This is a genomic window from Novosphingobium indicum, assembly GCF_014645195.1.
Lineage (GTDB): Bacteria > Pseudomonadota > Alphaproteobacteria > Sphingomonadales > Sphingomonadaceae > Novosphingobium > Novosphingobium indicum.
In genome coordinates, this window is record NZ_BMLK01000004.1 from 170,455 (window position 1) to 281,981 (window position 111,527).

Sequence of the window (111,527 nt, forward strand, 5' to 3'; positions counted from 1 at the left end):
GACCGGCCGGACATTGTCTGGAGCGACAGCTGCGCGGCGGCGGATCACCCGATGATCGACCGCATCTGGCGCGAAAAGCGGGGCGTGGGCCGTCTCTCGATCGCCATCGGCGGCATGCTGCGCCGCGCGGCGTTCAGCCAGTTCGTGCGGGCGGAGACGGCACGCAGTCCTGCCACTACAGAGGTCTAGGGCTTTCACCGCCCGTCTCTGACCAACCCCCATTCCTCGTCATCCCCGCGTAGGCGGGAATCCCGCTTCTGCTTCTTGGCATGCGAAAGAAAGCGGCACCCCCGCCTTCGCGGGCGCGACGTAAGATGGATATTCTGCAAAAGGGCCGAACGATCTCCCGCGGCCTCTACCCACCCGGGTGGTAGAAATCGTAGATCGTCTGCGCCACCGCCGCGCTGACGCCCGGCGCGCGTTGCAGGTCTGCCAGACTGGCCGCACGGACTTTTCCCGCAGTCCCGAAGTGCAGCAGCAGCGCGCGCTTGCGGGCCGGGCCGATGCCGGGGATTTCGTCGAGCGGGCTTGCGGTGATCGCACGGCTGCGCTTGGCGCGGTGCGCGCCGATGGCATAGCGGTGGACTTCGTCGCGCAGGCGCTGGAGGTGGAACAGCAGCGGTGAATTGACCGGCAGCATCTTTTCCCGCCCGTCGGGGAAGTGGAACACTTCGCGCCCCTCGCGGCCATGGTGCGGCCCCTTGGCGATGGCGATGAGCGGTACGTCCTCGATGCCCAGCTCTTCCAGCGCATCCTTAACCGCGTTCATCTGACCCTTGCCGCCGTCGATCAGCACGAGGTCGGGCCAAGTGCCGCTTTCACGCTCGGGGTCTTCCTCCTGCGCGCGGCCGAAGCGGCGGGTCATCACCTCGCGCATCATGCCGAAGTCGTCGTCGGTGCGCGCGGTCTTGATGTTGAACTTGCGGTACTGGTTCTTGACGAAGCCTTCGGGCCCCGCAACCACCATCGCCCCCAGCGCCTTGCTGCCCTGGATATGCGAGTTGTCGTAGACCTCGATCCGCTGCGGTACTTCGGGCAGTTCGAGAAACTCGGCCATCTCGCGCATGACCTTGGCCTGCGTGCCGCGTTCCGCCAGGCGGCGCTCCAGAGCTTCCACGGCATTGCGCGCGGCCTGCTCCATCAGGCGCTTGCGCGAACCGCGCTGGGGGACAGAAATCTCGACCTTGCCCCCTGCCCCCTCGCGGAAGGCCTCGGCCAGCAATTCGCGCTCGGGCAAGTCGCGGTCGACGAGGATGGTGCGCGCGGGCGGCACTTCCTCGTAGAACTGGGTGAGGAAGCTCTGCAGCACGTCTTCTTCGCTCAGGCCTTCGGTGTGTGTGGGAAAGAACGCGCGGTGGCCCCAGTTCTGCCCGCCGCGAATGAAGAAGGCCTGGACGCCGATATGCCCGCCCTTGGCCGCCATCGCGAAGATGTCGGCATTGTCGAGACCCTCGGCATTGATCGCCTGGCTACCCTGAATGAAGGTCGCCGCGCGCAGACGGTCGCGCAGCATGGCAGCGCGTTCGAAGTCGAGCGCTTCGGCGGCCTCGGCCATCTGCGCCTCGATCTTGCGCTGTACCGCGCTCGACTTGCCGCCGAGGAAGTCTTTCGCCTCCTGCACCAGTTCGGCGTAGCCCGCCTTGTCAATGCGGTCGACGCAGGGCGCCGAACACCGCTTGATCTGGTAGAGCAGGCAGGGCCGATCGCGCCGCGAGAAGAAGCTGTCGGTGCAGCTGCGCAGCAGGAACAACTTCTGCAGCGCGTTGATCGTGGTGTTCACCGATCCGGCGCTGGCGAAGGGGCCGTAGTAGTTGCCCTTGGCCTTGCGCGCGCCGCGGTGCTTCATGATGCGCGGAAAGTCGTTGTCCGCCCGCAGCAGGATGAAGGGGAACGATTTGTCGTCGCGCAGCAGGACGTTGTACGGCGGCCGGAAGCGCTTGATAAGCTGCGCTTCGAGCAGCAGCGCCTCGGCTTCCGAATTGGTGGTGACGATGGTCATCGACCGCGTCTGGCTGACCATGCGCTGCAGCCGCATCGGCAGCTTGTCCCACTGCACGTAGTTGGCCACGCGATTGCGCAGCACCCGCGCCTTGCCGACGTAGAGCACATCGCCGCGGGCGTCCTGCATGCGGTAGACGCCGGGCCGCGTCGGCAGCGTGCGCACGGTGTCGCGGATCACTTCGGCCCCGGCCTGCAGATCGGGCTTGTCCGACCCGCGCACGGTATAGGTCGCCCGCTCCTCGTTGAAGCGTTCGAGGCCCTTGGGGTGGTCTGGAGTGCCGGCAGGAGTACGCGCCATGCCCGTGCAGATAGGACATGCGGCGCGGGTTCGGTAGTCCCGCGCCGCGATCATCCTCAGAACATCTTGCGGATATCGATGCCCACGACGCGGCCCTGCGGCTGACGGTAGGCGGCCTGATAGGCAATCGGCACCACGCCGTTCTCGTCGGTAACCTTCTGGCGGGAATCGAAGAGGTTATCGACAGTGAACGCGACGCGGGTGCCCTTCAGGAACGGCACTTTCGCCACCAGATCCTCGTTGCGGCCGAGATCGGCGAACAGCCGCAGGTCGACCATGAAGGTGCTGCCGAAACGCAAGTCCGAACTGCCCGGCAGGCCCGTACCGTTGACGTTCGCGGGCGCTTCCCACTCGGCATTCATCCGCAGGCCGTAACCATTGGCGAACAGACCGCCGGAGGCCTCGATGGCGTGGCGCGGGACGCCGCCTGCCGCGAGTGCATCCCCGTCCAGTTCATCGAGCACGGGCGCGCCCTGCGCGATCCGCACCGTGTCGGTGAAGCGCCAGGTGTGATAGACCGAAAGGTTCCAGCGACCACCACGCTCCCCGCGTCCGAACATCGGCGGCGGACCACTCGAAGAGCGCTCGCGGCTGGCCGTCTGCTGGCCCGATTGGCCTCCTGGCGCGCCATCGGCCTTGCACAACCGCTCCCGCAGCGAAGCCAGACGCGTCTGATCGATTTGTCCGTCCGGTCCGCGCAAACGCTCGGCCAGTTGTTCAGGCAGTGCGGAAAGGTCCGGCGCCCCCTCGACACAGACAACCGCACGAATGCGGGCAAAGCGCTCCGGATCGAAACCGCCACCGCCCGGCGCAGCGCCGTCTGCAGAGCAGACCCGGGCCTTGAACTGGGCAAGCCGTTCGGGATCGATCTTGCCGTCGGAACCCGTGAGCCGTTCTCGCAGGCGCTCGGGCAAGGTCGCCGGGTCTGGCGCGGCGTCGCCGGTGCAGAGCTGCTTGCGCAGCGCCTCGAAGCGCGAGGGATCGAAGCCCGGCCGGCTGCCCGCAGCAGGCGGCGGACCCTGCGTGCCTGCGGCGGGCTGCGCGGATGCCGGCGCCGAACCGCTACGCCCCCCGCTACCGTCTGCAGACCGGCTTCCCGAAGAGCGGTCGTTGCCGCCGATGTTGCCGGACACATTGAAGCCCCAGCGTACCCGCGAGTTGGACACCCGGTCGTACGTCACGGCGCGGCGATCGAGCGCGATCAGGTTGCCTGCCGCATCGCGGGTCACGCGATCGGGAAAGGCAGCCTCGACGGCAGGCGTGAACAGCGGGAACGATTCCGTGACATTGTCCGACCGGTTGCGGAAGTACTCCACCAGCAGGTTGGCACGGTCGAAGAAGGGCAACTGCCATGTCGCCGACAGCTTGATGTCGCGCTGCTTTTCCTTGACCAGTCCCGGATTGCCGCCGCTGATCGTCGTCACCAGCGCGGTCGTGCCGTTGGCGAAGTCGTAGACCGGCACGTTGTAGTTGAACACGGTCGGTGCGCCGAGCTGCGAAAGCGATGGCGCGGCTTCGTTGACGAGATAGCTTGCCTGCAAAGACAGCTTTTCGGTAGGCGACCAGGTCAGCCCGGCGCTCCAGTCGGTAAGCGTGCCGAAGTCGGAAAGGTGGTTGAGCCCGCCGCTCAGGTTCAGCGTCAGGTCGCCGATGGCACCCAGCACATCCTCGTCCCTGCTCGTGAGGGGCAGCGCCAGGTTCATACCGCCCTGCACATCGCCGCGTGTGAGCTTGATCGTTCCGAGCGTGCTGCGGGTATCTTCGCTGCGCGTGTTCGTGAAGTCGTATCCGGCCTTCACCGTCAGGCTGGCATCGCCCGCAGGCATGCGGAACGGTGTGCCGACAAGCGTGGCGAGGCTGGTGAGTGCGAGCGAGCGGTTCTGTGCGGTATCGACACCTGCACCGGGTACGAACGGGAGCGCGCCCGCTATCGTGAGATCTCCGGCATCGACCGCCGCCTGCAGGCCCGAGGTGTCACGACGTCGGTCGACCTGCGTGGACGTGTCGGTGTAACTCCCGTCCAATGTCGCGCTGAACTCCCAGTCGCCCAGGAACTTGCTGAAGCCGAGCCCACCCTCGAAGGCATCGGTAATCACGCGGGTGGTGAGCGGATCGGGTAACGTGCGCAGCGCGCTTTCGCCGCCATCGGTCAACAGTACGGTATCGAGGCCGGAGAGCGAGGTCTGCTGCGTGTGATTGTATCCGCCGCTGGCGGTGATCGAACCGTTGAGCCCGTTCTCGCCCAGGCCCTGCGTCATCGTCCCTTCGAACGAGAGATCGTAGTCGGAGGACGCAAGGCTGCGGTACCGCGCCGGATCGGGGTCGCCCGCGACATCGGGCCTCGAGGATTCTTCCTGGCGCACATTGCGTTCATCCTCGGTCAGCATCGTCGTCTGGACGATCTTCGCCGAGAAGTTGTAGCGCCGCGGACCGGACACATTGAACAGCCCGGTTTCCAGCTCGTAGTTGTCGTAGCCGCCACGCGTGGGGCGATTGTATTCACCCGCTCCGGTAACTGCCGCGAACTGTTCCTTGAGGATGAGGTTCACCACCCGCTGATTGGCGGGATAGCCGAAACGCAGCGCCACTTCCTCGGGCAGAATCTCCACGCGGCGGATCGCTTCGGGCGGCATCCGGCGCATCTCGCGCCAACTGGTGATCCGCTGGCCGTTGATCAGCATGATCGGCCTGCTACTGCCACGCCCCCGGCCACTGTTCGTCTGCGGAGAGATCGCCGCGAGCAGTTCTTCTATAGAATTCGCGCCGTATGCCTGGATATCTTCTTCCTCGAGGACTTCGACCGGCTTTTGCGGCACATCGAGTTGACCGCGGATGCGCGGGGCCAGCACGAGGATCTCGTCGCCGTGTACCTCCAGCGGATCGTCGTCACCGTCGTTGATCGTCGCGGGAGCGGAAGGCTCTTCAGCAAAGGCAGGTACAGGCAAGCACAGGCAGGTCGCCAGGCTCAGAAGGGGCAAGGAACGCAATCGGAATCTCCGCCAAGACTAAAGCAAATCCCTTCCCTTCAACGCTGATGCCTCGCTTGGGTGCCGTGGGCAATCCGACGTCAGGTAACATTTTGTCGCAAGTAACTTGCAGAACGCGGAACCGCCGAGTCTTCCCTTTTCGCGCCGCTGTGGCTATGTCGCGCCGCGATGACCCGACAGAACAACGGACAGTGATCGCCAATGGCGAAAGAAGAACTCCTTGAGATGCGCGGACGGGTGGTGGAATTACTGCCCAACGCCATGTTCCGCGTCGAACTGGAAAACGGCCACGAAATCCTCGGCCACACCGCAGGCAAGATGCGCAAGAACCGCATTCGCGTGCTGGTCGGTGACGAAGTTCTGGTCGAACTGACGCCCTACGATCTCACCAAGGGCCGCATCACCTATCGCTTCATGCCTGGTCGCGGTGGCCCCGGTCAGTACTGAAGCCCTGCAGGTGGACATGTCCGTCCACAGTTCCGCCCCTCGCCTGATCCTGGCCTCGGCCAGTCCGCGCCGCCGCGAACTGATCGCGCGCCTCGGCGTGGCGCCTGACGCCATCGAAGCTGCCGACATCGACGAAACCCCGGCCCCGCGCGAAGTCCCGCGCGACTACGCCCGCCGCATGGCGCGCGAAAAGGCGCTGGCCGTGCCCTCTGCCGATGCCTTCGTGCTGGCCGGCGATACCGTCGTCGCCTGCGGCCGCCGCATCCTGCCCAAGGCCGAGGACGAAGCCACGGCCCGACAGTGCCTCGATCTGCTCTCCGGCCGCCGCCACCGCGTGCTGTCCGCCGTCGCCTTGCGCGCGCCCGACGGTACGCTGCGCGAGCGCCTGTGCGAAACGGTCGTGCGTTTCAAACCGCTCTCGCGAGAGGAAGTGGACGCGTACATTGCCAGCGGCGAATGGGACGGCAAGGCTGGCGGCTATGCCATTCAGGGCAGCGCCGAGGGCCTGATCGCGTGGATCTCCGGCAGCCATTCCGCCGTCGTCGGCCTGCCGCTGTTCGAAACGCGCGCCCTTCTCAAATCGGCAGGTTTCCCGATTGCCTGAGTGGCTCGTCGAAGAAGGGATCGGCGAAAGCCGCGCGATCCTGACCGAAGGCGGAGAGCTGCTGGCCGCGCGCCTGCAATGGCCGGGCAGGCTCGTCGCAGGCGAAATCGCCGATGCCGTGCTGATCTCACGCCGCAGCGGAGCGTCGCGCGGCACGGTCCGCTTTGCTTCGGGAGAGGAAGCACTGGTCGATGGCCTGCCGGCCTCCGCCAGCGAGGGCGCTGCACTGCGCGTGGAAGTCACCCGCTCCGCCATGGCCGAGACGGGCCGCTACAAGCGCGCGCAGACCCGCGCCTGCGACAAGCCCCTGCGGCCGGCGCCGTTGCTGGCCGAGGCGCTGCGCTCGGAAGGTCTGCCTGTGCGCACTGTGACCCGATTTCCCGATGATCCCTGGCCCGATCTGATCGCCGAAGCACTCGATGGCGTCGTCGCCTTCGATGGCGGCTCGCTTGTCGTCTCGCCGACGCCGGCGATGACGCTGATCGACATCGACGGCGCCTTGCCTCCGAAAGCGCTGGCGCTGGCTGCCGTCCCGGCGATTGCCCGCGCCATCGGCCAGTTCGACCTCGCCGGTTCGATCGGCATCGACTTCCCGACTCCGGAGCGCAAGGACGATCGCCGCGCCGTCGACGAGGCGCTGGCAGAAGCGCTGGACCACTGGCCTCACCAGCGCACGGCGATGAACGGCTTCGGCTTCGTGCAGCTTGTCGCGCGGCTCGAACGGCCTTCGATCCTGCAACGGGTGCGCAGTGATCCGGCGGGGGCCGCCGCGCGCCTACTGCTGCGCCGGGCGCAGCATGTGCGCGAACCCGGCGTGCTGCTGCTCACCGCGCATCCCGCCGTGCGCGCCGCTGTTTCTGGCGCTTGGGAAAGCGAACTGGCCCGACGTACCGGGCGAACGATCCGCTGGGAAGAAAACCCCGCCCTTGAACTCATCGGCGGATTCGCGCAGGCGGTCGAGCAATGACCAAGTCCGAACGCAAATGTCCCATCTGCCGCAAGCCCCGCAAAACGGAATTCACACCGTTCTGCTCGAAACGCTGCCGCGACCGCGATCTGCTCAAGTGGCTCGACGACGGCTACGCCCTGCCCGGTCCGCCCAGCTTCGACGACAATCCACAGGAGGATTGAAATTTCCCTTCGATTAGGGGGTTGCCAAGGCGCCTGTGCTTCGCCATAGGCCCGCAACCAGCCGCTCGGCGGTCCCCACGGACCTCAGGTCGACGCGATGCCCGGGTAGCTCAGTTGGTAGAGCATGCGACTGAAAATCGCAGTGTCGGCGGTTCGACTCCGTCCCCGGGCACCATCCTTTTTCCAGGATAGTCCATAAGCAGACCAAGCGGCGCATTTGTTAGCGCGCGGGTTCACGGCTTCGATCCGGCTTCCTCGAACGTTGTTTTAGCATCCGGATTGTCAGAGCCTTCCCCCGGACCACCGATCAGGTGGCCAACCCGACAATCTTTCGGGTCGAAGGCGCCGGTGGCGTACATTGTTTTTGGTTTGCCTCCGGGTGGCGCGGCACGAAACCGTACGGTTGCTTGCATGCCTTTGCCTTCCGGCATGCTGGGGACATTGAAGTCGACGAATTCAAAGCTGCTGGTCCCCGGGGGCAAAGCGCCCGTAATGCGCAGGAGCAGGTTGCGCAGAAAAGCGGCGTCCTTCGTCCGGCAAATGTCGTCTGGTTCGGCGGCAGTGAGATCTGCCTTCTCGATCCTATAACTCGTGGGTTCGGCTACAGGTTCGCCGGAACTGCAGGCAGAGATGCCAGCGATCACTATGGCAGACCAAAGGCGCCTGCTTCGATGCATCCGGATCAATTGCCTCTCCCGTTTTGATGGGATGTACGCTGCTTTCCAGTTGGCGTCGGCCTGTGCGTTTGTCGTCTGGCCCGCGCGGCACGGTTCATTCAGGCGGCGCCTGAGCCGGTTCTTTGCCGGCCTGCCCGTCCGCATCCCCGGAATCATCGTCGGTAGGCCCGGTCTCGCTCAGGCGCTCGAGGATTTCCTGCCCGCTGGTGACCCCGGCCAATTCGCCGTCGCGGGTCAGCAGCACCGGATTGTCGGTCTGCGCGGCGATACGCATCAGCGTGCGGACCGGGGTGGTGGAGGGAACCTGCACGACTCCGTCAGGGTAGTCCTCCTGCCCTTCCGGCTCGGCGATATCGGTGACGGGCATCCATTCATCATCGAGCGCGACCCGGTCGCCTTCCAGGCGGTAGCGGCCTGCCTCGTCCAGCAGCAGCGCACCGTTTTCGGTGGAGAGGTCTTCTACCGCATGCATCACCGTATCTCCGGTCATGACATGCAGCGGGTTCATATGCTCGAGGAAGCTGGTCACATAGGGGGTCGCGGGGTTGGTCAGGATATCCTGCCGGGAACCGCTCTGGACGATCCGCCCCCCTTCCAGAAGCGTGATCTGGTCGCCGATCTTGAAAGCCTCGTCGAGGTCGTGACTGACGAACAGGATCGTCTTCTGCACCGCCCGTTGCAGGTCCAGCAGGTCGTCCTGCAGCTTGGCGCGAATGAGCGGGTCGAGCGCCGAGAACGGCTCATCCATCAGCAGGATATCGGCATCGGTGGCAAAGGCGCGCGCCAGACCGACGCGCTGCTGCATGCCGCCCGAAAGCTCGCTGGCGTAGCTGTCGCCCCAGTCGCCCAGACCGACAAGTTCAAGCTGCTCGTCCACCTTGCGGTCGACATCGGCCTTGCTTTCACCGCGCAGTTCGAGGCCCAGCCCCACGTTTTCGCGCACGGTGCGCCAGGGGAGCAATGCAAACTGCTGAAACACCATGGCGACGCGGTGGCGGCGCACGTCGCGCAGGACGGCAGGATCGCGCTCGGCCAGGTCGAGCACGCCGTCCTCGGTATGGATCAGCACCTGCCCGCGCGTCACTTCGTTGAGACCGTTGGCCGCGCGCAGCAGAGTCGACTTACCCGACCCCGAGAGGCCCATAAGCACCGAAATTTGCCCGCGCTCCACCGAGAGGCTGGCGCCGTGCACGCCCAGCACCACGTCGGTCCGGTTGCAGATCTCGCTTCGGTCGAGCCCCTGCCCGGCCAGTTCGATGGCACGGTCCAGACCGGCCTGCCGCTTGCGCCCGCGCCCCTGGCCGAAGAAGATATCGACGTCGCGGAATTCGATCGCCACGCTCATCAGACGTCTCCCTTGCTGTCGCGCCGCGTCACGCGGTCGAGAATGATCGCCAGCAGCACGATGGCGAAGCCGGCTTCGAAGCCCATGCCCACCTGCACGGTATTGAGCGCGCGCACCACCGGAACGCCGAGCCCGCCGGCGCCGACCAGCGCGGCGATGACCACCATCGACAGACTGAGCATGATGCACTGGGTAATGCCCGCCAGGATCGATTCCGCCGCCGAGGGCAGTTCGACCTTGAAGAGAAGCTGCCGCCTGGTGGCGCCGAAGGCTTCACCAGCCTCGATCAGCGGCCGCGGCACCGATGCGATGCCGAGCTGAGTCAGGCGGATCGGCGCGGGCAGCGAGAAAATGATCGTCGAGATCAGCCCCGGAACGACGCCCAGACCAAAGATCACCAGCGTCGGGATCAGATAGACGAAAGTGGGCAGCGTCTGCATGAGGTCGAGTACCGAGCGCAGGTATTCATAGGCACGTGGCCGATGTCCCGCCCAGATGCCTATAGGCACCCCGATCACAGTCGCGGTCGCCGCCGCGAAGACGACCAGCGCCAGCGTCTCGATCGTGGCCGCCCAGTACCCCTGGTTGATGATGAAAAGCAGCGCCAGCGGCACGAAGACCGTCAGCCCGACGGAGCGGCGCAGGAACCACGTCAGCACCGTGGCGAGCGCAACGAAAACCAGCGGCGGGATCGTCTGCATGCCCTTTGTCAGACCCGTCACACCGGTGCTGACCGCGCGTGAAATGATATCGAGAATTCCGCCGTTGGCCTTGGTCCACTCGACGATATCGGTCATCCACTGACCGACCGGGATCTTGTGCCGCGTTACGATGCTTCCGGTCGCAGCAGGCGCGAAGTCGTCGCTCAGGGCCTGCACCGCCGGCGCGCCGTCGATGGTGGTGACGCCGTCCAGCCATGTCTGCAGGCGCTCGGGGTGCTCCGCGAGCCAGTCTTGCGCCGTGCGTTCGGCATCGCCGTTCGCCATGACCCCGGCCATGAGCGCGTTTTCGTCATCCACGGTAAAGGCGAGGTTTTCGAGCAGCTTCCCCACGTTCGGGCATTGCTGCAGGTATCCCTTACGCACGGTCGTATAGACTTTGGCACCGCCGAAGTTCGGCCCGAAAACGTCATCTCCGCCGGAGAGATACGCCATGTTGAAGCGCGTATTCATCGGGTGCGGCTGCCAGCCGAGGAAGACGATCGGGCGCTGTTCCTTCACGGCGCGCTCGACTTGCGCCAGCATGCCCTGTTCGCTGCTTTCCACCAGCGTGAAATCGCCGAGACCGAACTCGTTCTCGGCGATCATCTTGAGCACGTGGGCATTGCCGTCGTTGCCCGGTTCGATGCCGTAGATCTTGTGATTGAGGGGCCCCGCGAACTTGGATATGTCCGCGAAGTCGGTCAGCCCCTCGTCGTGGAGATACTTCGGCACGGCGAGGGTATAACGCGCATTGCCCAGATTGATGCGCACCCGCTCGATCGAGCCGTCATCGAGATAGGGCTTGATCGCGCTGTCCTGCGCCGGGATCCAGTTGCCCAGAAAGACGTCGATATCCTTTCGTGCCATGCCGTTGAAGGTGACCGGGATCGACAGCACCCGCACTTCGGGATCGTAGCCGAGCCCGCGCAGGACACGCGCGAGCATACCAGTCGTCGCGGTCACGTCGGTCCAGCCGACATCCGCGAGGTGGACGGTCTTGCAGGATGGCGGATCGCTTGCCGCATGTGCCGGCGCCGCTCCCAGAAACAGGAGCAATGCCATCATCAAGTGCTTTGCGATCCGACCCATGGATTCCCTTTTCCGCGATTTCTGCTGGCGGGCTTGGCACCCCGAGGACTTGGTGAGGGCCCTATTGAACGAATGATCAATCAGGGTTCAAGGCCTTATTCCTTACCTCTTGCGCAATCATGAGGTTTGGGGCTAGCCGGACGCCATTACGATTGAACAGCGATTCAAAGGTGCGTCTTGACCGTAACGTCCGCTACATCGGGCCAGCCGTCAAGGCTTGACGGCCGCGGCCTCCAGCTGATCGAGATGACCATCGACAGCCTTGCCGAAGCCGGTTTTGCAGGCACAACACTGGCCGGGATCGCCGGGCGCGCGGGCGTTTCCTCCGGGCTCGTCGCGCATTACTTCAAGGACAAGAACGGCCTGCTGGAAGCCACCTTCCGCGCTCTGGCCTTCCGTCATGCCGAGGCCGTCCGCATGCGCATGCTGAATGCCGAGACGCCGCGCGAGCGGGTGCAGGCGGTGATCGACGGCAGCCTCTCGCGCGAGGAAATCGACGCCCGCACCTGCACGGCATGGCTGGCCTTCTGGGGACAGGCATTGCGGCACCCCGCCCTTTGCCGGGTCCAACGGGCCTATCAGAGCCGGATGATCTCCAACCTCACACATGCACTGCGTGCCTTCCATTCGCGCGAAGAGGCCCGCAAGACGGCAGCCGTGATCGCCGCGATGATCGACGGTGCGTGGCTACGCGGGGCGCTGTCGAATTGGGCGGAGATCGATCCGGAATCCCTGCGCGAGATGCTGACCCGTGTGGTCGACGACTCGCTCGCCCGCGGCACCGTCGCCCCGCAAAAAGCGCCTGCGCGTGTGCGTCCGGTAAACCCGGCGACGGGCGAGACCATTGCCGAAATCCCCGTGACGACCGCCCCGGAAATCGACCGCATGGTAGAGAAGGCCAAGGCGGGACAGGCCGAATGGGCGGCTCTGAGCGGCACCGAGCGCGGCCGGGTCCTGCGCCGCACCAGCGACATCCTGCGCGACCGCAACGACGCGCTTGCCGAGATCGAGACGCGCAACACCGGCAAGCCGGTGATGGAAACGAAAGCGGTCGACATCATCTCGGGCGCGGACTGTCTCGAATACTACGGCGGCGTCGCGGCCACGGTCGCGGGGCAGTTCCTCGACCTCGGCGCGGCGGCCTTCGGCTACACCCGGCGCGAGCCGCTCGGCATCTGTGCGGGCATCGGCGCGTGGAACTATCCGATGCAGATAGCCTGCTGGAAGGCCGCCCCTGCCCTCGCCTGCGGCAATGCACTGATCTTCAAGCCCGCCGAGCAGACGCCGATGACCGCCATCGAACTGGAAGCGATCTTCCGCGAGGCCGGCCTTCCCGAAGGCGTGTTCCAGGTGGCGCAAGGCTATGGCGAGACTGGCCGCGCGCTGATTTCGCATCCGGACATCGCCAAGGTCTCGCTCACCGGCTCGGTCCCCACCGGCAAGCTCGTGATGGGCGAGGCCGCGCGCGGGCTCAAGCCGACTACACTGGAACTCGGCGGCAAGTCCCCATTGATCGTGTTCGAGGATGCCGATCTCGACAATGCCGTGAGCGGCGCGATGATGGCGAACTTCTATTCGACCGGGCAGGTCTGCTCGAACGGCACGCGCGTCTTCGTTCAGCGCAGCGTGCTCAAGGCCTTCATGGACAAGCTGACCGCCCGCACTGCCAAGCTGCGGATCGGCGATCCCTTCGATCCCGAAACGCAGATCGGTCCGCTGGTGAGCGCAACGCAGCGCGATCTGGTGATGGGCCACATCGACCGGGCGAAGCGCGAAGGCGTGAAGCTGGTCATGGGCGGAAAGCGGCTGACCGGCGGGACCTACGATCACGGCTTCTATGTCGAACCGACGATCTTCCAGGCGGAAGACGACTGCGCCGCCATCGTCCGCGACGAGGTGTTCGGCCCGGTCATGCTGGTCCTGCCGTTTGACAGCGAGGACGAAGTGATCGCCCGGGCCAATGCCACCGAGTTCGGCCTGGCCGCTGGTGTCTTCACCCGCGACCTGATGCGCGCGCATGGCGTGATAGCCGCGCTGCAGGCCGGAACTTGCTGGATCAACGACTACAACGTGACCCCCATCGAGCTGCCCTTCGGCGGCTACAAGCAATCCGGTATCGGCCGCGAGAACGGGCTGGCGGCAATCGAGCACTACACCCGGATCAAGAGCGTCTATGTCGCCAAGGGGGACGTCGATGCGCCCTACTGACCGCACTGCACGCGGAGACCGGCGATGAGCGCCGCATTCGACTACGTGATCGTGGGCGCAGGATCCGCAGGCTGCGTACTGGCCGACCGCCTGAGTGCAGATGGAAAGACCAGCGTGCTGGTGCTGGAGTTCGGCGGGTCTGACCGCTCGGTCTTCATCCAGATGCCGAGCGCGCTCTCGATCCCGATGAACAGCGCGAAGTACGACTGGCGCTATTATTCCGAGCCCGAAGAGCATCTGGGCGGGCGCCGCATGCACACGCCGCGCGGCAAGGTGCTGGGCGGCTCCTCTTCTATCAACGGCATGGTCTATGTCCGCGGCAATCCGATGGACTTCGAAGGCTGGCAGAAACAGGGCGCGGCGGGCTGGGACTATGCGCATGTCCTCCCCTACTTCCGCCGGGCCGAAACGCGCGCCGAGGGCGGCGATGCCTATCGCGGCGACGAGGGCCCGCTGCATACGCAGTATGGCCGGCTGAAGAACCCGCTCTACTGGGCCTTCGTCGAGGCCGCGCGTCAAGCCGGCTACCCCGTGACCGACGACTACAACGCCGCGCAGCAGGAAGGCTTCGGCCGGATGGACATGACCGTCCACAAGGGCCGCCGATGGAGCACCGCCAACGCCTATCTCAAGCCGGCGATGAAGCGCCCCAACCTCAAGGTGGAAACGCACGCGCTGGCCGAGCGCATTCTCTTCGAAGGCCGCCGCGCCGTCGGGGTGCGCTACGACCGGGGCGGCAAGCGGCATGAAGTGCGGGCACGCCGCGAAGTGATCGTCGCGAGCGGACCGATCAATTCTCCCGCGCTGCTCAAGCGCTCGGGCCTCGGCCCGGCTGCCGAACTGCAGGCCCACGGGATCGAGGTACTGCACGACCTGCCCGGCGTGGGCGAGAATCTGCAGGACCACCTCGAGTTCTATCTGCAGATGGAATGCCCGCAGCCGATCACGCTCTATTCGGCGATGAACCCGCTCGCCAAGGCGCTCATCGGCGCGCGCTGGCTGGCCTTCAGGGACGGGCTCGGCGCCACCAACCACTTCGAGAGCTGCGGCTTCATCCGCTCGCGCGCCGGAGTGCCCTACCCCGACATCCAGTACCATTTCCTGCCGCTCGCGGTCGCCTACGACGGATCGAGCATGGCCGATCGGCATGGCTATCAGGCGCATGTCGGCCCCATGCGCTCCAAAAGCCGGGGCAATGTCACCCTGCGCTCGGCCGATCCGCACGAAGCGCCCGCGATCCGCTTCAACTACATGAGCCATCCCGACGACTGGGCTGAAATGCGCGCCTGCGTGCGCCTGACCCGCGAGATCTTCGCGCAGGATGCGCTCAAGCCGTACACCGGCAAGGAGATCCAACCGGGCGCCGATGTCGTGACCGACGAACAGATCGACACCTTCCTCGCGCGGAAGGTGGAGAGTGCCTACCACCCCTCGTGCACCTGCAGGATGGGTGCAAACGGCGACCCGATGGCCGTGCTCGACCCCGAACTGCGGGTGCGCGGGCTTGAAGGTCTGCGCGTCGTCGACAGCTCGGCCATGCCCGCCATCACCACCGGCAACCTGAACGCGCCGACCATCATGCTCGCCGAGAAAGGTGCCGATCACATTCTGGGACGCGGCATGCTGTCGCCTTCCGACCTGCCGTTCGTCCGCGCGGAGAACTGGCAGAGCGAACAACGCTGAAGCCCTTGCGGGTCGCCGATGCGCACCCTGTGCGCATCGCCTCAAGGCCACAGCCGCGGGCGCCCCGGGCACTTGTTGCCCGGGGCGTTTTTCGTAGCCGATGGACCGCAACTGGCGGTTGTGCGAGGGTAATTGATAATTGGTCGCAAAATGTCGCAAGTGCGAAATGCACGCTTGCAGACAGGGCAAAATCTATCAATAGAGCCCGCACGTCTTCAAAAAGGTGTACTAATTGGTTTACCTCTTGCCCCCAAAGCTTCCCCTGGTGAAGCACGCAAGTCTGACGCTCGGCCTGCTGGCCCTGACGGCTCTTGGCGGTTGCTCGAACGAGCCCCAGGGCGCTGGCGGACGCCCGACGGCAACCGTCGGCTACATCGTCGCAACACCCAGCACAGTGCCGCTTCCCGCCACGCTGAGCGGGCGAACGGTAGCCTATGAGACATCGCAGGTACGCCCGCAGGTAACGGGGGTAATCCGCAAGCGGTACTTTACGCAGGGCAGCTATGTGCGTGCCGGCCAGCCGCTGTTCCAGATCGACCCCAGCCTTTACGAAGCAGCTGTCAATCAGGCCAGGGCCAACCTCGCCAGCGCCAGGGCCACCGCCGATGCTGCAAGCGCGAAGGCAGAGCGCTTCAAGCCGCTCGCCGAAATGGAAGCCATTGCCAAGCAGGACTATACCGACGCTCTGGCCGAGGCCCGTGTCGCCAAGGCCACCGTGCAGCAAATGGCCGCGACGCTCGACACGGCGAAGATCAATCTGCGCTTCACGACCGTGCCCGCACCGATCAGCGGCCGCATCGGTCGCTCGCTGGCGACCGTAGGCGCGCTGGCGAGCGCGAGCCAGGCTGACCCGCTGGCGCTGATCCAGCGCACCGATCCGATCTATGTCGACATGCAGCAGTCCGCTGCCGAGCTGACGTCGCTGCGCCGCAAGCTGGCGGCCGGTGGCGTGAAGCCCGGCGACACGACCGTGCACCTCAAGATGGACGACGGCTCGCAATACGAACTGCCCGGCACCGTAGAGTTCTCCGAAGTCACGGTAGACCAAGACACCGGCACGGTGACACTGCGCGCCCGCTTCCCCAACCCCGACGGACTGCTGCTCCCCGGCATGTTCGTGACCGCGGTGTTCGATCAGGCGACCGATCCCAACGCCATTCTCGTTCCGCCCACGTCCGTCCAGCGCGACTTCGACGGCAGCGCCTATGTCATGGTCGTCGACAAGGACAACAAAGCGGCGCGCCGCAAGGTCACGGCCGACCGGACCTATGAAGACAGTTCCGTCGTCACGGCGGGTCTTAAGAAGGGCGACAAGGTCATCGTACAGGGCCTGAACGGGCTGCGTCAGGGCACCGAGGTGAAGCCGACGCCGGCCTCGACCCCGCAGAAGATCGCGCCGCCGCAGGCTGCCGGCTCCGGCAAGGGCGCCTGAGCCCGGCATGTCGCGTATCTTCATCGATCGGCCCATCTTCGCATGGGTCCTTGCCATCGTCGTGATGCTCGCCGGTATCGGTGCGCTCGAGTTCCTGCCGAACGAGCAGTACCCGGACATTGCCCCCACGCAGGTCAATATCCGCGCGACCTATCCCGGCGCCTCGGCCGAAACGATCGAAAACAGCGTCACCCAGATCATCGAGCAGCAGCTTACCGGCATCGACGGTCTGCTCTACTTCAGCTCGCAGTCGACCAACCGTGGCCAGGCGACGATCAGCGCGGTCTTCACCAAGGGCACCGATCCGGACATCGCGCAAGTGCAGGTCCAGAACAAGGTGCAGTCGGCGATCTCGCGCCTGCCGCAGTCGGTGCAGAACCAGGGCGTGCGCGTCACCAAATCGAACCCCGACCAGCTTCTGCTCGTCGCGGTCTACGACGGCACGGATACACGATCGAACCAGGACGTTTCGGACTACCTGAGCTCGAACATCCAGGACCCGCTCTCGCGCGTCGAGGGCGTAGGCGAAGTCAACGTGTTCGGCGCGCCGCACGCGATGCGTATCTGGCTCAACCCGAACAAGCTGGCCGCCGTGGCACTGATGCCGAGCGACGTGATCTCAGCCATTCAGGCCCAGAACACCGAAGTCGCCGCCGGCGAATTGGGCGGCCTGCCCGCTCCCGGAGACCAGCCGATCAACGCCATCGTCACCGCCGGGTCACGCATGCAGACGGCCGACGAGTTCCGCAGCATCGTGCTCAAGACCAACTCGGACGGATCGGTGGTGACTGTCGGCGATGTCGCCAGAGTCGAGATCGGCGCCGAGAACTACAGCGCCATCAGCCGCTTCAATGGCCACCCAGGGGCCGGCGTCTCGGTTTCGCTCTCTCCCGGCGCCGACGCCCTGGCGACGGCCGAGGCGGTCAAGGCCAAGATGGAGGAACTCTCCACCACCATGCCGGACGGGCTCGAATTCACCTACGGCAGCGACTCCACCGATTTCATCAAGCTCTCGGTTTCCGAAGTCGAAAAGGCGCTGTTCGAGGCCATCGTCCTGGTCGTGATCGTGATGTTTGTCTTCCTGCAGAGCTGGCGGGCAACGCTGATCCCGGCCATCGCGGTTCCGGTCGTGCTGCTGGGTACGTTCGCCATCCTCTATGTCATGGGATTCTCGGTCAACACGCTGACGCTGTTCGGACTGGTGCTGGCCATCGGCCTGCTGGTCGACGATGCCATCGTGGTCGTCGAAAACGTGGAGCGCCTGCTGGAAGAGAACCCCGGCATGTCGGCGCGCGAAGCAACGATCAAGTCGATGGAGGAAATCCAGGTCGCACTGATCGCGATCGCACTTGTGCTCTCGGCCGTGTTCCTGCCGATGGCATTCTTCGGCGGATCGACGGGCGTGATCTACCGCCAGTTCTCGCTGACGATCATCTCGGCGATGGTCCTTTCGGTGCTGGTCGCGCTGATCCTTAGCCCCGCCCTCACCGCTTCGCTGCTCAAGCCCAAGACGCCGGATGAAGAGAAGGTGCCGTCCTTCCTCGAACGCCGCCTGCCATGGCTCGCGCGCGGGTGGGAGAAGTTTCACACCGGCTTCAACAGCACATTCGAACGCGGCACGGGTGCCTATGTGCGCGGGATCGAACATATCGTTGCGCGCAAATGGCGCTGGCTCGGTATCTTCGCGGTGATCTGCGCGGGCACACTCTACCTGTTCGAGCGCCTGCCCACCGGCTTCCTGCCCAACGAGGACCAGGGGCTGGTCATGGTGCAATGGCGCCTGCCTGCAGGCACCCCGCGTGAGCAGACCGAGGAAGTGCAGCAAGAGATCGAGAAGTATTTCGTGAACCACGAGAAGGACAACGTCTCGGGCATGTTCACGATCTCTGGCGCGGGCTTCGGCGCCAGCGGCCAGAACACCGGCCAGGCCTTCATCCGGCTCAAGGACTGGGAAGAGCGTACCGATCCGGGCGATTCCGCCGACGCCATCGTGCAACGCGCCATGGGGGCCTTCCAGAACTTCCGCAACGCGCAGGTCTTCGCCCTCGTCCCCGGCGCGATCCGCGGTCTGGGCACATCGTCCGGCTTCGAAATGCAGCTCCAGAACCGCACCGGCATGAGCCGCGAAGAGTTCGAGGAAGCGCGCGACAAGCTGCTCGCGCAGGCCATGCAGAGCGATCAGCTTACCGGCGTGCGCCTGAGCGACCTTCCCGATGTATCGACCCTCAAGATCGATACCGACACCCGTGCGCTCACCGCCTTCGGCCTTCGCGCCAGTGACGTGAATGCCACGCTGTCGACCGCGTGGGGCGGCACTTACGTCAACGACTTCATCGACAAGGGGCGCGTGAAGCGCGTCTATGTACAGGGCGACGCACCGTTCCGCGCCAAGCCGGAAGACCTGTCGCAGTGGTTCGTGCGCGGCACCGGCGGACAGATGGCCCCCTTCTCCGCCTTCTCGAACGTAAGCTGGTCGACCGCGCCCAGCTCGACCTCGCGCTTCAACGCGCTTCCCGCCTACGAATTCTCGGGCAGCGCGGCGCCGGGCGTCAGCTCGGGCACCGCCATGAACGTGATGGAGGATCTGGCCACCCAGATTCCGGGCGTCAGCGTCGCCTGGTCGGGTTCCTCCTATCAGGAGCGGCTCTCGTCCGGGCAAGCACCGGCGCTCTATGCGCTCTCGCTGCTCGTCGTGTTCCTCTGCCTCGCCGCGCTTTACGAGAGCTGGTCGATCCCGATCGCGGTCATCCTCGTGATCCCGCTCGGCCTGCTCGGCGCCATCGCATTCGTGACGCTGCGCGGGCTGCAGAACGACGTCTATCTGCAGATCGGCCTGCTCACCACGATGGGCCTCGCCGCCAAGAACGCGATCCTGATGATCGAATTCGCCGAGCAGGCAGAACGGCAAGGCAAGCGCGTGATCGACGCCGCGCTTGAAGCCGCACGCATCCGTCTGCGCCCGATCCTGATGACCAGCTTCGCTTTCATCTTCGGCGTGTTGCCGCTGGCGCTTGCCACCGGCGCGGGTGCCAACAGCCGTATCGCCATCGGCACCGCCGTGGCTGGCGGCATGCTGACCGCAACGGTGCTCGCGATCTTCTACATCCCGCTGTTCTTCGTGCTCGTCCGGCGTAGCGTGCGCGACGGTGTCGCCGCTGCAAAGCAGCGTCTGCGCGACCGCAGCCAGGCTTCGGGAGACGCGGCATGAGGCAGAAGATGATCCTGCGACTGACGGCGGGCCTGCTTCCCGCCATCGCCCTCGGCGCCTGCTCGATGGCACCGAAGTACATGGCTCCTGCCCCGCCGGTCCCCGCGTCCTGGCCCGTGGGCGATACTTATTCGGCGCAAAGCGAAGCGGCCCTTCCGCAAGTCTCCTATACCGAGATCTTCCGCGATCCCCGACTGCAGGCGCTGGTCCAACAGGCGCTCGTCAACAACCGCGACATTCGCACCGCTGCCGCCAATGTCGCAGCAGCGCGCGCGCAGATCCGCGTCGTGCGGTCCAACCAGTTCCCCGCCGTCGATGTCACCGCGTCCGAGACCCGCATGGACCGGGGCGGCGGCGCTGTCGCTTTCGGCAACCTGTGGACCTCGCAGGTGCAGGCGGGCGTTTCCAGCTTCGAGCTCGACCTGTTCGGCAAGCTGGCCAACGCCACGGCCGCCCAGCGCGACCGGGCCCTGTCCACCGAAGCGGCAGCGCGCACGGTGCGCCTTGGCCTCGTTGCCGATCTGGCGCTGGCCTGGGCGACTTATGCTGCCGACAAGGACCTGCTGGCGATTGCCGAGTCCACCGTCGCCAATGCGCAGGACAGCGTTCGTCTCACTGAGGCCCGCCTGAAGGGAGGGATCGCGCCGCGCAGCGACGTGAGCCAGGCCCGGCAGATCCTCGAAACGGCAAACGGCGACGTCGCCGCGCAGAAGACGGCACTGGCGCAGGACGTGAATGCGATCCGGTTGCTGGTGGGCGCCGAATTCGACCGTGCGCTGCTGCCTGAGGGCATCCAGCAGGTGAACGACGGATTGGCGGCACTACCGGCAGGCACCAGCTCGAACGTTCTGCTGCGGCGGCCCGATGTGGTGTCTGCGGAATACGACCTTCGCGCCGCGAATGCGGATATCGGGGTCGCGCGGGCGGAGCTGTTCCCGTCGATCTCGCTGACCGGACTGCTCGGTTTTGCCAGCGATTCCCTGTCGTCTCTGTTCGACAGCGCTTCCTTCTCGAACACCCTCGGCGCCGATGCGAGCTGGTCGATCTTCAACGCGGGCGGCCGTTCCGCCAATGTGAACGTGGCGAAGGCGCAGCGCGATGCGGCACTCGCGACCTACGAAAAGGCGATCCAGACCGCCTTTCGCGAAGTCTCCGACGCGCTGGCCGATCAGGGCACGCTTGCCGAGCGGCTACGCGCGGCCAAGGCCAATACCGATGCCGCGCAAGACACCGCCCGCCTGACCGAGGCGACCTACAAGCAGGGTATCGCCAGCTCGCTCGACAATCTCGACGCGCAGCGCAGCCTCTACACCGCACGCCGCAGCGAAGTGGCTGTGCGCCTGCAGGCCGCCGCCAATCGCATCACGCTCTATCGTGTGCTCGGCGGCGACCAGGCCACGCCAGCTGAGGGCACCGCGGCTCAGGAATAGAGCGGAATGATCTGCCCGAGCTCCACGGTCGTGCGGATGCCGGGCTCGGCTGCGCAGACCGCCGGGATCGCGTTGATCGGACGGTGCGCGGTCAGGCCCGGCGTGTAGGCGGCATAGTCTTCTTCGGAGACCGGGAAGGTAATGTCGACCTTCACCGGCGTGTCGCCTTCGGTGGTGATGCGCCACCCGGATTCGCGCAGGTCCCATTCGTGCTCGATCTCGGTGGTGACGTACCAGTTGGCCCGGAAGCGCAGCACCGGCCGGCCCTTGTGCTTGCAGGTGATCGTCGTGCGCATGGCGCCGACCGTGCCCGCAGGAACCTTGCCCGCCGCGATATGGAGATCGCCCGTCGTCGCCGAGAGTTCACCGAACGCCTCGATCTCGTCCGCAGGCAGACCGATGGCTTCGGCCACCTGCGACAGCGAGCTGCCGAAATCGCCCTTGAGATGCTCGGCGCGGCGCTGGTCGAACGGAGCCATCGGCGCGGCAAAGCCCATGATCTGGAAGAGCATGTCGGGCGAGTTGCGGCTCGAGACGTCGGCATATTCGTCGATCGTCAGCAACCCGTGTTCACGCTGCAGCGACAGCAGCGGAATCGCCAGAGCCTCGGTCACGAAGCCCGGGCTGGATCCGGTGGAATAGATCGAGGTGCCCCCCTTGGCGCAGGCCTCCTCGATCCGGGCGCGCTTGGCCGCGTCCATCATCGGCGGATAGTGGAAGTCGCCGCGGGTCGTGACGACGTTCTTGCCCGAAGCCAGCAGCGCGCAGAGCGCGTCGTAGTCGGTGCCCTGCGGCATGAAGAGCACGCAGTCGGCATCGAGCGCGACGATCTCGTCGACCGAATTGGTCGCCTTGATGCCGGTCTCGGCCAGGCCGCACAGCTCGCCGGCGTCCTTGCCGACTTTGTCGGGCGAACTGACCCACAGACCGGCCAGTTCCATGCGCGGGTGTTCGATCACCATGCGCAGCGCGCGGCTTCCGACATTGCCCGTGGCCCACTGCACGACGCGCCAGGTCTTGCCTTCCGGCATCATAGTCTCTCCCATCAATTGAACGCTTAGCGCCGCCCCGGAACATTCCGGAGCGGCGCCGCCGTGATCGCATTAGGTCAGCAGGCAGGCAAACGGGCAATCCCCGCGTGGGAACGCCTGCCCGCCATTCGCATCAGTAGTTGAGGCCGATCTCGACGCCATATGTCACCGGCTTCGACCAGTTCGAACCGATACCGAAGTTCGAGTACTGCACCTGGGTGAGGTAGCGGCTGTTGGTCACGTTGTTGCCGTAGGCCGCGAGGTACCAGTTCTCGCTCGGCGCGGTCCACTGCGCGCGCAGCGAGAGGGTCTCATAGCCACCCTGCTTGAACTGGATGCCCGAAGGCCCGAAGTGGAAGCTGGACGAATACGAGAGGTTGCCCGAGAGCGCGAGTTCGCCCCCGCCGACTTCGGTCGCGTAACGCGCAGCGAGGAACCCGGTGAATTCGGGCGTGCGCTGCATGGTGACATTGTTCAGATCCTGGCCCGTCACAAGAAAGGTCACACCGTTGGGCGCGCAGTTGGCGAGGAAGAACTCCGTCCCGAAGTCCGAACATGCCGTGTAAATCGGCGCGTTATTGAAGTCCTTGTAGCGAGCATGGACCCACGAGGCACCTGCCGACAGTTCCAGCCCCTCTGCCGGCTTGAAGCGCGCCGAGCCTTCAAGACCGTAGATCTCGGACTTGGCCGCATTGACGATACGCGCGGTACCCGCCTCGTAGATCGAGACCTGCAGGTCCTTGTAGTCGTAGTAGAAGGCGGCCGCTTCCAGCGAGAGACCGTAGGTTTCGTACTTCGCGCCGACTTCGAAGGCATTGATCGTTTCGGGCTTCACGCGAGTACATTCGTAAGGGGCATTCTGGCACGAGCCGCCCACGTCGATGATCGCAGCCTTGTAGCCCTTGGTATAGGACGCATAGATGCTGGTCTGGTCGGTCGGCTTGTAGCGGATGACCACACGCGGCGTGACGCGACCGCCCTTGGCGTAGTCGACCGCCGAGGGATCGCAATCCTTGATGTAGATGCGGCCATCGGTGGAGTTGCAGGTCGACCCATCCGGCAGCGTGATGGTCGTCGGCGCCAGGAACCGCGTGTTGAAGTACGCGTCGTCCACCGAGTCCTTCGAGTAGCGCAGACCGCCGGTCACGAAGAGCCGCGGCGTGACCTCGTAGGTCGCATCGATGAAGGCGGCATAGCTCTTCACCGTGGTGCTCGATCCACCGAGGCGGATGCGCGAACCGGGGGTCGTGTCGATCAGCGTGATGTACTGGTCGGTGTTCTGGAAATAGAACAGACCTGCCGTCCACTGCAGTGGCGTTCCGGCCTTGGAGGTCAGGAGGAATTCCTGGCTCCAGGTCTCGTTGTTGTTGGGCAGGCCCAGCTGGAAGATATCCATGCCGGAATAGTCGAGCTCAAGCGAGGAATCGACCTTCTCGTTGCGGTACTGCGAGTAGGAGGTGAGATCGGCAAAGCCCAGATCGGCCTTGATAGTGCCCTGCAAGACGTCGGAGTTCGAACGGAAGAACTCCGGCTGCGAGCCCGATGCGATCTTGTTCTTGGCCGTCGTGAAGGTGCCGGGTACGCCACCGAACGGGGCACCGAGGCCGAACTCGTCGCTGTAGTAGGACGAGGTCAGCAGCGGCGAGGGATCGTCGACATTGCCATGCTTGTAGCGCAGAAGGACTTCCACATTGTCCGAAAGCTCCGCCTTCAGGCCGAGACGCACCGACCAGTTCTCGTAGTCGCCGACACGCTTGTTGTTGTTCGAGATGTCGTGCTGCCAACCGTCGCCACGGCGGTACTGGCTCTCGACGCTCAATGCGACACGGTCGGAGATGACGAAGTTCGAGAACTGCTCGGCCTTGAACTCGTTGTAGCGGCCATAGCTGACACGCCCCTGGAACGAGTTCTCGAGCATCGAGGGCTCGCGGGTCGAGACCAGGATGGCGCCGCCAGTGGTGTTGCGGCCGAATAGCGTGCCCTGCGGCCCCTTCAGCACCTGAATGCTCTCGACGCTGATCAGGTCGAAGTCGGCGGCCAGCGGGTTTGGCGAATAGAAGCCGTCGACATAAATGCCGACGTTGCCGCCGCCGCCCGAGGTGGCCACCGCCGTGCCGATGCCGCGAATGGTCGGCTGGAAGAAACCGCCAGCGAAGTCGAAGCGCAGAGCCGGCGTAACCTTGCCGATGTCGGCCAGCTGTTCGACGCTCGCAGTCCTCAGCGCATCGCTGCTCAGGTTGGTGATCGAAATCGGCACGTCGACCTGCGCTTCCGCACGGCGCTGCGCGGTCACGATAATGACGCCGCTGTTCGATGCGCTATCGTCGCTGTCCTGTGCGAAAGCTTGCGTCGGCGTCAGTACAGCCAGTCCAAGCAGGCCAAAAATGGACGCAGATGTCCTTCCCATCATCGTAGTATCCCTCCCAAGATATTCTTGGAAACAGACCTAATCGGAAGGCTGACACATTTCCAGAGAAAACCTGGACAGGTGTCAAAATATTCGCATCTGCGCCATTGTTGCAACAGAGGTCACCGACGCAGCGCCGCACCCTCGTCAGGGCGTAATGAAACCGATCGTTTCCTGCTTCGGATCGTAGGAATCGGCCTTCCAGCGCACGGAACCGAACGGCCGCTCAAGGCGCCGCCGCACGCGGCTCTTGCTGCCGGAGCGGTTGAAGCCGTCAGCCTCTTCCTGAATCGCGAAGTCGGCCTGGGTATAGCGATCGCGCATGCGCAGGTAATCGCCCCAGGTGGGGCAGTGGTAGCGCTCGGTCCACAAGGCGGGATCGGCAATGTCGCGGGCAATGGACCATTGAAAGGCGCCGATGCGCTTACGCATCCCCTGCATCTTCATCATCACGCCATAGAAGTCGCGCGCACGATCGGGGTCGACGTCGTAGTCCACCTCGACCACGACCGGCCCGGACCGCATGGTCAGGCCCAGGCTGACCTCGGGCTCGTACCCGATCTCGATGGAATCGTTGTCGAACGTCTGGTCCTTGCCGATCGGCAGAATGAAGCCGAGCAGCGAGGATGCGGCGACGGCAATGCCCGACGCGATCACCGCCACGGCAACGCTGTACTCGCCCGCCACAACGCCCCAGCCCCAGGCTCCGATGCCGATACCCGCGGTAATCGCCGAGGAAAACAGCGAGAGCGCCCGCGCCGTCACCCAGCGCGGCGCGGAAAGCTGGACGGTCACGTTGAGCATGGCGATGGTCAGGATGTTGCCTGCCCCGACCACCAGAAAGGCCGCGCACGTGAGCACCAGCGAGTGGCTGAAGCCAATCGCGACGAGTGCGACGCCCGACGCGATCGCGAAGACCCGCACCGCCCACTCGGTCGAGATGCGCTCGCGGATTGCACTCACGAACAGCGCCCCGGTCACGGCGCCGACCCCCTGCGCACCCAGCAGGATGCCGAAGGTCGCGGCATCGCCGTCAAGCAGGTCCTTGGCGATCAGCGGCGCCAGAGCCGATGCCGTCGCGGTCGAAAGACCGAAAACCAGCACGCGCATAAGGGCGGTGCGGATCGCGGGGGCGTGAAGCGCGTAGCGGGCACCGCCGATAATCGCACGGTCGATGCGTTCGGGCGGCAGGCGCGACGGAATGTGCTTGCGCCGCCAGAGGAAGAAGGCCGTCAGCAGGGGCAGATAGAGCACCGCCGTCATGCCGAAGACGGCTTTGGCGCCGTATATCACCACGATCAGACCGCCGAGCGCGGGCCCGAAGCTGCGCGCCACGTTGTAGCTGATCGTGCCGAGCGCGACCGCCGCGGGCAAGTGCGCGCGCGAGACCTGCTCGGGGATCGAGGCCTGCCAGGACGGCGAGAACAGGGCGACACCGCCGCCGATCAGCACGCAAAAGCCCAGCAGCAGCCAGGGCGTGACCAGATCGAAGTGCGAGATCATCGCCAGTATGGCCGCGCACACGGCACTGAAACCCAGCCCAGTCATGGCGATCCGACGCCGGTCGAACATGTCCGCGATGGCACCTGCAGGCAGGGTGACCAGCATCAACGGCACCATCATCGCCGTCTGCACCAGCGCCACCATGCTGGGCTCGTCGGACAGGCGGGTCATTTCCCAAGCCGCGCCCACGCCGAGGAAAAGCTGCCCGAAATTGGAAAAGAGACTGGCCGACCAGATCCGGCGGAAGACCGGCTCCTTCAGAGGCGCGAAGGCGCCTCCGGCATCGTTCCTGTCGGCGTGTTCACTGCCGGCCATCGCTTCGTATTCCCCTGCGCCTGTTATTTGAATTCGGTCTTGCCGCACGCACGGCATGCGTCAAGCTGGCGCATCGCTAAGACGATCGATTGACGCAATCTGTTCCCATCCCAATATACTAACCTGTGAAAGCAATCGCCTCCGCGATAGGGCGGCGGCCACCGATTGCATTTCCCCAGACGCCCACGCATGACCCCGGAAACGGCGCCGCGCGCGCACCGGAATTTGAGGAGACCAATCGTGACCGAAGCCTATATCATCGACGCTGTCCGGACCCCGCGCGGTATCGGCAAGATGGGCAAGGGCGCGCTCTCGGAAATGCACCCGGAACACCTGTCCGCAGCGGTGCTCTCGGCCCTCAAGGAACGCAACAATCTCGACACTGCAGACGTCGACGACGTGATCTGGGGCGTGTCCGCCGCGCTCGGCCTGCAGGCCGGCGACATCGGCCGCATGGCGGCGCTCGATGCCGGTTACGACGTCAAGGCCGGCGGCGTGACGCTGAACCGCTTCTGCGGCTCGAGCATCACCTCGACCAGCCTCGCTTCGGCGATGATCATGTCGGGCATGTCCGACCTGATGGTATCGGGCGGCATGGACATGCTGTCCTACGCCAACGCCTACGGCATGAAGATGCGCGAAGCCGGTCTCGGCAGCGCCGGCATGGGTGCCGGCAACCCTCGCCTGCAGGCCAAGCATCCGCAGTCGAACCAGGGCGTGTGCGCAGACGCGATCGCTGCGATGGAAGGCATCACCCGCGAGGAACTCGAAGCCTGGGGCGCCGAAAGCCAGCGCCGCGCCGACGTGGCGATCAAGGAAGGCCGCTTCGACAAGTCCACCATCACGGTGAAGGACGACGAGGGCAACGTGATCCTCGATCACGAGGAATACCCGCGTCCGGAAACGACCACGGAAAGCCTCGCCCAGCTCAAGCCGGCGTTCGAAATGTTCTACAACATGCCCTCGGTCAAAGGCGGCAAGACCTATGTCGAGCTTATCAACCAGGTCTATCCCGACGTCGAGATCAAGCCGATCCACCACGTCGGCATTTCCTCGGGCGTTGTCGACGGCGCGTCGGCGATCCTGCTCGCTTCGAAGGACTATGCCGAGAAGCACGGCCTCAAGCCGCGTGCCCGCATCGTTGCCATGGCCGAGATCGGCGACTGCCCGACGCTGATGCTCAACGGTCCGGTCCCGGCCGCCAAGAAGGTGCTCGAAAAGGCCGGCCTGACCAAGGACGATATCGACGTCTGGGAAATCAACGAGGCGTTCGCCGTCGTCGTCGAGAAGTTCATCCGCGACCTCGACCTCGATCGCGCCAAGGTAAACCCCAACGGCGGCTCGATCGCTCTTGGGCACCCCATTGCCGGCACCGGCGCCATGCTGATAGGTACGGCTCTGGACGAACTGGAGCGTACGGGTGGCCGCTATGGCCTGATCACCATGTGCGCCGCCGGCGGCATGGCGCCCGCCATCATCATCGAGCGCGTCTGAACGATAGCTAAGCAGGAGCAGCGCGTGGCGACCGACGCAGAAAACAAGACGACCGAAGGATGCAAGAAGGATCCTTTCGACGTCCGTGCCGAAAGCCCCAAGCGGCAGGTCGGCCTGCGGATGACCGTCATCTCGCGGTTGCAGCGCAACAACTTCGACCGCAAGGTGACTACGCTCGGCGTCACCCGTTCACAGTGGGCGATGATCGCGATCGTCGCCCGCTATCCGGGTTCCACGCAGCGCACGATCGCCGAATACCTCGAGATGTCCGAAGCCTCGGCAGGTCGCCTGATCGACCGGCTGTGCGCTGACGGCCTGCTCGAACGCCGCGACCGGCGCGACGACCGCCGTGCGCGGGCCGTCTATCTGACCGATAAGGCGGGCCCCTTGCTCGAAAAGCTCGGCGCGATTGCCTCGGAAAGCGAACAGCGCATGTTCGCCGGCTTCTCGGACGAGGAAATCGAGAAGCTGCTGAGCTTCATGGAACGTATCTACGAGAACGTCAGCCGCGGCTAAGCCTTCGGGCTTCGCTGCGGCGGAACGCGATCTCGCCAACAGACCACGCACAAAGAGAAAGGGCGGCACCTCGCGGCACCGCCCTTCCTTCTTGAGAGCTCGTTTCGCGCTTACTTGGCGCGAGCGATTTCCTTCTTCGAAAGCGAGGTCACGACCTTGCCTTCGACTTCGCTGACAGTCGAAACCGGAACGGTGACCAGACGACCGTTCATGATGACCTGCGGGTTGCCTTCGGCGTTCACGCGGTAGATCGGCGCAATGCGGTAGCCATTCGAAGCGTACAGCATCATGCCAGCGTTGAGTTCAACCGGAGCAGCAGCTTCTTCGGTGACTTCACGGACAGCCTGGGTCGTCTCGGCGAACACGGTGGTCGGCACAACGGCCAGGGTCGCGACAGTGGCAAGGGCGGCGAGAGGGGCAAACTTGATCATGTGTAACTCCAGAATGCGGAATGTGGTTTTCTTAACTTACTAACCTAGGTTAGGAGTTCTCTTCGGAAAAGTCAATTGCAAATGACGCAAGTGCAAACTCGATTTCCTCAACTTTCATTAACTAATTGTTTTAAATACCCTAAATTCCACGCTGCATCGCACAATTATCTTGTTGCAGCGCCGAATCACCCTTCGGATAATCGTCTGCACGATGGGCTATGAGGTTGATCCGCCAATGGATTACGCGCAAACCGGGGCGAACTCGAAAATGCCCTGAAAGCGGGTTTCGAGAGCCGCTGATTTGCAAGAACACAACAGGGACTGGCAGCAGATGTCGACAAAGGTCATGGAGGGCGTGCGCGTCCTGGAAGTAGCGCAGTTCACTTTCACTCCGGCCGCCGGCGCGATCCTCGCGGACTGGGGCGCGGACGTGATCAAGATCGAACACCCGGTGCGCGGCGACACGCAGCGTGGCTTCCTCAATATGGGCGGCGTGACGCTCGACCCGCAGCGCCACACGCTGTTCGAACACCCCAACCGCGGCAAGCGCTCCGTCGGCATCGATCTGTCGACCCCGGAAGGCCAGGAAGTTCTCTACGAACTCGCCAAGCAGTGCGATGTCTTCCTGACCAACTACCTTCCGCAGGTGCGCCAGAAGAACAAGTTCGACGTCGAGCACATCCGCGCCGTCAATCCGAACATTATCTATGCGCGTGGCTCGGCGCTCGGCAACAAGGGCCCCGAACGGCTCGTCGGCGGCTTCGACGGAACCTGTTTCTGGTCGCGCAGCGGCGTCGCCTATTCGATGACGCCGGAAGAACTGCCGGGCCCGCTCTCGCAGGGCATTCCCGCTTTCGGTGATTCCATCGGCGGTATGTTCATCGCGGGCGGCATTTCCGCAGCACTTTATCACCGCGAAAAGACCGGTGAAACTTCCGAATTAGACGTCTCGCTGCTCAGCACGGCCGCCTGGGCGTCGGGTGCCCTGATCGCGCAGGTGGCCGAAACCGGCATTCTCACCCGCAACCCGATGCCCGGTTCGGGCGGCGCGGCGCGTAATCCCTTCATGGGCAACTACCAGACTTCGGATGGCGGCACGATCAACCTGTGCACGATTTCTCCCACGGGCCACATCAAGAGCCTGTTCGAGCATGTTGGTGTTCCCGAAGCGGCAGACGATCCACGCTTCTCCGAACCGCGCGCCCTGTTCGAGAATGCCGGAGCCGCCAGCGACATCCTGGTAAAGGCTTTCGCGGCCCAGCCGTTCGAATACTGGCGCCAGCACCTCAAGACGTTCTCCGGCCAGTGGGCACCGATCCAGAGCTTTGCCGACCTGCTTACAGACGAGCAGGCCCTCGCCAACGACATGATCGTCGAAGTCGAGGCGGCTGACGGCGGCGATCCGCTCAAGCTGGTGCGCGGCCCCGTGCAGTGGAATGGCGAACCGGTCGAGACCACCCGCTCGCCGCAGGCGTCCGAACACACCGAGATCGTGCTCATGGAAATGGGCGTCGAGTGGGACAAGATCGAGGAATGGAAGGCCAAGGGTGCGATCGCCTGATCGCGGTCCCTGCCCTCACTTAAGCGTACAAGAGGATAGACCGGCATGAAGCAGGTGATGAAGGGCGTAAGAGTGCTGGAAGTGGCACAGTTCGTCTTCGTCCCTGCTGCCGGTGCCGTGCTGGCCGACTGGGGCGCAGACGTCATCAAGGTCGAGCATCCCGTGCGCGGCGATGCGCAGCGCGGCATGCTTTCGATCGCCGGCGCCAAGCTCGACCCGGTCGTCAATCCGATGATCGAGCACCCCAACCGGGGCAAGCGCTCCATCGGCATCGACGTCGCGACCGAGGAAGGCCAGAAGCTCATCTACGAGCTGGCGAAGACCGCCGACGTCTTTCTCACCAACTACCTGCCTTCCGCACGCCAGAAGCTGAAGATCGACGTGGAGCACATCCGCGCCGCGAATCCCGATATCATCTATGCCCGCGGCAGCGGCTATGGCGACAAGGGCCCATCGCGTGATCGCGGCGCTTTCGACGCCACTGCCTTCTGGATCCATTCCGGCCTTGGCCACGCGCTGACCCCGCAGGAATTCGACGTCCCGCTGACCATGGGCGTGGGCGGCATGGGCGATTCCATCAGCGGCATGTATCTGGCCGGGGGCATTGCCGCCGCGCTCTACAACCGCGCGCAGACCGGCGAGACCTCCGAGATCGACGTTTCGCTGTTCAACAGCGCTATGTGGTCGATGGGTCAGGTCGTCGCTCCTTATCTGCACACCGGCAAGATGATGCGGGTGAGCAAGCCGCAGGCCGGCGGCGCGGCCGTCAATCCCTTCCTGGGCCACTACAAGACCTCGGACGGGCGCGTCATCAGCCTCTTCATCATGGTCCCGGACCCCTACATCCGCGACACCTTCGAGCATCTCGGCATTCCCGAAGCGGCGGACGATCCCCGCTTTGCCAATGCCCTTTCGCTCATGGAAAACAGCGCCGCGGCCAGCGAAGTGATCACCGCATCCATTGGCGCGCAGACCTTTGCCTACTGGTGCGAACGCCTGCAGACGATGCGCGGCCAGTGGGCGGCGGTCCAGACCCTGCTCGACCTCGGCGACGATCCGCAGGCGCAGGCCAACGACACGTTCATGGAAGTCGAACCGATCGACGGCTCCGATCCGATGCGCATCGTGCGCAGCCCCGTGCAGTTCGATCACCAGGCGTTCGCAACGCCTCGTGCTCCACAGCCATCAGAACATACTGAGACGGTATTGCTCGAGCTCGGCCTTGAATGGGACGACATCGAAAGCCTAAAGGCACACGGTGCTATTGCATGATGCGGAGCAGGTGCCGCATGCAATATATTCGCAACAGATAACCCGATACGAAGGAACTTGAAATGAAGCCTGGAACCCGTCTGAAGAGTGCCGCCTGCGACACCGAAGTCATGGTCATCCGCTGCGCCGACGGTCAGATCGAATGCGGCGGTGCGCCGATGGGCGAAGCCAAGCCCGCCGAAGCCGCGCCGCTCTCCGCCGATTTCTCGGCCGGTACGCTGATGGGCAAGCGCTATGTCGATGCCGACGGCAAGTACGAGCTGCTCTGCGTGAAGCCCGGCAAGGGCTCGCTCTCGGTCGATGGTGTTGCGCTGGTCGTCAAGGACGCCAAGCCGCTTCCCGCTTCCGACTGAGCCACGCGACAAAACACCCGAGCCAAGGCCGCATTAACCGATGAACATCGCCCTTCTACTCGAAATGGCGGCGGAAGCCGCGCCCGACCGCGTCGGTCTCGTCTGCGACGGCAAGCGCTGGACTTATGGAGACCTGCTCGACGCCGCACGCGGTGCCTTCGAACTGATTCAGGAAAGCGAGGCGGAATACGTCGCCCTGCTCGACGAGAGCAGCGAAGCGGCGGTAATCGCGGTGTTCGGCGCGGCCCTGGCCGGGGTGCCCTATTGCCCGCTCAACTACCGTCTGCCCGATGCCGACCTCGCAGCACTGCTTGATCGCGTCTCGCCGGCACTGGTCGTGGGCGATGAAGAACGCATCATGCGCGTCGCGGGCGATCAGGGCCACACGATCTTCTCGCGCGAGGAATTCACGCTCAAGGCGCAGGAAACCGTGCCCGAGCCGGAATCGCGCGAATACGATCCGGGCGAAGGCATCGCGATCCAGCTCTTCACCAGCGGCACCACCGCCGCGCCGAAGGCCGCGATCCTGCGCCACTCCAACCTGCTCGGTTACATCCTCGGCACGGTGGAATTCGCGTCCGCTGACGAAGCCGATGCCGCGCTGGTGGTGGTGCCGCCCTATCACATCGCCGGTATCTCGGCGCTGCTCAGCTCGATCTACTCGCTGCGCAAGATCGTGATGCTGCCCAACTTCACGCCCGAAGGCTGGCTCGGCCTGGTCGAGACCGAAACGGTCACCAATGCCTTCGTCGTCCCGACCATGCTGGCGCGTATCGTCGATGCCATGGAAAAGGGCGTGACCGCCAACACCGAAAGCCTGCGCGCAATCGCCTACGGCGGCGGCAAGATGCCGCTGGAAGTGATCCACAAGGCGCTCGAACGCTTCCCCTCCGCCGGTTTCACCAATGCCTATGGCCTGACCGAAACGAGCTCCACCGTCGCGCTGCTCGGCCCCGACGATCACCGCGAGGCGCTGGCTTCGGACGATCCGAAGGTGCGCGCGCGCCTCACCTCTCTGGGTCAACCGATCCCGACCGTGGAAATGCAGATCCGCGGCGAGAATGGGGAAGTGCTCGGCCCCAACGAGCCCGGCGAGATCTATGTGCGCGGCGAACAGGTTTCGGGCGAGTACAAGGAAAAGAGCGCGCTCGATGCCGAGGGCTGGTTCCCGACCCGCGATGCGGGTTACATGGACGAGCACGGCTATCTGTTCCTCTCCGGCCGTGCCGACGACGTGATCGTGCGCGGCGGCGAGAACATGTCGCCGGGTGAAATCGAGGACGTTCTGCTCACGCATCCGGCCATCGCCGATGCCTGCGCCTGCGCGGTTGCATCCGTGGAATGGGGCGAGGCCGTGGGCGTTGCCATCGTCACCCGCGAAGGGCACGAGACGCCGGGCGAAGACGAAATCAAGTCGATGATCCGCTCGCGCCTGCGCTCCTCGCGCGTGCCCGAGAAAATCGCCTTCGTGGAAGAGCTGCCCTATAACGAGATGGGCAAGTTGCTGCGGCGGAAGGTCAAGGAAGTCCTTGCGGACACCTGAGACACCTTCCGGCCCGGCAATCCCTCTGGGGCGCTGGGCCGACAGGCAATTGAAAGCCATGGGCAGGGATCATCAGGTCCCTGCCCTTTGCGCACTTGATGGCGCCTCGCTGATGGGCGAGCGCGGCTCCAACGGCGGGTACCGGATCAGCGGTCCGGTCTCGGCCGGGCTCGGCGGCAGCCGCCTGATGCCGACCCGCGACGGGGGCTGGTTCGCCCTCACCCTGATCCGCGACATCGACCGCGAACTGCTTCCCGCCCTCTTCGGCGATCCCGATCTCGATATCCGCAACGCCGATGCCATTGCCGCCGCAGTGGCGCGGCACGACTGCGCGAGGCTGGTCGAGACCGGGCGCGCGCTCGGCCTGCCCGTAGCCTCGGCGGACGAGAAACCCGCAGCACCGCCCATCGAAGTCCTGGCACGCGGCCCGCATAGGGAACGCCCTACCAGCCACCGGCCGCTGGTCTTGGACCTGTCGGCCATCTGGGCCGGACCGCTCGCCGGACACCTGTTCTGGCAAGCGGGCATGGAAGTCGTGAAAGTCGAAAGCCTCTCGCGTCCCGACCTCATCCGGCGCGACGACCCCACGACCTTCGATCTGATAAATCAGGGCAAGGCCAATGTGCTCGTCGACCTGACCGATGAGACCGAAAAGGCGGCTCTGATTGCCCTCATCCGCCGCGCGGACGTGGTGATCGAATCCTCCCGCCCCCGCGCGCTGCGCCATCTCGGTGTGGATGCCGATGCTCTGGTGCGGGACGTGCCCGGCCTGGTGTGGCTCTCCATAACCGGCCACGGCGCAACCGGAGACGCCGCGAACTGGGTCGGCATCGGCAATGACTGCGGCGTCGCAGGCGGCCTGTCGCGCGCCATGGCAGCGCTGACCGGCGAGATGGGCTACGTCGGCGATGCCATAGCCGATCCGCTGACCGGCATCACCGCCGCACGCGAGGGACTGGCGGCCTTGCGCAGCGGCGTGGCCCAGCGCATCGGGCTGTCGATGAGCGCCATTTCCGCCATGGCCCTGGCCGAGGAACGCCAGCACGACCGCGCGGCCATCGATGCCGAACTTCGGGCGTGGGGCACATCGGCCGGTGCACCCTTCCCGTTGGTTCAGCGACGCCCGCTGCAAGCGGAAGTGCGCGAGATCGGCGCGGACACGGCACGCTATCTGCCGGAACTGGTCCGGTGCTGATCCGCAACGCCGAAGTCTGGAAGTCAGGCCGGTGCGACGTGCGCATCTCGCGTTCCAGCATCGCCGAACTCGGCCATCTGGAACCGCGCCCGGACGAGCCGGTGATCGACGCCCGTGGCGGTGCGCTGCTTCCGGGCCTGCACGACCACCATATCCATCTCGCCGGACTTGCCGCACGCAAGGCATCAGTCGCCTGCGGCCCGCCCGAGGTCACCGACATCGAAGGCCTGCGCCGCGCGCTCAACCACCCCGGCTCGGGATGGATCAGAGGCATCGGCTTTCACGAAAGCGTGACGGGAGACCGCTTGCCCGATGCCCCCGCGCTCGATGCGCTGATCGCCCACCGGCCGCTACGCCTACAGCACCGCACCGGACGCATGTGGCTTCTGAACTCATTGGCGCTCGACGAACTGCTTGCGCGCGTAGAAGCGCCCCCCGGCCTTGAACGCCGCGACGGTCGTTTCACCGGGCGCCTTTTCGATGAGGATGCCTGGCTGCAACAGGCGCTCGGCAGCACGCCGCCCGATCTCGGCGAGGTCAGGCGCGAACTGGCAGCCTTCGGCGTGACCGGCGCGACCGATATGTCGCCGCGCAACGATCCGGTGATGGCCGCTCATTTCGCGCAGCAACGCGAGAGCGGCACGCTCAAGCAATCGCTCGTACTCGCGGGATCGCTGGCGCTTGCCGAAGCCGAACCGGCCGGCTGGCGCCTGGGCCCGCTCAAGCTGCATCTGCATGAGGCCGCCCTCCCCGACTTCGACGAAGCCGTCGCATTCGTGAAAGCCGGACAAGCGCAAGGCCGAGCACTGGCCGTGCACTGCGTGACCGAAGTCGAACTGGTCTTCGCGCTGGCCTTGCTAGAGGAGAGCGGCACCCTGCCCGGCGACCGGATCGAACACGTATCGGTCGCTTCGCCCGATCTTGTCGCGCGCATGGCCGCTCTCGATCTCCAGACGTGCGTGCAACCGCACTTCATCCGCGAGCGCGGCGACCGTTACCTGGCCGATGTCGAGCCCCGGCATCACAGCGATCTCTACCGCCTGCGCAGCCTGCGCGATGCCGGTCTCGTCATGGCCGGAGGCAGCGATGCGCCCTATGGCAGCGCCGATCCCTGGCTCGCCATGGCCTCGGCGGTTGATCGGCGTACGGCCACGGGCGCGACCATAGGCCCGGAGGAAACGCTCACACCCGAAGAAGCGCTGGAGCTCTACTTCGCCGATCCGTGCGACCTTGCCTGCCAGCGCACGATCGCGCCGGGTGAGACTGCCGACCTCTGTCTGCTCGATCGTCCCTGGGCCGAGGCTCGCGAGCGCCTGTTGAGTGAGGACGTCGCCGGAACGTGGATTTCAGGGTGCCTCGTCCATCAGCGCGTCGATCAGCCCCCAGTCTAGCGCCTGCCGGGCGCCGATCCGCTTGCCCGACAGGATCAGCAGCAGCGCACGCTGCCGTCCGATACGGTGGGTCAAAGACACGCAGCCACCCGCGCCCGGCAGGATGCCCATCGCCAGTTCGGGAAGCTGGAACCATGACCGGCGCGAAGCCCGCACCTTCCGCGCAAAGGCCGCCAGTTCCAGTCCGGCCCCGATACAGGCGCCGTCGATCTCGACCTCGAAACGATCGGCGCAGCGTACCGCCTCGCGTGCCGGCAAAGTCAGCATGCGGATGGCATGGGCCCTTGCCGGGTCCGTGGTCGTGCCGAATTCTCCAAGGTCCGCACCGAGGCTGAACGCCTTGCCCTTTGCGCGTAGCACCACGCGCGCAATCGAGAGATCGGCGTTGGCCAGCGCAAAGGCTTCGTGAAGCCCGTCGCGCATGGGGCGGTCGATGGCATTTCCGGCTTCCGGCCGGTCCAGCGTGATCGCCAGATCGTCTTCCACGCGTTCGAGAAGCACCTGGCCTTCCGGCAAGATCTCCGCCGACGGCCTGGCTGCCACCCAAGTGCGATGCGCTTCGCTTCCCTGTAGCACGGCATAGGCCAGAGACTCCGCGATCAGACCCTGCTCCAGCGACAAGGACGGAAGCAGCCGCAGGAGCTGCGCTACCGTGGCTGCGGCGAGCGGCTGGGACCTTGCGGCCTGTTCCAGTGCCTCGGAGTCGAATGAACTTTCAACTATCGTATCCAAACGGGCCGCGAGCGGATGATCGCGGCGCCCGACTCCAATGACCGGACAGGGTGGCAACGAAAAGTTCGGCACGTCTGCCGCTTCACGGTGCAAATCGATGAACGCCACGGGTTCGCGCCACTGCGCAGCCTCTCTTGCCAGTTCTGCTGCCGGGACTGTGAGCGCCGCGCAAACCATGACTTTTTTGTGACTCCCGCAGACCTGTCATTCATCGCGCGTATGCCATGGCCTGCCGGATCGAAGTTGACCACCCCCCGAGTTCCCGCTCGAAACTATTGGCAGCGGGACTAGCGTTCTCGTGAAAACACACATCACAGTGCTTCCAGATGCAAGTTTTTCCGTTCGGTATACACCCGGACGTCTTGATCAACAGGTCTGTTGATGCTAACCCAGCTGAGCAAAAAACGAGCGACGCTCATTTTTTCGAGCCCGACTCGGAAAAAGGCAGCAAGATCGACTCGGGGGTAAAAGCGAGTTTCACATCCAATCGGAGGGAGGAGAGACCTCATGGCTGGCAAGACTACATCATCGAACAAGGCAAAGATCGCGCGCAGGGTGATCGAAGTGCTCGAGTACTTCGACGACACCCATAAGGAAGCGACGGTCATGGATATTGTGCGTCGGTACAACCGACCGCAGTCGAGCACGTCTGAACTGCTTTCCAGTCTTGTCGAGCTGGGCCTTCTTCACAAGGACCCCTATTCCCGCGCCTATAGCCTCACGCCGCGCGCCGCGCTGCTTGGCACCTCCGGGCAGCCCGAGCTGGTCCGCGACGGTCGCATCGTGCGCCTGATGGACCGCCTGGTCGCGCAGACCGGCCTTTCGGTCGCGCTGCTCTCGATGGTCGGACTCGACGCCCAGATCGTCAGCTGGCGCCACGGCCCGCGCGCCATGGCTGCCACCCGCGAACTCGCCGGCGGCGTGAAGGAGCCGCTGGTGCAGAGCGCGGCCGGCTGGCTGATGCTTTCGACCATTGCCCGCCAGCGCTGCGAAGGCATGGTCCGCCGCCTCAACGCGGAAGCGGAAGAAGCCGCCAAGTTCAACTTCGGCGACATGATGGCCCGCATCGATGCCTGCCGCGAGCCGCGCCATGTGTTCGGTCCGACCGGCTTCAGCACCGGCGCCGACGCGCTGTGCGGCCTGCTGCCGCGTCAGCCCGAAGGTCATCCGCTGGTCGTCAGCGTGGTCTATGGCAAGGACGACAAGGTCAATCCGGAAGCCCTCTTCCAGTGCCTCAGCGACGCGATGCGCAAATGCCTGCCGGACCCGGAAATGACCACGAACGTCGAAACCTTCCCGAACGCCAACGCGGCCTGAGCCGGCGCCAGGCAAGCGGGACGCGGCACCCGCCCCCGTTTTTACAGCTCCCAACGGAAGAGGCCCCGCGAGTCAACTCGCGGGGCCTCTGACGTTTCAGGCGCTGCCGCCGATGGCGATCAGGCTTCTTCCTTCGCCTCGGTTTCCTCGTGGCGGCTGAACATCTTCATGATATCGCCCGAGGTGACGGGACGCACTTCGCCTTCGGCCAGCGGGCGCTCGCCCAGCGAGGACTTGGGCGTGGTGTCGACGCCTTCTTCCTCGGCCTTCTTGCGCAGCGCACCGACGGTCAGCTCTTCCTTCGGAATGTGCTTGAACGGATCGAAGCGGAACCAGCGCATGGCATTGCCGTGCGTGATCTTGTCGATCTGCGCATCGGTGAGGTGCTTGATCGTCGGCCACAGGCGCTCGGGCACTTCCGGCCACAGCGTGTCGGAGTGCGGATAGTCGCACTCGTAGGCGATGTTGTCCTCACCGATGTATTCGACGTTATCGAGGCCGAAGGCATCGTCGATGAAGCAGTTCAGGAAGTGCTTCTTGAACATGTCGCTCGGCTTGGTGTTCTGGAACAGCGAGTGCGTCCAGTACTTGTGGCGCGAGTTCGAAAAGTCGGCACGCTCCATGAAGTACGGTACCCAGCCGATCGAACCTTCCGAAAGCGCGATGCGCATGTCGGGATAGTCATGCAGCGCCTTGAGGTTCAGCCAGTCCGACGCGGCGTAGGCGATCGACATCGGCATCGTCGAAATCCACGCCTCGATCGGCGTTTCCATCGACGCATGCGGAGCCGGGTTGCCGCCGCCGATGTGCAGGCAGATCGTCATGTCGAGTTCGTTGATCGCCTTGTAGAAGGGATCCCAGTACGCGTTGTGGATCGAAGGCAGGCCCTGGCAGGTCGGGTTCTCGCTGATCGATACCGTGTGGCAGCCCTTGGCCGACACGCGCTTCAGTTCGGCGATCGTCGCTTCCATGTTCCAGGTCGGCAGGATCGCGCAGGGAATGAAACGGCCCGGATGCGCGGCGCACCATTCGTCGATGTGCCAGTCGTTGTAGGCCGAGACGTGGTGGACGGCGAGTTCGCGGTCGGGCACGCGGTGCAGACGGCCACCGGCGAAGTCGAAGACCGAGCCGAAGTTGAGCGAGGCGGCAATGCCGTTGACGTCCATGTCCTTGACGCGCTCGTCGACCATGTAGACGCCGTCGCGAAGCTGGTCGAGCGAGGTCGGCTCCATGCCGTATTCCTCGAAAGGACGGCCCACCACGGCGTTCAGCGCGACCGAAGCGAAGCTCTGGCCCTGATAGACCCATACGTCCTTGCCGTTGTCGTCCTTCACCAGCTTCGGCGCCGTTTCGAGCAGCTTGCCGGAGAGGTGGTTCTTGAACATGTCGGGCGGTTCGCTGATGTGATCATCGACGCTGATGATCACCATATCATTCATTTCCATGCGGCTTCTCCCTATTGGAATGCATTGAGGGGGCGTTGTTCATCAAGGACCATGCGCGGCCTCGAACTCGTCTCGCAGGCCTTCGAGCGGTTCGCGCCCGCCTGCACTGAAATCGTGAATTCCGTTCGCCATGCGCGCGTGCTCCACGCGTTCGGGCTGCATCGTGAAACAGCTCGGCCGCACCCCCAGGGAAGACCGGCGCTGTTCGTCCGTCATCGTGCGGCCATGCGCGACCAGCGAGCCCCACTGCAACAGCCGTGCGGCTTCCTGCTCCGCGCCTTCCAGCGATGCGATCCAGTCGCGCATGGTAAGCGCGCTGAGGCCCGCAAGGTCTGACGGCGCGACGAAATTCCCGCCTCGTTCGACCCAGCTGTGCATCAGGTGCCCGTTGCGCCGGATTTCCAGCCTGCGCTCGGGCTCGCCATCCGCATCGCGCGGGTCGCTTACAAAGATATGGTAATCGATCGACGCTTCGTCCAGCGCATGGGCCGCGGCGATTATCGCGAGATCGTGAAGATGGGTGCAGTTCGCCTGCTTTTCGCGCCGTGCCGTCACATCCTTGAGCGCGGTGCCGGTAAAGGTCTTCACAAGGACTTCGGCAGCGCCCGGACAAATGGTCCACGGCACACGCTCCATCAGCGGTTCGACCGCGGTGACGCATTTCCCGTCATGTCGCAGACGAACGGCCATGCAATGGAGGTCGTCTTCCAGCATGGCGAGCACACTGCCCTGTTCCGGCTCGATGCGCAGAACGCGCCGGTAACCGGGCAAGGTGGTGATATCGTCTGCGACGCGCGCGTTCATCTCTATGCCGGCCGGATCGGGACCCCGCGCGCCGGTCACGCTTGAAAAGGTGATCCGCTGGCACGCCCTGGCCCATCTACCGGGTAAGGCTTTCTCCCGTCGATTTGAGCACATTGCAGCGGACGTGAAGTCAGCTGCAGCATGGCTGAGTTGGCGGAGGGTAACGCTCACCGGCCTGCCAAACCATATGCGCCGCGAGCCATCGCGCGAGCGATTGCATAGAGGTGGTGATTGAACGGTCCCGATGTCTATGGTCAGGACCAATGAAGGCGTCTTGATCGCCGAGAGAAGCCGACCGACAACAATAAGCCTTGGGATAGCCTGCGATGAATTTCGACCTGACCGACGAACAGGAAATGATGCGCGACACCTTTGCGCGCTTCCTTGACGACAACTCAAGCACCGCCCGGGTTCGCAAGGCCCAGGAAAGCGGCGGCTTCGATCCCGAACTCTGGGCCGGTCTCGCCGAACTCGGCGCATTCGCCATGCGCGTATCCGAAGAAGCCGGCGGCATGGGACTCGGCCTGCTCGATGCTTGTGTCCTGATGGAAGAAGCCGGCCGGACGCTCGTCTCCGGTCCGCTCGCCGAAGCGCTGGTTGCCACCAGCCTGCTGGCGCGTTTCGGCGGTCAGGACGAATTGCTTGAAAATGCCATTGCCGGCGCATCGGTCGTCTCCATCGCAATGCACGACGTCGCCGAGTTCCCCAAACAGTGGATCGCCGGCGGTCTGGTTGCCGAAGCTGTCGTCGCGCGCAAGGGTAACGACATCGTGCTCGTTTCCGTGCCGGAAGAGGCGCGTGTGGCAGAGCCCAATCTCGCGACCACGCCCATCGCCGAACTGGACCTCGGCGCCCTGCCCTCGACCGTCCTCGCCAGCGGCGACGATGCCCTCGCCGCTTTCGCGAGCGGCCTTGAGGAATGGAAGCTGCTGATGGCGGTGGCGCTGTCCGGCCTCAGCCGCGCTGCCCTGATGATGGCGGCCGAATATGCCGGCGAACGCAAGGCTTTCGGCGTATTCATCGGCACCTTCCAGGCGCTGTCGCATCCGATGGCCGACCTGATCTGCGAAATCGACTCCTCCAAGTTCCTCGCCTGGCGGGCCATGCGCTCGATCGCCGATGGACAGGCTGAAGCCGGCGCACAGATTTCGCTCGCCATCTGGTACGCTGCAGGCGCTGCCGGCCGTACGGTGCGCCATGCCGTGCAGACCTTTGGCGGCATTGGCCTTACCACCGAACACGACATTCACCTCTACAACCTGCGCGCCAAGGCCTGGCCGCTGGTCGCAGGCGACCCGGAAGACTGGCTCACCGAAGCCGGCCGCCGTCTCTACGCCGGCGAAACCGCCAGCCTGCCCGACGTGGGCGATCTCGAGATCGAATTCGATCTGGGTGAGGATGCCCGTGCGATCCAGCAGGAAATCCGCGAGTTCTTCGCCAAGAACGTCACCGACGAACAGCGCGAGAAGTTCCACTTCTCGTGGGAAGGCCACAACCCGGTCATCCACAAGCAGCTGGTCGAGGCGAATCTCGCCTACCTGCAACTCCCCAAGGATGTCGGTGGACGCGGTCTTGATCCCTATGCGGTGACAGCCGCGCGCGACGCGTTCGAGGAAGAAGGCTGGACCAACCCGGTCGCCGGCGTCGCCCAGATGGTTGCGCTCATCATCGAGCGCTTCGGCACCGACGAGCTCAAGCGGGACGTCCTGTCGAAGGTCATGTCCGGCGATGCCATTTGCTCGCTCGGCTACTCCGAGCCCGGCTGCGGCTCGGACGTCTTCGCCGCCAAGTGCAAGGCCACGCAGCAGGAAGACGGTTCCTGGCTGATCGACGGTACCAAGATGTGGACCAGCGGCGCCAACCTGACCGACTACGTGCTGATGCTGTGCCGCACCGATCCGGATGCCCCCAAGCACAAGGGCCTGACGATGTTCATCGTCCCGCTCAAGGCCGAGGGTGTGACCGTGCAGGCCGTGCACACCTTCATGGATGAGCGCACCAACGTCACGTTCTACGACAACGTGCGCATCCCCGACACGTGGCGCCTCGGCGCGATCAACGGCGGTGGCCGCACGATGGCCGCGAGCCTCGAGCTCGAGCACGGCGGCGGCTTCGCCAAGGTGCAGCGCGCGCTGCTGGAAGACGCCGTCGAACTCTGCGGCGAGATCAAGGTCGCCGGCGGCGGCAAGCTGATCGAGAAGCCCAAGGCGCAGGAGCGGCTTGCCCGCACTTATGCCAACGTGCTCGCTTCGGAAATGATCGCCTACCGTGCCAACTGGACTCAGGTTCACGGCAAGGGCAACGGCGCCTACGGCCCGATGGCGAAGATGTTCTCGTCCGAGCTGTTCATCACGGATTCGCGCGACCTGCTCGATCTCACCGCCCCGCATTCGCTCTCGAAGCGCAAGGGTGCGGCCGATGCCATCAACCTCGCCTATCGCCATGCCCACGGCACGACCATCTACGGCGGCACCAGCCAGGTGCACCGCTCGATGATCGCCGAAAAGGGCCTTGGCCTGCCGCGCTCGCGCAACTGAGGAGGGGGAAACGATGTCTGAACAGGAAGCACCGCACCTGCTCGTCGACGATACGTCGGAACAGGGTGTCATCATCTGTACGCTGAACCGGCCGGACAAGCTCAACGCCATCAGCCGCGAGATGATGGACCTGCTGACCGACGCCGTGCTGCGTCTGCGCGACACGCCCGAGCTCAAGGTCATGCTGATCCGTTCGACCGGGCGCTACTTCAGCTCGGGCGCGGACCTGCGCGGCGGCAACCGGAACATCATTTCGGAAGTCAACGTCGCCAGCAACTCGGCCAGCAAGATCCGCGAAAACCACCGTCTCAACCTCAACAACATGCAGCAGTTGTGGGACGAGATGGAGCACGTGGAAAAGCCGATCGTCGTCGCCCACCAGGCCATGTGCGTGGGCGGCGGCCTCGAAATGTCGCTCTCGTGCGACTTCCGCCTTGCCGCGAAGAGTGCCGGCTATGCCTTCCCGGAAGGCCTGTTCGGCGTACTCCCGGCATCGGGCGGCGTCTCGCGCCTGACGCGTCTGTGCGGCCCGCACTGGGCCCGCTGGCTGATCATGGCCAACAAGCCGGCTCCGGCCGACATGGCCTTCACCATGGGCCTCGTTCACCAGGTCTACGAGGACGAGACGTTCGACGAGGACGTTCTCGAGTTCTGCCGCCACCTGGCGAAGCAGAACGGTGAGCAGATGGGCGCCGCCAAAGTCGCGATCGATCTCTGCGCCGAAGTCGGCCGCGATTCCGCGCGTCATGTCGAGCGCATGGCCAACAGCGGGCTCATGCTGAACCCCGACTACATCAAGGGTATGGAAGCCTATCTCAAGGGCGTAGGCGGCAAGAGCAAGTAGGCACCTGCTCCATTACTTATTCGGCAAAAAAGCCCGGCACGGTTCGACCGGCCGGGCTTTTTTTGATGTCCCGAAGATAGGGTAATGGTGTCAGTGTGAAAGGTAACGCGATCCTGAACGTCCGTCGCGAATGGCCAGTTCCATCAGCCGGGCACCGGGCACCAGGAATCTGTCGGGACTTACACCTTCCATGCCGACCTCCCGGCGCAGATCGGGATCGGTGGCGATCGTGATCGATCGCTCGACTCCGATCATAACCATCGTTGCCATCGAGGTATCGGCGCCGTCGAGCGGCGTTTCCATACCCATCTGGCTCACCAGCAGCGATATGATTGGCCGCGTGGTGTCGATCCTGTGAGACAGCATCCTCGCATCGCGTTGGTCGGAAAGCGCATTGCGCATGTGCAACAGCCGCGAATGGCGGAGCCAAAAATCGTGATACGCCCGGACAAAACGGTAACAGCAATCGAACAGTTCCTCATCCGGCCAGCGTTCCCGCAGCAGATGCAGATAGGCCGATTCCGATGTCGCCATCACCGGCTCCAGCACAGCCAGCAGCAGTTCGGTCAGGTCGGTGAAGTAGTTATACAGCGACGTCATACCCAGCGACGCTCGCCGGGCGACTGAACTGAGCGTCACCGGCTCATCCGGTGAATCGATCAACTCAATCGCCGCCGCCAGGATCCGCTCGCGCGTGACCCTGCCCTTTTTCCCGAGCTTTTGCCCGTTCAGATTGTGACTTACCGATGCGCAGGCATCAGTCACGGCAGCAGCTAGTTGCGCGGGCAGGCGCGCCAAACTGGGCGATTCCGGATTCATCGCCACACCCTTCCCCCAATATCTCAGGGAGGACAAGCCCGGTTCGGCCTGCCCTCCCATCGTCTTGTTTTTTATCAGGCCGGTTCCGCCTGGCCGACGGGCCACGCCAGCATCTTGATGTCGGTGTATTCCTCGATACCCTCGACACCCCATTCGCGGCCCATGCCGCTGGCCTTGAACCCGCCGAAGGGAATGTCGCCGGCAATGCACATGCCGTTGTTGACGCTCATCGAACCGGTCTTCACACGGCGCGCGATGTTCATCGCACGGTCGTGGCTGCCCGAAACGCCGCCCGAAAGGCCGTAGGAGCTTTCGTTGGCGATGCGGATGGCATCTTCATCGTCCTCGTAGGGGATGACCACCAGGACCGGACCGAAGATCTCTTCCTGGGCGATGCGCATGTCGTTGGTAACGTCGACGAAGCAGGTCGGCTCGACGAAGAAGCCGTTGCCCTTGTCGGGACGGATGTTGCCGCCGACGAGCAGCGTCGCGCCCTCTTCCTGGCCGAGATCGATGTAGCTCTTCACGCGCTCCATCTGACGCTTGGAGACGACCGGCCCCATGATGTGCGCCGGGTTGTCGACTTCGCCCCAGTTGTCGCCGAACTGGCCATAGGCGCCCTTGAGGATAGCCTTGGCTTCCTCGTAGCGGCTCTTCGGGACGAGCAGGCGCGAGTGCACCGCGCAGCCCTGGCCGGCGTGGAACACCAGCATCGACATGGCGACGTCCATCTGGAAGTTCGGCGCATCGTCGAGCACGATCTTGGCCGACTTGCCGCCCAGTTCGAGGAACACGCGCTTCAGCGAAGCGGCGCCCTGCTCCATGATGCGCTTGCCGACGCCGGTCGAGCCGGTGAACGAGATCAGGTCGACGCGCGGATCGGTCACGAGCATTTCACCGGCGAGCGCCGGATCGGCACCGAACACCACGTTGATGACGCCATCGGGGAAGCCCGCTTCCTTGGCCAGCTCGCCGAAGATCGCGCCCATACCCGGCGTGTCGGGAGCGGGCTTGAGGATGACGGTGCAGCCGGCCAGCAGCGCGGCAACGACCTTGCCGATGTTGACGTAGAGCGGCACGTTCCACGGGGTGATCGCCCCGACGACCCCGACCGCTTCACGCAGGCCGAGGCGCTTGTGGATCATGCCGAAGGCGGGCTTTTCGCCGTAGTCGAGTTCCCATTCGATCTTGTCGAACACGACCATGTAGTCGTCCCAGCCGTCGAGGGCCATGTCGACGTGGGCGCGGTTCACAGCACCGAGCGCGGCGCCTGCTTCATGCACGGCCAGTTCGCCGAGACGCGCGCGGTTCTTCTCGAACAGCTCGCGGTACTTCTTCACCAGCGCCACGCGCTTTTCGGTGTTGGTCGACCAGTCGGTGGTGTCGAAGGCCTTGCGCGCAGCGGCAATCGCCGCATCGACGTCCTCGGCCGTGGCATCGGCCGCCTTGCCTACGGACCCGCCGGTCCACGGGCTGATGACGTCGAAAGTACCGCCGCCGGTTGCATCGCACAGCTTGCCGTCGATGTAGAGCTTGGCATCTGGAAGGGTGGTCATAGGTTGATCCTTGGCAAGTGTCGAAATCAGATCGGGTATCGAATGGCGCTCAGGGCTTGCGGGCGCCGATGGTGACATGGGACAGCTTCACATCCGGCGGCAGGTCCAGCACGGCGCGGAACACGCCCGTCACCGACGAGGAGTGCGAGACCGGACGAGTGCGCAGGTCGAGCCCGTTCTTGGTACAGCCCATGTGGAAGCGCATCGCCGCATCGCGGTCCCAGTTCGGGGCTTCCTTGCTCTCGTCGTACATCGGGCCGGCACGGACCACGGTCACGCGAATGCCCGACTCCTCGAGTTCGGCTTCTAGCGCGTTGCTGAACATCTCGAGGCCGGCCTTGGACGTCTGGTAGAGCGAGAGCATCACGAAAGGTACGGCGATCGATTCGCTGCCCACGTTGATGATCTGCGCACCGGCCTCCATCATCGGGATGGCGGCGCGGCAGCAGTAGATCGGGCCATTGAGATTGGTGGCGATAATGCCGTCGATCTGCTGGTCGGTCGCTTCTGCGACGGTAAACGGCTCGTAGATCGCAGCGTTGTTAATGAGCACGTCGATCTTGGGGTGAACTTCGGCGATCTTCGCGAAGGCGGCGCGGACGGAGTCGGCGCTGCCCACATCGCACTCGACCGCCATGGCCGGAGCACCGAGTTCATCAGCCAGGGCCTGGACTTTCGAGAAGGTCCGGCCCAGCAGGATCACGGTTTCACCTTCGCTGGCAAAACGCGTCGCGAGAGCCTTGCCCATGCCCGCACCGGCACCGGTGATGACGATTGTCTTGCCCACAGTTCCTCCCAAAATCCAAATTCCAGCGCGACGGCGACATGCCGTTCAAAAAAGCGCGGGTTTGGTTTCCAGACTAGATAGCTCCTCGGCAAGGTCCTGCCTATCGCGGTCGCGATAGTTCGCAGGCCCTGCGTCAAGGCGCGCCGGTGCGATGCGCCTCAATCCTCCCAGGACGCCGACGAAGCAGGCCTTCCGGTGAGGTTTTCCAGCATCGTATCCAGCGTGCGCAGCAGGTCCGCCTGGTCGTCCTCCGAGATGCCTTTCAGCGTCTTTTCGGTGGTTTCCCTGGCGAGCGGTTGCAGCCGGTCGATGATCTCGCGGCCGCGCGGCGTCAGAAACAGCCGCCATGCCCGGCGATCCGCCGGATCGGTCTTGCGTTCGACGAGCTTGGCATCCTGCATCCGGTCGATCATGCGCCCGGCCGTGATCGGCTCGACCTCGAGTATCTCGGCGAGGCCGCCCTGCTTGATGCCCTCGTGCCGCAACAGCACGCTGAGCACCTGCCATTGCGGGCGCGTGACGCCAATCTCTCTTGCGCGTTCGTCGAAGGCGCGCCGCATAAGCCGCGCGACTTGAGCGAGCACCGTACCCACCCTGCGTTCCATCGCCACAGGATTAGTAGGCTTGCTTACTATTGACCAGCAAATTTCGCGCTATTGCAGGCGATAGCGCGAAACGGACAGGCCTCAGGCGGGCTTGCCGTCCATCTCGACGATCAGGCGCGTGAGGGTCTGATGCGCGATCTTCCAGCCATCGGCGGTGCGCACGCAGGTCTCGTGGTAGTGGCCATAGCCGGTCAGCGCGAAGCTGTCTTTCACCACCCGGTCCTGCATCGCCCAGACCACGTCGGCGCGGTCGCCATCCACCGTAATCTGCGGCGAGTGGATCTGGTGCGCCGTCTTGGCATCGGCCAGCGACTGCGAGACCATGTCGACGAAGCCGTCACGCCCTTCTTCCAGCGTCCCGCCGCTCGGACGCGTATCGACCACGCAGTCTTCGGTGAAGAGCTGGCGCCAAGCTTCCCAGTCCTTGGTATCGAGCAGCCGGCAATAGGCGGCCTTGAGGTTGCAGATCGCCAGCCAGTCGGCGAAGTCCGGAGTTTGGGTCATGATCTCTCCCATGGCCCCGCCGTTCAGCCGGCGGCGGCATCCATTTCCTTGAGCCTTTCGGCCGCCAGCTTGCGCAAGTCGGCGGTCTTGATCTTGGAACTGCCCGTCGTCTCCAGATCGTCTTCCGCAACGAAGAGTACGCGGCGCGGCAGCTTGTAGCTGGCGAGCTTTTCCTTGGCGTACGTGCGGATCGTCGCTTCATCGAGCTCCGCACCCTCGTGCGGCACGATGCAGGACACGACCAGTTCGCCCAGCAGTTCGTCGGGCACGCCGACGGTCTGCGAGATCTTCACGCCGGGGCATTCGCGGATCACCGCGTCGATCTCCAGCGGGGAGACATTGGCGCCGCCGGTCTTGATGATGTCGTTGAGGCGGCCTTCCCAGAACAGACGGCCATCTTCGTCGATGTACCCACCGTCGCTGGTGCGCAGGAAGCCTTCGTCGTCGACCGATTCCGAAAGCGGAATGCCGATGTAGCCCATCATCAAGGTCGGGCCCTTCACGGCAATCTCGCCGCGTTCGCCGATCGGCACGGTCGCTCCGGTCAGCGGCTCGACGATCTTGATGATCGAGCCCGCCGTGGGCACACCGTTACTGTCGCGATGCTCTTCCTGCGGCGTATTCGCGGGATAGGTGGTGATGAGCGTGAACGTCTCGGTGTTGCCATAGGCCCACTCTGGCTGACGCCACGTGGAACTCACCGTCTTGTGGCGCGCCAGCGGCGTGTACATGTCGACGTACTTAAGGCTGGAGAGGTCCACATTCTCATAGTTCGACGCCGCTTCGAGCTGAGCCCACTGGTGCGGCCAGGCCACCGGCATCGTCGCCTTCTCGCGGTCCATGAGCGTGAGCGCCTCTTCGGCATCGAACCAGCGCTGCAGGATGAGCGCACCACCGGCGGCGAGCGTGGCGCCCATGCCCTGACAGAAGTTGCCCGACCAGAAGAAGCCGTTGGCCGACCATGTCCGCGGCGGTTCCTCGAAGCGGTACCACTGCGGCCAGCGCCAGGCCTGCAGGCAGGCACCGCGATTGGCCGAGAGGATGCCCTTGACCTTGCCGGTCGAACCCGAGCTGAACAGCAGGATGCCCGGATCGGCCGGCGCGACCTGCGCGGCGCGGGCATCGACGATCGCCGGGTCCACCGCTTCCCCGCGATCGAGGAATGCCGCGGTGCCTTCGATAGCCCCCTTGCCTTCGTCGCTGTCGATAAAGGCGACATGGGTCAGGAACGGATAACGGGTCGAAGCGAAGGCGCCGGGGGCGCTGCTCGCAAGCGCGGGCTCAAGCTCGGTCAGGATGGTGCCGAAGTCCTTCTTGAGCACCTTGTGCTCGGCCAGCAGGACGGAAACGCCCGCAGCGGTCAGGACCTCGTCCAGTTCGGTCGGGGTGAAAAACGTGCTGATCGGCGTCGGCACGGCGCCGGCCAGTGCGGCACCGAAAACGTTTGAAAGGAATTCGGGACGGTTGGTGGCGATCACACCGACGCGCGTGCCCTTGCCGACACCGCAGGCGACCAGCGCACGGGCCACGGCCATGCACTTGTCCCACAGCTCGGAATAGGTCCAGCGGATCTCCTGGCCGTCGAGATGCAGCACGAGCGCCTCGTTCGGGCCGTGCGCGTCGCAAACCTCGCGGATCAGGCCGGCCAGCGTGAGGGCCCCAATGCCCGGTTCCTCGGCAAGCGGAATACCGCGCACCACGGACATGCCGTCCACCACTTCGACCTTCGCTGTCATCAATCCTGTCCCGTTCCCGTTTGTCGTAAGCGGAAACGCCCGGCACCGCAGATCGCGGCTGCCGGGCGCTTTTCGGTTTGCCCGATCAGGCGTTCACGTCGACGATGTAGCGGCCCTTGACCTCACCCGACATGAACTTCTTGGCCGCATCGATGGCATCGCCGAGACCGATGGTCTGGCCGATGGTGTCGAGCACCGCCGGATCGAGATCCTTGGCGAGACGGTCCCAGGCCTTCAGGCGCTTGGCCTTCGGCGCCATCACCGAGTCGATGCCGAGCAGCGAAACGCCGCGCAGGATGAATGGCATGACGGTGGCAGGCAGGTCCATGCCCTGGGCCAGGCCGCAAGCCGCGACGGCGCCGCCGTATTTGGTCTGGGCGCAGGCATTGGCAAGGGTGAAGCTGCCGGCCGTGTCGACGACGCCAGCCCAGCGCTCCTTCTGGAGCGGCTTGCCCTTCTCGGACATTTCGGAGCGCTCAATAATGGTCTCGGCGCCCAGCGACTTGAGGTAGTCGGCTTCCGAAGCCTTGCCGGTCAGCGCGGCAACCGAGAAGCCCAGCTTCTTGAGCAGCGCAATGGCAACCGAACCGACGCCGCCGGTGGCACCGGTGACGAGCACTTCACCCTGATCCGGGGTAACACCGGCATCAATCAGGGCATCGACGCAGAGTGCGGCGGTATAGCCAGCAGTGCCGATGGCCATGGCCTGCGCCGGGGTGAACGCGCTCGGCAGCGGCACCAGCCACTCGCCCTTGAGCTTCGCCTTCTGCGCCAGACCGCCCCAGTGGACTTCGCCCACACCCCAGCCGTTGAGGACGACGGTGTCGCCGGCCTTCCACTCGGAATTGCCGCTCTCGGTGACGGTACCGACAAGGTCGATACCCGGAACCATCGGGAACTTGCGCACGACCGGCGAGCTGCCGGTGATGGCAAGGCCGTCCTTGAAGTTGAGAGTCGAGAACGCGACGTCGATGGTCACGTCACCTTCGGGCAGTGCGCTTTCGTCGAGCTGCTGCAGGGTAACGGTCTGCCCGTCGTCGGTCTTGTCGATCACGATAGCGGAAAACATGGAGAACTCCCTTCCTCTCGGCGCGGCGCGCCTTTCGATCATGCGTGCGACGGACCGCCCGTTGCAGTGGCCCGACCTTGATACTTCACCCCTTGCTGAAAAGGGAACTGTCGCTTCGCGTCAATGGCGATGCAGCCGGGCATCGCCGAGGCGAAGTGTACTAGCGGGCATTCGCTTCGGCGGCTTCCTTGCGCAGGCGCTCTGCAACGCCCGGGAAGGCCTCCGCCTTCATCGTGCCATACATCGACAGGCGCAGAATTTCGTGACTGAAGCGGCGCGCCAGCTCCGTGCGCTGCGCGTCCTCGGCCGCATGGGCACGCGCCAAAATAGGCCAGAAGAATACCCCGGCGAGATTGACGACCGAGAGCACTTCGGAATCGATACCCGGCTCGGCCAGATCGGTTCCGGCAAAGCGCCGCAGCGAGCCGCAGTACTCGCGCCAGAACGGATCCTGGCTGGGATCGGGAGAGGCGAGCACCTGCTGCAGCCAGACCCGGCAGATGTCCGGGTTCTCCATGGCGAAATCGCAAAGCCGGTCAGTCAGCGCGGCGACGTCGACCCGCTCCACCTGACGCTCGCCCAGCGTCGAAGGATCGCCGAAGACCGCGCGGAACAGCTTGTCCGAAACCCACTGAATGGTAGCCTCGATCAGCTTCTCGCGCGTTTCGAAATGCTGGTAGGCCGTGCCGCGATTGACCGCCGCGAGATGGGCCACGGCCGAGAGACTGACCCCTTCGACCCCGTCCTTTGCCAGCAGGTTACTGGCCGCTTCGAGAATCGTCTCGCGCGTTGCCGCAGGGTCCCTCACCCGGCGTTTGGTCTTCGCTTCCATGGTCTTGCCCCGGTTTACCGAGCCGGGAGCATAACCACGAAATGACTAATCGACAATGTTGACTACAACCCGCCCCATCGCGGGAGCGGGTTGTTGTCGAATGAAAGGCTCAGACGCTGAGGCGGCCGAACGCGGCAGCACCGGCGTAGTGGGCTGCCTTGCCCAGCTCTTCCTCGATACGGATGAGCTGGTTGTACTTGGCAAGACGGTCGGAGCGCGCGAGCGAGCCGGTCTTGATCTGGCCGCAGTTGGTCGCAACCGCGAGGTCGGCAATGGTCGCGTCTTCGGTCTCACCCGAACGGTGCGACATGACGGCGGTGTAGCCGGCGCGGTTGGCAATCGAGACCGCTTCGAGCGTCTCGGTGAGCGAACCGATCTGATTGACCTTGACCAGCAGCGAGTTGGCGAGACCCTGCTCGATGCCCATGGTTAGGCGCCGTGGATTGGTGACGAAAAGGTCGTCGCCCACCAGCTGAACCTTGTCGCCGATCTTATCGGTCAGCGCCTTCCAGCCTTCGAAGTCGTCCTCGCTCATGCCGTCCTCGATCGAGATGATCGGATAGGCATCGCAAAGGTCGTCAAGATAGTCGGCAAAAGCGGCGGGTTCGAGCGAAAGGCCCTCGCCGCTGATCTCGTACTTGCCGTTCTTGAAGAACTCGGTCGAGGCGCAGTCCAGCGCGATCTGGATGTCGCTGCCGACCTTGAAGCCGGCCTTCTCGATCGAGGCCATGATGAAGTCGAGCGCGTCGCGCGTGCTGGCGAGGTTCGGCGCGAAGCCGCCTTCGTCACCCACGGCAGTGGCAAGGCCCTTTTCGGACAGACCCTTCTTGAGCGTGTGGAACACTTCCGAGCCCCAGCGAACAGCCTCGGCAATCGAGTCCGCGCCGACCGGCATGATCATGAATTCCTGGAAGTCGATGGGATTGTCGGCATGCTCGCCGCCGTTGATGATGTTCATCATCGGTACCGGCAGAACGTGGGCCGAGACGCCGCCGATATAGGAATAGAGCGGCAGGCCGCGGGCATTGGCAGCGGCCTTGGCGACGGCCATGCTGGTGCCGAGAATGGCGTTGGCGCCCAGACGGCCTTTGTTTTCGGTGCCGTCGAGAGCGATCATCGACAGGTCGAGGTCGCGCTGGTCTTCGGCGTCCATGCCGACCAGGGCCTCGGCGATCTCGGTGTTCACGGCGTCGACGGCCTTTAGCACCCCCTTGCCCATGTAGCGGCTCTTGTCGCCGTCCCGCAGTTCGACGGCCTCGTGCGCGCCGGTCGAAGCCCCGGAGGGAACCGCTGCGCGGCCGAAGCTGCCATCCTCGAGCAACACGTCCACCTCGACAGTGGGGTTGCCGCGGCTGTCCAGAATTTCGCGGCCGTGAATGTCGATGATTGCGGTCATTTGAGCGGGTCTCCTCCTGCCGGCGCCGACTTGCGCCACTTTCCGGCGCATTAAGCGGGGGAACCCGAACTGACAAGTTGCGTTGCAGCAATATCGGGTAACTTGTGTTACTCTGTGTGCACACCACCTATAAGGTAGTTCGTCCCGCAAGGACAAAACAGGAAGGAAAACGCCATGGTCGAACCCACTGTTCCTACGTCTGACAGTACTGAAACCGCCGGCACTGAAAACGCCAAGAATCACTTCGCCAAGGCCGTGGAAGAAGCCAAGGCCGGAGCGCAGGCGCTGGCCGAGGAGTATCGCGGCAAGCTGAACAAAACGACCGGCGACCTGTCGGAAGAAGCGAAGTCCCGTTCGGAAGAGGCCAAGGGCAAGGCCAATGCTTTCGCCGCCGACGCCAAGGTCAAGGCGACCGAATACGCCAACGAGGGCAAGGCCCGCACGAGCAAGGCGATTGTCGGCCTTTCCAAGGCGATCGACGAAAACGTCTCGCTCATCGACGACAAGGTCGGCAAGAAGTACGGCGACTATGCCCGTACCGCTTCCAAGTCGATGCAGAGCGCAGCGACCAAGCTCGATGAGAAGACTCTCGATGAACTCGGCGAAGACGCCAAGCAATTCGTACGCACAAGCCCGGGCATGGCGGTAGGCATGGCCGTGGCCGCCGGTTTCGTTCTCGGCCGCATCTTCAAGGGCAAGTAGAATCGTACGGAACCCATCGACGGACACGATGCAACATTCCAGTGAAGCCTTGGCTCCCTTTCCCGACGAGGGCGAGGACCCCAGCCTTGCCGAAGACCTGCGCCAGCTTGCCGATGAGGCCAAGACCCTAGCGCAGGCCGAGCTTGCATTTCAGAAGTCGCGTGCGGCTTATGCAGGATCACAGGCAAAGACCATCGTCGCCCTGCTGGTGGTGGCGGCGGTCGTTGTCTTCTTTGCAGTGATGGCACTCGTCACCGGCACGGTGATCGCGCTTGGCCCGGTCCTCGGGCTATGGGGGGCAATGGCAGCGGTAACTCTGGGACTGCTGCTGTTTGCCGCCCTCTGCGCGCTCGCCGCCCGATCGAAGCTCAAGCAGATGATGGCCGTCATCTCGGACGGCAAGGGAAGCTCATGAACAAGCTGGCAGCACAGGTCATGGCCGACCGCGCCGCGCGCGATGCGGCCCGGTCCGTGTTCGACGAGCACTATGGCGCACTCAAGGCCGACATCGAGGAACGCGGCCTGACCGGCCGCATCCTCGACGAGGCGAAGGAACAGGCCAAGGACATGTTCGACGAAGCCGTTGCCGTGGCCGAAGCGAACCCCGGCGTGATCGGGGGAACCATCGCCGCGCTGGCGCTTTGGTTATTGCGAAACCCGATTATCGCCTGGATCGAGAAAATGCTCGAGCCGGCCGTAGACAAAGTGAAGGAGCTGGGCAGTGACTGATACTGATCCGACAACACCGACCGAAACGCCGCAGCACTCCAACAACGTCGTCACGCTGCCGGCAAAGCCCGCGAAACAGCGCCCTTCCGAGAAGGTCGTCTCATTCGTGAAGAAGCACCCCTACATAACGGTCGCCGGTGCCGTTACCGCTGGTGTGGCCGCCGCGGCCCTGCTGCCGCGCAAGACCAGCGGCAAGGTGATCGACAAGGCCATGGGTGTGGCCGAAGCCGCCGGCGCGGCCACCATGATGTTCGGCCGCAATGCCGGCGAAAAGGCGCACGAACTCGGCAGCGATGCCCGTGAACAGGCCGGCATTCTCGGCAAGAAGGCAGAGCAGGCCGGCGAAGTTGCCGTGAAGCGCCTCGAAAAGTACGGGCTGGCCGCCCTTGCCGCAGCCAGCGCATTCGGGCGCGCCACTGCCACCCGCGCCAGCAAGCTGGGCGACGCCGCAGCCGAAAAAGCCGCCAAAATCGGCGAGGCAGCCTCGGAAAAGTCGCATGACCTTGCCGATGCCGCAGAGGATCTGAAGAAGCGGGTCAAAGGCTGATCGCCCAGCTTATTGCTAATGCTTTTCAACATTGCAGAAGGGCGAGATCGCAGAAGCGATCTCCTCTTGCTCTTGACCCTGCCTAAAATTATAGGGGCCGCTCCTCCTCCCAATCAGGAAAGCGGCCCTCTCCCATGCAAAAGCTTCATCTTGTAATGGGCGGCCGGGTCAAGGACCCGCGCAGCCTTGAATTCGTCGACCTCGAGAAGCTCGATCTGGTCGGCGTGTTTCCCGACTTCGCGTCCGCCCAGGATGCCTGGAAGTCGGCAGCACAGCGCACGGTCGACGATGCGGAAATGAAGTACGTGATCGTCCACCTCCACCGCCTGCTCGAGCCCGAACTTCCGGAAGAGTAAGCACGCGGCAGACCTGACCGCTGAACAACAGAAGAGGGCCGGAACAGCGCGTTCCGGCCCTCTTCTTTTTTGCCTGACGACGCGGCCCGGCAGGCCGCGTGAAATCAGATGAACTCGATCTTCCGAACGAGGTAGAACTTGTCGCCCGACGGCACGGTCACCTCGATCTCGTCGTCGACCTTGCGCCCGATCAGCGCCTTGCCGAGCGGCGAGTTGTAGCTGATGCGGCCTGCCTTGGCGTCGGCCTCGTAGGGACCGACGATCTGGTAGCGCACCGGCTTCTCGTCATCGTCGAGCAACGTGACAGTGGCGCCGAAAATCACCTTGTCGCCCGACAGCGACGTGGGATCGATGATCTGCGCGCGGCTGACCCGGTCCTCGAGATCCGCGATCGTCGCCTCGACCTGCCCCTGGCGTTCCTTGGCGGCGTGGTATTCCGCGTTTTCGGAAAGGTCGCCGTGCGCACGCGCTTCCTCGATGGCGTCGACGATACGCGGCCGTTCCTCACGCAGCGCCTTCAGCTCGGCCGTCAGCCTTTCGTAGCCTTCCGCGAGCATCGGCAGCTTTTCGATACTGGCCATTCTCTTATCTTCCTCCTGTTGCCCCCCTTGCTGAGACTACTCGGCTGCCCCGTCCCTCAGGGGGGCGAGCCGATCTGCAGCGATGTGGGGAGGCAAGATCGATTTCAGCTATAATAATCCTGCAACGAGCGCACTTCAAGTTGGCTGCCACGAATAACGTCGATAGCCTCGCTTGCCGCTACGCTCGTGGCGGCCGTGGTGAAGATCGAAACCTTCGCCGTGATCGCCGATGCGCGGATCGATTTGGAGTCCTGCAGGCTCTGCCAACCCTCGGTGGTGTTGAAGATCAGGTTCACTTCACCGTCCTCGATCTTGTCGACGATGTGCGGGCGCCCTTCAGCCACCTTGTTCACCAGTTCGACGGCGAGGCCGGCGTCGGCGAGATACTTCTGCGTGCCCGACGTAGCGATAATGCGGAAGCCGTTGTCGAGCAGCTTGCGCACGGCCGGCACGATCAGCGGCTTGTCGCTTTCCTTGACCGAAACGAAGGCGGTGCCTTCGGTCGGCAGGCGCATGCCGGCGCCAAGCTGGGCCTTGGCGAAGGCGCGCGGGTAATCGGTATCGATGCCCATGACTTCGCCGGTCGACTTCATCTCCGGGCTCAGCACCGGATCGACGCCGGGGAAGCGCGCGAAGGGGAACACGGCTTCCTTCACGGCCATGTAGTCCAGATCGCGCTTGAACGGCGGGAACTCGGTCAGCTTCTCGCCCGCCATGACGCGCGCCGCGATCTTGGCGACTGGCTGGCCGATGGCCTTGGCGACGAAGGGCACCGTACGCGATGCGCGCGGGTTCACTTCGATCAGATAGACCTCGCCGTCCTTCACCGCGAACTGCACGTTCATCAGGCCGCGCACGCCCAGACCCATGGCCAGCGCCTCGGCCTGACGTTCCATCTCCTCGATGATTTCGGGCGGCAGGCTGTAAGCCGGAATGGTGCAGGCGCTGTCGCCCGAGTGGACGCCGGCTTCCTCGATGTGCTGCATCACACCGGCCACGACGACCTGCTCGCCGTCGCACAGGGCATCGACGTCGCACTCGATGGCATCGCGCAGGTACTGATCGATCAGGACCGGGCTGTCGTTCGAGACATGAACGGCCGTGGCGATGTAGTTGTCGAGCTGCTGCTCGCTGTCGACGATCTCCATCGCGCGACCGCCGAGCACGTAGCTGGGACGCGTCAGCACCGGATAGCCGATGCGGTTGGCAATCGCGACAGCCTCGTCGCGGCTGCGGGCCATGCCATTGGCCGGCTGTTTGAGGTTCAGCTTGTCGACCAGCGCGGCAAAGCGCTCGCGATCTTCGGCAAGGTCGATTGCATCGGGCGTGGTGCCCAGGATCGGAATGTTCGCCTTTTCGAGCGCGGCGGCAAGCTTGAGCGGGGTCTGCCCGCCGAACTGCACGATCACGCCCACCAGTTCGCCGTTCTCCTGCTCGACGCGCAGGATTTCCAGCACGTCCTCGGCAGTCAGCGGCTCGAAGTAGAGACGGTCGGAGGTGTCGTAGTCGGTCGAGACGGTCTCGGGGTTGCAGTTGACCATGATCGTCTCGTAGCCGGCCTCGGACAGCGCGAAGCAGGCATGGACGCAGCAGTAGTCGAACTCGATGCCCTGCCCGATACGGTTCGGGCCGCCACCGAGGATGACGATTTTCCTGCGGTCGGACGGCATCGCCTCGTCCTCGGGCTCGCCGAAGAACGGCGCCTCGTAGGTCGAGTACATGTAGGGCGTGATCGCCTCGAACTCCGCGGCGCAGGAATCGATGCGCTTGAACACCGGATAGACGCCCAGCTTGTGGCGCAGCGCGCGCACTTCGTCCTCGCTGGTGGCGCCGGCCATGGCGCGCAGGGCATCGTGCAGCAGTCCCGAGCGCTTCGCCTGCGTCTCGGCGAGACCTCCGGCGACATGTACAGAGCGCACCGCAAGCGTGGCGAGGCGCTTGTCGGAGAAGCCCATCGCCTTCACCCGGCGCAGGCCCTGCGCGTCGATGGGCAGGCCGTCCTGCATGATCTTCGCTTCCTCGGCGATGATCTCTTCGATGTGGCGCAGGAACCACTTGTCGTAGAACGTGATCGCGTGGATCTCATCCACGGTGAAGCCCTCGCGCATGGCCTGGGCCACGTTGAGCAGACGCTCCGGAGTAGCCTTCGAAAGCGCTGCGGTAATCGTGTCGCGCCCTGCCCCTTCCAGCGACGGCACGGTGTTGAAGCCGTCGAGATCGGTTTCCAGACCGCGCAGCGCCTTCTGCAGCGATTCCTTGATGTTGCGGCCGATCGCCATGACCTCGCCCACGGACTTCATCGCCGTGCTCAGTTCCGCCTTCGCGCCCTTGAACTTCTCGAAGGCAAAGCGCGGGATCTTGGTGACGACGTAGTCGATGGTCGGTTCGAACGCGGCCGGGGTCGCGCCGGTAATCTCGTTGGTGATCTCGTCGAGCGTGTAGCCCACGGCCAGCTTGGCGGCGACGCGTGCGATCGGGAAGCCGGTCGCCTTCGAAGCCAGAGCCGAAGAGCGCGAGACGCGCGGGTTCATCTCGATGACGATCAGTCGACCGTTTTCCGGGTTCACGGCGAACTGCACGTTCGAGCCGCCGGTTTCCACGCCGATCTCACGCAGCACCTCGAGCGAGGCGGTGCGCATGATCTGGTATTCCTTGTCGGTCAGCGTCAGCGCCGGCGCGACGGTGATCGAATCGCCGGTGTGCACGCCCATCGGATCGACGTTCTCGATGGCGCAGATGATGATGCAGTTGTCGTGCTTGTCGCGCACGACTTCCATCTCGTATTCCTTCCAGCCGAGCAGCGATTCCTCGATGAGGACTTCGTTCTTCGGGCTGGCATCGAGACCTTCGCGCACGATGCGCTCGAACTCGTTCTTGTTGTAGGCCACGCCGCCGCCAGTGCCGCCCAGCGTGAAGCTGGGGCGGATGATCGCCGGAAGACCGGTGCGTTCGAGCACGGCATGAGCCTCTTCCAGCGAGTGCGCGACGCCCGAGGCGGCGCTCTCGAGGCCGATCTTGTCCATCGCCTCACGGAAGCGCTGGCGGTTTTCAGCCTTGTCGATGGCATCGGCATTGGCGCCGATCATCTGCACGCCGTACTTGTCGAGGATGCCCGCCTCGAACAGATCCAGCGCACAGTTGAGTGCGGTCTGCCCGCCCATCGTCGGCAGCAGTGCGTCGGGCCGCTCCTTGATGATGATCTTCTCCACCACCTCGGGCGTGATCGGCTCGACATACGTCGCGTCGGCCATGTCCGGGTCGGTCATGATCGTGGCGGGGTTGGAGTTCACCAGAATGACCCGATAGCCCTCTTCCTTGAGCGCCTTGATCGCCTGGGTCCCCGAATAGTCGAACTCGCAGGCCTGGCCGATGATGATCGGACCGGCACCGATGACGAGGATCGAGGAGATGTCTGTGCGCTTGGGCATGGTAGAGGGCTATCCTGGATTCTAGTGTCTGTAAGGTATCGCGTGCCGGAGGCTTCAGGCCACCAGTTCGCCGAATGCCTTTTCCCAGTACTCGGGACCTTCGGCATTGGCCTTGGCGATGATCGGGTTGGTGGCCTGCCGCTCCTTGATCTCGGCGCGGAAGACGTCGGCCTGGAACTGGTGCATCTTGCCGCCGAATTCGTTCTCGGTGGTCGACCATGCGCCCTTGGCAATCATCGAATCGAGGAACTGCTTGGCGGCCGCCTTGGACTGGCTGCGCACTTTCATGCCGAACTTGCGGTGGGCGATCTGGAACTTGTCCTCGATGATGAGAGTCAGTTCGCCATAGGGGTACCAGCGCGTCGCGATGTTGAGATCGTTGGCAGGACCGGCAATGTAATAGGCGATCATGTGGTCGATAAGATCACTCATGGTCTGTTCTCTTTCCTTGTTTGTCTCTTGATCTCGGCCGGATAGGCGATGCTCACGCGAGGCAGTCGGGCGCGCAGTTCAGCCAGAACGCAGGCCTGCCTCGATTGTGCCATCCCCTTGGGTGGGTCGAAGCGCAGCTTGTCCTGCTCCACCGTGATCGTCCCCGCGGCAACGCCGCACCTCCCCGCAACCGTCGCGATCTCGGCCTCGCTCAGCAACGCGGGCTTGGGCGGCGGTGCCTGATTGCACGCCGCCACGAGGCCGCAGGGTGCCAGAAGCAAGGCCGCAGCCTGCTTCAAGCGAGCATCCCGACGAACTTTTCGAACAGGTAGAAACTGTCCTGCGGGCCAGGGCTCGCTTCCGGGTGGTACTGCACACCGAAAGCGCGCTTGTTCTTGAGCGCTATGCCGCAATTGGTGCCGTCGAACAGCGAGACGTGGGTCTCCTCGACCGCATCGGGCAGCGTCTTGTTGTCGACCGCGAAGCCGTGGTTCATCGAGGTGATCTCGACCACGCCGTCGGCCATGCGCTTCACCGGGTGGTTGGCGCCGCGATGGCCCTGGAACATCTTGGCGGTCTTCGCGCCGGCGGCCAGACCGAGCATCTGGTGGCCAAGGCAGATACCGAAGATCGGTATGTCCTTTTCCAGCAGCGCCTGAATCACCGGCACGGCGTATTTTCCGGTCGCGGCCGGATCGCCGGGGCCGTTCGACAGGAACACGCCATCGGGTTCGAGCGCGAGAACCTCTTCCAGGGTGACTTCGGCCGGAACCACCGTCACCCGCGCGCCGGCCTTCACCAGATTGCGGAAGATGTTGTCCTTGGCGCCGTAATCGATCGCGACCACGTGCGGGCGAGCATCGCGCGGCGAGCGACCGTAGCCGGCCCCGAGCGTCCAAGTGGAGCCTTCCCAGGCCTCCTGGATTTCGCGGCTGACGATCTTGGCCAGATCCATGCCTTCGAGGCCGGGCCAGTCCTGCGCCTTCTTGACCAGCGCGGGAATGTCGAATGCGCCTTCGGGATTATAGGCGATCACGGCATTGGGCGCGCCGAGCTTGCGGATGCGGCGCGTCAGCGCGCGGGTATCGATCCCGGCGAGACCGACCTTGCCCTTGTCCGCCATCCAGTCGCCGAACTCACCGCGTGCACGGAAGTTGGACGAGGGCGTCACGTCCTCGCGCACGATGCAGCCGACGGCGCTGTCGACCTTGGACTCAAGGTCTTCCTCGTTCACGCCGACGTTGCCGATATGCGGGAAGGTGAAGGTCACGATCTGTCCCGCATAGGACGGATCGGTCATCACTTCCTGATATCCGGTCATCGAGGTGTTGAAGCAAACCTCGCCCACGGCTTCCCCGACGGCGCCGAAACCGCGCCCCCAGATCACGTGTCCGTCGCTCAGGACGATAACGCCCGTCGCTCCTTCCGGTTTGGGCGCAGGCGAAGGTGCGGCGTCGGCCATGGTGGGTCGCTCCGTTAACGGCGTTTCTGACGATGAGTGCTAAGTCCCACGCGCTAGAGACGGTTATGCAGGGCGTCAAGGCACGAGGGTGCAATTTGCCACGCGGCTTGCTAACTTTTACGCAGCCACGTTTTCACACTCATCAGGACGACAGAAGAACAATGATCCGCGATTCGATCAAGGCCGCACAGGTTTCCGCCATGAAATCGGGTGACAAGCCCCGCCTCGGCGCCGTGCGCCTCATCCTCGCCAAACTGAAGGACCGCGACATCGAATTGCGCACCGCCACCGAAACGCCGGACGACGACGCGATGGTGATCGACGTGCTGCAGAAGATGGTCAAACAGCGCCGCGAATCGATCAAGCTCTACGAAGAAGGCGGCCGCCCGGAGCGTGCCGAAGCCGAAAAGGCGGAACTCGTGGTGATCGAGGAATTCCTGCCTGCGCAGATGTCGGAAGAGGAAACCAAGGCCGCAATCGAATCGATCAAGGCCGAAACCGGGGCTGCAGGCATGAAGGACATGGGCAAGGTCATGGGCCTGCTCAAGGAACGCCACGGCGCCCAGCTCGACATGGGCAAGGCCAGCGGCTGGGTGAAGGCAGCCCTGGCCTGACCGAAAGCGAAAGGCGGCACGTCCCGTGCTAACGCCACAATGGCTCGATCAACTCCGCTCCCGTATCACGCTCTCAACGCTGATCGGTCGCTCGACGCGCCTGCAGAAGGCGGGGCGCGAGTACAAAGCGTGCTGCCCGTTCCATAACGAGAAGAGTCCTAGCTTTACCGTCAACGACGAAAAGGGGTTTTATCATTGCCTCGCTGGCGAAACCCTGGTCATCACAGATCAGGGACGTCTTCCCATTCGGGAACTCGCCGGAACGACGACTCGCATACTCAGCCGCAACGGCAAGTGGATCGAGGCTCCATTTCGTGACTACGGTCGGCAACGGCTCTGGCGGATCGCGCTTTCGCGCAACGGCCAGCGCAAAACGCTGTACGCCACCGACGGCCACCGGTGGTTCGTCAGAGGCAGAAAAAGCGCGGTCACTACGGCACAACTTAGGCCCGGCCATCGGCTGGAAGCAGCATTTCCAGCCCAGCGCAAAGACTGGACACTCGATGCGGAAGGTATCCGACACGGCATCGTTTTCGGGGACGGAACCCTGCTCAAGGAGCACTACGGGTCGGTAAACCTGCACGGAGCCAAAGATGCGCAGCTTGCGCCGTGGTTTCCCGAATCGATGCAGTCCAGTCACATTCGCGACAACGGCGAGCCCTTCATTCGCGTCTATGGAGGCCGCGCATTCGGGCACATGAAAGCCTTGCCCGACTGCACCCTGCCAGAACCGTATTTGCTGGGGTTCCTCGCCGGATACTTCGCCGCAGACGGTCATGTCGCGAAAGACGGCACGGTGATGCTGAACTGCGCCAATGCCGATCACCTGGAAGCCATTCGCGATCTGGCTGCAACGCTCGGGATCGGCACGTTCGGCCGCACAACCCAGACGCGCAAGGGAATCGGCGGACGGATATCCGATATCCACCGCATTCACTTTGTCGGATCGAGTTTACGGCCGGACTTCTTCCTTCTCGATGAAGCCCGGCAGCGCCACATGGCCGCAGCGAAAAAGTTCGAGCGCCTGCGCTGGCAAGTCGTATCCGTTTCGCCCAGCGAGCGGGTGGAGAATGTCTATTGCGCCGAAGTGCCCGATGAACATGCCTTTGCGATCGACGACAACATCCTGACCGGAAACTGCTTCGGCTGCGGTGCGCATGGCGATGCGATCCGCTGGATGACCGACCATCAGGGCCTCGCCTTCATGGACGCGGTCAAGGAACTCGCGGCCGAGGCGGGCATGGACGTGCCCGCGCCCGATCCGCGTGCAGCCAAGGCGGCGGAAAAGCGCGACACGCTGCACGACGTCATGGCCGCCGCACAGGAGTGGTTCGCGCACAACCTCACCGCCCCCGAAGGCGAAGCGGCGCGGGCCTATCTCGCCACGCGCGGCTTCGATGCGCATACCGTGCAGCGCTTCGGGTTCGGCTATGCCCCCGAGGGGCGGCAGGCGATGAAGGAGGCGCTCTCGCGCTTCCCGCAGGCCATGCTGATCGAGGCGGGCCTGCGCATCGAGGTCGAGGGGCGCGATCCCTACGACCGGTTCCGTGGCCGCCTGATGCTGCCGATCGAGGATACGCGCGGACGCGTGATCGCATTCGGCGGACGCATCCTCGCCAAGGACAAGACCGATGCGCCGAAATACCTGAATTCGCCCGACACCCCGCTCTTCGACAAGGGCCGGACGCTCTACAACCTGCACCGCGCCGCGCCTGCCGCGCGCCAGTCGGGCCGGATGGTGGTGGTCGAAGGCTACATGGACGTGATCGCGCTGGCCGCCGCGGGAATTGCCGAATGCGTCGCCCCGCTCGGCACCGCGCTCACCGAGCACCAGATCGAACTGTTATGGCGCCATGTCGAGCGCCCGGTCCTGTGCTTCGACGGCGATGCCGCCGGCCAGCGCGCCGCGATGCGGGCGATCACCCGCGCCCTGCCCCTGCTGCGCCCTGCCCACTCGCTGCGCATCGTACGCCTGCCCGAAGGCATGGACCCTGACGACCTGATCAAGGCCAAGGGCCCCAAGGCCATGGAAGATGTTCTTGGTGAGGCGAAAAGCCTGATCGAGGTCCTGTGGGAAGTCGAACGCGATGCCCAGCCACTGAACACGCCCGAGGACAAGGCCGGACTGAAGGCACGGCTCATGGCACATGTCGAATCGATCCAGCACCCGGACATCGCCAGCCTCTATCGCCGCGAGTTGCAGGACCGCTATTCCGAATTCGCCTTCCCCAAGCGCGAGAACCGCTGGCAGGGCGGGCAGCGGCAGCCTTTCCAGCCCCGGCAGGGCGGCGGTCGATGGCAACCCGGACGCCCTGCCCCGGCGCCCTCCTCGCCCGAATCGATCAGCCGCCTGACCGCCCGCTATGCCGGCACCGGTTTACGCGATGCGCTGACCGCTGCGGTGCTGGCAGGGCTCATGCGATGGCCCGCGCAGATCGGCCGCCACGCCGAGGCTCTGGCCCGCACGCCGGGGCTCGATCCGCGCTTCTTCGCACTGATCGAATGTTGCGACGCAACGCAGGCGCTTGAAAGCGAGGACCTTGCCACCATATTGAGCGCAAATGGTCTGGAAGTTCCCGGAACCGCTGAATATTCGGGGCTGCGCTTCGGCTTTCTTGCCCCCGACGCGACTGCAGAGCAGGCGGCAGTGGAACTCTCTCAAGCCATCGATCTCTTGGTGGAGCGTCCGGTTCTGGAAGCTGCGCTGGCACAGGCGACGACACGGTTCGAAAGCGAGCTGTCGGACGAGTCTTTTGCCGAACAGCAACGTCTGCTCAAGAGAAAGCTGGAATTTGACAAGCGCCTAAGGCAAATGGCGAGCAGAGATGCGCCCTAACGCGAATTGTATAATTGGGGTTGTACGATCTGCGCGCCTTATGATCTGCGCGGGGCAGCACGAGTTAACGGCGGAAGAATGAGCAAAAACGACAATACCAGCGGCGACACCACCGACGGCAACGATGCACCGCTGATCGATCTCAATGAAGCCTCGATCAAGAAGCTGATCGCCCGCGCCAAGCGCCGCGGCGTGATCACCTATGACGAGCTCAACGAGGCCCTGCCGCAGGACCAGATGTCTTCCGAGCAGATCGAGGACATCATGGCCGCGATCTCGGAAATGGGCGTGAACATCGTCGAGAACGACGAGGACGCGCAGGAAGACAACGACGGTCCCGAGGAAATCGACACCGACGATTCGAACACGGCACCCAAGCCCGTGGTCGAAACGAAGAAAAAGGAAACGATCGAGCGCACCGACGACCCGGTGCGCATGTACCTGCGCGAAATGGGCGCGGTCGAGCTGCTCAGCCGCGAGGGCGAAATCGCCATCGCCAAGCGGATCGAGGCCGGCCGGGACATGATGATCCTGGGCCTGTGCGAGAGCCCGCTCACCTTCCACGCCATCATCCAGTGGTCGGAAGCGCTGAACAACGGCGAGATGCAGCTGCGCGAGATCCTCGATCTCGACGCCATGCTCTCGAAGGAGCCCGCACCGGAAAATCTCAACGACGACGATGACGGCGACGACGACGGCGAGATCAGCGAAGCCACCGCCGGCCCTTCCTACAAGGAAGACGATGACGACGAGGAGGAAGAAACCTCCGAGGACGGCGAAGACGGCGAGGAAGGTTCCTCGCGCCGCAAGGAAGAGGACGACGAGGAGGACAACACTCTCTCGCTCGCCCAGATGGAAGCCGCGCTCAAGCCCGAGGCGCTCGAGAAGTTCGCGACCATCACCGAGCTGTTCCAGACCTTCGAGAAGCTCCAGACCGAGCGGCTCGAGGCGCTGGGTCTCGGGATCGACTTCCCGGCGGCCAAGGAAGACAAGTACCAGCAGCTGCGCGAGGAACTGACCGCGCAGGTGGAATCGGTGCAGTTCCACGCGACCAAGATCGAATACCTGGTCGACAACCTCTACGCCTACAATCGCCGCCTGACCGCGCTGGGCGGCCAGATGCTGCGTCTGGCCGAGCGCCACAAGGTGAAGCGCACGGACTTCCTCTCGACGTATATCGGCCGCGAACTCGACGACAGCTGGCTTCCCGAAATGTCCAAGAAGGACAAGAAGTGGGCCGCCTTCGCCGATAACGAAGGCGATTCGGTCGAGCGCATCCGCGCCGAAGTGGCCGACATCGCAGCTGCGACCGGCATGGCGCTCCCCGAATTTCGCCGCATCGTCAACATGGTGCAGAAGGCCGAGCGCGAGGCACGTATCGCCAAGAAGGAAATGGTCGAGGCGAACCTGCGCCTCGTGATTTCCATCGCCAAGAAGTACACCAACCGCGGTTTGCAGTTCCTCGACCTCATTCAGGAAGGCAACATCGGCCTGATGAAGGCGGTCGACAAGTTCGAGTACCGCCGCGGCTACAAGTTCAGCACTTACGCGACGTGGTGGATCCGTCAGGCCATCACCCGCTCGATCGCTGACCAGGCGCGCACGATCCGTATCCCGGTCCACATGATCGAGACGATCAACAAGCTGGTGCGCACCAGCCGCCAGTTCCTCCACGAGCAGGGCCGCGAGCCCACGCCCGAGGAAATGGCCGAACGCCTCTCGATGCCGCTCGAAAAGGTCCGCAAGGTGATGAAGATCGCCAAGGAGCCGATCTCCCTCGAAACGCCGATCGGCGACGAGGAAGATTCGCACCTGGGCGATTTCATCGAGGACAAGAACGCGATCATCCCGGTCGATGCGGCGATCCAGGCAAACCTCAAGGAAACGGTCACCCGCGTCCTCGCCTCGCTCACCCCGCGCGAGGAACGCGTGCTGCGCATGCGCTTCGGCATCGGCATGAACACCGATCACACGCTGGAGGAAGTCGGCCAGCAGTTCTCGGTGACGCGCGAACGTATTCGCCAGATCGAGGCCAAGGCGCTGCGCAAGCTCAAGCACCCGAGCCGCAGCCGCAAGATGCGATCCTTCCTGGACCAGTAAGAGAAAAGCCCCGCTCCGGCGGGGCTTTTTTTGTCTTTGCCCTGGAGCAAACTCGAAACGAATCCTTCTGCCGAAGGTCTGCGGCTTCGAACACTGCAGACGAAGCACTTACTGAAAATGCCGTTATTCGAGCACTTTTCCGGTACGAACATCCACAACCTTGCCTTCCGAATAGCTCAACACACCCGGAACCGGCGCCAACCGGTTGATCCAGCTTGCCCCGGGCTGGAGGAATGGACCGACGGCATGATATTCGGCGCGTGCCAGTGGCAATCCAGCGGCGACCTGAGGCACGACTGTATCCAAATCGGCCGGCACCACTGCCGCGCCAAGAATGAATGAATACTGGAACATCTGCTCGCCCAGGTTGTCTTCGAGATTGGGAACGGGCGATGGCTTATGCACCTTGTCCGCATAGAGCGAACCAAGGAACGTCACCACTCCGGGCTGCGCAGCGAACTTGACTGTACCCAAGCAATTGCAATTCGTCAGCGCTCGCGTGCCAACCGCTGTGCCATAGAAAACGTACGTACCTGGTGGAACTTCCACGAGATAGGTGCGCATTTCGCCGTCTTCGGCAAAATCTTTCACAGGCAGTGCGAAGGCGTTGGACGGGCCGTCATAACTGAACCCGAAATTCTCGACGGTTGGCACCGGTCCGTTCTTCGCCTTCTTGCGAAGATTGGGCAGTTCTTTCTCATAGGCCTGCTGCCGCGCTGCAAGAAAGGCGACCATCTCATCGTCCGAAGGAATTCGGCCCATGACATGAGTTATCGCAAACATGCCTGATTTGGCCGTACTGGCGCGATAGAGCAAATAGGCCTTGGCTGGGTCGAGCACGGTCGGTGCCGTCGCATGCACCGCTACACCATCCGGTTCACGGGCAGCTAACGGGGTGGAATGCGTCAGCATTAATGCGAGCGCCCCAAGCGCGACAGAGACAATCGATACACTCTTCATCGAACCACCTCCGATTGATCGGGACGCGGCCCGGCAGCAATTTTTGCCTGCATGGCGACAACCTGGTCCTCCTCTCCGGTGTTGATCGTTTTCCATGTCTCTTCGGACAGCGCATAACGCGCATATCCTCGCGTCCCCATGCAGCGGCGCAGCTTGTTGTTCTCCAGTCCGCGATCAAGCTTGGGCAGGATGATTGCCGCCATTGCCGCGCCCACCAGGCCATAGGGGCTCGTCGTCGAGGCCACCGGCTTGCTGCTTTCTTCTCCGAAGGGAATAAAATCAGGCAGCAATATCGCGCTCGTCCTTGTCAGATGCGCGCGGCATTCCCGCAAATCGGCATAGGCCTTGTCGAAACTCACTCCCGACTTGTGAAAATAAAAGAACTTGTAGCCGTCCCCAAGCACCTTCTCACGCTCCACCGGATCAGAAGGCAGCGTCACAGACGGCAGCGAGAAAGTCGCTGGATCAATGAGGGGAAATGGATCTTGCGCACCCGCAGGAGCTGCAGGGAGCATAGCAACCAGCGCGATAAACGCTGCGCACTTGAAGTTGGATATCCTCATACCCGACGGATGTATCGCGTATTTCTTACCTGTACAGGAGGATATTTCGTCGGCTGCTGGAGGATCGCTTGTTGTCCGATCCAACGTGATTTCCACGTATCAATGAGCAACCCGGATGACTCGCGAAAGGCAGCGAATCCGCCCAAATATTTTCCTACTCCCCTTCCACCTGCCAAACTGCGCGCGGCATCTGTCTGCCCTGTTCTTTGAACCGTCCATCCTCGCCGTCGAAAAACTGCCTTTGCAGCGTAACGATATCGCTGCCCCAGGGCTTTGAAAAATGGCGACTTCGCAGAAACACGCCATGGCCGCTTTGGACAAAGTTTGAAAACTTACGCCGCCCCGCCACCGAACGCTGAATAGCGCCCCTGCCGGGACTCGCTTTGCGGCGCAGTCATGACTAAGGGGAGCGCAAACGACTCCCGCATAAGGACAGGCCCCCTTTCCATGCGCATTGCCATTGTCTCCGATCACGCCGCCGTCGACCTCAAGGCCGAACTGCGCGAATATCTCATCGAAAACGGCCATGAAGTCGCCGATCTCGGCCCCGAGACCGCCGACCGGGTCGACTATCCCGACTACGGCTACAAGCTCGCCTCGGTCGTGGCCGACGGCACCGCCGAGTACGGCGTGGCGCTGTGCGGTTCGGGCATCGGCATCTCGATGGCCGTGAACCGCAATCCCGATTGCCGCTGCGCGCTCGTCTCAGAGCCGCTTTCGGCCGCGCTCGCCCGCGAGCACAACAATGCGAACTGCATCGCCATGGGTGCGCGCCTCACCGGCGTCGACATGGCCAAGGCTTGCCTCGATGCGTTCCTTTCCACCGAGTTCGGCGGAGGCCGCCACGCCGGCCGCGTCGAAAAGCTCACCAACCCCGCATTCTGATCCGAAGAGGTCCCCGCACATGACCGTTGAAACCGCCATCCGTTCCGCCGGCTTCTTCACCGAAACGATCGCGCAGAGCGACCCCGCCGTTGCCAAGGCCATCGGCCACGAGATGAAGCGCGAGCGCAAGCAGATCGAGCTGATCGCGTCCGAAAACATCGTCTCCAAGGCCGTGCTCGAAGCGCAGGGTTCGGTGCTCACCAACAAGTATGCCGAAGGTTATCCCGGCAAGCGCTACTACCAGGGCTGCGAGCCGTCCGACGAAGTCGAGACGCTCGCCATCGAACGCGCCAAGGAGCTGTTCGGCTGCGAATTCGCCAACGTCCAGCCCCACTCGGGCGCGCAGGCCAACGGTGCGGTGCTGCTCGCAACGGTCAAGCCGGGCGAGACCATCATGGGCATGAGCCTCGATGCCGGCGGCCACCTCACCCACGGCGCCCGCGCGGCGCTGTCGGGCAAGTGGTTCAATGCCGTTCAGTACGGTGTGACCAAGGACACGCACCTGATCGACTACGACGAGGTCGAGGCGCTGGCCAAGGAACACCAGCCCAAGCTGATCATCGCCGGCGGCTCCGCCTATCCGCGCGTGATCGACTTCAAGCGCATGCGCGAAATCGCCGACAGCGTCGGCGCGCTGTTCCAGGTCGACATGGCGCACTTTGCCGGCCTCGTCGCCGCGGGCGTGCACCCCTCGCCTTTCCCGCACGCGCACATCGCCACCACCACCACGCACAAAACCCTGCGCGGTCCGCGCGGCGGCATGATCCTGACCAACGATGAAAAGCTGGCCAAGAAGATCAACTCGGCGGTGTTCCCCGGCCTGCAGGGCGGCCCGCTGATGCACGTCGTCGCGGCCAAGGCCGTTGCCTTCGGCGAAGCGCTGCGTCCCGAGTTCAAGGACTACGCTGCCAAGGTGATCGAGAACGCCAAGGTTCTTGCCGACACCCTCAAGGACCGTGGCGCCGCGATCGTTTCGGGCGGCACCGATACGCACCTCGCACTGATCGACCTCTCGCCGCTGGGCGTGACCGGCAAGGACGCCGACGAGGCGCTTGAGCGTGCCGGCATCACCTGCAACAAGAACGGTATTCCCTTCGACCCGCTGCCGCCGATGAAGACCAGCGGCATCCGCGTCGGATCGCCCGCCGGCACCACTCGCGGTTTCGGCCCGGAAGAATTCCGCGAGATCGGCAACATGGTCGCCGACGTGCTCGACGGTCTCGCCAAGTGCGGCGAATCCGGCGACGCCCAGGTGGAGCAGAATGTGCGCTCGCGCGTTGAAGCCTTGTGTGACCGATTCCCGATCTACGAGGACTAACATCATGACCGACCCCCGCCGCCCCAACGACACTGGTGACTTCATCTACGACGCGCGCCAGGAACTTGCTGGAATGCTGCAGGATGGCATGCGCCATCCTTCGACCAAGCCGGTGCTGGCATGGGGCGCGTTGGGGGCTGTAGCCGGGGCAATGCTGCCGGTCGTGTCGGTCGGGCTGGGTCTGGCTGCCGGCGCGGGCTACAAGTTCTACAAACGCGTGCGGCCCGACTGAGGCCGCACCTTTTTCAAGAGAGTGATTGCCTGAATGCGCTGTCCGTTCTGCGCCAACGACGATACGCAGGTTAAGGATAGCCGCCCGACCGAGGATAACACCGCGATCCGGCGGCGGCGCCAATGCACCAGCTGCGGCGCCCGCTTCACCACCTTCGAACGCGTGCAACTGCGCGAGATTACCGTGGTGAAAAGCAATGATGCCCGCGAACCGTTCGACCGTGCGAAGATCGAGCAGTCGGTAACGCTCGCCTGCCGCAAGCGCGGGATCGACCGGGAGAAGATCGACCAGCTCGTCTCCGGCGTGCAGCGCCAGGTCGAAACCAGTGGCGAGGCGGAAGTGTCCTCGCTGGCGATCGGCGAAATGGTGATGGACGGGCTACGCCAGCTCGATTCCGTCGCCTACATCCGCTTTGCCAGCGTCTACCGCTCCTTCAACGAGGCCAAGGACTTCGAGGAGTTCGCAGGTACATTACAGGACGTGGCCGCGAACGAGATCGGCAATGACTGAAAACACGCCCGTCATCGTCCTCGTCCGGCCGCAGCTAGGCGAGAATATCGGCAAGGCGGCCCGCGCGATGCTCAACTTCGGGCTCACTGAAATGCGCCTCGTCACCCCGCGCGACGGCTGGCCCAATCCCTCGGCAGGCCCTGCCGCATCGGGCGCCGACGTGGTGCTGGAAAAGGCGCAGGTCTTCGAGAGCCTTGCTGAAGCCGTTGCCGACTGCTCGCACGTCTATGCCACGACCGTGCGCAAGCGCGGTGTGACCAAGCCGGTCGTCACGCCGGAGGAAGCCGCACGCGAGATCCACACGGCGAGCCAGACCACTGCGAGCCGCTCCGCCTACGTTTTCGGGCCCGAACGATCGGGGCTGGAGACCGAGGACGTTGCACTGGCCCGCGCCATCCTGACCGTACCGATCAATCCGGAGTTCGCATCGCTCAATCTTGCCCAGGCCGTGATCCTGTGCGCCTATGAATGGAGCAAGCATGCGGATCTGGCACAGCCTACCGCCGAAGACCTGCTCCCCCCTGCCCCGCAGCAGGAACTGGAAGGCCTGATCGGCCACTTCGAGCGCATGCTGGAAGAGAAGAACTACTTCTGGCCTGAAACCCGCGCCGAGGCCAACCGCCTGACCTTGCGCAATCTGCTGACCAAACCCGGCTGGAATCATCTCGAAGTCCGCACCTTGCGCGGCGTTCTCTCGACGCTGGAGAAGGAAAAGCGTCCTCGGGGCTGAGATCGCTGTTGCCCGACGCGAAGAGGGAAGACGTGGCCAAAGACGACACAAGCCAATCGATAGACGGCTCTTGCCTCTGCGGCGCCATAACCTTCACGCTTTTGGGTGACTGCGACGGCTTTTTCCTGTGCCACTGCGCACGCTGCCGCAAAGACACCGGATCGGCGCATGCTGCCAATCTGTTCGCCACTTCGGCGGCGCTGATCTGGCTTACGGGCGAAGACCGGGTCCGGACTTATCAGCTTCCCGGCACGCGTCACCAACGCAGCTTCTGCCCAACCTGTGGGTCGGGCTTGCCCGGCACGCAAATGGATGGAGCGGCTGTGCTGGTGCCCGCCGGGTGTATAGACACACCGCTGGATCGGCGTCCCGACGCCCATATCTGCTGCGCCGACAGAGCGGCTTGGGACATTGATCTCGCTTCTGTGCCGGAACTTGCAGGCCTGCCGGGCAGCGCCTGAACCGCCTGCTCCGGGGATTCCTGCTTGACTCCTGCGCTCCACACCGTAAGGGGCAGCCCTTCACAGGACGCCTGCCTTTATCGACAGGATCGTTCCTTCGGCCCCGCACCCCGGTGAAGCGGCGGCCGCATCCAGCGAAACAGGGCTGGATGGTGCGCCCCGGGAAACTAGGGATCGCGCATCAAGGTGATAGCGCGGCAAGCAGAACGGAAAGACATCTTATGTCGAAGCGCAAGAGCGCCAAGTACAAACTCGACCGCCGCATGGGCGAGAACATCTGGGGCCGTCCCAAGAGCTCGGTGAACCGCCGCAGCTACGGCCCGGGCCAGCACGGCCAGCGCCGCAAGGGCAAGCTTTCGGACTACGGCATCCAGCTGCGCGCCAAGCAGAAGCTCAAGGGCTACTACGGCGACGTGACCGAGAAGCAGTTCAAGCGCACCTACCAGGAAGCCTCGTCCATGAAGGGCGACACCGGCCAGAACCTGATCGGCCTGCTCGAACAGCGCCTCGACATGGTCGTGTACCGTGCCAAGTTCGCGCCGACCATTTTCGCTGCCCGTCAGATCGTTTCGCACGGCCACATCCGCGTCAACGGCGTGAAGTGCAACATCGCCTCGCGCCGCATCAAGATCGGTGACGTCATCAGCCTCGGCGACAAGGCCAAGGAAATGGCGCTGGTGATCGAAGCCCAGGCCCTGCCCGAGCGCGAGATCCCCGACTACGTTGCCACCGACGGCACCGACAAGGTGACCTTCGTTCGCGTTCCGACGCTCGACGAAGTGCCCTACCCGGTGAAGATGGAACCGAACCTGGTGGTCGAGTTCTACTCGCGCTGATTTCGGTACCTTACGGTATTCAGGAAAGGGCGGTCCTTCGGGGCCGCCCTTTTCGTGTTAAGCGTCGCAGAAAATTACATGATTCTTGATGTTTGTCAGGGAACCGACGCAGTCGGCGGGCATTAGGCAAGCACCATGACAAGCTATCGTTTCGTCACCCCTCACCGCGCCGGAAAATGGTACCCCGACCTCGAAACCGCGCAGCAGCACGCGTGCGAAATCGGCGCCGGCTACCTCGACACGCGCACGGGCCGCTTCGTGGCCTATGTGCACACCGAGCTCGAGGTTTGCGAGAAGAGGCAGGCGGTAAAAACTGGCGGCCAGCTCGAACTGACCGCCTGATCTTCCGGATCACTTGATACCGAGCGTTTTCCGCAGGAAGGCATCGCTCTTCGAGAGCAGCGTCGTCCGTGCATCGGCACTGACCAGGCTGTGAGCCAGTTCCGGAAACTCGATGTACTCCACGGACTTGCCGGCTTCCTTCAGTCGTTTGTCCATGAGCCGCGATTCTTCGACATCCACATTGCGATCCTCTTCGCCATGGAAAAGCAGAACCGGTACGGTAATCTTGTCCGCGTGACGGGCCGGTGATCCGGCTTCGATATGCGGCCCCTCGCCGATGAACGCACTGGTTAGCTTTTCATCCACGTAGTGCTTGCTCTCTTCCCGCAGCTCTTCGAGATCGGTAACAGGCGCAACGGCCACGATCGCCTTGTAAAGCCCCGGCTCCGTGACTCCGGATTGCAGTGCCGCATAGCCGCCATACGACCAGCCGATGATCGCGAGCTTGTCTGGTTGGGCGATACCTTCGGAGACCAGCCAGCGCCCCGCATCATCGATGTCGCCAATGGCCGTACGCCAGGACTGAAAACCGTTCTTCTTGTACCAGTCCGCACCATACCCGGATGATCCCCGGTAATTTGGCTGGAGTACAGCATAGCCACGCGCAGCGAAGAACTGCACCAGCCAGTCGAAGCCCCACTCGTCGCGCGACGAGGGACCGCCATGCGGCATCACGATGGCGGGAAGATTTTTCCCGTCGGAACCTACCGGTAAAGTGAGGTAGCCGGGTATCTGCGTGCCGTCCGATGCGGGGAACGTGACGGGCTTCATGGTTGCCAGCGGTACGTCTGCCAGTTGAGGACGAAGCGGCATGACCTCGTCCAAGCGATGGGTGGTCTTGTCGAACAGGTAGAATGTTCCCGGCTTCACGTCGCTCGACGCCAGCAACACCAGCTTGTTCTCATCCTCGCTGGCATCGACCCAGTCGATCTGCGCGAAGCCGGGCAGTGCCTTGACCAGTGCGGACGCCAGCTTCCCCAGTTCAGGATCGAAATACTCTGCAAACCGCTTGTCGGTTGCATAGCTGGCACCGATGACCCGCTCACTACGGCCGATGCTGATGAGATGATCGATATCCGCATCATCACGGCCCAGGATCAGTTTACGCTGCCTGGTGCCGTCGAGCTTGACGCTGTAGACCGCCCGGCGTCCAGCCTCGTTATCGTCGAAGCCATAGACAACGTTCTGATCAGGATCGACAGAGACGGGATTGAATCCCGTCCACGAGCCATCCGCTGCATCGGTTACAGTCGACAGTTCCAGCCATTCACTGTCGTCGTCGGGCTTGCGATAGTAGAACTCGACTTTGCCCTGCTGGTACCCGAAGTTGTCGTGCTTCGAGGCGCCCATTATGCGGACGTGTCCGCGGCCGTCGGAAATGAACTGTGACGAATCAGTGCGCGGTCGCTCAACATTGACCCTACCAAGGCTGTTCACGTCGACACGTTCAACCCCGACCCCCTCCAGCTTGCTGGCAATACGGGTGCCAGCCGTGCTTTCCGGCACGTACTCGCGCTGCATCAGAATGGTGCCTGGCTTTCCGCCATTCCAGTCGATGACCCCGCCACCGCTCCAGGTAAACCCAAGCGAGCGTATACCCCCCGTATCGGTTAGAACCTTGGCATGGCCACCGTCGTGATCGAAGACCATCATGCGGCTAAATGTGTACTTGTACCCTTCCCGGTCGGTGCCCTGGATGAAGACCCGGCAAATCAGGCGATCATCGGTCGGCCATGAACAGTTCGAGATGTCCTGGTCACTGTCGTTTTCGTGCAGCACCCTGATCGGGGGTTTTCCCGATGCCAGATCGATAACGGATACACCGCTTCCCGAGCCGACAGGCGAAACGATCGCGATGCGATTTCCGGACGGCGACATGCTGATCTGCCGTGCACTTTCGAGTGCGCCGAAGCGCGCCGCCATATCGTCCGAATCGGCCCCTGATACCGCGGATGCCATACCAGCCACGGCGAGACTGAAAGCCATGGCCCTGATCGAAATTGTCATGAATTGCCCCTGTTATGCATAGTCCATCCTAGTGGGGCCAAATTCTGAAATTCAAGCTCGTAGAAAGGGTTACAGCAATTTCATCGTGGATGATGGACGCCGAAGTTACGGGGTTCTGAGCGCAACAACATCAAGAGCGCCCTCTTCATCGCCACCCCGGAATGCAATCACCCGGCAGCCATCGCCCCAATACCCTGCGGCAGTGGCGCGCGTGGAGCTTCTGCAAACACGCTGGGCTTCAGCCAGTTGCCAATGTTCTTCAGCAAACCCGGTTCTCCCTGCACGACGAGATCGCCTGATCCGATCGCCTCCCGATAGGATCGGTCCCCCATCCAAACGCCGTGCATCGTGCGCACCGTACAGGTGAAATAGACGTCGACGTCCTTGCCCGGGTCTGTGATGCACAGATCAACGTTGCAGTCGTTGATCAGCAGCCACCAGTCCTGCTGTTGCTTGAGATCGCGAAACTTGAATTGGATGATGCTCCGGTCGCCGATCATCTCGGTGGGATCGACGCTGCGTTCCAGATAGAGCATGAGCAGTTCGACATCGAGGTCCGCATCGATGGTGTTGTGCCGGGCATAGAGCAGCCCCCACTGGCCGAGCGCAGAGAGCACGGGGAGCAATTCGGTGCATGCCTTGGTCGGCCAGTATTCGTAGGAGCGTTGCCCGTAAATCTTTCGCCTGACCACCAGCCCCTGTTCTTCAAACGATTTAAGGCGGGCCGTCAGCAGCGCCGGAGAAATGTCACCAAGACCACGTTGCAGCTCGTTGAAGCGACGACCGCCCATGACGAGTTCGCGCAAAATCAGGAACGTCCACTTTTCTCCAAGGATTTCCGTAGCCTTGGCAATCGGACAGAACTGGCCGTACTGCATTTCCCGCTTCCCCATTTTGTATTGCTGCCCACAACATCACACTTTTTGTAGTGCGTTACTACAACTTCTGTAGCGCTCTCCTTCAAACGGTGAACTAAACTTAGGGACCATATTCGCGCAAATGTCTCCTCAGCGCCGGACGCCCGGCACCGCAAAAACAGAGGAGACTATCAATGCCGCTCGTAACCATCGACGTGATCAAGGACGTTTTCACCCCGGAACAGAAGCAGGAAATCATCACCAAGGTGACGGACACCATGGTGTCCATCGAAGGCGAAGCCCTTCGCGGCGTCACCTGGGTGCGGATTGTGGAAGTCGAACAGGGCGACTGGGGTATCGGCGGGCAGACGCTTCATGCAGCCGACGTCCATGCCATGCAGCGACAGCCTGTCGCAGCCTGACGCATCCGGGAAAACGGACATTCCGAAGGGGTCTGCGACGCAGGCCCCTTCTTGTTTCGTCCTCGCGCTAGCGCAGATAATCCCTGCGAAAATCCGCAGCAAAGGCAGCAAACCGTTGCTCGGCAATGGCGTCGCGCATGCCCTGCATCAGTTGCTGGTAGAACGAGATGTTATGTTCAGTCAGCAGCATGGCGCCGAGGATCTCGCCAGAGCGGATCAGGTGGTGGATATAGGCCCGGCTATAGGTCCCGCAGGTCGGGCACGCGCAGCGCTCGTCGATCGGGCCCGTGTCTTCGGCATGGCGGGCGTTGCGCATGTTGAGCGGGCCGTTCCAGGTGAAGGCCTGGCCGTTGCGGCCAGAGCGGGTTGGCAGCACGCAGTCGAACATGTCGACGCCGCGCTCGACGGCCCCCACGAGGTCGTCGGGCTTGCCGACGCCCATCAGGTAGCGCGGCCGGTCCACCGGCAACTGGCCGGGCGCGAAATCGAGCGTGGCGAACATCGCCTCCTGTCCCTCGCCCACGGCGAGCCCGCCGATGGCGTAGCCGTCGAAGCCGATGTCGGTCAGTGCATCGGCGGAGGTCTTGCGCAAGCCTTGGTCGAGGGCGCCCTGCTGAATACCGAACAGCGCTGAAGCGTCCGCATGTTCGCCGCCACTATCGAAACCGTCGCGGCTGCGTTTGGCCCATCGCATCGACATTTCCATTGACCGGGCGATCACGTCGCGGGGCTGGTCGATCTTCGGACACTCGTCGAAGCACATGACGATGTCCGAGCCGAGCAGGCGCTGGATCTCCATCGACCGCTCGGGCGTCAGGTGGTGGCGCGAGCCATCGATATGGCTGGCGAAGGTCACGCCTTCCTCGGTGATCTTGCGCAGGTCGGACAGGCTCATCACCTGATAGCCACCGCTGTCGGTGAGGATCGGGCGATCCCAGTTCATGAACTTGTGCAGCCCGCCCAGCCGCGCGACGCGTTCGGCTCCGGGGCGGAGCATCAGGTGATAGGTATTGCCCAGGATGATGTCGGCGCCGGTGGCGCGTACATCCTGCGGCTTCATGGCCTTGACGGTGCCTGCTGTGCCCACCGGCATGAAGGCGGGGGTGCGGATCTCGCCGCGCCGCATGCGAATGGTTCCGGTACGCGCCTTGCCGTCGGTCGCGTGGATCTGAAAGTCGAAACGGGGATTCATGGACCGCCCGTTAGAGAAATCAGAAGCCGTAGACCAGCGAGAACCGTGAAATCGTGTCGGTCTTGAGCGCGCCGATCGGCGGCGAGGTTTCGTGGGCGATGGAATAGGACATCCTGGTCTTCAGTCCCTTCGCCACCCCGACTTCGAGCCCGGTCAGCGAGGTGAAGGTGCTGTCGTCCGATCCCACGTAGCTCGAGGCGGTCTGCGTCAGCTTGAGCGTTCCGTTCACTTTCCAGTCGAAATCGAACGAAGTCAGTACCGACCACGTCGTTTCCGTCGGATCGGTGACGAAGTCCGTGTGTCGAACCGCCGGGCCCGCTTCGACCGACAGGTTCATGTTCCGGCGTTTCAGGACCCGGTAGCCCAGACCGCCGGACAGCGAATAGCGATCGTCAATGCCCTGGATACGGTTCTTTTCGTACTGGAGCCGGCCATAGGTGAAGAACCCGTCGCGCAACGTGTAGCGCGGCTGATAGCTGGCACCGTACTTCTCACGCGTAATCTTGCCCGAATCCTTCTGATAATCGGCGTTGAGGAGGACGGTGTGCTCCCAGTCGATCCCCTTGCGATCGAGCTTGAGGGCGCCGGTGAAGCCGAAGTTGCTGGTATTGCCCGTCGACCGGAAGGCTCCGAGTTCCAGCTGGCCCGCCCACAGTTCAAGCACGCCGGAATTGCGAATGCGCTCCGTCTCCTCCCTGGTACGCTGCGCGAGGGCCTGCGCCTTGCGGTCGAGATAGGCGCGCTGCATCGCGCGGATCTCGGCCTTGTCGTAGGGCTGCGTGGCCAGAGCGACCTTCACGACGGCAGCCAGCATTTCCGAATCGTCGCGGCGTATGGCTTCCTCGATCATCGCCTTCACCGGCCTGGACAGGCTTGGCGGTTCTGCAGCGATGAACGGGACGGGATCGATGAAAGGCGGCGCTTCCACACGAAGCGGCCCGACCGGTTCCTCGACCTCAGAGACCACCGGTTCGTCGGGGGCCTGAGCCTGGGCCGGTGCGGCTAGCGCGGACAGAATGAAAATGGCGAGGACCGGGGGACGCTTCGTCATGCGATGGTGTTACCCAGTCAGGCGCGCAAGCGCCAGCCGGTCTTGAAGATCCAGGCGATCAAACCCACGCAAAATGCGAGGAAAAGCAGAGTCAGCCCTAGCGAAAGCCCGATCGGGAAATCGGATTGACCATAGAAGGTCCAGCGCAGTCCGTTCACGAGATAGACGACGGGGTTAGCCATCGCCACCGAGCGCCACGGCTCGGGCAGAACCTGGATCGAATAGAATGTCCCGCCCAGGAACGTCAGCGGCATCAGGATCAGCATGGGTACAATGGACAGCTTCTCGAAGTTGTCGGCCCAGATGCCGAGGATGAAGCCGAAGAGCGAGAAGCTGGCAGAGACAAGCAGGATGTAGCCGAAGGCGTAGACCGGATGGGCTATCGAATAGTCCACGAAGAAGCTGGCAGTGACCAGAATGATAGTCGCGAGGATAAGCGACTTCGTCGCCGCCGCCCCGACGAAGCCGACCAGCGTCTCCGATACACCGACCGGGGCCGAAAGCAGCTCGTAGATCGCTCCCGTAAAGCGCGGCATGTAGATACCGAAGCTGGCGTTCGAGGTGCTCTCGCCAAGGATGGTCAGCAACAGCAGGCCGGGCACGATGAAGGCCCCGTAGTTCACGCCGCCCATGCCGCCCTGCATCTGCCCCCCGATCGCGGCGCCGAACACGACGAAGTAGAGCGTGGTGGTCAGCACAGGCGCGAGGATCGACTGCAAGGCCGTACGGAAAGCGCGGAGCAGTTCGCGCTTGTAGATGGTCCAGGCGCTGCGCGCGTTGAACAGGCTCATGCCGCGCCTCCTTCCAGCAGATTGACGAAGATGTCTTCGAGGCTCGATTCGTGGATGTCGATGGCGGTGTAGTCGATGCCCGCCGCGATCAGCGCCTTGGTGAGCTGGGCCACTTCGGTGGTGCCGGCACCACCCCCTTCTCCGCCGCCATCGCCGCGATAGCACAGCACCCGGCCGTCCTCGGCCAGCGTGACCGGAAAGGCGGACAAGGCCTCTGGAATTTCGTTCAAGGGCTGCGCCAGCGAGATCAGGGCTTCCGTACGGCCAAGGCGCTCCATCATCGCGGCCTTTTCATCGACCATCAGGATCTCCCCCTTGTTGATGATCCCCACGCGGTCGGCCATTTCCTCGGCTTCCTCGAGATAGTGCGTGGTGAGGATCACCGTGGTGCCCCGCTCGCGCAACAGGGCGATCTGCCGCCACATGTCGCGCCGCAGTTCCACATCGACACCGGCTGTCGGCTCATCGAGGAACAGCAGTTCGGGATCATGGGCAAGCGCCTTGGCAATCAGCACGCGGCGCTTCATTCCGCCCGAGAGCGTACGGATCTGGGCGTCACGCTTGTCCCACAGACTGAGCGCGCGCAGGATTTCCTCGATCTTTCCGGCATCGGGAGCAAGGCCGAAGAGCCCGCGAGAATCGCTGACGGCGCGGCGGACAGGCTCGAACATGTCGGTCGCCAGCTCCTGCGGCACCAGGCCGATGCGCGCCCGCAGGCTGCGCCAATTGGAGGCCATGTCCTCGCCGAAAGCGTGGATCGTGCCGGAAGTCGGCCTGACGAGCCCGCAGACGGCGCCGATCAGCGTCGTCTTGCCCGCCCCGTTGGGGCCGAGCAGTGCGAAGATTTCGCCTTTGTTGATGGTAAGATCGACGCCTTTGAGCGCGGTGAAGCCGCCTGAATATGTTTTGGTCAGACGGCTGATTTCCAGAATGGGCTGCATACCCCTAGCATGGGATGCAGGCCGTCCCATGCCAAGAGCGACAGCAGCGAATTCAGCCAGGCTCCTGGGAAATTATCATTTTACCACGGCAGCAAAATCTTCTTCGTGCAAATAGGATAGATACCCGCCCATCATTTGAGCGGCAGCATTCGGATCGCCCATCAGTTCCTGCATGGCCAACCGTCCCAGCGTTTCGCCGGCCGCACGCACACCCGCATTGCTTCGGGCCCGGAAAAGCGGACGTGCATATTCGACACAGTCTTTCGTCATCAAACGCGTAAACAGCGCCGCCACCTGTCGATCGAACTTGTCCTTGGTTGCGCTTTCAACCTTTGCGACACCGGCAATTTGCGGGGCAGATGCAAGTGCAGCGACGAACCAGCCCGCGAGGGTCAACCGATCCTCACCCGTCGACTTCAGTGCAAAGCACTGGCCCAGCTTGCTCGACAGGTCCTGCTCTTCTGCCGCCGTCAGATGGGTCACTGAAGCAGCCGGGGCTTGATTGGACGAATCGGACGTTTCTGCTTGTGCGGTTGTGGCACCCGTCATCAGCAAGGCAGCAACAAAAAGGAAGGCACGCTTCATGGATTTCCCTGTTCACGGAATCAACAGGCTTGAATCACCGTAGGAATAGAACCGGTATTCCTCGGCAATGGCATGGGCATATACCGCCTGCATCTTGTCCAGCCCCATCAAGGCACTGACAAGCATGAACAATGTGGACTTTGGCAAGTGAAAATTCGTCATCAAGCCATCGATGGCCTTGAAGCGGTATCCGGGCGTGATGAAGATCGAGGTATCGCCTTCGAAGGGCCGGATAACGTTGTCCTCGCCCGCAGCGCTTTCAAGCAGGCGCAGCGAAGTGGTGCCGACCGCGATCACGCGCCCACCGGCTGCGCGTGCGGCATTGAGGCGGTCTGCGGTCGCAGCATCGATACGGCCCCATTCCGCGTGCATCCGATGATCGCCGGTGTCGTCCGCCTTCACCGGCAGGAACGTACCCGCGCCCACGTGCAGCGTCAGCGTTTCGCGAGCGATGCCGGCGGCATCGAGCCGCTCCACCAATTCGGGCGTAAAGTGCAGTGCCGCCGTCGGGGCCGCGACAGCGCCCTTCTCGCGCGCGAACATGGTCTGGTAGTCGCTGGCGTCGGCCTCGTCGGTCTCGCGCTTGCCGGCGATGTAGGGCGGCAGCGGCATGCGACCGGCACGCTCGAGCAGGACCTCGACGGGCTCATCACCCTCGAAGAACAGCGTCCAGCTTCCGTCCGCATGGCGTTCCTCGGCAAGAGCATGGACATCGGCGGGAAACGCGATCCGGTCGCCGGTCTTCAGGCGCTTGGCGTTGCGCACGAAGGCCTGCCAGCGGCGCAGGTCGATGCGCTTGTGCAAGGTCGCGCCGATCCGGGCTTCGCCGCGCCGTCCCTCAAGCTGGGCAGGAATGACGCGCGTGTCGTTGAACACCAGCACGTCCCCCTGCCGGAGCAGCACCGGGAGATCCCGCACGTGACGATCCGCGAAAGGCGCGCCTCCTTCGACTACAAGCATGCGCGCGGCATCGCGCGGCCGCGCCGGACGCAGGGCGATCCGCTCTTGCGGAAGGTCGAAATCGAAGAGGTCTACACGCATGGTGGCGCGCGCTAGACCAAGGGCTGTCCATCGGCAAGCAGGGGATGCACGGAACGAATATGCCGCTCGTCATCCCTTTACTGCGATCGGTCAGTCCGAGACCGAATTGCTGAGCTGATCCACGGTTATGGCCGCAGGCGCCGGGGTAGCAGCTGTCGGCAGCCCCTTGTGCTGCGAGGCCAGCGAAGCCTGCAGGATGCGGGTCGGGTTCTCGGGCGGCTCGCCGCGCTGGATCTTGTCGACGTACTGCATCCCGCCGATCACCCGGCCGAACACGGTGTACTTCCGGTCGAGCGCAAAGCGCGGATAGAACACGATGAAGAACTGGCTGTTGGCGCTGTTCGGATCGTTGGTGCGCGCCATCGAGACCGAGCCGCGCATGTGAGGCATCGAATTGAACTCGGCCTCCAGATCCGGAAGATCGGAACCGCCCTGCCCGGTGCCCGTCGGGTCGCCCGTCTGGGCCATGAAGCCATCGATCACGCGGTGGAAGATGATGCCGTTATAGAAGCCCTGCCTGGTGAGGGTCTTGATCCGCTCGACATGGTGCGGCGCCCATTGCGGCATCAGGCGAATGGCCACGCGCCCGCCATCCGACAGGTCGAGCAACAGCACATTGTCCGGATCTTGCGTCACGTCGGGATCGACAAAGGTCGGCAGCGCGGCCGGAGCCGGCGTAACGGGCTCGGCCGTCTTCTTGGCAAGTACCGGCGTGGCGGCAAGCGCAGCGCCCAGCATCAAGGCGGTAAGGGGCAAGCGAAACTTCATCGATTACTCACAGGCTGATCCGATCCATGGCATGGCGCGATAGAGCGCGGCCGCTGTCGGCACAATGAATGAATTGGGCGGGGACGGTTCTCAGTAGTCCCCCTGGAGACCGTTGGCTTCGATGCGCGCCACCACGTCCTCGCGAACGGCGGGGCTGACGAACTTCGCGATATCGCCGCCGAACATCGCGATTTCCTTCACGAGTTTGGAAGCGATCGGCTGCAGGCTGACATCGGCCATCAGGAAAACGGTCTCGATGTTCGGATTGAGCTGCTGGTTCATCCCGGCCATCTGATATTCGTATTCGAAGTCCGCGACCGCACGCAGACCGCGCAGGATCACGGAGGCACCCTGCTTCTGCGCAAACTTCATCAGCAGCGCGTTGAACCCCACGACCTCGACATTGTCGATGCCGAGCGCGGCGACTTCCCGCTCGACCATGGCCATGCGCTCTTCGGGCGTGAACAGCGGGTTCTTCGAGGGATTGGTGGTTACGCCAATGATCAGCTTGTCCACCAGCTTGGCCCCGCGCCGGATGATGTCGGCATGGCCCAGCGTGATCGGATCGAAAGTGCCGGGATAGACACCGATGCGCTCGCCACCTGCTTCCAAGCCCGCCATCAGTGATCCCTTTCCACGATATAGTGCGCCACTGCGCGCAGCAGATCGGCCTCGCGTCCATGCTGGGCGAGATGCTCGACGGCCTGTTCAACCAGCATGCGCGCCTGTTCCCGGGCCCGGTCCGCGCCCAGCAGCGAAACGAAGGTCTGCTTGCCGGCCTCGGCATCCTTGCCCACGGCCTTGCCGGCAACTTCGGCATCGCCTTCGTGGTCGATCAGATCGTCGACAATCTGGAAGGCAAGGCCGATGTCGCGCGCATAACCACGCAGGTGGGTACGCCCTTCCGGCGATACGCGGCCAAGAACTGCGCCCATTTCCACCGCGGCGCCAAGTAGCGCCCCGGTCTTGAGCTGCTGCAGCCGCGTCACGGTCTGTAAGTCGAAATCGCTGTTTTCGGCCACCAGGTCCATCATCTGGCCGCCCGCCATGCCCTGAGCACCGCTCGCATGCCCAAGCGTCTGCACCAGTTCGATGCGCGTAAAGGGATCCGCGCTCGTCGCCGGGTCGGCCAGTACCTCGAATGCGAAAGCATGGAGCGAATCGCCAGCAAGCACGGCAGTCGCCTCGTCGTAAGCAAGGTGCAGTGTCGGCTTGCCGTGGCGCATGGCGTCGTCGTCCATGCAGGGCAGATCGTCATGGATCAGCGAATAGACGTGGATCGCCTCGATCGCGACGCCCGCCCGTATCGCGGCATTGCGCTGCACCCCGTACATCTCTGCAACCGATGCCAGCAGCAGCGGCCGAAGCCGCTTGCCGCCGCCTATGGCCGCATAACGCATCGCCTCGATCAGACGGGCCCGGGCATCGGAGGGAACGGGCAGAAGAGCATCGAACATGGCGTCGACCTCCTCCGCGATGCGAACGAGCCCTTCAGCGAGGACCGCATCCTTCACGCCGGTGGCGCCCACGGCTCAGCGATCCGCTGCGTCGAACGGCTGCGTGCCGGTGGGCGCGCCGTCCGGCCCCGTCACGATCCGCTCGATCCGCGCCTGCGCGGCATCGAGCCGCTTCTGGCAATGCTGGCGCAGCTTGTCGCCCTTCTCGTAAAGTGAAATCGAATCCTCCAGGGGCACATCGCCACTTTCGAGCTGTCGCACGATGGTTTCGAGCGCGCGCAGGGCGTCCTCGAAGCTCAGGTTCTCGATCTCTTCCATCTCTCCGGCCATGGGCCATGCAATGGCGGTCTCGCCCGTCACGGTCAAGGTAGAGCCAGAGAATTCAGGGGGGCAGTGCCATGGAGGTGCCGGAGCGGGCTAGCCTAGGCGTGAGGACATGGCTAAGGGCCAAGCCATGAGCGGAATCACCCCTGACGTCGTCGAGGCGCATGGCCTCAGCCCCGAAGAATACGAGCGCGTGCTCAGTGCATTGGGCCGTGAGCCCAATCTGGTCGAGCTCGGCATCTTTTCGGTGATGTGGTCCGAGCATTGCTCTTACAAGTCGAGCCGATTCCACCTCAAGCAGCTTCCGACCGAGGCGCCGTGGGTCATTTGCGGCCCCGGCGAGAATGCGGGCGTGATCGACATCGGTGATGGCCAGGCCGCCATCTTCAAGATGGAGAGCCACAACCACCCCAGCTACATCGAGCCCTATCAGGGCGCGGCGACCGGGGTCGGCGGCATTCTGCGCGACGTCTTCACGATGGGCGCGCGTCCGGTCGCTAACATGAACGCGCTGCGTTTCGGCCGCCCGGATCATCCCAAGATGAAGCACCTCGTGCAGGGCGTCGTCTCGGGCATCGGCGGCTACGGCAACTGCGTGGGCGTGCCGACCGTGGGCGGCGAGACCAATTTCCACAAGGCCTACGACGGCAACATCCTCGTCAACGCGATGACCGTGGGCGTCGCCGATACGGACAAGATCTTCTACTGCGCGGCCACCGGCCTCGGGAACCCGATCGTCTATGTCGGCTCGAAGACCGGACGCGACGGCATCCACGGCGCCACCATGGCCTCGGCCGACTTCGACGAGAACTCGGAAGAGAAGCGCCCGACCGTGCAGGTGGGCGACCCCTTCACTGAAAAGCTGCTGATCGAGGCCTGCCTCGAATTGATGGCGACCGACGCCATTGTTGCGATTCAGGACATGGGCGCGGCGGGCCTGACGTCCTCGTCGGTCGAAATGGCCAGCAAGGGCGGCGCCGGCATCCGGCTCGACATGAACAAGGTGCCCTGCCGTGAAGAGGCAATGACGCCCTACGAAATGATGCTGAGCGAGAGCCAGGAGCGCATGCTCATGGTGCTCAAGCCCGGCAAGGAAGCCATGGCCGAAGCCATCTTCAAGAAGTGGGAACTCGACTTCGCGGTCATCGGCGAAGTGACCGACACCGGCCACATGGTGCTCGAATTCGACGGCGAGGTCGTCTGCGACATTCCGCTCGGCCCGCTGGCCGACGATGCGCCCGAATACGAGCGTCCCTATGTGACGCCCGAGGAATACAAGGCCTGGGCCGCTGTGCCCGCACTCGGCGATGTGCCCGAGAGCACCGATATCGGCGCGGACCTGCTCAAGCTGATGGGCTGCCCCGACCTCGCCTCGCGCAAGTGGATCTGGGAACAATACGACAGCCAGGTCGGCGCGGATACCATGCAGAAGTCGGGCGGCGACGCGGCCGTCGTGCGCGTTCACGGCACGCAGAAGGCGCTGGCGATCAGTACAGACTGCACGCCGCGCTATTGCTATGCCGATCCCTACGAAGGCGGCAAGCAGGCCGTCGCCGAGACCTACCGCAACATCAGCGCGGTCGGCGGTCTGCCGCTGGCGATCACCAACTGCCTCAACTTCGCCAACCCGCAGCGCCCGCAGATCATGGCGCAGATCGTCGGCTGCCTGCACGGCATGGGCGATGCCTGCCGGGCGCTGGATTACCCGATCGTGAGCGGCAACGTCTCGCTCTACAACGAATCGAAGGCGACCGGCGGCGGCTCTGCGATCCTGCCCACGCCCGCCATCGGCGGCGTCGGTATTTTGACTGATCACAGCAAGATGGCGACCATCGCGTTCAAGCAGGAAACCGACGGCATCTGGCTGGTCGGCGGCAAGGGAACGCATCTTGGCCAGTCGCTGTGGTTGCGCGAGATCGCTGGGCGAGAAGGCGGCAGTCCGCCGCCCGTCGACCTCAAGGCAGAGGCAGCGAACGGCGCAATGATCCGGAAACTGATTGCCGACGGCACCGTCAATGCTGTCCACGACATTAGCGACGGCGGCCTGCTTGTCGCGATCGCGGAAATGGCGCTCGCCGGCAATCGCGGCGCGCTCCTGGAAACCATTGCTTCTGCTGCCGAGGCCTTTGGCGAAGATCAGGCACGCTACGTCGTCACTGCTCCCAAGGGAGTGGAAATTCCGAATGCAGTCTGCATCGGGTCGGTCGGCGGTTGGGCCATCACCGAAACCCGCGATGGCGGCTTTGATGTCGACCTCTTGGCGCTGCGCGAGGCCAACGAGGCGTTCTTCAAAGACTGGATGGAAGCCTAGCCGCTCCACACCACCCGCCGCCCTTTGGGCAGTTCGCCCTGAGCGGCCGGCCTGGCGGCCAGCCGAAGGGCGGGCGGCCCCCTCCCCATTTTGCTTCGCAAAACAGGGAGGACCGGGGAAGTTAACGCTCGGTAGGCGTGGTTAGCGTATCCAGTCCTTTTCAGGGATACCGAGCAGCCGGAGCACGCTCGCCAGGTCGCCCCGGTCGATCCAGCCGTTTGACGCGGCGCGGGCCTTGGGTTTGGCGCGGTAGGCGATGCCGTATGTGGCGGCTTCCAGCATCGGGATGTCGTTGGCGCCGTCACCGGTGGCGAGGCTCGTCGCGCCCTCCCCGGCTGCGGCCATCTCTTCCAGCAGCGTGGCCTTCTTGACCGAGCTGTCGACCACCGGGCCGGCCAAGCCCCCGGTCAGCTTGCCGTCGGCCACGCCGAGACGATTGCCGACTACATGCTCGAAGCCGAGCTGTGCGGCCACCGGATCGGCGAAGTGATGGAATCCGCCGGTAACCAGCACCGTGCGGCATCCCATAGCCTTTAGCGTTTCCACCAGCACCTTCGCACCCGAGACCGGACGGATCCGCTCGGCAAGGCACTGATCGATGGCATCGGTCGAAAGCCCTTCGAGAAGCCCCACGCGTTCGCGCAGCGCCTGTTCGAAATCGAGTTCGCCCTGCATCGCACGTTCGGTGATGGCGGCAATCCGTTCCTTGATCCCGGCGAAATCGGCCAGCTCGTCGATGCACTCCTGCCCGATCATCGTCGAGTCCATGTCCGAGATGAACACGCGCGGCACGACCGGCTCTTCGGCGCAGACCAGCCCGTCGCTCGGCGCGAAGTGCGCATCGAGACCGGCGCGCAGGGCCGCGGCGTCATCGTCGGGAGAATCGATCTCCATCGTCTGTCCGCAGAAATCGAGCATGGCCGCAGAGGCAATGCGCACACCGACCTTTTCCATCTCCGCCCGGGCGGCTTCGAGATTGGTCGAAAGATGATCCGGTTCTGCTATCAGCCGGGCAATGAGCACTGCGAATTCCCTTGATACGTCTTATGATACTGCAACCGGAGGCCGGCCGCCGCTGGCGCTCATCGCAGGGCCGACCGCCAGCGGCAAGAGCGATTGTGCCGTCGCACTGGCGCAGGAACTGGGACGGCGCGGGCGCCGGGCGGTCATCGTCAATGCCGACAGTTCGCAGGTCTATGCCGACCTCACGATCCTGAGCGCACGCCCGACCGAAGAAGAGATGGACGGCATCGAGCATCGCCTCTTCGGCGCCTGGGACGGCGCCGAGGCATGCTCCGCCGCGGACTGGGCCAGAACGGCGCGCGCGACCATCGCCGATATCCACGCCGATGGCGCCGTGCCGATCCTGGTTGGCGGGACCGGCCTCTATATCCGCACCCTGCTCGACGGCATCGCCCCCGTACCGGCTATCGACGCGACAGTTCGTGACGAAGTTCGCGCGATGCCGGTCGAGAAGGCCTATGCCGCCTTGCAGACGGAGGACCCGGAGCGCGCCGCGCGGCTCGCTCCTGCCGATACGGCGCGCATTTCCCGCGCCCTCGAAGTCGTCCGCGCGACCGGGCGCCCCCTCGCCTATTGGCAGCAGCACACCACGGGCGGGATCGGCAAGTCCGTGACGCTATATCCGGCCATCCTGCTGCCGGAGCGACAAGCGCTCTATGCGCGCTGCGACCTCCGGTTTGCCCGGATGGTCGAACGCGGCGCCCTCGCCGAGGTCGAAGCCCTGCTGGCGCGGGGGCTCGATCCGGACCTTCCGGTCATGCGCGCCATCGGCGTTCCCGAACTCGCCGGAGTCGTAAGAGGCACCTGTCCGCTCGACGAAGCCATGGCGCGCGGCGCGCAGGCAACGCGCAATTACGCCAAGCGGCAATACACCTGGCTTCGCCATCAGCCCCCGGAAGAATGGCCCAGAGTTGAGTTTGAAAGTTTCGAAATTGGAAATATTACAGCAATTTTATATCGCCATTTTGGGTTGACGTAACACATACGTTTCCTTAGAGGCGCACTCACCTGCTGATGGGAAGTTATGCAGGGAGGAGAGGATGACCCGGCACGGCCCATAGTCGTGTCGGGTCGGTTTCATTGGAGCGCGAAAGCCCCCGGAAAACCTTGTTTCCGGAGGTTACCAGAGTATGGGTGCGCGCTTTCGGATGCTCCCCGATTGGCGGGTCTGGCATCGAGTCGAAAAGGAATGGGTTGTGAGTGAAGAGCGCAGCGGCGCGAACATCCTGGTCGAAAGTCTGGCCAAGCAGGGAGTCGAGTTCGTATTCGGCTATCCGGGCGGCGCCGTACTGCCGATCTACGATGCCCTCTTCGGAGAGGAGCGCATTCGCCACATTCTCGTCCGCCACGAGGCCGGCGCGGCCCATGCCGCCGAAGGTTATGCGCGTTCAACCGGCAAGCCCGGCGTCGTTCTCGTCACCTCGGGCCCGGGCGCGACCAATGCCATGACCGGCATTGCCGACGCTTTCCTCGATTCCATTCCGCTGGTGGTCATTACCGGGCAGGTCCCCACCGCCCTGATCGGGTCTGACGCGTTCCAGGAAGCCGATACGGTCGGCATCTCGCGCCACTGCACCAAGCACAATTATCTCGTGAAGGACCCGGCCGACCTCGCCGCGGTCGTTGACGAGGCGTTCCAGATCGCCACCACCGGCCGTCCCGGCCCGGTCCTGATCGACATTCCCAAGGATGTGCAGATCGCCATGGCCGCCTGGAGCGACGCGCCGCCCCAGCGCCGTCAGCGCTATGCCCCTCGCACGCAGGGTGCGAGCGAGGAGATCGAGCAGGCCGTCGAGATGATCGCGGGCGCCCGCGCACCGATCCTCTATACCGGCGGCGGCGTTATCAACTCCGGCCCGAGAGCAACGGCGTTGCTGCGCGAATTGCAGAAGAAGACCGGTGCGCCCGTCACCTCGACGCTGATGGGCCTCGGCGCGTTCCCCGCGGACAATCCCGACTGGCTCGGCATGCTCGGCATGCACGGCACCTACGAAGCCAACATGGCGATGAACCAGTCGGACCTGATCGTCTGCGTCGGCGCGCGCTTCGATGACCGCGTAACCGGCCGCCTCGACGCCTTCGCGCCCAATTCGAGGAAGATCCACATCGACATCGACCGGTCTTCGATCAACAAGACGGTTCCGGTCGACCTGCCGATCATCGGCGACTGCGCGCAGGTTCTCGAGCAGATCCTTGACGTCTGGGGCGATCGCAAGGCGCAGGACCTCACCGGCTGGAAGGGCCGCATCGACACCTGGCGCGAACGCAAGAGCCTCTCCTTCCCGGCCAATGCCGATGCGATCATGCCGCAGCTCGCGATCGAGCGCCTGTTCGAACTGACCAAGGACAAGGATCCGATCATCTCGACCGAGGTGGGTCAGCACCAGATGTGGGCCGCCCAGCACTTCCACTTCTTCAGCCCCAACAAGTGGCTGACTTCGGGCGGTCTGGGCACCATGGGCTATGGTCTGCCTGCCGCCATCGGCGCGCAGCTCGGCAATCCGGACAGCCTCGTCATCGACGTGGCTGGCGATGCCTCCATCCAGATGAACATCCAGGAGCTGGGCACCGCGACGCAATACCGCCTGCCGGTGAAGATCTTCATCCTCAACAACGAGTGGATGGGCATGGTCCGCCAGTGGCAGGAACTGACCTACGAAAGCCGCTATTCGAATTCCTATTCGGACAGCCTGCCCGACTTCGTGAAGCTGGCCGAGGCCTATGGCTGGAAGGGCATCCGCATCGCCAAGGAGAGCGAACTCGATGCCGGCATCCAGGCGATGATCGACTATCCCGGCCCGGTGATCGTCGATTGCTGCGTGCACAACGAAGCCAACTGCTTCCCGATGATCCCCTCGGGCGCGGCGCACACCGAAATGATCCTCTACGGCGACACCGTTGCCGGCACGATGGATGACGAGGCCAAGGCGCTCGTCTGAGCGCCGGGTTTCCCTAGGAACATGACTGACATGATGCATATCAAGCACGAGGCCGAAGAGCGCCACGTCCTGACTGTGACGGTCGACAACGAGGCCGGCATTCTCGCCAAGATCGCGGGCCTGTTCACCGCGCGCGGCTACAACATCGATAGCCTGACCGTGGCCGACATCACCGAGAACCACGCGGTGAGCCGGATCACCATCGTTACTCATGGCCCACCGAGCCAGATCGACCAGATCCACGCCCAGCTCGAACGGCTGGTTCCCGTACACAAGGTCGTCGACCTCACCGAATCAGGCCCTTTCGTCCAACGCGAACTGGCTCTGATCAAGGTTGCCGGCATGGGCGAAAAGCGCGTCGAGGCGCTGCGCATCGCCGATGTGTTCCGCGCCAAGCCGGTCGACACCAGTACGTCCAGCTTCATTTTCGAACTGACCGGTGCCCCCGACAAGATCGACACCTTCGTGGCGATCATGCGCGAGTTGGGCCTCGTCGAAGTCGGCCGTACCGGCGTCGTCGGCATGATCCGCGGTGCCGAGGAAGCCTGACATTTTGATTTGTGGCTTGCCCCGCTAGGGAAGCCTATCCGACCCCCGCGCCATGGCGCACCGATACAACAGGCCCGGAGAGATGGCGGGCCGCCGAAAGGACAGTACGATGAAGGTCTATTACGACGCCGATTGCGACATCAATCTGATGACGGGCAAGAAGATTGCCGTGCTCGGTTACGGCAGCCAGGGCCACGCCCACGCGCAGAACCTGCGCGACAGCGGCGTCAAGGAAGTCGCCATCGCGCTGCGTGAAGGTTCGGCCACCGCCAAGAAGGCCGAAGCCGCCGGCTTCAAGGTGCTTTCGAACGCCGAAGCCGCCAAGTGGGCCGACATCCTCATGATCCTCGCGCCCGACGAGCATCAGGCCGCGATCTACGCCGACGACCTGCACGCCAACATGAAGCCCGGCGCGGCGCTCGCCTTCGCCCACGGCCTCAACATTCACTTCGGCCTGATCGAAGCCCGCTCCGACATCGACGTGATCATGATCGCGCCGAAGGGACCGGGCCACACCGTGCGCAGCGAATACCAGCGTGGCGGCGGCGTGCCCTGCCTCGTTGCCATCGCGCAGGACACCACCGGTAATGCTCACGACATCGCTCTTGCCTACGCCTCGGGCGTCGGCGGCGGCCGTTCGGGCATCATCGAGACCAACTTCCGCGAGGAATGCGAAACCGACCTGTTCGGCGAGCAGGCGGTGCTCTGCGGCGGCGCCACCGCGCTGGTCCAGGCCGGCTTCGAAACGCTGGTGGAAGCCGGTTACGCGCCGGAAATGGCCTACTTCGAGTGCCTCCACGAGCTCAAGCTGATCGTCGACCTGATGTATGAAGGCGGCATCGCCAACATGCGCTACTCGATCTCGAACACCGCCGAATACGGCGACATCAAGACCGGCCCGCGCATCATCACCGAAGAGACCAAGAAGGAAATGAAGCGCGTTCTGGCCGACATCCAGTCGGGCCGCTTCGTGAAGGACTTCGTGATGGACAACCGCGCCGGCCAGCCCGAGTTGAAGGCTGCCCGCGGCCTCGCCAAGCGTCACCCGATCGAGGAAACCGGTGCCAAGCTGCGCGCGATGATGCCCTGGATCGGCGCCAACGCCCTGGTCGACAAGACCAAGAACTGATCTGCACCGGACCGGACCCTTTCCGGTCCCGCATGTTTGGAACAATCTCCCGGACTTGCCGTTGCTTTTGCAATGTCAGGTTCGGGAGTTCGTTTTTTATGAGAGGTTTACTTGCTGCAGCCTGCGCGCTGCCTTCGGCTGGCGCATTCGCCATTGCCTTCACCGTAAGCGCGCCGCTGCCGGCCAAGGAAGCGGAAGCCAAAGTGGCCACCTCGCTGGCGGCAACTGCCGCGCCGGAACGGCTAACATCCCATGACATGGAAGACACCAAGCTCGAAACGGCATCGCTGCGATCCACGACAGAGTGAATATGATGCTGGGTCTCGCAGTCGCGGTGCGATAAGGATGCGAGACAAGGCAACCGAAAGGACTTCGCTGTGAAGAGACGCCTTCCTCTCATGCCCGCAGTAGCCGGTACCGCCCTCATGGCCCTCGCGGCATGCACGACAGTCGGTGGCGAAAAACCGGCGACCATGCCTCCCGCGCCGGACCTGAAACCCATCTGCGGTGCGGACATGCTCGGTTCCTATGTCGGACAGCCTGCCAGCGATTCCACGATCGCCTCCATTCGCGAATGGCGCGGGGACAATCCGGTTCGCGTCATCCGCCCCGGTACCGTCGTGACGATGGACTACCGCCCGCAGCGGCTGAATATCGACGTCGACGAAAGCGGCACGATCACCGGGTTCCGCTGCACCTGATCAGCGCATCAGCGCGAAGCACTTGCGCACTTCCTCGACGAAAATCTGCGGCTGCTCCCATGCCGCGAAGTGCCCTCCGCGCGGAGCGTCGTTCCAGTAGACGAGGTTCTGCAGGATGCGTTCGGCCCATTTGCGCGGGGCCTTGGTGATCTCGCGCGGAAAGGTGGAGACGCCTGCCGGCAACATCACCGGTCCCGATTTCCCGATCGCGCCGAAGCTTTCCCAATAGAGCCGCGCTGCCGATGCGCCGTTGGCCGGCAGCCAGTAGAGCATCACATTGTCGAGGATCGCATCCATCGACAGCGCATCGAGCGGCGAGCCCTTGTTGTCGGTCCACGACCACATCTTCTCGTAGATCCAGCCCGCCAGCGCGACAGGGCTGTCGACCAGGGCATAGCCAATGGTCTGCGGCCGCGTGGACTGGATCGCAGAATAGCCGGAATCGAATGTCTTGTACTTCTCACCAGCAACCTTCGCCGCTTCCACTTCAGCACTCGGTTCGGCGTAATCCTCACGCGTCGGGCGCGCGACGGGCATGTTGGTGTGGATGCCGGCCAGGCCCTCGGGCGCCTGTCCGCCCATGGTTGTCGTGATGATCGCGCCCCAGTCCCCGCCCTGCGCGAACCAGCGGGTATAGCCGAGCCGGCGCATAAGTTCCGCCCACACCCGCCCGATCTTCTCCACGCCCCACCCGTTTGCCGGAGGCTTGCCGGAAAAGCCGTAGCCGGGAAGCGACGGCACCACGACATGGAAGGCCTCCTCGGCCTTGCCGCCATGCGCGACTGGATCGGTCAGCGGCCCGATCACTTCCATGAACTCGATAACCGAACCCGGCCAACCGTGTGTAAGGATTAGCGGTACGGCTTCGACATGCGGCGAGCGGACGTGGAGGAAGTGGATATCGAGCCCGTCGATTTCCGTGAGATACTGCCCGAACCCATTGAGCCGCGCCTCGCAACGACGCCAGTCGTAGTCATCCATCCAATAGGCGACGAGCGCTTTGAGAGCTTCGAGCGGCGTACCCTGCGACCAGTCGTCGACGGTCTCCGCTTCGGGCCAGCGCGTCATGGCGATGCGGCGCTTGAGGTCCTCGATCTGCGTGTCGGGAATGGCGAGCGTCAGGGGGCGAATGTCAGTCATTGTACGAAGCCTAGGCGCGCGGTGATCGCGTCGGCAAGGCCATGGCCGCGGCAGGCTCGCGCATTTGCCGCCCCGGCCAAAACCGCGATATCGCGTCGGACCGGCGGCGTTCCCCCTTTACAGGACGCCAGTCAGTGCCCATAGGCACATGCATGACACTCCGTCTCGGCCTTCTCCTGCGACTTACCCGCCCTTGGGCGTGAGGTGACGCGTTGCTCCTGCGGCGCGCTCGGCGCCCAAGGGGACCCAAGTAACGATGCCCGAATCCAACGGGCTCAGTAGAAGACGAATTCCCGAGCGAGACACACCAATGACCATGCTGAAAGACCCCTCGGTCAAGTACAGACCGTTCCCGCAAATCGACTTGCCGAACCGCCAATGGCCTTCGCAGGTCATAACCAAGGCCCCGCGCTGGCTCTCCACCGATCTGCGCGACGGCAACCAGGCGCTGATCGACCCGATGGGTGCGGAGAAGAAAAAGCGCTTCTTCGACCTGCTGGTGAATGTCGGCCTCAAGGAAATCGAAGTCGGTTTCCCGAGCGCCGGCGCGACCGAGTTCGATTTCATCCGCGGGCTGGTCGATTCCGGCAACATTCCCGAAGACGTGCTGGTGCAGGTGCTGACGCAGTCGCGGCAGGACCTGATCGAAAAGTCGTTCGAGAGCCTGGCCGGCGTGCATGCCGCCATCGTCCATGTCTACAACGCTGTTTCGCCGCTGTGGCGCAATGTCGTGTTCGGCATGGAGCAGTCGGAAATCCGGGGCATTGCCGAGAACGGCGCCAAGATCATCCGCGACCAGATCGCGAAGTACCCGCAGACCAAGTGGCACGTGGAATACTCGCCCGAGACGTTCTCCACCGCCGAACTCGATTTCTCGATCGAGTGCTGCGAAGCGGTGATGAACGTGCTGCAGCCGACGCCGGAAGACCCGATCATCCTGAACCTGCCGGCGACAGTCGAGGCGGCAACGCCCAACATCTACGCCGACCAGATTGAGTATTTTTGCCGAAACCTGCCCAACCGCGAGAGTGCGGTGATCAGCCTGCACACGCATAACGACCGGGGTACCGGCGTTGCCGCGGCGGAACTGGGCCTGATGGCCGGCGCCGACCGCGTGGAAGGCTGCCTGTTCGGCAACGGCGAGCGCACCGGCAACTGCTGCCTGGTTACAGTCGCTCTCAACATGTACACACAAGGCGTTGATCCGAAACTGGATTTTTCGGACATCGACGAAGTCATCCAGACCGTTGAGTACTGCAACCAGCTCAAGGTGCCCGAGCGCCATCCCTATGGCGGCGAACTGGTCTTTACGGCCTTTTCCGGCAGCCATCAGGATGCGATCAAGAAGGGCTTCACCGCGCAGGAAACACGCAACGACCAGCTCTGGTCGGTGCCCTACCTGCCGATCGACCCCGCCGATCTGGGCCGCAACTACGAAGCGGTGATCCGGGTCAACTCGCAGTCGGGCAAGGGCGGTTTTGCCTGGGTCATCGAGCAGGATCAGGGCCTCAAGCTGCCCAAGCGCATGCAGGCGCACTTCTCCAAGCACGTGCAGAACCTGGCCGACGAACTCGGCCGCGAACTGCAGGCGAGCGACATCTGGGAAGTCTTCCGCAAGGCCTACCGCCTCGACGAACCGCAGCACTACCAGTTGATCGACTGGGAGGAAGCCAAGAGCGCCGATGGCACCCGCGTCTTCGCCGGCAAGATCGGCGTTGATGGTCAGGAGAAGACCGTTTCCGGCAAAGGCAATGGCCTGATCTCCTCGGTTGTCGCCACGCTCAAGGACAGCTTCGGCGTCGAGCTGGAAGTGCGCGACTATGCGGAGCACTCAATGGGCAAAAGCTCGGACGCGCGCGCAGCCGCCTATGTCGAATGCGCCCTGCCCGATGGCCGCACGATCTGGGGCGTGGGTATCGACGAAGACGTCGCCACGGCGAGCGTTCGCGCTGTGCTGAGCGCGGCCAACGCCGCCACGGCCTGAGGCAGCTCATCAACGTATAGCGAAGGGCTCGGACCAAATGTCCGAGCCCTTTTCGTTTACGAACGTGCCGATCAGATCGAGCAGGGCATCGCTGTCTGCCTGAGGCGGCGCGCTGATCAGGCTCCTGCACTGACGCGCAAAAGAAAGGGCGCCACGTGGGCGCCCTTTCCGTTCGCTTGGGTTCGACGGATGATCAGTCCGGTTTCTTGGGCAACTCGATCTCGGCCACACCGACGCACATCTTCACGCCCTTCTGGTTCTGCATGAGGTGCTTGACCTGCACGAGGTGACGGCCCTCCTCGTCCACCATCTTGTCGACCACTTCGGCGGTCTGGATGGTGATGTCGCCCGAAAGCGCCGGGCCGCGGTAGTTGGCGGTGGAGTGGACGACCATGCCGTACTCGCCCGCCCAGCCGGAGAGGTAATCGGTCACCCAGGCACCCATCGACGCACCGTAGCCATACGCGCGCGGCATGCCGATCTTGCGGGCATATTTGGGGAACAGGTGGCCGCGCGACGGGCCGTAATAGGCGCCATCGGTCAGTTCGGGGTTGATACGTTCCATCACCGGATCGTTCTCATGCCCGGCCATTTCCTTGGTGAAGCCGAGCGCCTCGAGGTCGATGGTGCGGCGATCGAGCGTGCCCCAGATCGTGAAGAGGTACGAACGCCACTCGGTCGTGAAGCTGGCAACGGTGTGCGGACCAAACACGCGCTCGGGCAGCTGGTCGCCGACGTTGACGTCATCCCACCAGCGTTCCTTGTGGCCGAGTTCGTGGAGCATCTGGATCCACTGGAACTTGCGCTCCTCCAGCTTCTCGATCTCCTCGTCGGTCCATTCCGGTTCCTCGAACTCGGACGTATCGACGCGCTCGCCGCCTGCGGCCGCGCGGTAGCGGATCGCGGTGGAGCGCTGCTTGGTGATCAGTTCGCCGTGCTGGTTGCGGTAGTAGTTGTCGCCCCGCTGGAAGCAGGTCGGGCCGAACCCGGTTTCCTTGATCGTGTAATCGTATGGAATGCGTTCGTTGGTGATCGTGTCCCCACCGAACACGCGCGGGCCGTAGTGCCAGAACTCGTCACCGCCGAAGAGCAGGTGCGATTCCTTGATACCGCCCATGCAGGACGACGACGTGCCGTGGCTGTCGTCCATCACGATGGGGAAGCTCTGCGGTGCCACCAGCTTGCCCCAGCGGCTTTCGGCGGCATAGGCCGGGTCGTAGTGAACCAGGTTGGGATAGTGCATCGCCTGCACCCAGCGGCGGATATCGTTGTTGCCCAGCGGCTCGCGCAGCGGCGAGGAATCGATGACCGTCCCAAGGTACTGATCGATGTCCGAGCAATCGAACGGAATTTCGGAAGCCTGGTCTGACATGGCTAAATCCTCTCAAGCGGCCTGCGGGGCAGGCACTGTACTAATCGACAGTGCTGCCTATTACATGATGAGAAACCGAGGTCACGCCCCTTTCTGACAGGATGCGAACCGCCAACGCCGGAGCGTTGCCCCTCGACAGGCGAGCGATGCAACGATATGCGCCGGTTTAATCGTTCGATTAAACGGATCCGACATGACCTTGCCTGCGCCTTTCGAGCATTTGCGCCTTCCCGTGATTGCCGCCCCGATGTTCATCGTGTCCAACCCGGACCTGGTGATCGCGCAAGTGCGCTCCGGGATCGTCGGCAGCTTCCCTGCGCTGAATGCCCGCCCGGCCAGCCAGCTCGACGAGTGGCTCCACCGCATCAGTGAAGAGACTGTTGACTGCAAAGCGCCGTTCGCCGTCAACATGATCGTGCACCGGACCAACAACCGGCTCGAGGAAGACCTCAAGACGCTCGAGAAATGGAAGGTCCCCCTCGTCATTACCTCGCTGGGGGCGAATGAAGAGGTCAATGCGGCCGTGCACGGCTGGGGTGGCATCGTCATGCATGACGTCATCGACAATGCCTTTGCCCACAAGGCAGTCGAGAAAGGCGCGGACGGCCTGATCGCGGTGGCAGCGGGTGCCGGCGGGCACGCCGGATCGCAATCGCCCTTTGCACTCATGCAGGAAATCCGCAGCTGGTTCGATGGGCCGGTCGCCCTGTCGGGTTCGATCGCCTGTGGCCGCTCGATCCTGAGCGCACAGGCGATGGGGGCCGACTTTGCCTATATCGGCACGCCCTGGATCGCGACGACCGAAGCCAACGCCGTCGATGCCTACAAGCAGGAGATCGTGAAGAGCAGCGCTTCGGACATCGTCTATTCGAACCTGTTCACCGGCGTGCACGGCAACTACCTGCGCGGCTCGATCGTCGCGGCCGGCATGGACCCTGACAACCTGCCTGAAGGCGACAAGAGCCAGATGAACTTCGGTTCGGGCGGCAACATGGAAGCCAAGGCCTGGAAGGACATCTGGGGTGCGGGCCAGGGCATCGGCGCCATCGAAGCTGTCGAATCCGTTGCCGATCGCGTTGATGCTCTGCTGACGCAGTATGAGGCCGCTAAGACCGAACTGCTCGGCCGCATCGGCGCAGCCTAAGCCACGCTTTCCGGTTTGCGCTCCGGTTCCGTCGCGCCCCATAGCGCTTCGGCAACGGCATCCAGATCCGAAAAATCCGGCACCGCCTGCAGCGGGTCCTTGCGGTTGAGCACGATCCGCCGACGGCGATCTTCCAGCAGGAACCGCCGCAGCGCACCTTGCAGCAAACCGAGCCGCCAGCGGACATGGGCGGCGGCGCCCTCATCGTCACACAAGCGCCTGCGCGACCAGCCGAGTTCGATCTGCCCGACGCGCTCGATCACCAGCGCGCTGTAATGGCGATGCGGCCCGCGATGAAGCGGCATGCCCATCCGCAGTGCCACGGGCTCACGGCATGGCAGCAGAAGGCCGTTCTCGCGAAAATCATCGAACCGACGATTCTGTTCTCCGGTCGCTGAAAACATCCGGGCGAAAGCAGCGATTGTCAGGAGCTGGCGAGGCAACAGGTGATGGCGCTGAAGCCCCGCATCGTGGCCGGGATGTCCGCTGCGATTGACCGCATGGAACGGCAGATGGTCCCTCGCCGCACGCAGCCGCTCAAGCCTCCTCGCGCCAGATCCACACGCGCTTGCCCACCGGCGAGGGTTCGGCGAGTAAAGGCCCCTCCCCCAGATCGATTGTCTGCCGGTCGATCAGCGGGCCTTGGCGAACGAGATAGTCGACCAGCCGGATGGCCAGTTTCACTGCATCGACACGGCTTTCGCCATCGCGCGCTTCGAGTTGCAATTCCTGGCCGATAAAGTGCGCAAGGCCCGCGCTTGTGACGCTGCCATTCGCGCCCGTCTCCAGCGCCGTCAGGCCCAGCGCCGGAAAGACACCGCCGGAAAGCCAGTTGAAGGCGGTCCGCGAGAAGTAGCGCGGCTCCATCATCGTGCGTGCCGGCGGCCAGGCAACAGCCGTTGCCGGCAAGTTCAGCACCAGATTGGCCGCGAGATTGACCAGCATGCGGACCACCGGCTGCAAACCAGCCCCCGCAGCGATGTGGCCCGACGCGACCAGCTGCACGGCTTCCAGATCATTGAGCGCCTGCCCCTCTTCAAAGCCGTAGACATGGGGCATGGCGTCACACGGAAAAGGCGCTGACGGCGAAAGGCCGCGCAGATCGAACGTCAGCCCGCTCGCCAGCACCTCCAACCAACCTTCCGCTGGATCGGGACGATGCGTCACATGCGCGGGAATTCCGGAATCTGCTTTGTCGAGCAGGCTCGCCACGTCCGCCAGATCGGGTCTGGTTCCCTTCGCAAACAGGATCAGGATCCCTGCCCTGTCCAAAGCGTTTTCGTGCATGCCGGACAGTTCCTGAATCTCCGCGCTTCAAAGGGATGCGGGAAATAATAGGCCTCAATTCAGAGCGTTCGTCGAGTCCGTTTTGCCAACTTCGAGACTGTAACCACTAGGCCCGTCAAAAAATGCCCAGTGAAAGCCCCTCGGAAAAGGCAGCGCCGAGGTTCCGGCATTCGTCCAGTATGCCCTCGGGCACCGTCTTTTCGGCCATGATTTCTTCGAGCGTCTGCGCGCCCATGTTGACGATCATCGGTTCTGTTATGCGCTTCAGGCGCCAGCCCGTCACGATCCGGTCGATCTGCGCCTGCGCCCCGCTGCCATCGGAACCGGCCGCAATCGCGGTGGCATAGGGGCGTCCCTCGATACGGCCGAGGACCGGATAATAGCACCGGTCGAACATCTCCTTCATCTGGCCCGACATCGAAGCGAGATTCTCGGGACACACGAATACGTAGCCCTGCGCTTCCAGCAGATCGTCTGCCGCCGCATCCACTGCCGCGATCAGCCGTGCCTCGCTGCCTGCGCCCTCATGGATCGCTTGCGCCATCGCGCGCGCGGCGCCGGTACGGCTGTGCCAGATGATTGCAAGCATGCGCGGTCTTCCTCAGCTACTTTGGCCCGGCCCTTCACGGCCCGTTCGCGGTAGTCTAATCGCATAGGCATGGCTTCGCGACCCGCTTCCCTATTCGGCATCGACCACTCGCTCACCGGCAAGGCCTGGCGCTGGCGTGGCGGCAACATGGACCTCTCGGACGGTCCTGCCAGCCTTGAAGACGATATCGTCACCCAGCTTCTGCTCTCGCGCGGTGTCGCGCGTGAGGATCTGGAACGCCACCGCACCCCTTCGCTGCGCGCCTTCCTGCCGGACCCGTCCGAATTCCGCGACATGGACGCCGCCGCCGACCGTCTCGCCCAGGCAGTGATGACCGGCGAGACCATGACTGTCTATGGCGACTACGACGTCGACGGCGCGACCAGCGCAGCGCTGCTCATCCTGCTGATGCGCCAACTTGGCCACGAAGCGCGTTACTACATTCCCGACCGCCTGCTCGAAGGCTATGGGCCCACCGGCGAGGCTCTGGTGCGCATTGCCGGCGAGGGATCGAGCCTGATCGTCACGGTCGATTGCGGCGCAATGGCACACGAAGCGCTGAAGATGGCGCACGAGGCCGCTGTCGACGTGATCGTGGTCGACCATCACAAGTGCTCGCCGGAACTTCCCATGGCCGCAGCCCTGGTCAATCCCAACCGCCTCGACGAAAGCGAACTGGCGGCCGGGCACGGCCACCTCGCCGCCGTTGGCGTGGCCTTTCTGCTCGCCGTCGCGACCGTGCGCACGCTGCGCCAGCGCGGCTACTTCGAGACCCGCCGCGAACCGGACCTGTTCGCCCTGCTTGATCTGGTGGCACTGGGCACTGTCGCGGATGTGGCCGCGCTCCACGGTCTCAACCGCGCGCTGGTTGCGCAAGGCCTCAAGATCATGGCCAAGCGCGAGAACATCGGCATGGCCGCGCTCATCGATGCCAGCCGCCTCAACCGTGCACCCACCTGCTCCGATCTCGGCTTCGCGCTCGGCCCGCGCATCAATGCCGGTGGCCGGGTGGGCGAATCCACGCTCGGCGTGCGCCTGCTCACCACGACCGATCCCGAAGAAGCCCGCGAGATCGCAAGCCAGCTATCGCATCTCAACGAGGAACGGCGCGCCATCGAACAGGCGGTGCAGGAAGCCGCCGAAATGCAGATCGAGCGCCAGCACAACCGTTCGGTCCTCGTCCTGGCCGGTCAGGGCTGGCATCCGGGCGTGATCGGCATCGTCGCCGGGCGGATCAAGGAAAAGACCGGCAAGCCGACGCTGGTGATTGCGCTCGATGCCGACGACGCCGGCAATGGCAAAGGCTCGGGACGGTCAATCACCGGCGTCGATCTTGGCGCGGCCATCATTGCGGCGCGCGAGGCGGGCCTGCTGGTGGCTGGCGGGGGCCATGCCATGGCGGCCGGCCTCACCATCGGGCCGGACAAGCTCGAAGCGCTCTCCGAATGGCTTGATTCGCACCTCGCCAAAGATGTTTCCCATGCCAGCTCCAATCAGGCCATGCTGCTCGACCTCGCGCTTTCGCCCGGTGGACTTACACCCAGCCTCGTGGAAACGCTGGAAAGCGCCGGGCCTTACGGGATGGGCTGGCCGGGGCCGCGCGTCGCGGTCGGGCCTGTTCGCGTGGTAAAAGCCGATATCGTCGGAGCGGATCATGTCCGCCTCATCGTTGGCGGACAGGACGGCGGCCGCTTCAAGGCCATGGCATTCCGGGCTGCGGAAAGCGAAATGGGGCAGGCCCTGCTCCACGCTTCGCAAGGCCGCAGGCTGTGGCTGGCTGGCCGTGCGAAAATCGATGACTGGGGCAGCCGGCCGCAGGCGGAACTGCATGTGGACGATGCCGCTTTCGCCGACTGAAAAGCTCTTTGGAATAAATCTGTCACGAGGGGGTTGACCCCCTCCCAACCCGCAGCTAGAGGGCCGGTCCTGCCTCCGGCACTGATCGGATTGGCCCCTTCGTCTAGCGGTCTAGGACGCGGCCCTTTCACGGCTGAAACACGGGTTCGAGTCCCGTAGGGGTCACCATCCGATACAGTGCCAGGGGAGGCACGCCAGGCATTTGGCCCCTTCGTCTAGCGGTCTAGGACGCGGCCCTCTCACGGCTGAAACACGGGTTCGAGTCCCGTAGGGGTCACCAGCCTTTTCAATGACTTAGGCGAATTTTCGACGGGCTTGTGCAATAACCGTCGAATAACACCCCCATGCGCGCCCACACGCCGCCAGACGCAAGCGACTTGGCGCCACCTAGCGTAGGCCGCTGCACCTCATGTCGAATTGAAACCCGTCCGCGCAGACACGCGAGATCAGGCGGGCGCTTGCTGTGAACAGCTTCGCGCAGCAGAATAAGTTCTGCTTACTTTTTGTTTGTAAAGTCATATGAGAAATAAGATATAACTCATATAAGAAATGAACAATCGTGATTTTATGCCGATTTTTCTGTTGCCTTACGCCCAATTCATCAGACACAATCCCTTCGCATTGAGGCGCTTCATTGCGCTTCAAGAAAACCGGAAGGGTGAACATGAAATCTCCGAATTCTCATACTATTGCGAACCGGCAGCGTTCGCGCCAGCACCTCGACTTGACTACTTCATTGCTTCTCGGTGCGGCTGACAGCGTTGAGGAATGGGACCGCTACGACCTTGGGCACGCTCTACGCGCAATCGCTCTCGATTTCGATGCGGGTGGCGAGCGGTTGACCACATCGAAGCGGCGCCGTCCCGGCCAGCCATCTCCCTTTGTGGCAAATCGCCTGCGAGCAAGGGTGGAACGACGCGGGAAGTGGAACAAGTGACCGATCAGACGTACCTGACGCCGCAGGAACTGACTGAACGCTGGCGCGGCGTGATCACCGTTGGAGCCTTGGCCAACTGGCGCAGTCAACGGGTCGGTCCGCCGTTCGTTAAATTTCGAGGTCGTGTCCTTTATCCCATGGAGCAACTGCAGGCCTGGGAAACAGTAAATATGCAGCTAACCCCGGTAGTCCCGAAACAGCCCGCCTGACCTGCGACAGTCAATAGCCCCTTGGTTCATCGTAAAGGATGCTGCCGGCGCGGCCTTTCCGGCGCTCGCCCCAGCGGCGGTCGATTTCGTCGGCCGTGGCCTTGGGATCGTTGCCGCCGGTAATGTGCCAGGTGTGCTTGCTGTTGTCGGTGAAGGACCGCGAACCGCCGCGCGCCGTCGCCATCGCTGGCGCGGGCGGCGGGGTAGGACCGCGCGGCGGGGCTCCGCGTCCGGCCGGCTTCTCGTCACCGCCGGCGCCGAAGAACCCCTTAACCGACTTCCAGGCGCGGCCAACGGCCGCGATCTTGCCCAGAACCCAGTCAATGGCGCGCCGCGCCGTGCCCATAATGTCGTCAAACAGGCCCGAAAACCACTTGGTCAGCGGCCCCCAGTTCTTAATGACGATGCCCAGCGGAGCCCACTTGAAAAAGGCGTCCTTTAGCCAGGTCCACGTTTTTTCCGTAGCCCCGCGCACGTCTGCCCATATGCCTTTGAAAAACGCGGATATGGGTTTCCAGTTTTCGTAGATCAGTACAGCGGCGGTGCTGATCGCGACAAAAGCTAAACCAATTGGATTGGTCGCCATAGCAAGGCGCACAGCGTTAAGAGCGAACGGCACAGCAGCAAGTGCCAGTTTGAGCGTTTTAAACGCTCCCACGCCCGCCAAGACGCTACCGATAACCAAGCCAATATTCTTCACCAGCACCGGGTGCTCACGCCCCCAATCCGCCATCACACCGATTACGTCACCGATCCCGCCCATAAGCTTGTTGACGCTCGGCAGCAGGGCGCTGCCGATGTTCACTGAAACTTCGGTTAGCTTGTTCTTGAAAATGTCCCACTGCGCATTCGTCGTTGCCAACTGGGCCGAAAACTCACGGCTCACGCTCCCTTCAGCCTTCTGACTGTTCACCATGGCGATTTGCTTGCGGTACTTTTCGACGTTGCCGGCCAGCTTGGCGATGGTGTCGGAATGCTCCAGGCCCACCATGTCCACCAGGATGCCCAGGCGCTGGTCCTTCGGCATCGCCTGCACGGCGTCCAGCACCTTCAGGATGGTGCCTTGCGCGTCCACCTGCATGCCCTTCTGCACGACCTCGGCGGATACGCCCATTTCCTCCATGGCGGCGCGAAACTTCTTCGTGCCCTTGGTTGCGGCCGCCAGCTTCTGGATGAACGCATTTGACGCGGTGCCGGCGGTTTCGGTGCGCTCGCCAAGGGACAGCAGGGTGGAGCCCAGCGCTGCCATTTCTTTGCCGGTAACACTCACAGCACCTGCTACGCCGCCGGTACGTGAAAGGAATTCGATGATGTCGCCGGCCTTGGACACACTGTTGTCGTCCAGGTAATTGATGGCGTCGCCCAAGCCTGCCACCGCCGGAATGGGCAGGTGGAACAGATTGGCGATCTTACCCATCTGATCGGACAATTCCTCGCGCGGCAGGTCCAGCGCCGTGGCCATCATCGCCGTGGTGCGCGTGAAGTCGATTAGGTTTTCCCTGGCAATGCCCATGCGGGCGCCAGCCTCGACCATCCCGGCCAGTTCGTTCGTGGCAATCGGGATTTCGCGCCCCAGCAACTGAATTTGCTTGCGCATCTCATAATAGGTTGCGGTTAGATTGCCGTTCGCATCGCGTGCACCGTCAACCTGTTTCCCCACGCCGGTCATGGCGCTTTCAAAGGATGCCGCCTGGACCACCGGAACAATCCCGGTTGCGGCCACGGCGCCCACGGTGGCAAGGCCAGCCATAGCGGAGCCGATCCCAGCGCGAGCCTTGTCCATGCCGCGAACCGCGCGGTTCATCTTGTCCTGGGTGCGGCGCGCCTTTTCGATCTTGCGGGTTAGCGCGTCATAGCGGTGTTCCAGGTGGTAAACAGGACCGGCCAGGTCACCAGGGCTTTTCAGGGTATTCTGAAGCTTGCGCTGCTCGCGTTCCAGGTCGCGAATCGTGTCACCAATACCCCGCAGGCGGCTGCGAGTGTCGCCCAGCGCGCTCTTGAGTGCTCCGGTTACCGTGCCGCCAATGGTGATGACCGCGTTTAGGCGCTTGTTAGCCATGCTCTAAAATCCTGGAAAAAATAGCGGCCGGCTCATCACAGGACGGCCGGCCGCCAAGGTTGCCCGCGATACCGAAAACCATCCCGGCGGGCGGCGGGATCAAGGACACGATCAGGACCGTTCCAGTCCTCGGCGCAGTGTGCGCTCAAGGAATTGGTTGGTTGATAGTCTCGTCTTAAGCTCGACTGCGAGGCGCTCCCGCTGAGTTTCGATTTCCTCAAAGAGGTCATTTGGGAGGCGCACGGTCAACTTAGCCGGCGGTGATGCTTCTTCTCTCATGTGGTTCACCACCGATCTTTCCAGGGGCGGATGTCCGCGCCATCGGCCACAGCCTCCATGATCTCAGCCGCGCGCAGTCGCGTGATGATCGTGGTTCGCAGGCGGCGAGCGGCGCGGCGCACTTGGTCGTCATTGAGTTCGGGGAATAACCGCCCAACCACCTCTTCGGCCTTCTCATCGGTGAAGATGAACGGCCGCCGTCCGGGCAAGAACACCATCGCTCTGCGATCACTATCGTCGCTGGGTCTTCCTCGCGGGGTTACGCCAGCGGCGTCAATCACCTCCAGGACAATTGCCGGTAGCGGGTCAGGCCTCTGCCGGCCCCGGCGGCGGACGGCGGGCTTAGGTGGCGCTCCCTTGAGGATCGCGCGAAATCGTCCAAACGCCATGTCAGCCCCCCAGTGTCCAGAATACGTCAGTGCGAGGAAGCAGTGCCTCCATGTTCGCGAACACCGTGAGGGCCAGGTCGCCATTCACGTTGCGCCGATCAGCGAGCATTCGAATGTCTTCATGAATGGCGATTGCAGAATTGCCGAACGCGCCGACCACAGTTTCCGTCATCGTATCGGTGAGTTCTGCTTCGATACCGCCGGTGCTCGGCGCCGGAAGCGGCAACTCGATCAACTCGCCGTCAGTTCCAGCCACGGTCGATTTGTCCGCGAATGCAATCAACCTGCCATTGGGGCCGATCACTGCATTGTTGGCGCTCGTCCCAACCACGGCCCGCAATTCCTGGAAGCGCAGGCCCGCTTCGGCGGCCTTGCTCAAGCTAAAGGCTTCGGGATTGTTCCAGAGAATGGTTTGCAGAAGGACAAAATCAGCTGCGCGGGCCAAGCCCATGGTAATACTGGCCATTGCAGATGCTGCCAGCTGACCTTCGGCGTACTGCTTCTGCTCTTGCCGGCTTAATTCGATGCGAACCGCGTAGGTTGGCATATAATCCAGATCGACGGCCTGACGATCGATCGGCAATTCACTGACGGCTATTTCATCGCCATCGGTGACCCTGGTGAATTCTGTGGGCTGAACAACGTCAAACCGAATGTCCTTGCGCTGAAACACAAGTTCGCCGCCGACAACCTTGCCTTCGGAAGCGCTGGGGACAACAATCAGCTTCGCGCCCGCTGCCCTACAGAGGCTGCCGTTAAGGAGCGCAGCGTCGATTTTGGTACTTTTGCCAGCCTCCCTCCCTGTCGGCATCGCTTCATGAACAAGGCGCAGAGGATCGCCCGCGAATGCAGGCACATCCCATTGGCGTATGCTGCCGATATCCATGGCGGCGGCTGGGCGCTTGTGAGTTCCACGCACGCTGCCATCGTCATTGAAAATCATTATGTCACCGGGCGCGGTGCGAGCCGAATCTAGAACGCTCTGAAGCCGGTTCGTTGGTTCTGAAGCTTGTGCTGCCATGAGCGTCATATTGCGCCGATGTGCCGCACCTTCCTCTTGTGGTTTTTCCATGGTGCGGCCCACGCCCACGGTGTCGTCCGCCGGAACCGAAACCATGCTGATTTCGCTGGCCTCCCAGGTGACGCGGTAAATCGGCAGGTCGTCGCGTTCGCCGACATACTCCAGGCCGGTAACCCGGTAACCGACAGACACCTTTGTAACGATGCCACTCAGTACGTCCTGGAACAGCCTTTCGCCCTCGGGCGACCTACTGAAGCGAACCACGGCGCGGCCTACGCGGTCGCCATCGATGCGCGCGCTCTCGACAACACCGCGCTGGTCCTTGTGGTCATGCGACCAAAGCAGAGGCGCACCGTTCTGTAGTCGAGATAGGTCCGCTTCTCCTGGGCCGTGGCCAAGAATTTCCACGCCCCAGGAGTGAACAACCGTATCGGTTTCGCTGCTGAATGAGAGTTCAACAGTGCGCGCAGCTTCGTCGATGCCGCTGCGGGTCAGGGTTGCCATTCGGGTCTGTGGACCGGTTTTGCGGATTGCGTTCAGTCGCGCTGCGAGCGTGTTTGGTTCCATGTGCCGCATTTAGCGGCGATGCGCGGCGGACGGCCTCTTGTGGTATTTCCTCCAGGGGAGGGGGACCAAATGGGCACCGAGAAAACATAAAATCAGATTTCAAACGGCACGCAGAAGTCATTTGCTGCGGGGCATTTCCCCCCGCACTGGGTAGGCCCTCGGAAGGACCCATGCCGGGGGGGGGTCTGGCACGGCCCTTGCATTGCGGTCACTGATCGCAATCATCGTTAGCCGCCCGCAGCCCTCGGGAATTTACTTCCCGCGTCAAGTTGCGGATATGCCGCGCCGTTACGTTCATGATCTCGGCAATATCGGCAGGCGCCATCCCGTCCGATGCCATGCGCCGCGCCTCGCTGTCGCGCCACCGGCGATAGACTTCCTGGCAATTGGCCGGCTGCAGGATTTCGCCGCCGAACCCTTCGATCAGCTTAGCGGCCTGCGCCTCGCCCAGTATCTGCACAAGCCGGTGGTTCGGCTTCAGGCGCTTGGGCACGTACAGCATGACGCGAGTGGACCGATGGCCCGCCTTGCCGGCCTGGCAGGTCGGAAGCTGGCCGATCAAGTATAACGCATCTTCACGCCCGATAACTTCAGCTATTTCCTCTACACTTGCAGGTAACGTCATGTAATCCCCCGATTTTCTCTCTAGAAAATCTATGCGGGGATTTCCTCATGCGATCAAGCGGGGGGGTGCACCCCTCCTCTCTGCTAAGTGCTTGATTTATATAGATGGGGTGTAGGGGGTGCACCTGGGTGGATCGTCTTCCCTATATTACCCCGCGTTTGTCCCTCCTATATTCCTATTCATTCCTAACTCTATAAGTAGGCTACACCCGTTACACCCCTACACCTACACCGCAGAAAACTGCGGACTTCAGGGGGTGTAGCCCCACTCGATAGGCTGCACCCCCGTTACACCCCTTGCGCACCCACGCCCACGAAAAAACCCCGCACGCGGCGGGGTTAAATCGTAAGCGGTAGGAAGGCGGCCAATCTGCTACCCGCTGGGGGTTACGGCTGCGGTCACCGCTTCTACTATGGTGGACAACCGCCCGTTCTCGGCCTCCAAGTGCTCGATGTACCTTGCCGCGTCAGATGCAGTGGTTCCGTGCGTCTGCCAACCGGGCCTAGGATCGCGGACAAGCCAAACGAGGATGTCGCTCAGCCGCTCATTGATATTCTCGCCTACCTGGGGAGGGCAGAGTAGCAAGGTCTTGCCACACTTCGCCGAGCGCGGCCGCCGTTAAGCCTGCGCATCACCCGGCCGGCCCAGGAAGCATCACGCCTGCACGGCTCATCAACGCCCACCATGTGCAGGATTTCCGTGCAAGTCAGCCATTGCCACTGCAGTTCGTCTTCTGTGGCCCAATTCAGCCGCGTTTGCAGGCGTTCCTCTAGCGGGTCCATGGCACTTACCATCTTCGCCTGGCTGGTTTTTTCTCCGATACATCTCGGTGCTGCAGATTGAGCGTCTCCGATTGAGGAAGTGGCGGCCCAGGTATGTTCCATATCAATCTGCGTTGGCCCCTCGCAGTCAGTGCCAGCGCGACTATTGGTGGCGAGCGGCGCAACGGGTTGGGTTGAGCGGACATTGCTGTTTTTCAATTTGCACCTCCACGCTTTGCGAGTGCAGCAATCACCTTGTCAGTCAGGTCTTGCACCAGTTCGGCTATTTCCCCTGGCCGCATGTTACGATGATTGGTCACCAAAGTTTCTGCGACCACTTCGGCATATTCGTTCCGCGTCATGCCTTTAGGTGCGGGAAAGATCATTGCACCGCTTCCCGCTTCACGAGTTCCGCCACCATTGCATCAGCCACGTCAAAGACGTGCTCCGCAATTTGGTCTGGCGCCATTGTCAATTCGGGATCGGAGAGTAACGCGGCCAACGCCTGCCCGGCGAAGTAGTCGCGGCGTGAAATGTTTTCGGTCGTCATCATGTTATGCTGCCTCCCGCGCCTTACTGGCTACAAGGGCAGCCACACTTTCGCGCGTGATGCGCACGGAGCGGCCGAACCGCACAGTAGCGAGACGATTAACCTTAATCAGTCGTTCAACGGTCGAACGGCTCAATTTCAGGGCGGCGACCGTTTCTGCCACAGTCATTAAAATTGAATTGTCGTCATCGGTGGTCATTTGCGGAGGTGCCTTTTGTTGCCTTGTTGCACCCCGCTACTTCCAGATGCGGCGAGACGTTTCCTCTTGTGGCATTTCCTTCCAGGCGGTTGTTACACCGGGTTACTGTCATCCTGCGGCACAAGGGGCACCACAGCGCGAGCAGCTAGTTCCAACAGGCCGCTCGCAATAAATCTGCCGTAGTGCGCCTCAATTATCGTGGCGCTGGTATTGTGATTTTTGGCAACCAGGCTGATAGGCAGGCCAGCACGCAGCCCGCGCACGATGCTAGAATGCCTGAGGGCATAGGGAATTGCGGTGGGAAGTTGCGCGCGCTCGCGAACCGCATGCCACGGCCGGACAAGTTCGCTCGGCGTGCGCCACGGCCCGCGCCCATCGCGCTTCCAAACGATAGGAACGATGCCAGGTTCGCGCACATGCTTCCAGCGTTCCAGCAACACGGCGCTGGCAGGCCGATCAGTTATCGCCGGGAGCAAAGCCTCCAATACATCCTGCCCAACTGGAACAGGTGTGGCATCGGCCTTGCCGCCACGACCTTTTCGACTGTGGACCGGCGTGCAAAAGGAACCCCGTAGCGGGTTGATCGGCGTCCAATCGGGACCCCTCATTC

The 111,527-nt window shown here is 63.5% G+C and carries 103 protein-coding genes and 3 tRNA genes (1 of these 106 running past the window's edge); 52 read left to right on the forward strand and 54 right to left on the reverse strand.

Annotated features, from left to right (window positions below; all coding sequences use genetic code 11):
- Nucleotides 1-189, forward strand: partial view of a GNAT family N-acetyltransferase gene (locus IEX64_RS05480; protein ID WP_188818773.1) — the 3' end only. 879 nt of this gene lie to the left of the window's left edge; only the last 189 of its 1,068 coding nucleotides appear in the window; its start codon lies off the left edge, out of view; it ends in the stop codon at nucleotides 187-189.
- 166 nt (nucleotides 190-355) lie between these two features.
- On the opposite strand, the gene uvrC is transcribed toward IEX64_RS05480, so the two are convergent.
- Both uvrC and IEX64_RS05490 read right to left on the reverse strand, forming a co-directional pair.
- A complete protein-coding gene (gene uvrC, locus IEX64_RS05485) occupies nucleotides 356-2,299 on the reverse strand; it encodes an excinuclease ABC subunit UvrC (RefSeq protein ID WP_188818677.1) in 1,944 nt (647 codons plus the stop codon).
- A gap of 56 nt (nucleotides 2,300-2,355) precedes the next feature.
- On the reverse strand, nucleotides 2,356-5,244 hold the full coding sequence (locus IEX64_RS05490; protein WP_229710082.1) for a TonB-dependent receptor plug domain-containing protein: 2,889 nt from the start codon (nucleotides 5,242-5,244) through the stop codon (nucleotides 2,356-2,358).
- 243 nt (nucleotides 5,245-5,487) lie between these two features.
- Here IEX64_RS05490 and infA point away from each other — a divergent pair, with 243 nt between their 5' ends.
- The 5 genes from infA (at nucleotide 5,488) to IEX64_RS05515 (ending at nucleotide 7,643) form a co-directional block, all read left to right on the forward strand.
- On the forward strand, nucleotides 5,488-5,733 hold the full coding sequence (gene infA / locus IEX64_RS05495) for a translation initiation factor IF-1 (protein ID WP_007014967.1): 246 nt from the start codon (nucleotides 5,488-5,490) through the stop codon (nucleotides 5,731-5,733).
- Between the two features lie 16 nt (nucleotides 5,734-5,749).
- The gene (locus tag IEX64_RS05500; protein WP_188818679.1) at nucleotides 5,750-6,337 is read left to right on the forward strand and encodes a Maf family protein; all 588 of its coding nucleotides are present in this window, start codon (nucleotides 5,750-5,752) and stop codon (nucleotides 6,335-6,337) included.
- Nucleotides 6,330-7,304 carry a ribonuclease E/G gene (locus IEX64_RS05505; protein ID WP_188818680.1) on the forward strand — a complete coding sequence of 325 codons (975 nt, stop codon included), beginning with the start codon at nucleotides 6,330-6,332 and terminating at the stop codon, nucleotides 7,302-7,304. Before IEX64_RS05500 ends, IEX64_RS05505 begins: the two co-directional genes overlap by 8 nt.
- Entirely contained in the window at nucleotides 7,301-7,468 is a 168-nt protein-coding gene (locus tag IEX64_RS05510) for a DNA gyrase inhibitor YacG (RefSeq protein ID WP_188818681.1), read from the forward strand. The genes IEX64_RS05505 and IEX64_RS05510 overlap by 4 nt, the downstream gene beginning before the upstream one ends.
- A gap of 99 nt (nucleotides 7,469-7,567) precedes the next feature.
- Nucleotides 7,568-7,643, forward strand: a tRNA-Phe gene (locus IEX64_RS05515).
- Between the two features lie 58 nt (nucleotides 7,644-7,701).
- Here the strand turns inward: IEX64_RS05515 and IEX64_RS05520 are convergent.
- From IEX64_RS05520 to choW, 3 genes are all read right to left on the reverse strand, one after another.
- A complete protein-coding gene (locus tag IEX64_RS05520) occupies nucleotides 7,702-8,154 on the reverse strand; it encodes a hypothetical protein (protein WP_188818682.1) in 453 nt (150 codons plus the stop codon).
- A gap of 85 nt (nucleotides 8,155-8,239) precedes the next feature.
- Nucleotides 8,240-9,490 carry a quaternary amine ABC transporter ATP-binding protein gene (locus IEX64_RS05525; RefSeq protein WP_188818683.1) on the reverse strand — a complete coding sequence of 417 codons (1,251 nt, stop codon included), beginning with the start codon at nucleotides 9,488-9,490 and terminating at the stop codon, nucleotides 8,240-8,242.
- Nucleotides 9,490-11,280, reverse strand: coding sequence for a choline ABC transporter permease subunit (gene choW, locus IEX64_RS05530; RefSeq protein ID WP_188818684.1), 1,791 nt, complete (start codon nucleotides 11,278-11,280; stop codon nucleotides 9,490-9,492). The genes IEX64_RS05525 and choW overlap by 1 nt, the downstream gene beginning before the upstream one ends.
- Nucleotides 11,281-11,457: 177 nt before the next feature.
- Between choW and betB the strand changes: the two genes are divergently transcribed.
- From betB to IEX64_RS05555, 5 genes are all read left to right on the forward strand, one after another.
- Nucleotides 11,458-13,488 (forward strand): betaine-aldehyde dehydrogenase, encoded by a 2,031-nt coding sequence (betB, locus tag IEX64_RS05535; RefSeq protein ID WP_268238439.1) that lies wholly within the window; start codon nucleotides 11,458-11,460, stop codon nucleotides 13,486-13,488.
- Between the two features lie 24 nt (nucleotides 13,489-13,512).
- Nucleotides 13,513-15,171: a choline dehydrogenase gene (gene betA, locus IEX64_RS05540; protein ID WP_188818686.1), complete on the forward strand. Its 1,659-nt coding sequence runs from the start codon at nucleotides 13,513-13,515 to the stop codon at nucleotides 15,169-15,171.
- 265 nt (nucleotides 15,172-15,436) lie between these two features.
- Entirely contained in the window at nucleotides 15,437-16,603 is a 1,167-nt protein-coding gene (locus tag IEX64_RS05545; protein WP_229710083.1) for an efflux RND transporter periplasmic adaptor subunit, read from the forward strand.
- A gap of 7 nt (nucleotides 16,604-16,610) precedes the next feature.
- The gene (locus IEX64_RS05550; protein ID WP_188818687.1) at nucleotides 16,611-19,811 is read left to right on the forward strand and encodes an efflux RND transporter permease subunit; all 3,201 of its coding nucleotides are present in this window, start codon (nucleotides 16,611-16,613) and stop codon (nucleotides 19,809-19,811) included.
- Nucleotides 19,808-21,241 (forward strand): efflux transporter outer membrane subunit, encoded by a 1,434-nt coding sequence (locus IEX64_RS05555; RefSeq protein ID WP_188818688.1) that lies wholly within the window; start codon nucleotides 19,808-19,810, stop codon nucleotides 21,239-21,241. The genes IEX64_RS05550 and IEX64_RS05555 overlap by 4 nt, the downstream gene beginning before the upstream one ends.
- On the opposite strand, the gene IEX64_RS05560 is transcribed toward IEX64_RS05555, so the two are convergent.
- From IEX64_RS05560 to IEX64_RS05570, 3 genes are all read right to left on the reverse strand, one after another.
- On the reverse strand, nucleotides 21,232-22,275 hold the full coding sequence (locus IEX64_RS05560) for an NAD(P)H-dependent amine dehydrogenase family protein (protein WP_229710084.1): 1,044 nt from the start codon (nucleotides 22,273-22,275) through the stop codon (nucleotides 21,232-21,234). The genes IEX64_RS05555 and IEX64_RS05560 overlap by 10 nt on opposite strands.
- Before the next feature lie 130 nt (nucleotides 22,276-22,405).
- On the reverse strand, nucleotides 22,406-24,682 hold the full coding sequence (locus IEX64_RS05565) for a TonB-dependent receptor (protein ID WP_188818689.1): 2,277 nt from the start codon (nucleotides 24,680-24,682) through the stop codon (nucleotides 22,406-22,408).
- A 144-nt stretch (nucleotides 24,683-24,826) separates the two neighbouring features.
- Nucleotides 24,827-26,497, reverse strand: coding sequence for an MFS transporter (locus tag IEX64_RS05570; protein ID WP_188818690.1), 1,671 nt, complete (start codon nucleotides 26,495-26,497; stop codon nucleotides 24,827-24,829).
- Between the two features lie 240 nt (nucleotides 26,498-26,737).
- Between IEX64_RS05570 and IEX64_RS05575 the strand changes: the two genes are divergently transcribed.
- Nucleotides 26,738-27,991 carry an acetyl-CoA C-acetyltransferase gene (locus IEX64_RS05575; RefSeq protein ID WP_188818691.1) on the forward strand — a complete coding sequence of 418 codons (1,254 nt, stop codon included), beginning with the start codon at nucleotides 26,738-26,740 and terminating at the stop codon, nucleotides 27,989-27,991.
- A 24-nt stretch (nucleotides 27,992-28,015) separates the two neighbouring features.
- Entirely contained in the window at nucleotides 28,016-28,507 is a 492-nt protein-coding gene (locus IEX64_RS05580; RefSeq protein WP_188818692.1) for a MarR family winged helix-turn-helix transcriptional regulator, read from the forward strand.
- A gap of 110 nt (nucleotides 28,508-28,617) precedes the next feature.
- Here the strand turns inward: IEX64_RS05580 and IEX64_RS05585 are convergent, their stop codons facing one another.
- Nucleotides 28,618-28,938, reverse strand: coding sequence for a hypothetical protein (locus tag IEX64_RS05585; RefSeq protein WP_188818693.1), 321 nt, complete (start codon nucleotides 28,936-28,938; stop codon nucleotides 28,618-28,620).
- A 331-nt stretch (nucleotides 28,939-29,269) separates the two neighbouring features.
- Here IEX64_RS05585 and IEX64_RS05590 point away from each other — a divergent pair, with 331 nt between their 5' ends.
- From IEX64_RS05590 to IEX64_RS05615, 6 genes are all read left to right on the forward strand, one after another.
- A complete protein-coding gene (locus tag IEX64_RS05590; RefSeq protein ID WP_229710085.1) occupies nucleotides 29,270-30,499 on the forward strand; it encodes a CaiB/BaiF CoA transferase family protein in 1,230 nt (409 codons plus the stop codon).
- Between the two features lie 45 nt (nucleotides 30,500-30,544).
- Nucleotides 30,545-31,771: a CaiB/BaiF CoA transferase family protein gene (locus IEX64_RS05595; RefSeq protein WP_188818694.1), complete on the forward strand. Its 1,227-nt coding sequence runs from the start codon at nucleotides 30,545-30,547 to the stop codon at nucleotides 31,769-31,771.
- A gap of 62 nt (nucleotides 31,772-31,833) precedes the next feature.
- On the forward strand, nucleotides 31,834-32,124 hold the full coding sequence (locus IEX64_RS05600; protein WP_039283160.1) for a hypothetical protein: 291 nt from the start codon (nucleotides 31,834-31,836) through the stop codon (nucleotides 32,122-32,124).
- Between the two features lie 40 nt (nucleotides 32,125-32,164).
- Entirely contained in the window at nucleotides 32,165-33,667 is a 1,503-nt protein-coding gene (locus IEX64_RS05605) for a class I adenylate-forming enzyme family protein (protein WP_188818695.1), read from the forward strand.
- Nucleotides 33,668-33,725: 58 nt separating this feature from the next.
- Nucleotides 33,726-34,862, forward strand: a complete 1,137-nt coding sequence (locus IEX64_RS05610; protein ID WP_188818696.1) for a CoA transferase — start codon at nucleotides 33,726-33,728, stop codon at nucleotides 34,860-34,862.
- Complete coding sequence (locus IEX64_RS05615; RefSeq protein WP_188818697.1) at nucleotides 34,856-36,253, forward strand: amidohydrolase family protein; 1,398 nt, start codon at nucleotides 34,856-34,858, stop codon at nucleotides 36,251-36,253. Before IEX64_RS05610 ends, IEX64_RS05615 begins: the two co-directional genes overlap by 7 nt.
- Here IEX64_RS05615 and IEX64_RS05620 read toward each other — a convergent pair.
- The gene (locus IEX64_RS05620) at nucleotides 36,209-37,093 is read right to left on the reverse strand and encodes an enoyl-CoA hydratase/isomerase family protein (RefSeq protein WP_229710086.1); all 885 of its coding nucleotides are present in this window, start codon (nucleotides 37,091-37,093) and stop codon (nucleotides 36,209-36,211) included. The genes IEX64_RS05615 and IEX64_RS05620 overlap by 45 nt on opposite strands.
- A gap of 399 nt (nucleotides 37,094-37,492) precedes the next feature.
- Between IEX64_RS05620 and IEX64_RS05625 the strand changes: the two genes are divergently transcribed.
- Nucleotides 37,493-38,302: a helix-turn-helix domain-containing protein gene (locus tag IEX64_RS05625; RefSeq protein WP_188818699.1), complete on the forward strand. Its 810-nt coding sequence runs from the start codon at nucleotides 37,493-37,495 to the stop codon at nucleotides 38,300-38,302.
- Between the two features lie 119 nt (nucleotides 38,303-38,421).
- Here the strand turns inward: IEX64_RS05625 and IEX64_RS05630 are convergent, their stop codons facing one another.
- Together IEX64_RS05630 and IEX64_RS05635 are read right to left on the reverse strand one after the other, a co-directional pair.
- Nucleotides 38,422-39,747 carry an amidohydrolase family protein gene (locus IEX64_RS05630; protein ID WP_188818700.1) on the reverse strand — a complete coding sequence of 442 codons (1,326 nt, stop codon included), beginning with the start codon at nucleotides 39,745-39,747 and terminating at the stop codon, nucleotides 38,422-38,424.
- A 42-nt stretch (nucleotides 39,748-39,789) separates the two neighbouring features.
- Entirely contained in the window at nucleotides 39,790-40,590 is an 801-nt protein-coding gene (locus tag IEX64_RS05635; protein ID WP_229710087.1) for a DUF2889 domain-containing protein, read from the reverse strand.
- A gap of 287 nt (nucleotides 40,591-40,877) precedes the next feature.
- On the opposite strand from IEX64_RS05635, the gene IEX64_RS05640 reads away from it, so the two are divergent.
- Both IEX64_RS05640 and IEX64_RS05645 read left to right on the forward strand, forming a co-directional pair.
- Nucleotides 40,878-43,088, forward strand: a complete 2,211-nt coding sequence (locus tag IEX64_RS05640; protein WP_188818701.1) for an acyl-CoA dehydrogenase family protein — start codon at nucleotides 40,878-40,880, stop codon at nucleotides 43,086-43,088.
- 13 nt (nucleotides 43,089-43,101) lie between these two features.
- Complete coding sequence (locus IEX64_RS05645) at nucleotides 43,102-43,932, forward strand: enoyl-CoA hydratase/isomerase family protein (RefSeq protein WP_188818702.1); 831 nt, start codon at nucleotides 43,102-43,104, stop codon at nucleotides 43,930-43,932.
- A 90-nt stretch (nucleotides 43,933-44,022) separates the two neighbouring features.
- On the opposite strand, the gene IEX64_RS05650 is transcribed toward IEX64_RS05645, so the two are convergent.
- From IEX64_RS05650 to eno, 9 genes are all read right to left on the reverse strand, one after another.
- Nucleotides 44,023-44,751, reverse strand: coding sequence for a TetR/AcrR family transcriptional regulator (locus IEX64_RS05650; RefSeq protein WP_188818703.1), 729 nt, complete (start codon nucleotides 44,749-44,751; stop codon nucleotides 44,023-44,025).
- 74 nt (nucleotides 44,752-44,825) lie between these two features.
- Nucleotides 44,826-46,307 carry an aldehyde dehydrogenase family protein gene (locus IEX64_RS05655; protein ID WP_188818704.1) on the reverse strand — a complete coding sequence of 494 codons (1,482 nt, stop codon included), beginning with the start codon at nucleotides 46,305-46,307 and terminating at the stop codon, nucleotides 44,826-44,828.
- A gap of 49 nt (nucleotides 46,308-46,356) precedes the next feature.
- Nucleotides 46,357-47,094, reverse strand: coding sequence for an SDR family oxidoreductase (locus tag IEX64_RS05660; protein WP_188818705.1), 738 nt, complete (start codon nucleotides 47,092-47,094; stop codon nucleotides 46,357-46,359).
- A gap of 158 nt (nucleotides 47,095-47,252) precedes the next feature.
- The gene (locus IEX64_RS05665) at nucleotides 47,253-47,687 is read right to left on the reverse strand and encodes a MarR family winged helix-turn-helix transcriptional regulator (protein WP_308422587.1); all 435 of its coding nucleotides are present in this window, start codon (nucleotides 47,685-47,687) and stop codon (nucleotides 47,253-47,255) included.
- Between the two features lie 93 nt (nucleotides 47,688-47,780).
- The gene (locus IEX64_RS05670; RefSeq protein ID WP_188818706.1) at nucleotides 47,781-48,203 is read right to left on the reverse strand and encodes a nuclear transport factor 2 family protein; all 423 of its coding nucleotides are present in this window, start codon (nucleotides 48,201-48,203) and stop codon (nucleotides 47,781-47,783) included.
- A 23-nt stretch (nucleotides 48,204-48,226) separates the two neighbouring features.
- Nucleotides 48,227-49,939 (reverse strand): class I adenylate-forming enzyme family protein, encoded by a 1,713-nt coding sequence (locus IEX64_RS05675; RefSeq protein WP_188818707.1) that lies wholly within the window; start codon nucleotides 49,937-49,939, stop codon nucleotides 48,227-48,229.
- Between the two features lie 85 nt (nucleotides 49,940-50,024).
- A complete protein-coding gene (gene acuI, locus IEX64_RS05680; RefSeq protein ID WP_188818708.1) occupies nucleotides 50,025-51,008 on the reverse strand; it encodes an acrylyl-CoA reductase (NADPH) in 984 nt (327 codons plus the stop codon).
- A 160-nt stretch (nucleotides 51,009-51,168) separates the two neighbouring features.
- Nucleotides 51,169-51,840: a TetR/AcrR family transcriptional regulator gene (locus IEX64_RS05685; protein ID WP_188818709.1), complete on the reverse strand. Its 672-nt coding sequence runs from the start codon at nucleotides 51,838-51,840 to the stop codon at nucleotides 51,169-51,171.
- Between the two features lie 109 nt (nucleotides 51,841-51,949).
- A complete protein-coding gene (gene eno, locus IEX64_RS05690; RefSeq protein WP_188818710.1) occupies nucleotides 51,950-53,236 on the reverse strand; it encodes a phosphopyruvate hydratase in 1,287 nt (428 codons plus the stop codon).
- Between the two features lie 174 nt (nucleotides 53,237-53,410).
- On the opposite strand from eno, the gene IEX64_RS05695 reads away from it, so the two are divergent.
- The 5 genes from IEX64_RS05695 to IEX64_RS05715 all read left to right on the forward strand — a co-directional run bounded on the left by IEX64_RS05695 (nucleotide 53,411) and on the right by IEX64_RS05715 (nucleotide 55,570).
- Nucleotides 53,411-53,938 carry a hypothetical protein gene (locus IEX64_RS05695; RefSeq protein WP_188818711.1) on the forward strand — a complete coding sequence of 176 codons (528 nt, stop codon included), beginning with the start codon at nucleotides 53,411-53,413 and terminating at the stop codon, nucleotides 53,936-53,938.
- Nucleotides 53,939-53,966: 28 nt separating this feature from the next.
- Entirely contained in the window at nucleotides 53,967-54,353 is a 387-nt protein-coding gene (locus IEX64_RS05700; protein WP_188818712.1) for a phage holin family protein, read from the forward strand.
- The gene (locus IEX64_RS05705; protein WP_188818713.1) at nucleotides 54,350-54,667 is read left to right on the forward strand and encodes a hypothetical protein; all 318 of its coding nucleotides are present in this window, start codon (nucleotides 54,350-54,352) and stop codon (nucleotides 54,665-54,667) included. The genes IEX64_RS05700 and IEX64_RS05705 overlap by 4 nt, the downstream gene beginning before the upstream one ends.
- Nucleotides 54,660-55,214, forward strand: a complete 555-nt coding sequence (locus IEX64_RS05710) for a hypothetical protein (RefSeq protein WP_188818714.1) — start codon at nucleotides 54,660-54,662, stop codon at nucleotides 55,212-55,214. Before IEX64_RS05705 ends, IEX64_RS05710 begins: the two co-directional genes overlap by 8 nt.
- A gap of 134 nt (nucleotides 55,215-55,348) precedes the next feature.
- Nucleotides 55,349-55,570, forward strand: coding sequence for a DUF4170 domain-containing protein (locus IEX64_RS05715; protein WP_188818715.1), 222 nt, complete (start codon nucleotides 55,349-55,351; stop codon nucleotides 55,568-55,570).
- Between the two features lie 104 nt (nucleotides 55,571-55,674).
- Here IEX64_RS05715 and greA read toward each other — a convergent pair whose 3' ends face one another.
- The 5 genes from greA to carA form a co-directional block, all read right to left on the reverse strand.
- On the reverse strand, nucleotides 55,675-56,151 hold the full coding sequence (gene greA, locus IEX64_RS05720; RefSeq protein ID WP_188818716.1) for a transcription elongation factor GreA: 477 nt from the start codon (nucleotides 56,149-56,151) through the stop codon (nucleotides 55,675-55,677).
- 104 nt (nucleotides 56,152-56,255) lie between these two features.
- A complete protein-coding gene (carB, locus tag IEX64_RS05725) occupies nucleotides 56,256-59,579 on the reverse strand; it encodes a carbamoyl-phosphate synthase large subunit (RefSeq protein ID WP_188818717.1) in 3,324 nt (1,107 codons plus the stop codon).
- A 54-nt stretch (nucleotides 59,580-59,633) separates the two neighbouring features.
- Nucleotides 59,634-60,011: a hypothetical protein gene (locus IEX64_RS05730; RefSeq protein WP_188818718.1), complete on the reverse strand. Its 378-nt coding sequence runs from the start codon at nucleotides 60,009-60,011 to the stop codon at nucleotides 59,634-59,636.
- On the reverse strand, nucleotides 60,008-60,310 hold the full coding sequence (locus IEX64_RS05735; protein ID WP_188818719.1) for a hypothetical protein: 303 nt from the start codon (nucleotides 60,308-60,310) through the stop codon (nucleotides 60,008-60,010). Before IEX64_RS05735 ends, IEX64_RS05730 begins: the two co-directional genes overlap by 4 nt.
- Nucleotides 60,307-61,473 carry a glutamine-hydrolyzing carbamoyl-phosphate synthase small subunit gene (gene carA / locus IEX64_RS05740; RefSeq protein ID WP_188818720.1) on the reverse strand — a complete coding sequence of 389 codons (1,167 nt, stop codon included), beginning with the start codon at nucleotides 61,471-61,473 and terminating at the stop codon, nucleotides 60,307-60,309. Before carA ends, IEX64_RS05735 begins: the two co-directional genes overlap by 4 nt.
- Before the next feature lie 161 nt (nucleotides 61,474-61,634).
- Here carA and IEX64_RS05745 point away from each other — a divergent pair, with 161 nt between their 5' ends.
- From IEX64_RS05745 to rpoD, 3 genes are all read left to right on the forward strand, one after another.
- Nucleotides 61,635-62,087: a GatB/YqeY domain-containing protein gene (locus IEX64_RS05745; RefSeq protein ID WP_188818721.1), complete on the forward strand. Its 453-nt coding sequence runs from the start codon at nucleotides 61,635-61,637 to the stop codon at nucleotides 62,085-62,087.
- A 25-nt stretch (nucleotides 62,088-62,112) separates the two neighbouring features.
- Entirely contained in the window at nucleotides 62,113-64,923 is a 2,811-nt protein-coding gene (gene dnaG / locus IEX64_RS05760; RefSeq protein WP_229710088.1) for a DNA primase, read from the forward strand.
- A 78-nt stretch (nucleotides 64,924-65,001) separates the two neighbouring features.
- Nucleotides 65,002-67,023, forward strand: a complete 2,022-nt coding sequence (rpoD, locus tag IEX64_RS05765) for an RNA polymerase sigma factor RpoD (protein WP_188818722.1) — start codon at nucleotides 65,002-65,004, stop codon at nucleotides 67,021-67,023.
- A gap of 123 nt (nucleotides 67,024-67,146) precedes the next feature.
- On the opposite strand, the gene IEX64_RS05770 is transcribed toward rpoD, so the two are convergent.
- Entirely contained in the window at nucleotides 67,147-67,983 is an 837-nt protein-coding gene (locus IEX64_RS05770; RefSeq protein ID WP_188818723.1) for a hypothetical protein, read from the reverse strand.
- On the reverse strand, nucleotides 67,980-68,630 hold the full coding sequence (locus tag IEX64_RS05775) for a hypothetical protein (RefSeq protein ID WP_188818724.1): 651 nt from the start codon (nucleotides 68,628-68,630) through the stop codon (nucleotides 67,980-67,982). The genes IEX64_RS05770 and IEX64_RS05775 overlap by 4 nt, the downstream gene beginning before the upstream one ends.
- 363 nt (nucleotides 68,631-68,993) lie before the next feature.
- Here IEX64_RS05775 and rpiB point away from each other — a divergent pair, with 363 nt between their 5' ends.
- The 8 genes from rpiB (at nucleotide 68,994) to IEX64_RS05815 (ending at nucleotide 73,860) form a co-directional block, all read left to right on the forward strand.
- On the forward strand, nucleotides 68,994-69,431 hold the full coding sequence (gene rpiB / locus IEX64_RS05780; RefSeq protein WP_188818725.1) for a ribose 5-phosphate isomerase B: 438 nt from the start codon (nucleotides 68,994-68,996) through the stop codon (nucleotides 69,429-69,431).
- A 19-nt stretch (nucleotides 69,432-69,450) separates the two neighbouring features.
- Nucleotides 69,451-70,749, forward strand: coding sequence for a serine hydroxymethyltransferase (gene glyA / locus IEX64_RS05785; protein ID WP_188818726.1), 1,299 nt, complete (start codon nucleotides 69,451-69,453; stop codon nucleotides 70,747-70,749).
- 4 nt (nucleotides 70,750-70,753) lie between these two features.
- A complete protein-coding gene (locus IEX64_RS05790; protein ID WP_188818727.1) occupies nucleotides 70,754-70,981 on the forward strand; it encodes a hypothetical protein in 228 nt (75 codons plus the stop codon).
- 33 nt (nucleotides 70,982-71,014) lie between these two features.
- A complete protein-coding gene (nrdR, locus tag IEX64_RS05795; protein WP_188818728.1) occupies nucleotides 71,015-71,491 on the forward strand; it encodes a transcriptional regulator NrdR in 477 nt (158 codons plus the stop codon).
- Nucleotides 71,484-72,221: an RNA methyltransferase gene (locus tag IEX64_RS05800; protein ID WP_188818729.1), complete on the forward strand. Its 738-nt coding sequence runs from the start codon at nucleotides 71,484-71,486 to the stop codon at nucleotides 72,219-72,221. The genes nrdR and IEX64_RS05800 overlap by 8 nt, the downstream gene beginning before the upstream one ends.
- Nucleotides 72,222-72,253: 32 nt before the next feature.
- On the forward strand, nucleotides 72,254-72,682 hold the full coding sequence (locus IEX64_RS05805) for a GFA family protein (RefSeq protein ID WP_229710089.1): 429 nt from the start codon (nucleotides 72,254-72,256) through the stop codon (nucleotides 72,680-72,682).
- Between the two features lie 221 nt (nucleotides 72,683-72,903).
- Nucleotides 72,904-73,518 (forward strand): 30S ribosomal protein S4, encoded by a 615-nt coding sequence (gene rpsD / locus IEX64_RS05810; protein WP_188818730.1) that lies wholly within the window; start codon nucleotides 72,904-72,906, stop codon nucleotides 73,516-73,518.
- Between the two features lie 135 nt (nucleotides 73,519-73,653).
- On the forward strand, nucleotides 73,654-73,860 hold the full coding sequence (locus IEX64_RS05815; RefSeq protein WP_188818731.1) for a hypothetical protein: 207 nt from the start codon (nucleotides 73,654-73,656) through the stop codon (nucleotides 73,858-73,860).
- Nucleotides 73,861-73,869: 9 nt separating this feature from the next.
- On the opposite strand, the gene IEX64_RS05820 is transcribed toward IEX64_RS05815, so the two are convergent.
- Nucleotides 73,870-75,867, reverse strand: coding sequence for an alpha/beta hydrolase family protein (locus IEX64_RS05820; RefSeq protein WP_229710090.1), 1,998 nt, complete (start codon nucleotides 75,865-75,867; stop codon nucleotides 73,870-73,872).
- A gap of 167 nt (nucleotides 75,868-76,034) precedes the next feature.
- A complete protein-coding gene (locus IEX64_RS05825) occupies nucleotides 76,035-76,745 on the reverse strand; it encodes a winged helix-turn-helix transcriptional regulator (protein WP_188818732.1) in 711 nt (236 codons plus the stop codon).
- Between the two features lie 173 nt (nucleotides 76,746-76,918).
- Here IEX64_RS05825 and IEX64_RS05830 point away from each other — a divergent pair, with 173 nt between their 5' ends.
- Nucleotides 76,919-77,146, forward strand: coding sequence for a tautomerase family protein (locus tag IEX64_RS05830; protein ID WP_188818733.1), 228 nt, complete (start codon nucleotides 76,919-76,921; stop codon nucleotides 77,144-77,146).
- Between the two features lie 67 nt (nucleotides 77,147-77,213).
- Here IEX64_RS05830 and tgt read toward each other — a convergent pair whose 3' ends face one another.
- The 10 genes from tgt to IEX64_RS05880 all read right to left on the reverse strand — a co-directional run bounded on the left by tgt (nucleotide 77,214) and on the right by IEX64_RS05880 (nucleotide 85,302).
- Entirely contained in the window at nucleotides 77,214-78,338 is a 1,125-nt protein-coding gene (tgt, locus tag IEX64_RS05835) for a tRNA guanosine(34) transglycosylase Tgt (RefSeq protein WP_188818734.1), read from the reverse strand.
- Between the two features lie 19 nt (nucleotides 78,339-78,357).
- Entirely contained in the window at nucleotides 78,358-79,389 is a 1,032-nt protein-coding gene (locus tag IEX64_RS05840) for a DUF481 domain-containing protein (protein WP_188818735.1), read from the reverse strand.
- A gap of 17 nt (nucleotides 79,390-79,406) precedes the next feature.
- Complete coding sequence (locus IEX64_RS05845; protein WP_188818736.1) at nucleotides 79,407-80,180, reverse strand: ABC transporter permease; 774 nt, start codon at nucleotides 80,178-80,180, stop codon at nucleotides 79,407-79,409.
- The gene (locus IEX64_RS05850; RefSeq protein ID WP_188818737.1) at nucleotides 80,177-81,121 is read right to left on the reverse strand and encodes an ABC transporter ATP-binding protein; all 945 of its coding nucleotides are present in this window, start codon (nucleotides 81,119-81,121) and stop codon (nucleotides 80,177-80,179) included. Before IEX64_RS05850 ends, IEX64_RS05845 begins: the two co-directional genes overlap by 4 nt.
- Before the next feature lie 75 nt (nucleotides 81,122-81,196).
- A complete protein-coding gene (locus IEX64_RS05855; RefSeq protein ID WP_188818738.1) occupies nucleotides 81,197-81,706 on the reverse strand; it encodes a hypothetical protein in 510 nt (169 codons plus the stop codon).
- A gap of 12 nt (nucleotides 81,707-81,718) precedes the next feature.
- The gene (gene queA / locus IEX64_RS05860) at nucleotides 81,719-82,747 is read right to left on the reverse strand and encodes a tRNA preQ1(34) S-adenosylmethionine ribosyltransferase-isomerase QueA (protein ID WP_188818739.1); all 1,029 of its coding nucleotides are present in this window, start codon (nucleotides 82,745-82,747) and stop codon (nucleotides 81,719-81,721) included.
- 90 nt (nucleotides 82,748-82,837) lie between these two features.
- Nucleotides 82,838-83,515, reverse strand: a complete 678-nt coding sequence (locus tag IEX64_RS05865) for a peptidylprolyl isomerase (RefSeq protein WP_188818740.1) — start codon at nucleotides 83,513-83,515, stop codon at nucleotides 82,838-82,840.
- Between the two features lie 90 nt (nucleotides 83,516-83,605).
- Nucleotides 83,606-84,136, reverse strand: a complete 531-nt coding sequence (coaD, locus tag IEX64_RS05870) for a pantetheine-phosphate adenylyltransferase (RefSeq protein WP_188818741.1) — start codon at nucleotides 84,134-84,136, stop codon at nucleotides 83,606-83,608.
- Nucleotides 84,136-85,044 (reverse strand): polyprenyl synthetase family protein, encoded by a 909-nt coding sequence (locus IEX64_RS05875; RefSeq protein ID WP_188818742.1) that lies wholly within the window; start codon nucleotides 85,042-85,044, stop codon nucleotides 84,136-84,138. Before IEX64_RS05875 ends, coaD begins: the two co-directional genes overlap by 1 nt.
- 3 nt (nucleotides 85,045-85,047) lie before the next feature.
- Nucleotides 85,048-85,302: an exodeoxyribonuclease VII small subunit gene (locus tag IEX64_RS05880; protein WP_188818782.1), complete on the reverse strand. Its 255-nt coding sequence runs from the start codon at nucleotides 85,300-85,302 to the stop codon at nucleotides 85,048-85,050.
- Between the two features lie 124 nt (nucleotides 85,303-85,426).
- Between IEX64_RS05880 and purL the strand changes: the two genes are divergently transcribed.
- Complete coding sequence (gene purL / locus IEX64_RS05885; RefSeq protein ID WP_188818783.1) at nucleotides 85,427-87,607, forward strand: phosphoribosylformylglycinamidine synthase subunit PurL; 2,181 nt, start codon at nucleotides 85,427-85,429, stop codon at nucleotides 87,605-87,607.
- 141 nt (nucleotides 87,608-87,748) lie between these two features.
- Here purL and serB read toward each other — a convergent pair whose 3' ends face one another.
- Nucleotides 87,749-88,630, reverse strand: a complete 882-nt coding sequence (gene serB / locus IEX64_RS05890) for a phosphoserine phosphatase SerB (RefSeq protein WP_229710091.1) — start codon at nucleotides 88,628-88,630, stop codon at nucleotides 87,749-87,751.
- Here serB and miaA point away from each other — a divergent pair.
- The 6 genes from miaA to IEX64_RS05920 all read left to right on the forward strand — a co-directional run bounded on the left by miaA (nucleotide 88,623) and on the right by IEX64_RS05920 (nucleotide 93,948).
- Nucleotides 88,623-89,609, forward strand: a complete 987-nt coding sequence (miaA, locus tag IEX64_RS05895; RefSeq protein ID WP_188818743.1) for a tRNA (adenosine(37)-N6)-dimethylallyltransferase MiaA — start codon at nucleotides 88,623-88,625, stop codon at nucleotides 89,607-89,609. The two genes, serB and miaA, sit on opposite strands and share 8 nt — an antisense overlap.
- 217 nt (nucleotides 89,610-89,826) lie before the next feature.
- A complete protein-coding gene (gene ilvB / locus IEX64_RS05900; protein WP_188818744.1) occupies nucleotides 89,827-91,569 on the forward strand; it encodes a biosynthetic-type acetolactate synthase large subunit in 1,743 nt (580 codons plus the stop codon).
- A gap of 30 nt (nucleotides 91,570-91,599) precedes the next feature.
- Nucleotides 91,600-92,118: an acetolactate synthase small subunit gene (gene ilvN / locus IEX64_RS05905; RefSeq protein ID WP_188818745.1), complete on the forward strand. Its 519-nt coding sequence runs from the start codon at nucleotides 91,600-91,602 to the stop codon at nucleotides 92,116-92,118.
- Nucleotides 92,119-92,227: 109 nt separating this feature from the next.
- Entirely contained in the window at nucleotides 92,228-93,247 is a 1,020-nt protein-coding gene (ilvC, locus tag IEX64_RS05910) for a ketol-acid reductoisomerase (protein ID WP_188818746.1), read from the forward strand.
- 98 nt (nucleotides 93,248-93,345) lie between these two features.
- Nucleotides 93,346-93,555: a hypothetical protein gene (locus tag IEX64_RS05915; RefSeq protein ID WP_188818787.1), complete on the forward strand. Its 210-nt coding sequence runs from the start codon at nucleotides 93,346-93,348 to the stop codon at nucleotides 93,553-93,555.
- Between the two features lie 90 nt (nucleotides 93,556-93,645).
- Nucleotides 93,646-93,948, forward strand: coding sequence for an I78 family peptidase inhibitor (locus IEX64_RS05920; protein WP_188818747.1), 303 nt, complete (start codon nucleotides 93,646-93,648; stop codon nucleotides 93,946-93,948).
- Here the strand turns inward: IEX64_RS05920 and IEX64_RS05925 are convergent, their stop codons facing one another.
- Complete coding sequence (locus tag IEX64_RS05925) at nucleotides 93,949-95,088, reverse strand: epoxide hydrolase family protein (protein ID WP_188818748.1); 1,140 nt, start codon at nucleotides 95,086-95,088, stop codon at nucleotides 93,949-93,951.
- A gap of 310 nt (nucleotides 95,089-95,398) precedes the next feature.
- Between IEX64_RS05925 and leuA the strand changes: the two genes are divergently transcribed.
- A complete protein-coding gene (leuA, locus tag IEX64_RS05930; RefSeq protein ID WP_188818749.1) occupies nucleotides 95,399-97,072 on the forward strand; it encodes a 2-isopropylmalate synthase in 1,674 nt (557 codons plus the stop codon).
- 193 nt (nucleotides 97,073-97,265) lie between these two features.
- Here leuA and IEX64_RS05935 read toward each other — a convergent pair whose 3' ends face one another.
- Nucleotides 97,266-98,444, reverse strand: coding sequence for an FAS1-like dehydratase domain-containing protein (locus IEX64_RS05935; RefSeq protein ID WP_188818750.1), 1,179 nt, complete (start codon nucleotides 98,442-98,444; stop codon nucleotides 97,266-97,268).
- A gap of 193 nt (nucleotides 98,445-98,637) precedes the next feature.
- On the opposite strand from IEX64_RS05935, the gene IEX64_RS05940 reads away from it, so the two are divergent.
- The gene (locus IEX64_RS05940; RefSeq protein ID WP_188818751.1) at nucleotides 98,638-99,588 is read left to right on the forward strand and encodes an NAD(P)H-dependent flavin oxidoreductase; all 951 of its coding nucleotides are present in this window, start codon (nucleotides 98,638-98,640) and stop codon (nucleotides 99,586-99,588) included.
- Here the strand turns inward: IEX64_RS05940 and IEX64_RS05945 are convergent.
- The 3 genes from IEX64_RS05945 to IEX64_RS05955 all read right to left on the reverse strand — a co-directional run bounded on the left by IEX64_RS05945 (nucleotide 99,585) and on the right by IEX64_RS05955 (nucleotide 101,464).
- Nucleotides 99,585-100,202 (reverse strand): AHH domain-containing protein, encoded by a 618-nt coding sequence (locus IEX64_RS05945; RefSeq protein WP_308422588.1) that lies wholly within the window; start codon nucleotides 100,200-100,202, stop codon nucleotides 99,585-99,587. The two genes, IEX64_RS05940 and IEX64_RS05945, sit on opposite strands and share 4 nt — an antisense overlap.
- Nucleotides 100,126-100,875, reverse strand: coding sequence for a hypothetical protein (locus IEX64_RS05950; RefSeq protein ID WP_188818752.1), 750 nt, complete (start codon nucleotides 100,873-100,875; stop codon nucleotides 100,126-100,128). The genes IEX64_RS05945 and IEX64_RS05950 overlap by 77 nt, the downstream gene beginning before the upstream one ends.
- A gap of 115 nt (nucleotides 100,876-100,990) precedes the next feature.
- Nucleotides 100,991-101,464: a flavodoxin family protein gene (locus tag IEX64_RS05955; RefSeq protein ID WP_229710093.1), complete on the reverse strand. Its 474-nt coding sequence runs from the start codon at nucleotides 101,462-101,464 to the stop codon at nucleotides 100,991-100,993.
- 69 nt (nucleotides 101,465-101,533) lie between these two features.
- On the opposite strand from IEX64_RS05955, the gene recJ reads away from it, so the two are divergent.
- From recJ to IEX64_RS05975, 4 genes are all read left to right on the forward strand, one after another.
- A complete protein-coding gene (gene recJ / locus IEX64_RS05960; protein ID WP_188818753.1) occupies nucleotides 101,534-103,321 on the forward strand; it encodes a single-stranded-DNA-specific exonuclease RecJ in 1,788 nt (595 codons plus the stop codon).
- Nucleotides 103,322-103,413: 92 nt separating this feature from the next.
- Nucleotides 103,414-103,489: transfer RNA gene (locus IEX64_RS05965), tRNA-Glu, on the forward strand.
- Between the two features lie 36 nt (nucleotides 103,490-103,525).
- Nucleotides 103,526-103,601: transfer RNA gene (locus IEX64_RS05970), tRNA-Glu, on the forward strand.
- A gap of 653 nt (nucleotides 103,602-104,254) precedes the next feature.
- On the forward strand, nucleotides 104,255-104,467 hold the full coding sequence (locus IEX64_RS05975) for a DNA-binding protein (protein ID WP_188818754.1): 213 nt from the start codon (nucleotides 104,255-104,257) through the stop codon (nucleotides 104,465-104,467).
- Nucleotides 104,468-104,477: 10 nt separating this feature from the next.
- Here the strand turns inward: IEX64_RS05975 and IEX64_RS05980 are convergent, their stop codons facing one another.
- The 8 genes from IEX64_RS05980 to IEX64_RS24390 form a co-directional block, all read right to left on the reverse strand.
- Nucleotides 104,478-106,526 (reverse strand): phage tail tape measure protein, encoded by a 2,049-nt coding sequence (locus tag IEX64_RS05980; RefSeq protein WP_188818755.1) that lies wholly within the window; start codon nucleotides 106,524-106,526, stop codon nucleotides 104,478-104,480.
- Nucleotides 106,527-106,810: 284 nt separating this feature from the next.
- Nucleotides 106,811-107,023, reverse strand: coding sequence for a hypothetical protein (locus tag IEX64_RS05985; protein ID WP_188818756.1), 213 nt, complete (start codon nucleotides 107,021-107,023; stop codon nucleotides 106,811-106,813).
- Between the two features lie 172 nt (nucleotides 107,024-107,195).
- Nucleotides 107,196-108,719, reverse strand: a complete 1,524-nt coding sequence (locus IEX64_RS05990; RefSeq protein WP_188818757.1) for an HK97 family phage prohead protease — start codon at nucleotides 108,717-108,719, stop codon at nucleotides 107,196-107,198.
- A gap of 271 nt (nucleotides 108,720-108,990) precedes the next feature.
- Nucleotides 108,991-109,407: a hypothetical protein gene (locus tag IEX64_RS05995; protein ID WP_188818758.1), complete on the reverse strand. Its 417-nt coding sequence runs from the start codon at nucleotides 109,405-109,407 to the stop codon at nucleotides 108,991-108,993.
- Between the two features lie 976 nt (nucleotides 109,408-110,383).
- On the reverse strand, nucleotides 110,384-110,554 hold the full coding sequence (locus tag IEX64_RS06000) for a hypothetical protein (protein WP_188818759.1): 171 nt from the start codon (nucleotides 110,552-110,554) through the stop codon (nucleotides 110,384-110,386).
- A complete protein-coding gene (locus IEX64_RS06005; RefSeq protein WP_188818760.1) occupies nucleotides 110,551-110,721 on the reverse strand; it encodes a hypothetical protein in 171 nt (56 codons plus the stop codon). The genes IEX64_RS06000 and IEX64_RS06005 overlap by 4 nt, the downstream gene beginning before the upstream one ends.
- 1 nt (nucleotide 110,722) lies before the next feature.
- Nucleotides 110,723-110,917, reverse strand: a complete 195-nt coding sequence (locus tag IEX64_RS06010; RefSeq protein ID WP_188818761.1) for a helix-turn-helix domain-containing protein — start codon at nucleotides 110,915-110,917, stop codon at nucleotides 110,723-110,725.
- A 92-nt stretch (nucleotides 110,918-111,009) separates the two neighbouring features.
- Nucleotides 111,010-111,527 (reverse strand): site-specific integrase (locus tag IEX64_RS24390; RefSeq protein ID WP_506330849.1); only part of this gene is annotated, 518 nt, incomplete at its 5' end.

Coding starts and splice junctions, on each gene's coding strand:
- IEX64_RS05585 (WP_188818693.1), bottom strand. CDS start 28,938: ATGATCAAGTTTGCCCCTCTCGCCGCCCTTGCCACTGTCGCGACCCTG.
- carA (WP_188818720.1), bottom strand. CDS start 61,473: ATGGCCGACGCCGCACCTTCGCCTGCGCCCAAACCGGAAGGAGCGACG.
- IEX64_RS05705 (WP_188818713.1), top strand. CDS start 54,350: ATGAACAAGCTGGCAGCACAGGTCATGGCCGACCGCGCCGCGCGCGAT.
- IEX64_RS05715 (WP_188818715.1), top strand. CDS start 55,349: ATGCAAAAGCTTCATCTTGTAATGGGCGGCCGGGTCAAGGACCCGCGC.
- rpiB (WP_188818725.1), top strand. CDS start 68,994: ATGCGCATTGCCATTGTCTCCGATCACGCCGCCGTCGACCTCAAGGCC.
- IEX64_RS05625 (WP_188818699.1), top strand. CDS start 37,493: ATGGCTGGCAAGACTACATCATCGAACAAGGCAAAGATCGCGCGCAGG.
- IEX64_RS05950 (WP_188818752.1), bottom strand. CDS start 100,875: ATGCACGAAAACGCTTTGGACAGGGCAGGGATCCTGATCCTGTTTGCG.
- IEX64_RS05500 (WP_188818679.1), top strand. CDS start 5,750: ATGTCCGTCCACAGTTCCGCCCCTCGCCTGATCCTGGCCTCGGCCAGT.
- IEX64_RS05880 (WP_188818782.1), bottom strand. CDS start 85,302: ATGGCCGGAGAGATGGAAGAGATCGAGAACCTGAGCTTCGAGGACGCC.
- IEX64_RS05605 (WP_188818695.1), top strand. CDS start 32,165: ATGAACATCGCCCTTCTACTCGAAATGGCGGCGGAAGCCGCGCCCGAC.
- IEX64_RS05920 (WP_188818747.1), top strand. CDS start 93,646: ATGCCCGCAGTAGCCGGTACCGCCCTCATGGCCCTCGCGGCATGCACG.
- IEX64_RS05645 (WP_188818702.1), top strand. CDS start 43,102: ATGTCTGAACAGGAAGCACCGCACCTGCTCGTCGACGATACGTCGGAA.
- glyA (WP_188818726.1), top strand. CDS start 69,451: ATGACCGTTGAAACCGCCATCCGTTCCGCCGGCTTCTTCACCGAAACG.
- rpoD (WP_188818722.1), top strand. CDS start 65,002: ATGAGCAAAAACGACAATACCAGCGGCGACACCACCGACGGCAACGAT.
- IEX64_RS05955 (WP_229710093.1), bottom strand. CDS start 101,464: ATGCTTGCAATCATCTGGCACAGCCGTACCGGCGCCGCGCGCGCGATG.
- rpsD (WP_188818730.1), top strand. CDS start 72,904: ATGTCGAAGCGCAAGAGCGCCAAGTACAAACTCGACCGCCGCATGGGC.
- IEX64_RS05995 (WP_188818758.1), bottom strand. CDS start 109,407: ATGACGTTACCTGCAAGTGTAGAGGAAATAGCTGAAGTTATCGGGCGT.
- IEX64_RS05610 (WP_188818696.1), top strand. CDS start 33,726: ATGGGCAGGGATCATCAGGTCCCTGCCCTTTGCGCACTTGATGGCGCC.
- IEX64_RS05915 (WP_188818787.1), top strand. CDS start 93,346: ATGAGAGGTTTACTTGCTGCAGCCTGCGCGCTGCCTTCGGCTGGCGCA.
- IEX64_RS05570 (WP_188818690.1), bottom strand. CDS start 26,497: ATGGCCGGCAGTGAACACGCCGACAGGAACGATGCCGGAGGCGCCTTC.
- IEX64_RS05595 (WP_188818694.1), top strand. CDS start 30,545: ATGAAGCAGGTGATGAAGGGCGTAAGAGTGCTGGAAGTGGCACAGTTC.
- miaA (WP_188818743.1), top strand. CDS start 88,623: ATGAGCACTGCGAATTCCCTTGATACGTCTTATGATACTGCAACCGGA.
- IEX64_RS05640 (WP_188818701.1), top strand. CDS start 40,878: ATGAATTTCGACCTGACCGACGAACAGGAAATGATGCGCGACACCTTT.
- ilvN (WP_188818745.1), top strand. CDS start 91,600: ATGATGCATATCAAGCACGAGGCCGAAGAGCGCCACGTCCTGACTGTG.
- IEX64_RS05675 (WP_188818707.1), bottom strand. CDS start 49,939: ATGACAGCGAAGGTCGAAGTGGTGGACGGCATGTCCGTGGTGCGCGGT.
- IEX64_RS05655 (WP_188818704.1), bottom strand. CDS start 46,307: ATGACCACCCTTCCAGATGCCAAGCTCTACATCGACGGCAAGCTGTGC.
- IEX64_RS06005 (WP_188818760.1), bottom strand. CDS start 110,721: ATGATGACGACCGAAAACATTTCACGCCGCGACTACTTCGCCGGGCAG.
- IEX64_RS05630 (WP_188818700.1), bottom strand. CDS start 39,747: ATGGAAATGAATGATATGGTGATCATCAGCGTCGATGATCACATCAGC.
- greA (WP_188818716.1), bottom strand. CDS start 56,151: ATGGCCAGTATCGAAAAGCTGCCGATGCTCGCGGAAGGCTACGAAAGG.
- IEX64_RS05695 (WP_188818711.1), top strand. CDS start 53,411: ATGGTCGAACCCACTGTTCCTACGTCTGACAGTACTGAAACCGCCGGC.
- acuI (WP_188818708.1), bottom strand. CDS start 51,008: ATGTTTTCCGCTATCGTGATCGACAAGACCGACGACGGGCAGACCGTT.
- IEX64_RS05800 (WP_188818729.1), top strand. CDS start 71,484: ATGACTGAAAACACGCCCGTCATCGTCCTCGTCCGGCCGCAGCTAGGC.
- recJ (WP_188818753.1), top strand. CDS start 101,534: ATGGCTTCGCGACCCGCTTCCCTATTCGGCATCGACCACTCGCTCACC.
- IEX64_RS05685 (WP_188818709.1), bottom strand. CDS start 51,840: ATGGAAGCGAAGACCAAACGCCGGGTGAGGGACCCTGCGGCAACGCGC.
- coaD (WP_188818741.1), bottom strand. CDS start 84,136: ATGGCGGGCTTGGAAGCAGGTGGCGAGCGCATCGGTGTCTATCCCGGC.
- IEX64_RS05855 (WP_188818738.1), bottom strand. CDS start 81,706: ATGAAGCGTGCCTTCCTTTTTGTTGCTGCCTTGCTGATGACGGGTGCC.
- IEX64_RS05940 (WP_188818751.1), top strand. CDS start 98,638: ATGACCTTGCCTGCGCCTTTCGAGCATTTGCGCCTTCCCGTGATTGCC.
- IEX64_RS05935 (WP_188818750.1), bottom strand. CDS start 98,444: ATGTCAGACCAGGCTTCCGAAATTCCGTTCGATTGCTCGGACATCGAT.
- leuA (WP_188818749.1), top strand. CDS start 95,399: ATGACCATGCTGAAAGACCCCTCGGTCAAGTACAGACCGTTCCCGCAA.
- IEX64_RS05700 (WP_188818712.1), top strand. CDS start 53,967: ATGCAACATTCCAGTGAAGCCTTGGCTCCCTTTCCCGACGAGGGCGAG.
- IEX64_RS05850 (WP_188818737.1), bottom strand. CDS start 81,121: ATGCAGCCCATTCTGGAAATCAGCCGTCTGACCAAAACATATTCAGGC.
- IEX64_RS05560 (WP_229710084.1), bottom strand. CDS start 22,275: ATGATGCCGGAAGGCAAGACCTGGCGCGTCGTGCAGTGGGCCACGGGC.
- IEX64_RS05980 (WP_188818755.1), bottom strand. CDS start 106,526: ATGGCTAACAAGCGCCTAAACGCGGTCATCACCATTGGCGGCACGGTA.
- IEX64_RS05925 (WP_188818748.1), bottom strand. CDS start 95,088: ATGACTGACATTCGCCCCCTGACGCTCGCCATTCCCGACACGCAGATC.
- betA (WP_188818686.1), top strand. CDS start 13,513: ATGAGCGCCGCATTCGACTACGTGATCGTGGGCGCAGGATCCGCAGGC.
- IEX64_RS05525 (WP_188818683.1), bottom strand. CDS start 9,490: ATGAGCGTGGCGATCGAATTCCGCGACGTCGATATCTTCTTCGGCCAG.
- IEX64_RS05790 (WP_188818727.1), top strand. CDS start 70,754: ATGACCGACCCCCGCCGCCCCAACGACACTGGTGACTTCATCTACGAC.
- choW (WP_188818684.1), bottom strand. CDS start 11,280: ATGGGTCGGATCGCAAAGCACTTGATGATGGCATTGCTCCTGTTTCTG.
- IEX64_RS05820 (WP_229710090.1), bottom strand. CDS start 75,867: ATGACAATTTCGATCAGGGCCATGGCTTTCAGTCTCGCCGTGGCTGGT.
- IEX64_RS05745 (WP_188818721.1), top strand. CDS start 61,635: ATGATCCGCGATTCGATCAAGGCCGCACAGGTTTCCGCCATGAAATCG.
- IEX64_RS05510 (WP_188818681.1), top strand. CDS start 7,301: ATGACCAAGTCCGAACGCAAATGTCCCATCTGCCGCAAGCCCCGCAAA.
- IEX64_RS05985 (WP_188818756.1), bottom strand. CDS start 107,023: ATGGTGTTCTTGCCCGGACGGCGGCCGTTCATCTTCACCGATGAGAAG.
- IEX64_RS05555 (WP_188818688.1), top strand. CDS start 19,808: ATGAGGCAGAAGATGATCCTGCGACTGACGGCGGGCCTGCTTCCCGCC.
- uvrC (WP_188818677.1), bottom strand. CDS start 2,299: ATGGCGCGTACTCCTGCCGGCACTCCAGACCACCCCAAGGGCCTCGAA.
- IEX64_RS05590 (WP_229710085.1), top strand. CDS start 29,270: ATGTCGACAAAGGTCATGGAGGGCGTGCGCGTCCTGGAAGTAGCGCAG.
- IEX64_RS05840 (WP_188818735.1), bottom strand. CDS start 79,389: ATGACGAAGCGTCCCCCGGTCCTCGCCATTTTCATTCTGTCCGCGCTA.
- IEX64_RS05990 (WP_188818757.1), bottom strand. CDS start 108,719: ATGGCAACCCTGACCCGCAGCGGCATCGACGAAGCTGCGCGCACTGTT.
- IEX64_RS05650 (WP_188818703.1), bottom strand. CDS start 44,751: ATGAATCCGGAATCGCCCAGTTTGGCGCGCCTGCCCGCGCAACTAGCT.
- IEX64_RS05825 (WP_188818732.1), bottom strand. CDS start 76,745: ATGCAGTACGGCCAGTTCTGTCCGATTGCCAAGGCTACGGAAATCCTT.
- infA (WP_007014967.1), top strand. CDS start 5,488: ATGGCGAAAGAAGAACTCCTTGAGATGCGCGGACGGGTGGTGGAATTA.
- purL (WP_188818783.1), top strand. CDS start 85,427: ATGAGCGGAATCACCCCTGACGTCGTCGAGGCGCATGGCCTCAGCCCC.
- queA (WP_188818739.1), bottom strand. CDS start 82,747: ATGCGTGTAGACCTCTTCGATTTCGACCTTCCGCAAGAGCGGATCGCC.
- IEX64_RS05550 (WP_188818687.1), top strand. CDS start 16,611: ATGTCGCGTATCTTCATCGATCGGCCCATCTTCGCATGGGTCCTTGCC.
- eno (WP_188818710.1), bottom strand. CDS start 53,236: ATGACCGCAATCATCGACATTCACGGCCGCGAAATTCTGGACAGCCGC.
- nrdR (WP_188818728.1), top strand. CDS start 71,015: ATGCGCTGTCCGTTCTGCGCCAACGACGATACGCAGGTTAAGGATAGC.
- IEX64_RS05770 (WP_188818723.1), bottom strand. CDS start 67,983: ATGAAGAGTGTATCGATTGTCTCTGTCGCGCTTGGGGCGCTCGCATTA.
- IEX64_RS05830 (WP_188818733.1), top strand. CDS start 76,919: ATGCCGCTCGTAACCATCGACGTGATCAAGGACGTTTTCACCCCGGAA.
- IEX64_RS05565 (WP_188818689.1), bottom strand. CDS start 24,682: ATGATGGGAAGGACATCTGCGTCCATTTTTGGCCTGCTTGGACTGGCT.
- IEX64_RS05845 (WP_188818736.1), bottom strand. CDS start 80,180: ATGAGCCTGTTCAACGCGCGCAGCGCCTGGACCATCTACAAGCGCGAA.
- IEX64_RS05600 (WP_039283160.1), top strand. CDS start 31,834: ATGAAGCCTGGAACCCGTCTGAAGAGTGCCGCCTGCGACACCGAAGTC.
- IEX64_RS06010 (WP_188818761.1), bottom strand. CDS start 110,917: ATGACCACCGATGACGACAATTCAATTTTAATGACTGTGGCAGAAACG.
- carB (WP_188818717.1), bottom strand. CDS start 59,579: ATGCCCAAGCGCACAGACATCTCCTCGATCCTCGTCATCGGTGCCGGT.
- IEX64_RS05670 (WP_188818706.1), bottom strand. CDS start 48,203: ATGACCCAAACTCCGGACTTCGCCGACTGGCTGGCGATCTGCAACCTC.
- IEX64_RS06000 (WP_188818759.1), bottom strand. CDS start 110,554: ATGATCTTTCCCGCACCTAAAGGCATGACGCGGAACGAATATGCCGAA.
- tgt (WP_188818734.1), bottom strand. CDS start 78,338: ATGAATCCCCGTTTCGACTTTCAGATCCACGCGACCGACGGCAAGGCG.
- IEX64_RS05865 (WP_188818740.1), bottom strand. CDS start 83,515: ATGAAGTTTCGCTTGCCCCTTACCGCCTTGATGCTGGGCGCTGCGCTT.
- IEX64_RS05730 (WP_188818718.1), bottom strand. CDS start 60,011: ATGAGTGATCTTATCGACCACATGATCGCCTATTACATTGCCGGTCCT.
- ilvC (WP_188818746.1), top strand. CDS start 92,228: ATGAAGGTCTATTACGACGCCGATTGCGACATCAATCTGATGACGGGC.
- IEX64_RS05815 (WP_188818731.1), top strand. CDS start 73,654: ATGACAAGCTATCGTTTCGTCACCCCTCACCGCGCCGGAAAATGGTAC.